At 62.9% G+C, this 111,481-nt stretch carries 106 protein-coding genes, 1 tRNA gene and 2 pseudogenes (1 of these 109 cut by a window edge); 55 read left to right on the plus strand and 54 right to left on the minus strand.

Translation table 11 applies throughout. From position 1 onward, the window contains the following. Positions 1–162: 162 nt before the first annotated feature. The 7 genes from AC0L2K_RS01525 to AC0L2K_RS01555 all read left to right on the plus strand — a co-directional run bounded on the left by AC0L2K_RS01525 (position 163) and on the right by AC0L2K_RS01555 (position 8,830). Positions 163–1,590: a pyridoxal-phosphate dependent enzyme gene (locus tag AC0L2K_RS01525; protein ID WP_287225124.1), complete on the plus strand. Its 1,428-nt coding sequence runs from the start codon at positions 163–165 to the stop codon at positions 1,588–1,590. Then, positions 1,587–2,768: a cystathionine gamma-synthase gene (locus tag AC0L2K_RS01530; RefSeq protein ID WP_473530416.1), complete on the plus strand. Its 1,182-nt coding sequence runs from the start codon at positions 1,587–1,589 to the stop codon at positions 2,766–2,768. Before AC0L2K_RS01525 ends, AC0L2K_RS01530 begins: the two co-directional genes overlap by 4 nt. Before the next feature lie 129 nt (positions 2,769–2,897). Beyond that, complete coding sequence (locus AC0L2K_RS01535) at positions 2,898–3,086, plus strand: DUF1059 domain-containing protein (protein ID WP_023802667.1); 189 nt, start codon at positions 2,898–2,900, stop codon at positions 3,084–3,086. 197 nt (positions 3,087–3,283) lie between these two features. Beyond that, positions 3,284–4,261 carry a GlxA family transcriptional regulator gene (locus AC0L2K_RS01540; protein WP_027153611.1) on the plus strand — a complete coding sequence of 326 codons (978 nt, stop codon included), beginning with the start codon at positions 3,284–3,286 and terminating at the stop codon, positions 4,259–4,261. A 306-nt stretch (positions 4,262–4,567) separates the two neighbouring features. Beyond that, complete coding sequence (locus AC0L2K_RS01545) at positions 4,568–5,872, plus strand: M24 family metallopeptidase (protein WP_473530417.1); 1,305 nt, start codon at positions 4,568–4,570, stop codon at positions 5,870–5,872. A gap of 85 nt (positions 5,873–5,957) precedes the next feature. Beyond that, the gene (locus AC0L2K_RS01550; RefSeq protein WP_473530418.1) at positions 5,958–6,638 is read left to right on the plus strand and encodes an isochorismatase family protein; all 681 of its coding nucleotides are present in this window, start codon (positions 5,958–5,960) and stop codon (positions 6,636–6,638) included. A 551-nt stretch (positions 6,639–7,189) separates the two neighbouring features. Continuing rightward, positions 7,190–8,830 carry an ABC transporter substrate-binding protein gene (locus AC0L2K_RS01555; protein WP_473530550.1) on the plus strand — a complete coding sequence of 547 codons (1,641 nt, stop codon included), beginning with the start codon at positions 7,190–7,192 and terminating at the stop codon, positions 8,828–8,830. A 284-nt stretch (positions 8,831–9,114) separates the two neighbouring features. On the opposite strand, the pseudogene AC0L2K_RS01560 reads toward AC0L2K_RS01555, so the two are convergent. The 3 genes and pseudogenes from AC0L2K_RS01560 to AC0L2K_RS01570 form a co-directional block, all read right to left on the minus strand. Next, a pseudogene (locus AC0L2K_RS01560) lies at positions 9,115–9,639 on the minus strand (pyridoxal phosphate-dependent decarboxylase family protein); the annotation flags it as partial. A gap of 110 nt (positions 9,640–9,749) precedes the next feature. Further along, positions 9,750–11,021, minus strand: a complete 1,272-nt coding sequence (locus AC0L2K_RS01565) for an aminotransferase class I/II-fold pyridoxal phosphate-dependent enzyme (protein ID WP_473530419.1) — start codon at positions 11,019–11,021, stop codon at positions 9,750–9,752. A 20-nt stretch (positions 11,022–11,041) separates the two neighbouring features. Beyond that, the gene (locus AC0L2K_RS01570) at positions 11,042–12,130 is read right to left on the minus strand and encodes a PLP-dependent cysteine synthase family protein (RefSeq protein WP_023803698.1); all 1,089 of its coding nucleotides are present in this window, start codon (positions 12,128–12,130) and stop codon (positions 11,042–11,044) included. 233 nt (positions 12,131–12,363) lie between these two features. Here AC0L2K_RS01570 and AC0L2K_RS01575 point away from each other — a divergent pair, with 233 nt between their 5' ends. Then, positions 12,364–14,418: a BTAD domain-containing putative transcriptional regulator gene (locus AC0L2K_RS01575; protein WP_473530420.1), complete on the plus strand. Its 2,055-nt coding sequence runs from the start codon at positions 12,364–12,366 to the stop codon at positions 14,416–14,418. 615 nt (positions 14,419–15,033) lie between these two features. Here the strand turns inward: AC0L2K_RS01575 and AC0L2K_RS01580 are convergent. From AC0L2K_RS01580 to AC0L2K_RS01625, 10 genes are all read right to left on the minus strand, one after another. Continuing rightward, a complete protein-coding gene (locus AC0L2K_RS01580; protein WP_023803696.1) occupies positions 15,034–15,273 on the minus strand; it encodes a hypothetical protein in 240 nt (79 codons plus the stop codon). A gap of 242 nt (positions 15,274–15,515) precedes the next feature. Then, on the minus strand, positions 15,516–15,782 hold the full coding sequence (locus tag AC0L2K_RS01585; RefSeq protein ID WP_473530421.1) for a hypothetical protein: 267 nt from the start codon (positions 15,780–15,782) through the stop codon (positions 15,516–15,518). Between the two features lie 91 nt (positions 15,783–15,873). Next, positions 15,874–16,566 carry a L,D-transpeptidase gene (locus AC0L2K_RS01590; protein WP_473530422.1) on the minus strand — a complete coding sequence of 231 codons (693 nt, stop codon included), beginning with the start codon at positions 16,564–16,566 and terminating at the stop codon, positions 15,874–15,876. Then, the gene (locus tag AC0L2K_RS01595; RefSeq protein WP_473530423.1) at positions 16,563–17,528 is read right to left on the minus strand and encodes an ABC transporter substrate-binding protein; all 966 of its coding nucleotides are present in this window, start codon (positions 17,526–17,528) and stop codon (positions 16,563–16,565) included. Before AC0L2K_RS01595 ends, AC0L2K_RS01590 begins: the two co-directional genes overlap by 4 nt. Before the next feature lie 537 nt (positions 17,529–18,065). Further along, positions 18,066–18,251, minus strand: coding sequence for a hypothetical protein (locus tag AC0L2K_RS01600; RefSeq protein ID WP_473530424.1), 186 nt, complete (start codon positions 18,249–18,251; stop codon positions 18,066–18,068). Next, the gene (locus tag AC0L2K_RS01605; protein WP_128245737.1) at positions 18,241–19,350 is read right to left on the minus strand and encodes a tyrosine-type recombinase/integrase; all 1,110 of its coding nucleotides are present in this window, start codon (positions 19,348–19,350) and stop codon (positions 18,241–18,243) included. Before AC0L2K_RS01605 ends, AC0L2K_RS01600 begins: the two co-directional genes overlap by 11 nt. Continuing rightward, on the minus strand, positions 19,343–19,831 hold the full coding sequence (locus AC0L2K_RS01610; protein ID WP_128245736.1) for a helix-turn-helix domain-containing protein: 489 nt from the start codon (positions 19,829–19,831) through the stop codon (positions 19,343–19,345). Before AC0L2K_RS01610 ends, AC0L2K_RS01605 begins: the two co-directional genes overlap by 8 nt. Positions 19,832–19,833: 2 nt before the next feature. Next, complete coding sequence (locus tag AC0L2K_RS01615; protein ID WP_473530425.1) at positions 19,834–20,040, minus strand: helix-turn-helix transcriptional regulator; 207 nt, start codon at positions 20,038–20,040, stop codon at positions 19,834–19,836. Positions 20,041–20,131: 91 nt separating this feature from the next. After that, positions 20,132–21,193, minus strand: a complete 1,062-nt coding sequence (locus tag AC0L2K_RS01620; protein ID WP_128245734.1) for a hypothetical protein — start codon at positions 21,191–21,193, stop codon at positions 20,132–20,134. A 561-nt stretch (positions 21,194–21,754) separates the two neighbouring features. Further along, positions 21,755–22,708: a polyphosphate kinase 2 family protein gene (locus AC0L2K_RS01625; RefSeq protein WP_473530426.1), complete on the minus strand. Its 954-nt coding sequence runs from the start codon at positions 22,706–22,708 to the stop codon at positions 21,755–21,757. Between the two features lie 267 nt (positions 22,709–22,975). Here AC0L2K_RS01625 and AC0L2K_RS01630 point away from each other — a divergent pair, with 267 nt between their 5' ends. Then, positions 22,976–23,329 carry a hypothetical protein gene (locus tag AC0L2K_RS01630; protein WP_473530551.1) on the plus strand — a complete coding sequence of 118 codons (354 nt, stop codon included), beginning with the start codon at positions 22,976–22,978 and terminating at the stop codon, positions 23,327–23,329. 548 nt (positions 23,330–23,877) lie between these two features. Here AC0L2K_RS01630 and AC0L2K_RS01635 read toward each other — a convergent pair. Next, positions 23,878–25,137, minus strand: a complete 1,260-nt coding sequence (locus AC0L2K_RS01635) for an MFS transporter (protein WP_128245895.1) — start codon at positions 25,135–25,137, stop codon at positions 23,878–23,880. A gap of 311 nt (positions 25,138–25,448) precedes the next feature. On the opposite strand from AC0L2K_RS01635, the gene AC0L2K_RS01640 reads away from it, so the two are divergent. The 11 genes from AC0L2K_RS01640 (at position 25,449) to arcC (ending at position 39,534) form a co-directional block, all read left to right on the plus strand. Beyond that, complete coding sequence (locus AC0L2K_RS01640) at positions 25,449–25,793, plus strand: VIT1/CCC1 transporter family protein (RefSeq protein ID WP_288141994.1); 345 nt, start codon at positions 25,449–25,451, stop codon at positions 25,791–25,793. 544 nt (positions 25,794–26,337) lie between these two features. Beyond that, positions 26,338–28,599, plus strand: coding sequence for an Orn/Lys/Arg family decarboxylase (locus AC0L2K_RS01645; RefSeq protein ID WP_473530427.1), 2,262 nt, complete (start codon positions 26,338–26,340; stop codon positions 28,597–28,599). Continuing rightward, the gene (gene speC / locus AC0L2K_RS01650) at positions 28,596–30,959 is read left to right on the plus strand and encodes an ornithine decarboxylase (protein WP_473530428.1); all 2,364 of its coding nucleotides are present in this window, start codon (positions 28,596–28,598) and stop codon (positions 30,957–30,959) included. The genes AC0L2K_RS01645 and speC overlap by 4 nt, the downstream gene beginning before the upstream one ends. A gap of 32 nt (positions 30,960–30,991) precedes the next feature. Then, the gene (potE, locus tag AC0L2K_RS01655) at positions 30,992–32,332 is read left to right on the plus strand and encodes a putrescine-ornithine antiporter (RefSeq protein ID WP_128245729.1); all 1,341 of its coding nucleotides are present in this window, start codon (positions 30,992–30,994) and stop codon (positions 32,330–32,332) included. Between the two features lie 36 nt (positions 32,333–32,368). Continuing rightward, positions 32,369–33,310, plus strand: coding sequence for an amino acid ABC transporter substrate-binding protein (locus tag AC0L2K_RS01660; protein ID WP_473530429.1), 942 nt, complete (start codon positions 32,369–32,371; stop codon positions 33,308–33,310). Between the two features lie 144 nt (positions 33,311–33,454). Next, positions 33,455–34,312, plus strand: a complete 858-nt coding sequence (locus tag AC0L2K_RS01665) for a TorF family putative porin (protein ID WP_128245727.1) — start codon at positions 33,455–33,457, stop codon at positions 34,310–34,312. Between the two features lie 302 nt (positions 34,313–34,614). Then, positions 34,615–35,898, plus strand: coding sequence for an amino acid permease (locus AC0L2K_RS01670; protein WP_128245894.1), 1,284 nt, complete (start codon positions 34,615–34,617; stop codon positions 35,896–35,898). Between the two features lie 60 nt (positions 35,899–35,958). Then, positions 35,959–36,276: a hypothetical protein gene (locus AC0L2K_RS01675; RefSeq protein WP_128245726.1), complete on the plus strand. Its 318-nt coding sequence runs from the start codon at positions 35,959–35,961 to the stop codon at positions 36,274–36,276. 58 nt (positions 36,277–36,334) lie between these two features. Then, entirely contained in the window at positions 36,335–37,561 is a 1,227-nt protein-coding gene (arcA, locus tag AC0L2K_RS01680; RefSeq protein WP_473530552.1) for an arginine deiminase, read from the plus strand. 32 nt (positions 37,562–37,593) lie between these two features. Further along, positions 37,594–38,595, plus strand: a complete 1,002-nt coding sequence (locus AC0L2K_RS01685) for an ornithine carbamoyltransferase (protein ID WP_128245725.1) — start codon at positions 37,594–37,596, stop codon at positions 38,593–38,595. Positions 38,596–38,598: 3 nt separating this feature from the next. Continuing rightward, complete coding sequence (gene arcC / locus AC0L2K_RS01690; RefSeq protein WP_128245724.1) at positions 38,599–39,534, plus strand: carbamate kinase; 936 nt, start codon at positions 38,599–38,601, stop codon at positions 39,532–39,534. Positions 39,535–39,816: 282 nt separating this feature from the next. Here arcC and AC0L2K_RS01695 read toward each other — a convergent pair whose 3' ends face one another. The 10 genes from AC0L2K_RS01695 to AC0L2K_RS01740 form a co-directional block, all read right to left on the minus strand. Then, complete coding sequence (locus AC0L2K_RS01695) at positions 39,817–40,968, minus strand: tyrosine-type recombinase/integrase (RefSeq protein WP_473530430.1); 1,152 nt, start codon at positions 40,966–40,968, stop codon at positions 39,817–39,819. Positions 40,969–41,153: 185 nt separating this feature from the next. Then, positions 41,154–41,238: transfer RNA gene (locus AC0L2K_RS01700), tRNA-Leu, on the minus strand. 68 nt (positions 41,239–41,306) lie between these two features. Beyond that, positions 41,307–41,927, minus strand: a complete 621-nt coding sequence (locus AC0L2K_RS01705; protein WP_128173955.1) for a 2,3-bisphosphoglycerate-dependent phosphoglycerate mutase — start codon at positions 41,925–41,927, stop codon at positions 41,307–41,309. A gap of 33 nt (positions 41,928–41,960) precedes the next feature. Further along, positions 41,961–42,791 (minus strand): 4-hydroxy-tetrahydrodipicolinate reductase, encoded by an 831-nt coding sequence (gene dapB, locus AC0L2K_RS01710; RefSeq protein WP_128173954.1) that lies wholly within the window; start codon positions 42,789–42,791, stop codon positions 41,961–41,963. Further along, positions 42,788–44,641, minus strand: coding sequence for an ABC transporter ATP-binding protein (locus AC0L2K_RS01715; RefSeq protein WP_128173953.1), 1,854 nt, complete (start codon positions 44,639–44,641; stop codon positions 42,788–42,790). Before AC0L2K_RS01715 ends, dapB begins: the two co-directional genes overlap by 4 nt. Before the next feature lie 114 nt (positions 44,642–44,755). Further along, entirely contained in the window at positions 44,756–45,772 is a 1,017-nt protein-coding gene (locus AC0L2K_RS01720; protein WP_128173952.1) for a glucokinase, read from the minus strand. Positions 45,773–46,096: 324 nt separating this feature from the next. Then, complete coding sequence (mepA, locus tag AC0L2K_RS01725) at positions 46,097–47,278, minus strand: penicillin-insensitive murein endopeptidase (protein WP_473530431.1); 1,182 nt, start codon at positions 47,276–47,278, stop codon at positions 46,097–46,099. A gap of 59 nt (positions 47,279–47,337) precedes the next feature. Further along, on the minus strand, positions 47,338–48,240 hold the full coding sequence (locus AC0L2K_RS01730; protein WP_473530432.1) for an SDR family oxidoreductase: 903 nt from the start codon (positions 48,238–48,240) through the stop codon (positions 47,338–47,340). After that, positions 48,237–49,397 (minus strand): tRNA epoxyqueuosine(34) reductase QueG, encoded by a 1,161-nt coding sequence (gene queG / locus AC0L2K_RS01735; protein ID WP_473530433.1) that lies wholly within the window; start codon positions 49,395–49,397, stop codon positions 48,237–48,239. Before queG ends, AC0L2K_RS01730 begins: the two co-directional genes overlap by 4 nt. Next, positions 49,378–50,070, minus strand: coding sequence for a glutathione S-transferase family protein (locus AC0L2K_RS01740; protein WP_128169289.1), 693 nt, complete (start codon positions 50,068–50,070; stop codon positions 49,378–49,380). The genes queG and AC0L2K_RS01740 overlap by 20 nt, the downstream gene beginning before the upstream one ends. Before the next feature lie 181 nt (positions 50,071–50,251). Here AC0L2K_RS01740 and AC0L2K_RS01745 point away from each other — a divergent pair, with 181 nt between their 5' ends. After that, positions 50,252–51,058 carry an undecaprenyl-diphosphate phosphatase gene (locus tag AC0L2K_RS01745; protein ID WP_023803684.1) on the plus strand — a complete coding sequence of 269 codons (807 nt, stop codon included), beginning with the start codon at positions 50,252–50,254 and terminating at the stop codon, positions 51,056–51,058. A gap of 242 nt (positions 51,059–51,300) precedes the next feature. On the opposite strand, the gene AC0L2K_RS01750 is transcribed toward AC0L2K_RS01745, so the two are convergent. Both AC0L2K_RS01750 and rsmI read right to left on the minus strand, forming a co-directional pair. Continuing rightward, on the minus strand, positions 51,301–51,678 hold the full coding sequence (locus AC0L2K_RS01750; protein WP_287258988.1) for a YraN family protein: 378 nt from the start codon (positions 51,676–51,678) through the stop codon (positions 51,301–51,303). Further along, positions 51,671–52,600 (minus strand): 16S rRNA (cytidine(1402)-2'-O)-methyltransferase, encoded by a 930-nt coding sequence (gene rsmI, locus AC0L2K_RS01755; RefSeq protein ID WP_287258987.1) that lies wholly within the window; start codon positions 52,598–52,600, stop codon positions 51,671–51,673. The genes AC0L2K_RS01750 and rsmI overlap by 8 nt, the downstream gene beginning before the upstream one ends. 167 nt (positions 52,601–52,767) lie before the next feature. Between rsmI and AC0L2K_RS01760 the strand changes: the two genes are divergently transcribed. The 3 genes from AC0L2K_RS01760 (at position 52,768) to AC0L2K_RS01770 (ending at position 54,279) form a co-directional block, all read left to right on the plus strand. Continuing rightward, on the plus strand, positions 52,768–52,965 hold the full coding sequence (locus tag AC0L2K_RS01760; RefSeq protein WP_023803681.1) for a hypothetical protein: 198 nt from the start codon (positions 52,768–52,770) through the stop codon (positions 52,963–52,965). Between the two features lie 7 nt (positions 52,966–52,972). Then, the gene (locus AC0L2K_RS01765) at positions 52,973–53,161 is read left to right on the plus strand and encodes a hypothetical protein (protein ID WP_023803680.1); all 189 of its coding nucleotides are present in this window, start codon (positions 52,973–52,975) and stop codon (positions 53,159–53,161) included. A gap of 212 nt (positions 53,162–53,373) precedes the next feature. Next, positions 53,374–54,279, plus strand: a complete 906-nt coding sequence (locus AC0L2K_RS01770; RefSeq protein ID WP_473530434.1) for an FHA domain-containing protein — start codon at positions 53,374–53,376, stop codon at positions 54,277–54,279. Between the two features lie 113 nt (positions 54,280–54,392). On the opposite strand, the gene AC0L2K_RS01775 is transcribed toward AC0L2K_RS01770, so the two are convergent. From AC0L2K_RS01775 to rph, 5 genes are all read right to left on the minus strand, one after another. Further along, positions 54,393–55,799: a caspase family protein gene (locus tag AC0L2K_RS01775; protein WP_473530435.1), complete on the minus strand. Its 1,407-nt coding sequence runs from the start codon at positions 55,797–55,799 to the stop codon at positions 54,393–54,395. A gap of 189 nt (positions 55,800–55,988) precedes the next feature. Then, positions 55,989–57,152: a radical SAM family heme chaperone HemW gene (gene hemW / locus AC0L2K_RS01780; RefSeq protein ID WP_473530436.1), complete on the minus strand. Its 1,164-nt coding sequence runs from the start codon at positions 57,150–57,152 to the stop codon at positions 55,989–55,991. Beyond that, positions 57,149–57,811, minus strand: coding sequence for an RdgB/HAM1 family non-canonical purine NTP pyrophosphatase (gene rdgB / locus AC0L2K_RS01785; protein WP_128169296.1), 663 nt, complete (start codon positions 57,809–57,811; stop codon positions 57,149–57,151). Before rdgB ends, hemW begins: the two co-directional genes overlap by 4 nt. Further along, positions 57,811–58,221, minus strand: coding sequence for a VOC family protein (locus AC0L2K_RS01790; protein ID WP_128169297.1), 411 nt, complete (start codon positions 58,219–58,221; stop codon positions 57,811–57,813). Before AC0L2K_RS01790 ends, rdgB begins: the two co-directional genes overlap by 1 nt. 199 nt (positions 58,222–58,420) lie before the next feature. After that, a complete protein-coding gene (gene rph / locus AC0L2K_RS01795) occupies positions 58,421–59,137 on the minus strand; it encodes a ribonuclease PH (RefSeq protein WP_023803674.1) in 717 nt (238 codons plus the stop codon). A gap of 135 nt (positions 59,138–59,272) precedes the next feature. On the opposite strand from rph, the gene hrcA reads away from it, so the two are divergent. The 3 genes from hrcA to cysK all read left to right on the plus strand — a co-directional run bounded on the left by hrcA (position 59,273) and on the right by cysK (position 61,952). Then, on the plus strand, positions 59,273–60,388 hold the full coding sequence (gene hrcA, locus AC0L2K_RS01800) for a heat-inducible transcriptional repressor HrcA (protein ID WP_473530437.1): 1,116 nt from the start codon (positions 59,273–59,275) through the stop codon (positions 60,386–60,388). Positions 60,389–60,468: 80 nt separating this feature from the next. Further along, positions 60,469–60,666, plus strand: coding sequence for a hypothetical protein (locus AC0L2K_RS01805; RefSeq protein ID WP_023803672.1), 198 nt, complete (start codon positions 60,469–60,471; stop codon positions 60,664–60,666). A 305-nt stretch (positions 60,667–60,971) separates the two neighbouring features. After that, positions 60,972–61,952, plus strand: coding sequence for a cysteine synthase A (gene cysK / locus AC0L2K_RS01810; RefSeq protein ID WP_023803671.1), 981 nt, complete (start codon positions 60,972–60,974; stop codon positions 61,950–61,952). A 334-nt stretch (positions 61,953–62,286) separates the two neighbouring features. On the opposite strand, the gene AC0L2K_RS01815 is transcribed toward cysK, so the two are convergent. Both AC0L2K_RS01815 and AC0L2K_RS01820 read right to left on the minus strand, forming a co-directional pair. Further along, a complete protein-coding gene (locus AC0L2K_RS01815; protein ID WP_473530438.1) occupies positions 62,287–63,537 on the minus strand; it encodes an RNA polymerase sigma factor in 1,251 nt (416 codons plus the stop codon). After that, complete coding sequence (locus AC0L2K_RS01820; RefSeq protein WP_023801388.1) at positions 63,537–63,890, minus strand: YciI family protein; 354 nt, start codon at positions 63,888–63,890, stop codon at positions 63,537–63,539. Before AC0L2K_RS01820 ends, AC0L2K_RS01815 begins: the two co-directional genes overlap by 1 nt. Before the next feature lie 239 nt (positions 63,891–64,129). On the opposite strand from AC0L2K_RS01820, the gene AC0L2K_RS01825 reads away from it, so the two are divergent. The 3 genes from AC0L2K_RS01825 (at position 64,130) to AC0L2K_RS01835 (ending at position 67,713) form a co-directional block, all read left to right on the plus strand. Further along, positions 64,130–65,089, plus strand: a complete 960-nt coding sequence (locus AC0L2K_RS01825; RefSeq protein WP_023801390.1) for a TAXI family TRAP transporter solute-binding subunit — start codon at positions 64,130–64,132, stop codon at positions 65,087–65,089. 162 nt (positions 65,090–65,251) lie between these two features. Next, positions 65,252–67,354 carry a TRAP transporter permease gene (locus AC0L2K_RS01830; RefSeq protein WP_473530439.1) on the plus strand — a complete coding sequence of 701 codons (2,103 nt, stop codon included), beginning with the start codon at positions 65,252–65,254 and terminating at the stop codon, positions 67,352–67,354. Further along, entirely contained in the window at positions 67,351–67,713 is a 363-nt protein-coding gene (locus tag AC0L2K_RS01835; RefSeq protein ID WP_031255764.1) for a DUF1850 domain-containing protein, read from the plus strand. The genes AC0L2K_RS01830 and AC0L2K_RS01835 overlap by 4 nt, the downstream gene beginning before the upstream one ends. A gap of 115 nt (positions 67,714–67,828) precedes the next feature. Here AC0L2K_RS01835 and AC0L2K_RS01840 read toward each other — a convergent pair whose 3' ends face one another. Then, entirely contained in the window at positions 67,829–68,824 is a 996-nt protein-coding gene (locus AC0L2K_RS01840) for a nucleoside recognition domain-containing protein (protein ID WP_473530553.1), read from the minus strand. A gap of 119 nt (positions 68,825–68,943) precedes the next feature. On the opposite strand from AC0L2K_RS01840, the gene AC0L2K_RS01845 reads away from it, so the two are divergent. Then, on the plus strand, positions 68,944–69,396 hold the full coding sequence (locus AC0L2K_RS01845) for an Lrp/AsnC family transcriptional regulator (RefSeq protein WP_473530440.1): 453 nt from the start codon (positions 68,944–68,946) through the stop codon (positions 69,394–69,396). 293 nt (positions 69,397–69,689) lie between these two features. On the opposite strand, the gene AC0L2K_RS01850 is transcribed toward AC0L2K_RS01845, so the two are convergent. Beyond that, positions 69,690–69,836, minus strand: coding sequence for a hypothetical protein (locus AC0L2K_RS01850; RefSeq protein ID WP_023801394.1), 147 nt, complete (start codon positions 69,834–69,836; stop codon positions 69,690–69,692). 420 nt (positions 69,837–70,256) lie between these two features. Between AC0L2K_RS01850 and AC0L2K_RS01855 the strand changes: the two genes are divergently transcribed. Next, the gene (locus AC0L2K_RS01855) at positions 70,257–70,763 is read left to right on the plus strand and encodes a YciE/YciF ferroxidase family protein (RefSeq protein WP_473530441.1); all 507 of its coding nucleotides are present in this window, start codon (positions 70,257–70,259) and stop codon (positions 70,761–70,763) included. A 60-nt stretch (positions 70,764–70,823) separates the two neighbouring features. Continuing rightward, positions 70,824–71,845, plus strand: a pseudogene (gene ligD / locus AC0L2K_RS01860) (DNA ligase D); the annotation flags it as partial. Between the two features lie 3 nt (positions 71,846–71,848). Here the strand turns inward: ligD and AC0L2K_RS01865 are convergent. Beyond that, positions 71,849–72,523, minus strand: coding sequence for an ArsR/SmtB family transcription factor (locus AC0L2K_RS01865; RefSeq protein WP_473530442.1), 675 nt, complete (start codon positions 72,521–72,523; stop codon positions 71,849–71,851). A 68-nt stretch (positions 72,524–72,591) separates the two neighbouring features. On the opposite strand from AC0L2K_RS01865, the gene AC0L2K_RS01870 reads away from it, so the two are divergent. The 3 genes from AC0L2K_RS01870 to AC0L2K_RS01880 all read left to right on the plus strand — a co-directional run bounded on the left by AC0L2K_RS01870 (position 72,592) and on the right by AC0L2K_RS01880 (position 73,590). Then, positions 72,592–72,819 carry a DUF1127 domain-containing protein gene (locus AC0L2K_RS01870; RefSeq protein ID WP_473530443.1) on the plus strand — a complete coding sequence of 76 codons (228 nt, stop codon included), beginning with the start codon at positions 72,592–72,594 and terminating at the stop codon, positions 72,817–72,819. 97 nt (positions 72,820–72,916) lie between these two features. Then, positions 72,917–73,249, plus strand: coding sequence for an NIPSNAP family protein (locus AC0L2K_RS01875; RefSeq protein ID WP_023801398.1), 333 nt, complete (start codon positions 72,917–72,919; stop codon positions 73,247–73,249). Next, positions 73,246–73,590: an antibiotic biosynthesis monooxygenase family protein gene (locus tag AC0L2K_RS01880; RefSeq protein WP_023801399.1), complete on the plus strand. Its 345-nt coding sequence runs from the start codon at positions 73,246–73,248 to the stop codon at positions 73,588–73,590. The genes AC0L2K_RS01875 and AC0L2K_RS01880 overlap by 4 nt, the downstream gene beginning before the upstream one ends. Before the next feature lie 201 nt (positions 73,591–73,791). On the opposite strand, the gene mbfA is transcribed toward AC0L2K_RS01880, so the two are convergent. Continuing rightward, the gene (gene mbfA, locus AC0L2K_RS01885) at positions 73,792–74,775 is read right to left on the minus strand and encodes an iron exporter MbfA (protein ID WP_473530444.1); all 984 of its coding nucleotides are present in this window, start codon (positions 74,773–74,775) and stop codon (positions 73,792–73,794) included. Between the two features lie 173 nt (positions 74,776–74,948). On the opposite strand from mbfA, the gene AC0L2K_RS01890 reads away from it, so the two are divergent. From AC0L2K_RS01890 to AC0L2K_RS01900, 3 genes are all read left to right on the plus strand, one after another. Continuing rightward, a complete protein-coding gene (locus AC0L2K_RS01890) occupies positions 74,949–75,272 on the plus strand; it encodes a hypothetical protein (protein WP_023801401.1) in 324 nt (107 codons plus the stop codon). A gap of 113 nt (positions 75,273–75,385) precedes the next feature. Beyond that, positions 75,386–76,363 (plus strand): threonine/serine dehydratase, encoded by a 978-nt coding sequence (locus AC0L2K_RS01895; protein WP_128245705.1) that lies wholly within the window; start codon positions 75,386–75,388, stop codon positions 76,361–76,363. Positions 76,364–76,405: 42 nt separating this feature from the next. Then, positions 76,406–77,059: a glutathione S-transferase family protein gene (locus AC0L2K_RS01900; protein WP_023801403.1), complete on the plus strand. Its 654-nt coding sequence runs from the start codon at positions 76,406–76,408 to the stop codon at positions 77,057–77,059. 73 nt (positions 77,060–77,132) lie between these two features. On the opposite strand, the gene AC0L2K_RS01905 is transcribed toward AC0L2K_RS01900, so the two are convergent. The 4 genes from AC0L2K_RS01905 to AC0L2K_RS01920 are packed head-to-tail and all read right to left on the minus strand — an operon-like array spanning position 77,133 to position 80,873. Further along, complete coding sequence (locus AC0L2K_RS01905; protein WP_023801404.1) at positions 77,133–78,269, minus strand: ABC transporter permease; 1,137 nt, start codon at positions 78,267–78,269, stop codon at positions 77,133–77,135. An 8-nt stretch (positions 78,270–78,277) separates the two neighbouring features. Next, positions 78,278–79,198: an ABC transporter ATP-binding protein gene (locus AC0L2K_RS01910; protein WP_091591967.1), complete on the minus strand. Its 921-nt coding sequence runs from the start codon at positions 79,196–79,198 to the stop codon at positions 78,278–78,280. Continuing rightward, positions 79,195–80,148 carry an HlyD family secretion protein gene (locus AC0L2K_RS01915; RefSeq protein WP_473530445.1) on the minus strand — a complete coding sequence of 318 codons (954 nt, stop codon included), beginning with the start codon at positions 80,146–80,148 and terminating at the stop codon, positions 79,195–79,197. The genes AC0L2K_RS01910 and AC0L2K_RS01915 overlap by 4 nt, the downstream gene beginning before the upstream one ends. Beyond that, complete coding sequence (locus AC0L2K_RS01920; RefSeq protein WP_473530446.1) at positions 80,145–80,873, minus strand: CerR family C-terminal domain-containing protein; 729 nt, start codon at positions 80,871–80,873, stop codon at positions 80,145–80,147. The genes AC0L2K_RS01915 and AC0L2K_RS01920 overlap by 4 nt, the downstream gene beginning before the upstream one ends. Positions 80,874–80,978: 105 nt before the next feature. Here AC0L2K_RS01920 and AC0L2K_RS01925 point away from each other — a divergent pair, with 105 nt between their 5' ends. Both AC0L2K_RS01925 and AC0L2K_RS01930 read left to right on the plus strand, forming a co-directional pair. Further along, entirely contained in the window at positions 80,979–81,452 is a 474-nt protein-coding gene (locus AC0L2K_RS01925; protein WP_287175151.1) for a CYTH domain-containing protein, read from the plus strand. After that, positions 81,449–82,396 carry a CHAD domain-containing protein gene (locus AC0L2K_RS01930; protein ID WP_128173928.1) on the plus strand — a complete coding sequence of 316 codons (948 nt, stop codon included), beginning with the start codon at positions 81,449–81,451 and terminating at the stop codon, positions 82,394–82,396. Before AC0L2K_RS01925 ends, AC0L2K_RS01930 begins: the two co-directional genes overlap by 4 nt. A gap of 45 nt (positions 82,397–82,441) precedes the next feature. Here the strand turns inward: AC0L2K_RS01930 and AC0L2K_RS01935 are convergent, their stop codons facing one another. The 4 genes from AC0L2K_RS01935 to AC0L2K_RS01950 all read right to left on the minus strand — a co-directional run bounded on the left by AC0L2K_RS01935 (position 82,442) and on the right by AC0L2K_RS01950 (position 85,913). Further along, positions 82,442–84,163, minus strand: a complete 1,722-nt coding sequence (locus tag AC0L2K_RS01935; protein ID WP_473530447.1) for a SulP family inorganic anion transporter — start codon at positions 84,161–84,163, stop codon at positions 82,442–82,444. Positions 84,164–84,285: 122 nt separating this feature from the next. Beyond that, positions 84,286–84,555: a helix-turn-helix domain-containing protein gene (locus AC0L2K_RS01940; protein WP_023801411.1), complete on the minus strand. Its 270-nt coding sequence runs from the start codon at positions 84,553–84,555 to the stop codon at positions 84,286–84,288. A gap of 198 nt (positions 84,556–84,753) precedes the next feature. Further along, on the minus strand, positions 84,754–85,455 hold the full coding sequence (locus tag AC0L2K_RS01945) for a phosphatase PAP2 family protein (protein WP_023801412.1): 702 nt from the start codon (positions 85,453–85,455) through the stop codon (positions 84,754–84,756). A gap of 119 nt (positions 85,456–85,574) precedes the next feature. Beyond that, positions 85,575–85,913, minus strand: a complete 339-nt coding sequence (locus tag AC0L2K_RS01950) for a hypothetical protein (protein WP_023801413.1) — start codon at positions 85,911–85,913, stop codon at positions 85,575–85,577. A 204-nt stretch (positions 85,914–86,117) separates the two neighbouring features. On the opposite strand from AC0L2K_RS01950, the gene AC0L2K_RS01955 reads away from it, so the two are divergent. Next, on the plus strand, positions 86,118–88,106 hold the full coding sequence (locus AC0L2K_RS01955) for a PhoX family protein (protein ID WP_473530448.1): 1,989 nt from the start codon (positions 86,118–86,120) through the stop codon (positions 88,104–88,106). 90 nt (positions 88,107–88,196) lie between these two features. On the opposite strand, the gene AC0L2K_RS01960 is transcribed toward AC0L2K_RS01955, so the two are convergent. The 4 genes from AC0L2K_RS01960 to AC0L2K_RS01975 all read right to left on the minus strand — a co-directional run bounded on the left by AC0L2K_RS01960 (position 88,197) and on the right by AC0L2K_RS01975 (position 91,211). Then, positions 88,197–88,877 carry a GNAT family N-acetyltransferase gene (locus AC0L2K_RS01960; protein WP_473530449.1) on the minus strand — a complete coding sequence of 227 codons (681 nt, stop codon included), beginning with the start codon at positions 88,875–88,877 and terminating at the stop codon, positions 88,197–88,199. Next, positions 88,861–89,364 carry a MarR family winged helix-turn-helix transcriptional regulator gene (locus AC0L2K_RS01965; protein ID WP_287237758.1) on the minus strand — a complete coding sequence of 168 codons (504 nt, stop codon included), beginning with the start codon at positions 89,362–89,364 and terminating at the stop codon, positions 88,861–88,863. The genes AC0L2K_RS01960 and AC0L2K_RS01965 overlap by 17 nt, the downstream gene beginning before the upstream one ends. A 162-nt stretch (positions 89,365–89,526) precedes the next feature. Then, positions 89,527–90,288, minus strand: a complete 762-nt coding sequence (locus AC0L2K_RS01970; protein ID WP_128245696.1) for an ABC transporter permease — start codon at positions 90,286–90,288, stop codon at positions 89,527–89,529. Next, positions 90,285–91,211 (minus strand): ABC transporter ATP-binding protein, encoded by a 927-nt coding sequence (locus AC0L2K_RS01975; protein ID WP_128169311.1) that lies wholly within the window; start codon positions 91,209–91,211, stop codon positions 90,285–90,287. The genes AC0L2K_RS01970 and AC0L2K_RS01975 overlap by 4 nt, the downstream gene beginning before the upstream one ends. Between AC0L2K_RS01975 and AC0L2K_RS01980 the strand changes: the two genes are divergently transcribed. From AC0L2K_RS01980 to AC0L2K_RS02010, 7 genes are all read left to right on the plus strand, one after another. After that, a complete protein-coding gene (locus tag AC0L2K_RS01980) occupies positions 91,198–91,359 on the plus strand; it encodes a hypothetical protein (protein WP_156941598.1) in 162 nt (53 codons plus the stop codon). The genes AC0L2K_RS01975 and AC0L2K_RS01980 overlap by 14 nt on opposite strands. Before the next feature lie 70 nt (positions 91,360–91,429). Further along, positions 91,430–92,788, plus strand: a complete 1,359-nt coding sequence (locus AC0L2K_RS01985; RefSeq protein WP_473530450.1) for a cytochrome ubiquinol oxidase subunit I — start codon at positions 91,430–91,432, stop codon at positions 92,786–92,788. Positions 92,789–92,798: 10 nt separating this feature from the next. Continuing rightward, complete coding sequence (locus tag AC0L2K_RS01990) at positions 92,799–93,803, plus strand: cytochrome d ubiquinol oxidase subunit II (RefSeq protein ID WP_287066694.1); 1,005 nt, start codon at positions 92,799–92,801, stop codon at positions 93,801–93,803. A 215-nt stretch (positions 93,804–94,018) separates the two neighbouring features. After that, entirely contained in the window at positions 94,019–94,789 is a 771-nt protein-coding gene (locus tag AC0L2K_RS01995; protein ID WP_473530554.1) for a transporter substrate-binding domain-containing protein, read from the plus strand. Between the two features lie 38 nt (positions 94,790–94,827). Then, positions 94,828–95,499 carry an amino acid ABC transporter permease gene (locus tag AC0L2K_RS02000; protein WP_128169315.1) on the plus strand — a complete coding sequence of 224 codons (672 nt, stop codon included), beginning with the start codon at positions 94,828–94,830 and terminating at the stop codon, positions 95,497–95,499. A 10-nt stretch (positions 95,500–95,509) separates the two neighbouring features. Then, positions 95,510–96,169, plus strand: coding sequence for an amino acid ABC transporter permease (locus tag AC0L2K_RS02005; RefSeq protein WP_473530451.1), 660 nt, complete (start codon positions 95,510–95,512; stop codon positions 96,167–96,169). Next, the gene (locus AC0L2K_RS02010) at positions 96,147–96,872 is read left to right on the plus strand and encodes an amino acid ABC transporter ATP-binding protein (protein WP_027154711.1); all 726 of its coding nucleotides are present in this window, start codon (positions 96,147–96,149) and stop codon (positions 96,870–96,872) included. The genes AC0L2K_RS02005 and AC0L2K_RS02010 overlap by 23 nt, the downstream gene beginning before the upstream one ends. Positions 96,873–97,043: 171 nt before the next feature. Here AC0L2K_RS02010 and msrA read toward each other — a convergent pair whose 3' ends face one another. The 3 genes from msrA to AC0L2K_RS02025 form a co-directional block, all read right to left on the minus strand. Beyond that, the gene (gene msrA / locus AC0L2K_RS02015; RefSeq protein ID WP_473530452.1) at positions 97,044–97,784 is read right to left on the minus strand and encodes a peptide-methionine (S)-S-oxide reductase MsrA; all 741 of its coding nucleotides are present in this window, start codon (positions 97,782–97,784) and stop codon (positions 97,044–97,046) included. A 111-nt stretch (positions 97,785–97,895) separates the two neighbouring features. After that, positions 97,896–98,174 (minus strand): hypothetical protein, encoded by a 279-nt coding sequence (locus tag AC0L2K_RS02020; RefSeq protein WP_128245691.1) that lies wholly within the window; start codon positions 98,172–98,174, stop codon positions 97,896–97,898. Between the two features lie 417 nt (positions 98,175–98,591). Next, entirely contained in the window at positions 98,592–99,680 is a 1,089-nt protein-coding gene (locus AC0L2K_RS02025) for a TadE/TadG family type IV pilus assembly protein (RefSeq protein ID WP_473530453.1), read from the minus strand. Positions 99,681–99,804: 124 nt separating this feature from the next. Between AC0L2K_RS02025 and lepA the strand changes: the two genes are divergently transcribed. From lepA to AC0L2K_RS02045, 4 genes are all read left to right on the plus strand, one after another. Beyond that, complete coding sequence (lepA, locus tag AC0L2K_RS02030) at positions 99,805–101,610, plus strand: translation elongation factor 4 (RefSeq protein WP_473530454.1); 1,806 nt, start codon at positions 99,805–99,807, stop codon at positions 101,608–101,610. A 111-nt stretch (positions 101,611–101,721) separates the two neighbouring features. Beyond that, positions 101,722–103,743 (plus strand): hydantoinase/oxoprolinase N-terminal domain-containing protein, encoded by a 2,022-nt coding sequence (locus AC0L2K_RS02035; RefSeq protein WP_473530455.1) that lies wholly within the window; start codon positions 101,722–101,724, stop codon positions 103,741–103,743. Between the two features lie 145 nt (positions 103,744–103,888). After that, positions 103,889–106,081 carry a malate synthase G gene (locus AC0L2K_RS02040; RefSeq protein ID WP_473530456.1) on the plus strand — a complete coding sequence of 731 codons (2,193 nt, stop codon included), beginning with the start codon at positions 103,889–103,891 and terminating at the stop codon, positions 106,079–106,081. Positions 106,082–106,225: 144 nt separating this feature from the next. Then, positions 106,226–106,768, plus strand: coding sequence for a hypothetical protein (locus tag AC0L2K_RS02045; protein ID WP_473530457.1), 543 nt, complete (start codon positions 106,226–106,228; stop codon positions 106,766–106,768). Positions 106,769–106,963: 195 nt separating this feature from the next. Here AC0L2K_RS02045 and AC0L2K_RS02050 read toward each other — a convergent pair whose 3' ends face one another. Beyond that, on the minus strand, positions 106,964–108,496 hold the full coding sequence (locus tag AC0L2K_RS02050; protein ID WP_023801437.1) for a YifB family Mg chelatase-like AAA ATPase: 1,533 nt from the start codon (positions 108,494–108,496) through the stop codon (positions 106,964–106,966). Positions 108,497–108,679: 183 nt separating this feature from the next. After that, a complete protein-coding gene (gene gshB, locus AC0L2K_RS02055) occupies positions 108,680–109,621 on the minus strand; it encodes a glutathione synthase (protein WP_473530458.1) in 942 nt (313 codons plus the stop codon). 440 nt (positions 109,622–110,061) lie between these two features. On the opposite strand from gshB, the gene AC0L2K_RS02060 reads away from it, so the two are divergent. Together AC0L2K_RS02060 and AC0L2K_RS02065 are read left to right on the plus strand one after the other, a co-directional pair. Continuing rightward, positions 110,062–110,829 (plus strand): SDR family NAD(P)-dependent oxidoreductase, encoded by a 768-nt coding sequence (locus AC0L2K_RS02060; RefSeq protein ID WP_128169323.1) that lies wholly within the window; start codon positions 110,062–110,064, stop codon positions 110,827–110,829. Beyond that, a protein-coding gene (locus AC0L2K_RS02065; RefSeq protein WP_473530459.1) for a 2-dehydro-3-deoxygalactonokinase crosses the window boundary here: on the plus strand, positions 110,826–111,481 show its 5' portion. It continues 286 nt past the right edge of the window; the window shows 656 of its 942 coding nt (coding positions 1–656); the start codon lies at positions 110,826–110,828; the stop codon falls past the right edge of the window. Before AC0L2K_RS02060 ends, AC0L2K_RS02065 begins: the two co-directional genes overlap by 4 nt.

The following is a 111,481-nucleotide window of genomic DNA, read 5'->3' on the forward strand; positions in this document are numbered from 1 at the left end:
GCGACCTATCGTGATTGGTGTGACGGAGCGGCCCTACGGAATCCCATTCCCCGTCTGGCCAATGGATTGGCACGATCTATCTTCTTTCAGACTGCAAACGGCTGGAAAAGAAGATAGGCTGACAGCCTGCCCAAGGCGGTCGCTTGACCATGGAGCATCAGCATGAGCGTGCACAAGATCGCCCTCCCGGACAGGGCAATGTCCCGCCTGCGTCCGCCCTATGCATCGGTTCTCGACCTGATCGGGCAGACGCCGGTTGTCGAGCTGACCAAATTCGACATCGGCAAGTGCCGGCTGTTCATCAAGCTCGAAAGCCAGAATCCCGGCGGCTCGATCAAGGACCGCATTGCGCTGTCGATGATCGCCGACGCCGAAAAACAGGGCAAGCTGAAGCGCGGCGGCACCATTGTCGAGGCGACCGCCGGCAACACCGGCCTTGGCCTCGCCCAGGTCGGCATTCCAAAAGGCTATCGCATCATCCTGGTCGTGCCCGACAAGATGTCGCGCGAAAAGATCCAGCATCTGCGGGCGCTCGGCGCCGAAGTGCGCATGACCCGTTCCGATGTCGGCAAGGGCCACGCCGAATACTATCAGGACATGGCCGAAAAGATCGCCGCCGAGCTGCCCGGCGCCTTCTATGCCAACCAGTTCGCCAATCCGGCCAATCCGGACGCCCATGAAACCACGACCGGTCCGGAGATCTATTCGCAGCTCGACGGTGACGTCGATGCAGTGGTCGTCGGCGTCGGCTCGGGCGGCACGCTGACCGGGCTTGGCCGCTATTTCGCAAAAATCTCGCCGAAGACCGAGATGATTCTCGCCGATCCGGTCGGTTCGGTGCTGGCGCCCCTGATCAAGACCGGCAAGATGCAAGAGGCCGGCAGCTGGACGGTGGAGGGCATCGGCGAGGATTTCGTCCCGCCCAATGCCGATCTGTCGCTGGTCAAGAAGGCCTACTCGATCACCGACAAGCAAAGCATGCTGGCGGTGCGCGACCTGCTTTCCAAGGAGGGCATCCTCGCCGGCTCGTCGTCCGGCACGCTGCTTTCGACAGCGCTGCGCTATTGCCGCGAGCAGACCGTACCGAAGCGGGTCGTCACCTTCGTCTGCGACAGCGGCAACAAATATCTGTCGAAAGTGTTCGACGATTTCTGGCTGATCGAGCAGGGCCTCGCCGAGCACGAGCAGCATGGCGATCTGCGCGACCTGGTGATGCGCACGCACCGCACCGGCGACATCGTGGCTGTCGGCCCGGACGAAAGCCTGCTCAACGCCTATGGCCGCATGCGCCGTTCGGATGTCTCGCAACTGCCGGTGCTGGACGACGGCAAGCTCGTCGGCATCGTCGACGAAAGCGATATCCTCGCCCACGTCGAAGGCCCCTATGACAGCCGCTGGGACCGTTTCAAGGCCCCGGTGCGCACGGCGATGACCGCCAATCTGCACACGCTGCAGGCCAGCCAGACGCTGGACGCGCTGCTGCCGGTGTTCGACCGCAACGAGGTCGCCATCGTCTTCGACGGCGACGAATTCATCGGCCTGATTACCCGCATCGACCTGATCAACCATCTGAGGCGCCGCGCAAGATGACCATCAAAGCCACCGTTTCGGGCAGCAACCGCCTGGCCTTCTCGACGCGCACCATCCATGGCGGCCAGAGCCACGACCCGACGACCGGCGCGGTGATGGTGCCGATCTATGCGACCTCGACCTATGGCCAGCAGAGCCCGGGCGTGCACAAGGGTTTTGAATACGCGCGCAGCCAGAACCCGACCCGCTTTGCCTTCGAGCGCGCGGTGGCCGATCTCGAAAGCGGCGCAGCCGCCTTCGCTTTCGCCTCGGGGCTGGCAGCGATCGCCACGATTTTCGAACTGCTCGATTCCGGCGCCCATGTCGTCGCCACCGACGATATCTATGGCGGCACGTTCCGGCTGCTCGAGCGGGTGCGCAAGCGCTCGGCCAATCTCCAGGTCGACTTCGTCGACTTCACCGATCTGGCCGCGGTCGAAGCGGCGATCCGCCCGGAAACCAGGCTGCTCTGGGTCGAGACGCCGACCAATCCGCTGCTGCGCGTCGTCGATCTCGAAGCGGTCGCAGCCCTGGCCAGGCGCAAAGGCGTGCTTTCGGTCGCCGACAACACTTTTTGCAGCCCCTATCTGCAGCGGCCGCTGGAGCTCGGCATCGACATAGCGGTGCATTCGACGACGAAATACCTCAACGGCCATTCCGACATGGTCGGCGGCGTCGCCGTGGTCGGCGACAACAAGGATCTCGCCGACCGGCTGAAATTCCTGCAGAACGCCATCGGCGCCATTTCCGGACCGTTCGACAGTTTTCTGGCGCTGCGCGGCCTCAAGACGCTGGCGCTGAGGATGGAGCGCCATTCGTCGAACGGCCAGAAGATCGCGCACTGGCTGGAAAGCCGTCCCGACATCCGCCGCGTCCTCTATCCCGGTCTCCCCAGCCACCCGCAGCACGCCATCGCCAGGCGGCAGATGCACGCCTTCGGCGGCATGATCACGGTCGAGCTCGACCGCGACCTCGCCGGCACCAAACGCTTCCTCGAACACACGCAACTGTTCACGCTGGCCGAAAGCCTCGGCGGCGTCGAAAGCCTGATCGAGCACCCGGCGCTGATGACACATGGCTCGATCCCGGCCGGGAAGCGGGCCGAGATCGGGATTTCCGATTCGCTGGTGCGGTTGTCGGCCGGGATCGAGGACGGCGACGATCTGATCGCGGATCTGGATCAGGCGCTGGCGAGTTGAAGGGGGGTCCGTGCCCTGTTGGATAGTGGCGTCAGTTTGAAATTTCCCGGCTGACTGGCGCATCCAACTGTGAATTGACAAAGGCGACGTACCCTCGCTTTGCTATCGGGGCAACCTGGAGGGAAAGTCATGGCTTACTCGTATCGTTGCAGGGATTATCCGGGAAACGAGGCCTGTCCAGCGATGTTCACGGCAGAGACCGAGGCGGAAGTGATGAAGCATGTCGAGCTTCACGGCGCGATCGCTCACGGGGAAGACCCGAAGCAATGGTCGCCGGAAGACCGTAAACAGGTCAAGAAGCTAATTTTAGCGACCTAAACTCGCTTCTTATACGGGCCGCGCAGTGCGACCGTCACTATCTCCAATGCTACGGCAAGCATTTAGGAGTTCGGCCGATAGGCGACCACGCCTAGGCGCGATGGAATTTTCAAACTGACCCAACCGCCCGTTGACCTGAGTGGCATCCGGCGGAATTGTGGCCTTCCCTGCAATTGCCCACAGGCACGGTTGAAGTCATGACTACTCGAGAGCGAGACCAGCCGACGGCAAACGACGCCCCGCTCACCTTCGCGGTGCTGGTCTTCCCCGGCTTTCCGATGATGGCGTTCAGTTCGGTCATCGAGCCGTTGCGCGCGGCCAACGTGCTGGCCAAGAAAGAATGCTACCGCTGGATCATCGTCGGCGCCGCTGAAGGCCCGGTCGCGGCCTCGAACGGGGTCGTCATCCAGCCCGGCTTTTTCGCCGGCGATGCGCCGAAGGTCGACCGCATCGTCGTCTGCTCGGGCGGCGATGCCGATCATCTCGTGGCCGAAGACGCGGTGAGCTGGATCCGCAGGAGCCTGCGCGGCGGCGCCCATATCGGCGCGGTGGCGGACGCCGCCTTCTTTTTGGCCCGCGCCGGCCTGCTCGACGGCCATGCCTGCACCTTGCACTGGACCAGCCAGGCGGCGTTCACCGAGGCGTTTCCGGACATCGAGCTCAGGCGCGATCTCTACGTGATCGACCGCAAGCGCTTCACCTCGGCCGGCGGCGTCGGCAGCCTCGACATGATGCTGGAGATCATCACATCAGACTATGGCGCCGAACTCGCGGCCGGCGTCGCCGAATGGTTCGTGCACAGCCCGCTGCGCTCCAGCGTCGACCGCAAGCTGATGCCGCTGCGGTTACGCACCGGCGTCCAGAACGAACTGGTGCTGTCGGCCATCGCCATCATGGAGGATGCGGTGGAGGAGCGGCTCGGCATGGCGGCGCTGGCGGAAAAGCTCGGCGTCTCCTCCGACAAGCTCGAACGCAACTTCCGCTCCGAGCTGGCCATCTCGCCCAACGGCTATTACCGCCGCCTGCGGCTGAAGCGCGCCGCCGACCTCCTGGCGCATTCGACGCTGATGGTGCGCGACGTGGCGCTGGCCTGCGGTTTTGCTTCGATGTCGAGCTTTGCGCGGGCGTTTCGGGAGGAGCATGGGCATGCGCCGAAGGTGGCGCGGAGGCATTAGGCGTCCGCGCGCTGACGCGGCGCAACGACGGCGGGACAGCGCCCCCCTCTGGCCTGCCGGCCATCTCCCCCACTTGGGGGGAGATCGGCTGTCATCGCTGATTTCGCCGATCGCCAACGTTACAGGAATGAGCGGAACGCCGAAGCTGCCAATCTCCCCCCAAGTGGGGGAGATGTCCGGCAGGACAGAGGGGGCGCCGTAGAGCATCACGGAACGGCTTCAAGCGGTATCCGGCACAACATCTGCGGGATTCCGCACAGCCTCTTCGCGGTGCACCGCTATGTTCAGGGCTTCCAGGAGGCACCCATGAGCATTGTCGTGTTCGACCCCGACAGCACTGAGGACGTCGACTTCAAGAACCGCATGCGCCACCCGGCGGCGGCGGATCCGGCCGGCGGCATGTGGCTGTCCGACACCGAGCCGTCCTTCATCGATGCGGACGCGCTGCGCAAAGGCCGGCTGGCGAAGCTGCGTGCCTGGATGCGCGAGGCCGGCTATGGCGGCGTCGTGCTGTTCGACCCCTACAACCAGCGCTACGCCACCGGCTCGCGCAACATGTTCGGTTATTTTCTGCGCAACTCGACGCGCTACTTCTTCATCCCGACCGAAGGGCCGATCGTGCTGTTCGAATATCCGCAGAGCTATCATGTCTCGATGGTGCTCGACACCATCGACGAGGCGCGGCCGTCCAAGCTGGTGTGGTCTTCGGTGTCGGGCCGCGACGACGAGACCGCCGGCCTCTTCGCCGACGAGATCACTGAGCTGCTCAAGGTACATGGCGGCGGCTCGATGAAGCTCGGCCTCGACCGCTGCGGCCATCTGCAGGCGCTGTCGCTGGAAAAGCGCGGCTGCGAGGTCCGGGATTGCCAGGGCGAGATCCTCGCCGTGCGGGCGGTCAAGACGCCCGAAGAGGTAAAATGCCTGCAGGTATCGATGGCCGGCGCCGAGGCGGCCGTCTATGCGGTGCGCGAGGCGATCAAGCCCGGCGTGTCCGAGAACGACCTGTTCGCCATCATGTATCACGAGGTGATCCGCCAGGGCGGCGAGTTCATCGAAACCCGGCTCTTGACCTCGGGCCAGCGCACCAATCCGTGGTTCAACGAAGCCAGCGGCCGCAAGATCAGGCCGGGCGAACTTTTGGCGCTGGATACCGATACGATCGGCTGCTACGGCTATTATTCGGACTTCTCGCGCACCTTCCGCTGCGGGCCGGGCAAGCCGACGGATTATCAGAAATCGCTCTACCGCATGGCCCACGACCAGGTTCAGCACAACATCTCGATCGTCAGGCCGGGCATGGCGTTTCGCGAAATTGCCGAAAAGGCCTGGAAGATCCCGGACCGCTTCGTCGACCAGCGCTACACGTCTGTCATGCACGGCGTCGGCATGCATGGCGAGACGCCGTTCATCGCGCACGCCATGGACTACGAGACTTATGGCCGCGACGGTTTTGTCGTGCCCGGCATGGTGGTCAGCGTCGAGAGCTATATCGGCGAGAAAGGCGGACGCGAGGGCGTCAAGCTCGAGGACGAGATCCTGGTCACCGAAACCGGCACCGAGCTTCTGTCGCGCTTTCCCTATGAGGACGACTTTCTGGAGAAAGAAGTTTGATCCCAGCATCCACCACCAATCGAGGTGCGGTATCGCAAATCGTCGGGACTAACCGCAGCGCTCATGCTTTCGTTCAGGTGTCCGCATGAAGGGCCCGGTCTCGATCAGACGCGGCACGGTGGCCGCGGTGTTCGTCGACCTCCAGGAGGAGCACCGGCAGGACAAGCGCTATCTGGTCGAGGGTTTTGCCGACATCCTCGCCAACGTCCAGCGCCTGCAGGCGGCGGCACGGGCCAACGATGTGCTGCTCTACCATTCGGCCTATATCGTCGATCTCACCAGGGAGGCGCGGCGGTTCCATCCGGTCGATGCCAATGGCAGGTCGGCCTTCTCCGACAAGGACGATCCGCTGACGGCGATCTGTCCGGAAGTGGCGCCGGTCGCCGGCGAGATGATGCTGGTCAAAACCGAGGCCAGCGCCTTCGGTGCGGGCCCTGCCGCCGGCCGGCTCAAGGCCGAAGGCATCGAGTGGCTGGTCGTTGCCGGCGTATGGACCGAGGCCTGCATCGACGCCACCGTCAGGGATGCGGTGTCATCGGGCTTTCGCGTGCTGCTGGTCAAGGATGCCTGCGGCAGCGGCAGCACGGCGATGCACCAGACCGCCATCCTCAACCTTGCCAACCGGCTCTATGGCGGCGCCGTCACCACAACCGAGGGCGCCTGCCGATTGATGGCAGGCGAGACGGTCGATGCGTGGCAGGTCGTGGGCTCGGTGCCTTTGCGCTTCACCTATGAAAACGCCGCCCGGCTCTACGACGAACTCTGAACCAGGAAGGCTGGCGATCCTTGGCGCCCCCCTCTGTCCTGCCCTCCCTGCCAAAACTTGGCATCTCCCCCACGAGGGGGGAGATTGGCAGTTTCGGCGCTGCGCTCCTGCTGCGATGTTGGAAATTGGCGAAAGCCGGGACGACAGCCGATCTCCCCCCAAGTGGGGGAGATGCCCGGTAGGGCAGAGGGGCGCTGTCCCGCCGGCGTCTCGAAAGGTTCTGCGCCGCAGTAGCGCAAGCTTCTGCGGAACAGCGCGCAACGCCTGCGGAAACCCGAACACTTCCCCGCTGAATCCCGCACTATCATCGCCTATGGCCAAGGGCGCCCCGCGCCCCCCAACCCCCCCCCGCAACCGGCGGCCCGGGGCCCCCACGGGGGGTTGGGACATTTAATTTATTGTGTCCCCCAAAGCCCAGCAAACCCACGCCCCCCCCCCCCCCCCCCCCCCCCCCCCCCCCCCCCCTCCCCCCCCCCCCCCCCCGCCCCCCCCCCCCCCCCCCCCCCCCCCCCCGCGGGGGGGGCCGGGCCCCCGACAGGGAGGATTCGACGATGAAGTTGATGCTGACCGACAGAGCGCTGCATCCGCAGGCCGAGCCCGCCGCCGACGGTTTTAAGAAAGGCAGCATGAACCGGCGCGAATATCTCGCCACCATGGCAGCACTCGGCGTCAGCGTCGCCGGCGCGCTGGCGCTTGTCGGTCTCGCGCCTTCCCCGGCCAGGGCGCAGGAGCCGAAGCGCGGCGGCGTCTTGCGCGTCGCCATGAACGTCAAGGGCTGGAAGGACCCGCGCACCTTCGACGGCGTCGAAATGTCCAATGTCGCCCGCCACTGCAACGAATATCTGGTGCGCTGGAACCGCGATTTCACCTTCGAGCCGTGGCTGCTCGAGAGTTGGGAGACCAGCGACGACGCCCGCGTGCTGACGCTGCACGTCCGCAAGGGCATCACCTGGTCGAACGGCGACACTTTCAACGCCGACGATGTCGTCCACAATCTGACGCGCTGGTGCGACGCCGGCGTCGCCGGCAATTCGGTCGCCGAGCGGATGGGGGCGCTGGTCGACGCCGCCACCAAGAAGCCGATCGACGGCGGCATCGAGCGTGTCGACGACTTTACCGTCCGGCTCAATCTGCCGAAGCCCGACATTTCGCTGATTGCCGGCATGACCGACTATCCGGCGCTGATCATGCACCGCAGCTACGACGGCGACGGCGATCCGCTGAAGGCCTTGGCGAACACCACTGGACCTTGCGAACTGGTGGCATGGGACGCCGAGGTCGGCGCCGAGGTCCGCCGCAAGGACAAGCCGTGGTGGAAGGGCGATTTCTGGCTCGACGGCATCCAATGGGTCGACTACGGCTCCGATCCCAATGCGATGTTTTCGGCCTTCGAATCGGGCGAGATCGACACCAACCACGAAACCGCCGCCGATACCGTCTCGCAGACCGACGCCATGGGTCTGAGCAATTCCGAGCTTGCCACCGGCTCGACCATCGTCGCGCGCTTCAACGTCGGCAATCCGCCCTATGACGACATCAGGGTGCGGCGCGCCGCCCAGCTCTCCGTCGACAATGCCGCAATCCTGAAGATCGGCATGGACGACCGCGGCAAGCCGGCCGAGAACCATCATGTCGGCCCGATGCATGCCGAATACGCCGATATCGGCCCGGCCGTCCGCAATGTCGACGAAGCCAAGACGCTGCTTGCCGAGGCCGGCAAGTCCGATCACGAATACGAGCTCATCTCTGTCGATGTCGACTGGCAGAAGAACACCGGCGACGCGATCGCCGCGCAGATGCGCGACGCCGGGCTGAAGGTCAAACGGACCGTGCTGCCGGCGGCGACGTTCTGGAACGACTGGAGCAAATATCCTTTCTCCTGCACCGAGTGGCTCGGCCGGCCGCTGGGCGTCCAGGTGCTGGCGCTGGCCTACAGATCGGGCGCTGCCTGGAACGAGACCGCCTACGCCAATCCGGAGTTCGACGCCTTGCTCGACAAGGCGCTGGCCACACCCGACGCCAGCGCGCGCAAGGAGATCATGGCCAAGATCGAGCGGAATCTGCGCGATTCCGGCATCATCATCCAGCCCTACTGGCGCTCGGTCTACCGGACGTTCCGCAAGGGCGTGCACGGCTGCGAGCAGCATCAGTCTCTGGAGCAGCATTTCGAGAAGGTCTGGCTCGAGGCGTGATCCTCGTTGCGGGGCACAGGGGCAATCGTTTCAGGTTTGCGCTGCCCCTCATAGCCCTGCCGGGCACTTCTCCCCGTATAGTGACGGGGAGAAGGGGCTGGCCTCAATGCCGGTGCCCTTCCTGTAACGCTGGTGATTGAACGAAACCATTAATGAAAGCGCCCCTCTCCCCGTTCTACGGGGAGAGGATGCCGGCAGGCAGGTGAGGGGCAGCGCCGACATCAACAGTCGATCACCCCACACGCTTGGGCGCTGTGATTTGTCTGAGGTGACTGCCAGGATCCTTAGCCGGCGACGCCAGGCCTTGAAATCTCCTGCCCAAGCCGCACCGTTTCCCGCACCAACAAATCCAGATCGTCGCGCCTGGTGCGGTGGTTGTTGATCGCTACTCTGAGGCAATGCTGGCCGTGCACCGTCGTGTCCGAAAGGGCGGCGATGCCGTCTTCCTGCAGCCGCAGCATGATCTCGGTGTCGAGCGCCTTCTGCCGCTCTGCCGTCAGTCCTTCGCCGCGGTAGCGAAAACAGACGATGTTGATGCTGGTCGGCGCCGTCAGCTCGAGGGTCGGTTCAGCCTCGATCAGCCCGGAGAAATAGTGGCCTTGTGCGATGTTTTGGTCGATCAGCCGGCCGAATTTCTCGATGCCGTGCTGCTTCAGCGCCATCCACACCTTCAGCGCCCTGAAACCGCGTGACGTCTGCAGGCCAAAATCATGCAGCCACTGCCCCGAGGCGAGGCCGCGCGGCGTCGATTCCAGATATTCCGGCGTGACCGCGAAGGGTTTGCGATGCGCTGAAGCATCCCTGACTAGGATCAGGACCTATTAATTTGGCATTCAGCAGTCGATTGCAACGGGCCGCCAGCCATCGCTCAAGCGATGGACCAGAAGCCCTTGTGTGAGCTCCTGCTCGCCAGGAGGAGTTAGGCTGCGACTTCCCGGATCGCTCGCGCAAAGACGGGCAAAGAGCGCTCCACCATGCCGTCGTTTGCAGTCAAACTGATCCGCAGACGTCCAGGCAATTGGGCGACGCTGCCGGGCAGCACCCAGACACCGTCAGTTGCGAGGCGTGCCGCGAAGGCCATGTCGTCCGGTATTGGGGAGCGTGGAATGAGATAGAAGGTACCTTCAGGCACCGGCAGGTCGTATCCCGCTGCCCTCAAGCCTTCGACCATGCGATCGCGGCGCCGCGCAAGGGCTGCGACATCTATGCTGAGCTTCTCGAGATCAGGCAGTGCCCGCTGCAGGGTACGGCCGGCGAAAGCCCAACCGTGCGAAACCTGCGCTATGTCGACAGCCTCGCGCAACAGTATGCGATCGGCCTCGGGCATGTCCGCCCCGAGTGCGAGCCAGCCCAGGCGCTCGCCGGGCGCGAGCAAGGTCTTGCCGAAGGAATAGGCGATCAGCGTGTGCGGATAGCTCTCGGCCGGACTGATATGCGCATGGCCGTCAAACACCAGTCGCGCATAGGGCTCGTCGGCAAGGAGATAAATCACCTTGCCAAATCTTTCGGACGCGGCCGCGAGCTTGTCGGCGAGCGCGTCGAGTTGAGCGCGGGGAAAGATGCGGCCGGTCGGGTTGTGCGGCGTGTTGACCACCACCACGCGGGTGCGCGGGGTGATCGCTGCCTCAATCCTTTCGAGATCGAGGTCATAGGTTCCCGGTGCTAGGTCGACGGCGACGGGTGTCCCTGCCGCGCCGCGAATCTGGGCACCATAGGCGAACCAGCCGGGACGCGGATAGATGACCTCCTCTCCCACCTCGAGCACGGCGAGCAGCGCAGCCGCTATCGCGCCGAACCCTCCCGCGGTGATCGCAATGTCGTCTGGCTTGTAGTTTCGGCTTCGCGCCTGGCTGAGCGAACGGGCCACCGTTTCGCGCGCCAGCGCATCGTACTTTTGATAACCGAACCAGTGAACATCCTGTGGCTCGACGTGGCGGATCAATGCATCGACAAATCCACGCAACGGCGTTTCCTGCGGATTGCCGAACATGAAATCGCAGGCATCGGGCCCCAGGCCGTCGCCCTCCAGGACGTTTCGCGCAAAATCCATGACCGTGCGCATTTCCTCTGTGACGGCGAGCATCCGGCTGGACACGGTGGCGATTGGCACGACGCACTCCCCCTGCTGCAGGCGGCGCATGTCGAGCGTTTCTTCGAAAGCCATGCCGGAGGATTTTGGCGTCGCGTCCATGGTGGTTTCTCCCTCTCCCGCTACTCGGCCGGGAACTGGCCGCTGGGTGTCGACTGCGAAAGAGCCATTTCCTCCGCGTCCATCTCGGCTTCGATGCCGTCGAACAGCGGCGTCGTCATGTAGCGTTCGCCGGTGTCGGGAAGCATGCACAGGATCACCGAGCCGGGTGCAGCTTTTTCGGCGATCTGGCGTGCCACGGCAAAGGTCGCTCCGCCGGAGATGCCGGTGAAAATCCCTTCCTTTTGCGCCAGCGCCTTGGCCCATTTGATGCCTTCGGGCCCGGCAATCGGCACGACCTCGTCATAGAGGCTGGCGTCGACCGCCTCCTGCAGGACGTTGGGAATGAAATCCGGCGTCCAGCCCTGGATCGGGTGCGGCTCGAAGGCCGGATGGCTGGCGGCGGGTGCGCCGTCGGCGCCGCGCTCCTGGGCCTTGCCGCTGCCGATGAGCTGGGCGTTGGCAGGTTCGGCCAGCACGATCCGGATCTCGGGACGCTCGCGGCGCAGCACGCGCCCGACACCGACGACGGTGCCGCCGGTTCCGTAGCCGGTGACGAAGCAGTCGAGCCGCGATGCGGCGAAGTCGTTGATGATCTCGCGCGCCGTCGTCGCCTCGTGAATGGCGGCATTGGCCTTGGTCTCGAACTGGCGGGCCAGGAACCAGCCATTGGTCTTGGCGAGCTCGACCGCCTTGTTGTACATGCCAAAACCCTTCTGGGCACGCGGCGTCAGCACCACCTTGGCGCCCAGCATGCGCATCAGCTTGCGCCGCTCGATGGAGAAACTGTCGGCCATCGTCACCACCAGCGGATAGCCTTTTTGCGCGCAGACCATGGCCAGACCGATGCCGGTGTTGCCGCTGGTCGCCTCGACGACGGTCTGGCCCGGTTTCAGGGCGCCGCTGCGCTCGCCCTCCTCGATGATGTTGAGCGCCAGCCGGTCCTTCACCGACGCTGCCGGATTGAAGAACTCGGCCTTCACATAGATCGTCACATGATCGGGGCCGAGATTGTTGATCCTGATCACCGGCGTATCGCCGACCGTGTCGATAATGCTGTCGAACAGGCGGCCGCGACCGGCCGTGGTCCTGATTTTCCGTTGCTGCAACATGTCTGCTCTCCCCTTTTTGTTGTCGTCACGAGGTGTTCGTTGTCACGAGCCGGTTACAAACCGGCGGCTTGGGCGGCGAGGTTTCGAGACCTTGCCGCAGTACGGTTCCGGTGCCGCCAACGCGGCCCGGAACGGTGGCAATGCCGGCAACCGGCGCGGAAAATTCGTTGCCGGATGCACTCGATCGCTTTCGATGATAAAACAGAGGACAACTGGCCAGCGTGGGAGCAAGCGTGGAAACGCACGTGGAATCCGCTCGATCGAGCCTGGACGGCGCAGCGGCCGGGCTGTCCGTACGGCTGCTCGGGCCGCTGACGGTCACCCGAGACGGCGCCACCGTGCAATTGCCGGCATCGCGCAAGCTGCGCGCGCTTTTCGCCTATCTGGCGCTCGCGCCGCATGCCGTCGGCCGCAGCCGTCTGTGCGAGCTTTTGTGGGATGTGCCGAACGATCCGCGCGGCGAGCTTCGCTGGTGCCTCAGCAAGCTCAGGGGCATTTTTGACGAACCGGATCGCCACAGGATCGAAACATCAGGCGACACGGTCGCGCTCGATCTGAAGGGCGTTTCCGTCGACGCCTTCGATGTCGCCTCGGCCGCCGCCACGGGCATCGAGACGCTCGATCTTGAGCGGCTGCAGGCCCTGTCCAGACTATTCGTCGGCGACTTCCTCGACGGGCTGGAGATCGACCGCAGCCCGCATTTCAACAGCTGGCTTATCGCGCAACGCCGCCGCTTCAGCTCGTGGCACGCCGCCATTCTGGAACAGCTGGTCAGCAAGCTGCCGGCGGATGCCGACGAAATGTCCGTGCATCTGGAGACATGGCTGGAACTCAATCCGTTCGACGAGCGCGCGCACGTGGCTCTTCTGACAAGCCTGGCGCGACGCGGGCAGATCGCCGCCTGCGAGGACCATCTTGCCTCGGCGGCGCAGCTGTTTGCTTCGGAGGATCTGGATTTCGGACGCGTTCGTGAGGCATGGCGGTCGATCCGCAGCGAACGACCTGCCGCGACGCTCCGGGCGCAGCCGGCGCTGTTGCCGGCAGCCGCGCAAGCGTCAATTGTGCTTCCCCATGCCGATACTGCTACGTCGAAGGCCTCGCTCGCGGTGATGCCGTTTGTCGAGGAAGCCGGGATCGGCGGCCCTCTCGGCGGCCCCTCTCGCGGTGGATTGGCCGACGGCCTGACCCACGACATCATCACCCGTTTGGCCAAGCTCAGGGATTTCTTCGTCATCGCCCGCGGCTCGGTCTTTGCGCTGGCCGAAAAGAACATCGCGCCGGAAGATGCCGGCCGGCGACTCAATGTCGACTACGTCGCCACCGGGACGGTGCGCAGCCAGGCTGGCCGTGTCGCGGTCAGCGTCGAACTTGTCGAGGTGCGCACGGCCAGGATCGTCTGGGCCGAGACCTTCGAACGCAGGCCCGACGACATCTTTGCCGTCCTCGACGACATCGGCGACAGCATCGTCTCATCGATCTCGGCCGAGATCGAGATGGTCGAGCGCAACCGCGCCATGCTGAAAGCCCCCAGCTCGCTGAATGCCTGGGAGGCTTACCATCGTGGTCTCTGGCACATGTATCGCTTCACCCGCACGGAAAACGAGCAGGCCCGGCATTTCTTCGACATGGCCCTGAAGCTCGATCCGACCTTCGCCCGCGCCTATGCCGGCCTGTCCTTCACCCATTGGCAGAACGCCTTTCAGCGCTGGGGAGACCGCGACCAGGAAAGCGCGCTCGCCTTCGAGACCGCCGGCCAAAGTCTTCTGGTCGACGATCACAATCCGGCCGCGCACTGGGCCATGGGCCGGGCGCTGTGGTTGCGCGGCGAGCAGGACGGCTCGCTCATCGAGCTGGAACGGGCCGTCGATCTCAGCCCCAACTTTGCGCTCGGCCACTACGCGCTTTCGTTTGTCCACTCGCAGTCGGGTGATCCGAACGCGGCGATCGGTTCATCCGATCACTCGCGCCATCTAAGTCCGTTCGATCCGCTGCTGTTCGGCATGCTCGGCGCCAGGGCGATGGCGCATGTCCGCCTCGGGCAGTTCGACGAGGCCGCCGAATGGGCGCTGAAGGCCGCCGCCCGTCCCAACGCGCATGCCATCATCCTGGCGATCGCGGCGCACTGCCTTGCGCTGGCGGGGCGGCTTGACGAGGCCCGCACTTTCGCGGCCGCCATCCGCAAGACGCTGCCGAACTACTGTGCCGACGATTTCATCGGCACCTTCCGCTTCGAGCCGGACGCTGAGGCGATGTTCCGGCAGGGCGCCAGTCGGATTGGGCTGGGGTGAACCAACCCACGCGGCCCTGACTCGGCCTAGGTAGCGTTTGGTCCTGCTCCGCTGGAGCACTGCCGCAAGGCAACGGCATGGATCCTAGGGTCTGCGCCGCGTCGCTTCGCTCCTTGCTTCGCCCTAGGATGACGAAGTCGTGGTGGTTTATGCCAATCGCCAGCGTTGGAGATTTGTCTGCCCGACTGGCCGGCAGCGAAGGTCCACAGCACTTTCAGCGGCGAATCTCAGTGGCAATCGCAAACCTCCAGGATTAGCCGAAACACCCCTCCCTTCGTCATCCCAGGGCGGAGCAGGAGCGAAGCGACGTCGCGGAGACCCTGGGATCCATGCCGTTACATCAGAGCGTCACGACGGTGCAGAACCTTTTATGGCGGAGCGAGGCGCCCCCCTCTGTCCTGCCGGACATCTCCCCCACAAGGGGGAGATTGGCAGCTTGGGCGCACCGCTCGCTCCTGCAACGGTGGCGGTTCGCGAAGGCGGTGATGACGGCCGATCTCCCCCCAAGTGGGGGAGATGTCCGGCAGGACAGAGGGGGGCGCGAAGGATCACTACAGATCAGCATTTATCCTGAGCCGCTGCATTCTCGCGCTTCTCTCAGCTGGCTTGCCGCAATTATATGCCGAGCATCGACTTGGCTTGGTTGAGCGCAGCCTCCGACCCTGCATGATCGCCGGCGGCGTGCAATTTCTCGCCTTGGGCGCGCAGTTCCTTGACTTTGTTCATGTCGGCCTCGGCCAGCGTCGCGGTCGGCAACGCCGCGTCGATCGCGGCCATGATGGTCGGGCATGAATTTGCAAAGGCTGCCGCAGGAACGACCGCCAGGAAAACCGCGAGCGAAATTGATCGTAACATGGACGTTTCTCCCTTGCCGGAACGCGCAATTTCGCCGACCGGCGCAGGAATGGTACAGCGAACGCCCGAACCTGCCAATCGCGATGGTGATGCTGGGTTGAGACACGCTGCCGGTCGGCCGGGCTTTTTCTCCTAGTGTCTGAACCTCGCCGCGGCTGGTCGCCACCAATCGTCACGTCCGAAGCCGACGCCACGTTCGCGGCAATCGTCAGATCGCCGCAAAGTCCTTCGACCAGAGCGGATCAGGTGGGCTGAACGGATTTGACATTGCCTTCGGTATCGACAAGGCAGCTTGTCTTCTTGCCGCTGGCATCGAGTTCGACCCGATAGGTTATGGAATCGATCTTGCTCGACGAAACCGGAAGTATTTTGCTGCTGTCGGCACCGCTCGCCTTGGCGGCTGCGTCGGCGCAAAGCAGCTGAAGGTCGGCCGGGGCCGTCTCGACCTGGGTCCTGGACATCTGGTCCTGAGGCGGCGGCGGCGGCGGCGTGCTGACGCAAGCGCTCAAGGCCCCCGCCAGGAACCCAATTGCTGTTGCCCGGATCGAAGTTCTCACTGCAGGTTTTGCCGACATTGCTTGTCCCTCTCCGAATGCCGCTTCACACACCCTTATAAAGTGCCGCCCCCTGCATGAGAACGATGACCTTGGCCCCAACCTTGACGCGTGATGCCAGGTCGGTGATGTCGTCGTTCCGCATCCGGATGCAGCCTGATGACACGTCGAGCCCGATCGTCCACGGCTCCGGCGTGCCGTGTATCCGGTAGATCGTGTCCTGGTCGCGCTCATACAGATAGAGCGCCCTGGCGCCGAGCGGGTTGTCGGGCCCTCCCGGCATGCCTCCCGCATGTTTGACAGCATTCGGATCGCGAGCGACCATTTCGGCCGGCGGCGTCCAGGTCGGCCATTCCGCCATGCGGCCGACGCGCACGATTCCGGCCCATCCAAAGCCTTCCCGGCCGACGCCAATACCGTAGCGCACGGCGCGCTGACCCGGCTGCACAAGGTAGAGAAAATGCTGGTTGCCGTCGATGATGATCGTACCGGGCGCTTCCGCGGTGCGGAACTTGACCATCTGCGGGCGAAACGCCTCTGGCACTTGATTATGCGCGGCATAGTATTTGCGCGCCTTGGCGCGGTCATAGTCCACCCATTTGCGGGTTTTCGGATCGAAAACCTGGGTTCCGGCAGCCAGCGCCGCCACCGCGACAAGACCGAGCGCTACCGCGACAATTGCCGTCAGGCAGCGCCGCTGGAGAGCGGTGCGTCCCGCGATCGTCAGCTTTCCGGTCATGGATTTGCCCACCCTTGCACCCGAGCGCCCTGCGCGGCGACCCATTGTTTGGCGTACTCGTAAGCATCCTGGCGCTCCACCTGGAGCGCATAACTCATCTTGGTGGCGTCCTCGGGCTTGAGGGCGACCCGTTCCAGGAACGCGACCACCTCAGGATATTTCTTGCGCAGCGAGGTGGCGTAAGCGATGTGGAAATGTGCCGTATCCCATGACACCGGCGCGCTGGACTTCGAGACCCAGAGCGGGTCCTCGGAAGGCAGCACGATCTTCCACTTTGCCGGGTCAAAAGGCGGCTCGGCAAGCCGGACAATTTCGTGCAGTTCAAACACGTGATGCGGCGCATAGCAGGCAAACACCATCGGATGAGCCGTGGCAACCGCGGCATCGACAGCCGCCATTCCGACATCCTCCGGCGTCTCCAGCAATGTCATTGTCTCGGCGTAGCCATAGCTGTTGGCGCGGACACGCTCGATCGCCGTCGAGGACCAACCCTCGGCGCCAATCCAGAGTTCTCCGCGTCCGTCCCGATCCGTGTCCAACGCGGCGGTTTTGCGCGGGTCGGTGAGATCCGAAATGTCGCGGATGCCAAATTTGTCGGCAGTTTCGCGGGTGGCGCATATGCCCTGCCATGCCGGCACACCGATGGGACTGATGGCTACCGTGCCGGCGCCGTCGACATACTTCTTCAGCAGATTGTCCAGGTTGGGCAGCCAGATTTCGGGATGAATATCCACCTCGCCCGAATCGAGGCCGGCAAAGGCAATGAGCGTCCCCATCTCGCGCACATCGGCATCGAGCCCGAAATGTTGCTTCAGGCTGACCTTGAGAATGTTTGCCGTCGCCTGGCCCGACGGCCAGTTCGGCATTGCAATGACGAGATCAGCCGCGTGGACCGGAACCGCCAGCATCGTCAATGCCGCCAGCGACATTCTCCGCAGGCACTGCCGAAATCGGTTGTGCATTTCTTTCCCCTCGTTTCGGTGCCGAAAAGAACCGGGACGGGAACAATCTGTCACGGCAAGCACCGGGTTGTGACAGCAGCCCAATGGTCTGACGGCAACTGCTGAAGGTGCAGCAGTGCATTCGCCAAGGAGAGCGCCGTCACATGCCGCCTCTGCACGCTACTCGATGACATTTCGTATGGGAAGATGCTCAGACACGGCCGCCGCGCGACAACCTCAGAGATCTCCGCAGGCATGCGCCTTAAGAACCAGGGGCGTATCAGGACGCCTTGTTGGGTGAGGTCATTCGCAAGGCGACTGCTTTGTGTAGCAGCTGATGACCCGGAAACCTAAGGTTTCCAGGAATCAAGAGCTTACAAAGGGATTGGTGCCAGAAGAGGCGTCGCATTCAACTCGTAACTACATGTAATTAGTAGGAAATATGCAATTCGAGTTTTCCGGTACCAACAAAAAGACCAACAAAACGAATTTCGTCAGCCATTTCGTTTGTCTTCGTGCATGGCCATCGCACATGCGACAGCACGCCGCACGCCGACACTAGGTTAAGTGGCCCGGCAGCTTTGTTTTCCATTCGCTGACAAGGATCAGCGTGCCTTCTATAGTTTCGCCGCCCGTCTGGACGAGGCCCAGCGTCCCGGTCGGGACGGTCTGGTCCCAGGCGAAGCTCTTCGACATCACGTCGGCACGTCGCTTGTATGCCGTGTCGACGCCATCAGGCGGCATTTTTGCTCAGATATTCAAGCACTCGCCTGACTGTGTGGGCGTCCGGTTCGCCAACGGATTGCGGGCGCACGTTCCCAGGTTGTCGCATGGCGTCGAAGATTTCGGCCTGCCTGTGATTCGCTACGGTGCCGTAACTGGTGAATGTCGTCAGCACGTTTTCATGACCTAGATTCTGGCTCCAAGCCTTGAATGCTTCGGGCGACGGGCAAACCCGTTCGCCTAGCATAGCCAGGGTGTTCCGGAAACTGTGCGGGTTGAAATAGGGCAGGCCCGCCCGCTCGAATGCCGCCTTGAAGATCACACGGATCGCAGCCGCGCTTTTCCAGTGCTTGCGGTCCAGTCCGCCATTCTGGAACCCGCCGCTCAGACCCAGAGTCACCTTTGTCGCCGGAAACAGCGGATCGTCCGGACCGCATTGCTTTTCGTTTTCAAGCCACGAGATCCATTCCGCCACGACGGCTTCGACATCGGCACCGACCGGAAAGAACCATGTGGTGAACGTCTTGCGGTTCTTCGTCCGCACGTCCCGCGCGTCTTGAAACACGGTGCGCCTGGCGAGATCGACATGCTTGATCGACATGGACGCAAGCGCGTTGTCGCGCGCGCCGGTGAGAAGCGTGAAGGCGATCAGCGCTCGGTCTCGCTTTTGGACATCGCTTGCGGTCGGCATGGAATCAAGCACGCGTTGGATTTGCTCGACGCTGGCGATCGGCCTTTGCCGCACCGCCTTGGCGATGCGATCGTCATTGGCGGACGTATTAAAATATTCGGCGTCGGAATAGGTGAGCTTCGACCTGAAGCCTGATTGCCCAGCCAGCCATTGAAAAAACGCTTTCAGCGCCGCGAGCCGGGAAGAAATCGTCGCCTTGGCCAGCGGCTTTCCCGTTTCGGAATTCATCCGTTCGGCCAGTTGCCGCTTGTATTTTTGCGCCCATTCGATTCGGAACTGGCGAAAATCGCGATGTCCGGTCGCGGCTTCGAAATCGGCTATCGCCGCCGCGACCTGATCGACGCTCGATTCCGAAAGCCGCTTGGCGTCTTTCATGAACTCGAAATAACGTCGCTTCGTCCGCTCGTTTTCGGGATGATGCTTACGCATGGTTTTCCGGCTCCTTCTGCAAGTGATCATTCGTGGAGTGTTGGCCGCTATCATTTATGGGTAGCGGCGCTTCCACGATGGTCACGTCCAGAAAACCGCGAATTGCCTCTAGCTGGGCATGCGAGGTGCGCCGATGCATGAGGCTTCCGCATTCCGGGCAGAGCGCGCGAAGGTTGCCCGACTTCGCGTTGATCGCCACGAATTCTGCCATGCCACCGTCTGGCTGTCGCGCGTCGCGGCATTTGACGCAATAGCAAGTCCCCGGCGGACAGGCACGCTTCGGACGGGCTTGTCTGGCCATGTGGTCGGCAAGATCAGCGCCAAGGATCAGGATGGGCTTGCGGTCCCGGATCGCCGGCATGCCCTTGTCGAGCCAGCGCCGCACCGTTCCCTTGGCCGCGCCGATCGTTCGGGCGGCCTCGTCGATCGTATAGCTGCGATGGATTTTGACCTTGCGCCGATCAAGCCGGTGCCGCCCCATCGTCAGGCGACTCCGCGATTGATCAGCGCGCGAATGTCATCAACGCGCCAGGCCGTTATGCGCGGGCCAAGCTTGACCGGTTTGGGAAAACGTCCGTCCTTGACGCCTGCCCACCATGTGGACTTGCTGACAGGGATCGGACCGTTGGGCGAAAGGATGGATGCAAGCCGCATAAAGCCGGTCGCGGGAAGCTCAATGACGTTCGACATGGTGCCGCCTCGTGCTGTTGAAGGTGAGGCGGTTCTAGGAAGTATGACTCGAGTCGTGGCCGAACTCGGTTAAGGCCAACCGAATTCGGTTTCAGCGATCCCGATCCGTTTGGTCGCCGGGAAGCAATTGCTTGGCTTCGGCCAGATATTTCCGGACTGTGTCTTCGTCCATGGCCAGACCGATGAGTGCCAGATCGCCCGAGATTTCCTTTGCGGTCGTGCTTCGACCGGATTTTGGATCGAAGCTATAACCTTTGATCGCCATGCCGATAACCAGCTTGAGAAAACTGTCACGTTCGCGAGCGCCTAGCGGCTTTTGGCGCGGGGTCGATAACGTCCGTTCCATGTCAGCGAGCATCGCCGTTAGACTTTCGATCCGGTTATCCTTCAAGCCAATCAATTCATCCCTCTGGGCCAATAACCCATTGTAGCCCTCGGTGAGTGTTGAGATCGATTGAGAATGGTCGGCCATAGCCGCCATCAGCGCCGAATGCTTCTCTTTGACCAAAGCTTGGGCGCTTTGAGCCACCTCATTCGCTTGATCATAGAGCGTCTTCCAGTCGGCAATTTGTATCCCCAGTCCTTTAACTGCGGCGACCAATTCGGCCGGAACGGAGAAATTGGTTCGGCCTGCCCAAGCTAGAAATGCCGCAGGGGTAGTGGATTCCCATAGCTGACCCATTACCTTTGCGCGCATGGCTAATTCCCGCCTTGCTGCATATTGGGCTGCGAAGGCCGAAACGCTGGCGTTGGATTGAATGTGCTTCCAACTGAGATGTCGCGGTTCACGCTTTAAGGATAGTGAGACCGCTTCATCGATCGTCCAGAAGGAGATCGTTGACCAATAATCGAAATCAACGAGAACGGAGTGTGGCTGGTTGAAACTGCGTTGCCTCTCCTCAGACTCTAGGCGTTCCACGAGGCGTTTAGTCTCTGCGGCCTTTGCCTGTTCTAGTGAAGCCGCGAAATCTTCTGGCGAACTGCTCAAGAGCTGGCGTCGATACTCCTCCACTTCTTTCGAAATGTCGCGATCCTGCAAGGTTTTAGATACATCCGCCAGCGTTCTTATGCTGAACGCTGCCAACTGCGGGAACTTCCAATTCAAGATGTATTGGATTGGATCGGATTTCCATAAGGGTTGGATTATCGCCATGCCTTTAGCAGCCTCCCTAGAGCCGATAGTCTGGCAAAGTGGACAGGCAAAAACTAGCGGCATTTTCGCATCGTTAAGTTGAGCCAAGGGGGGCTGCCGCTGGTGGCCGAGATGGATGGAATCTTGCCATTCGTCTCGTCGATGCGAACGAGCAACTAGCGCCAACTACGGACATCGCCAAGCCACCGCTCGGACGTCGCGTTTGGGGCCGATAGCAGACCGGCAGCTTCGGGCTGCGAATATTCAAGAGCGGCCATTCAGGTTGGTGTGGGCATGGTCGTGACCTGACCCAATCGCGACCATCAGCGCGTCCAGCTCAAAGGTCTGGAGTGGCCCGCACAGCTGACCTATCAAAGCGCCCCAGCGATCGTGCCGCCCAAAGCGGCTGGCCCGCGACCTCAGCGGCTAGGTAAAGCCAATGGGACCCTCGCTAATCGCAGCTCGGCTGTTTGGGTCCCGCGAATTGCCGCTCGAAAAACCACACCTGCTGTCCAAGACGAGCTGCCCGCACGGAAGGCGACACCTGAAGGCCAAGGGGGTGCCGTCCGCCATCGCGCGCCATCAGTCCTTCTCATCGAGAAGCTGGCTTCGTATGTGCATCAGCTCTTTTTTTCGCGCTTCGCTGACCGCCGGCATCCGTAGATCGAGCCTCTCAAAAGCCCCCGCGATCACCAGCGAGACAGCAAGCCGGGCGAACCATTTGTTGTCGGCAGGAATGACGAACCAGGGAGCCCACTCCGTGCTAGTATTTTCCAGCATATCCTCGAATGCCTTTTGGTAGTAGTCCCAGTATTTTCGTTCTGCATAATCCGCCGGTGAAAACTTCCAGTTCTTTTCGGGCTCGTCTATCCGCGCTAAGAAGCGCTTCTTTTGCTCCTCCTTGGAGACATTAAGAAAAAACTTCAAAACGATTGTGCCGTTTTGCCGCAAATATTTTTCAAAATTGTTTATTTCCTTGAACCGGCGTTGCCATATATCTCCTTTGCGAGCGCTCGGCGGAAGCTTTTGCTTTTCAAGCAGTTCCGGGTGAACCCTGACGACCAGAACATCCTCGTAGTAGGATCGGTTAAAAATGCCGATCATGCCGCGCCCCGGCAGCGCTTTTGATGCGCGCCAAAGGTAGCCATAATCTAGATCTTCCGCCGATGGCGCCTTGAAGCTGGTAACCTGGCAGCCCTGCGGATTGATCCCGGACATGACATGGCGGATCGCGCCATCCTTGCCCGCCGCATCCATGGCTTGAAAGATGATCAACAAAGCGTAGTTATCCTGGGCATAGAGGACTTCCTGCATCGCCGACAGTCGCTCGACGTTTGCCGCCACTTTCTCGAGCGCCCCGGCCTTGTCGTCATAGCCGCCGGTGAAATCCGGGTCGAAATCCTTCTTTAGCGAAACCGCCTTTCCGGGCTCCACTGCAATATCCCGGAAACGGAAGCGTACCCGGCCGCTGTCCCCCACGGGGATCTCATGCTTCTTGTCAAAATCCACATCCAGTTTCATCTTATCCTCCGCCATGACATGCTCCTATTTGGGCGACCGCAGTCGACGTTCTGTTGTGCCGCGCCGCAAACCATGAAGACGATCAACCAGGCCGCGGAGCGAGCGGCGAACTAAGCCAAACTTGTGGTATATTGACAAGGACTGGACGGATGTCGAATGCAATGGAGCCTCGGCCAAGACGCTGTGGTCGGGTCGAAACCCGAGCGAGTGAACATGCCGCTCGTCGAGGCACGATCTCAGCTTTCGAGAGCCGCTCAAACAGCTCCGGGAAAGGGATCGAAGATGACCATATATGTGGCCGAGATATCGGGACGAGCAATCTTCGCTTTTGACGCGGCAGGCGATGATGAGGCAAGGGCGCGGCTGGCGGACAGGGCATTCCAGCGGGACCTGCATGTATTCCAGAATGAAGGTCGTTCGCTCTGGGATGGCGTCTCCGAAATCCATTTGCGCAGGGCGCGCCCCAATGAGGCCGAAACCTGGAAGGCTAGCCGCGTGACGGCTGGGGACGCGGACAGTCCTAGTGATGGCATTGACTGGCGCGTCTTCCTGGTCCCGGTCGTCGATCCTTCCAAGTTCGATGATGACGAAAAAGATCACGACGACGATCCCGATGGGTATGACAATGGCGATTGAAAACACTGCCGACAATGTATTCGACAAACCAAAGGCATCGTGTTCGAGGATCATCCTAAATGCAGCGCCACGTCGGTGTTTGGGACCGAAAAGGCGAAACAGGCTGCGATGCACCCCGACTGGATCAAGGAAAACGTGGCGGGAGCGGACGAATTGAGCATGACCGCTGTTCTCATCACGCCGTGCGTTAAGGCTGGGATTGGTGCGAAGCCCGCACTGAAGAAGGTGCTTTACTGGTCTGTCGATGATTTTCAGAAATGGGCCAAGAAGGCCGTCCGGACAGTCAGGGATCTGAACGCGAAGCGGCCGCCGCACAGCGATCTCTTCTGGAAGGACGAAGCAAGTGATCGCCTCCACAAGGACGGGTTGACTCAGACCACGATTATCGAACGCCTGGAAGCGTTCGGGGCGCCGGACTTTTCAACAATATCGGCCGAGAGAGGACACTCCACTGTAGGGAGCGGCTGTGCAAAGCGCACAATCTACAGACGGCGGCAAGCGACACAGCGACGCATTCCCGACGGGATTGTCAGACTTGCCGCCTGGTTTCACTCTGCGGCCGGGCCGGTTCGTGGATCCAGCCGCAGCGATTCAGGCGTCCCAGCCTGCTCGACCGGCAGTGTCCTGAACGCCTCCTTGGCAGCCTGCGATACCGGAGCGCGGCTCCTGATGCTGACCAGCGCGTATACGGCGAGCAGAGTGTGCGCGAGAGCGGTAGCGAGGAACAAGCTCTCGGGCCGCATCTCGGCCATCAGCACGGCCCCCAGCACCGGCCCGACCATCGTGCCGAAGCCATAGAACAGCAGCAGACCGCTCGACACCTTGACGAACTCCTCTGGACGGGCGCGGTCGTTGGCATGTGCCACTGCGACCGAATAGAGGGTGTAGGCCAGGGCACCGTAGGCCGCGGTGGTAACTATGACCAATGCGGCCGACCGCGGCTGGAGGACGAAGACGAGGAGCGCGAAGACGGCCGCTCCGACCGCCGCACCGGCTAGCACATGGCGGCGGTCGGTGATATCGGACAGCCGGCCCACCGGAAACTGGAGAGCGGCACCGGCGAGAACAACTGCGCTTGCCATCACTGCAATACCCGTGTTGCTGATACCGATGCGGGCACCATAGACGGCTCCGAGCGTTCCCCAGGCTCCGTTGGCAACGCCGGTCAGGAAACAGCCGATCAGGGCGAGCGGTGAAGTGGCATAGATACCTTTCAGATCGAGGGCGACATCCTCTAGCGGTTTTGGCGTCGCTGCCGATGACACTGCCGTCGGGATTAAGGCGAGGCAGAAGAAGATCCCGGCGACCATGAACAGCGACGCGTTCCTCACGTCTCCCAAGACGACGATCATCTGGCCGGCCACGAGCGAGGCATATGAGACAATCATGTAAAGGCCGAAGACGGTGCCCCGGCTCTCATTGGTCGCCTTCTCGTTTAACCAGCTCTCGACGATCATGTAAGCGCCGGCCATCACGAAGCCAGTGAAGGCGCGCAGAACAATCCATACGTACTGGTCAACCATCAGGCCGGTGAGCAGCGCGACGATTGCGCCAGAAGCCGCAAAGGTGCCGAATGCGCGGACGTGCCCGATCTGGCGGACAAGCCGAGGTGCCAAGATGCAGCCGGCGACGAAACCGCCCGCCCAGGCGGTTCCGAGTAACCCAAGGGACGCAGTCGAGAACCCCTCCGCCTGCCCGCGCAGCGGCAAGAGCAAGCCATGCAACCCTGTTGCTGCAAGCAGGAAACCCGTGCCGCGAAGAAGCGACAGGATGGGGCGGTAGCCGAGAGGTAAGAGGTAACCTAGCATCTTCCGATAGGGCACAACAGCTTTGATGCCCCCACTAAACTGGCCGCGCCCGCCTAATGTCAACGCATGAGGCCTACATCGGTCCGCTTTCCCCCTTGAGCGGTCACTGCCGCCTCGCGATAAGAAGGTCCACTTGGGGTCAATTTACGTCGTAGAACGCTTGTGAGGGCTTCTCATCCCGATCGCTCGGGAGTGCGTCTGATGGAGGAAACCGGCTGGTGCGCCCTGCTACGCTCGCCGGTGACCGGAAGATTTCATAAACAACCACTTAGAAGTTGCTTCTCATTCTCCTGTGAGCACAGCCTTTGCTGGTGGCATCGGTATTGACGCCTGCCAATCTCGACAGGGTGCATTCCACGCTGTCGAAGGTCACGACGGCGAAAACGCGGGCAGGACTCAAGAGAGAGGACTGGCTAGGCGCCGCGGCTGTTTTTGTTCTGGTGTTCGGCTCTACGATGCCCATCATTGTTCCGTTCCTGCTTGTGCAGGATGCCCGAACTGCGCTTCGGATCTCAAACTCAATCGCCATTGCGATAATGCTGATCGCTGGTTACGCGTTCGGACACCTAGTAGAATACCGGCCGTGGTGGACGGCCGGTTCCATGGTTTTGCTCGGTTGCCTGTTGGTTGCGCTGACCATCGCGTTAGGCGGTTGAGGGACCGCGGCTGGTCGGCTGCACACGTGCTGTTCTGTCGGACAGATCGCAGCGGGCGAACCCGACGCTCCAACCTGCGGCATCAACACCGTGCCATGGCCTGTTTCCTCGATTGCCGTAACTTTCGCCTCGTTCCTTGTCAGGTCCACCAATTCGTGCCAATCTAGCAGCATGAGGGCGTAGATACCGGGCGACCCGCGGCCAAAGCTGCCATTCGCCACATAGCGTTGAGATCGTCAGCGCAGCGAACGCCGCCGCGACTACGATCTCTGGTTAACTTCAAATCTATAGCACCAAGACGCCAACGTTGTTAACATAGTTTATAGCCAACCGCCTGCTAGACCTCTATCAGGCTTGCAGATACGCACGGCTGCTGCTGTCGGCGTGTAGTCCACAACGATTCGGCCGATGAAGGTCAAATTCAGGATGCATGTACCCTTCACATCACTCTATTTCTGCGATAAGCTTGAAGGTTATATCGAAGATTATCTCGAAAATTAGCTCGAATCTCACCGAAATCTTGGGCCCCAGGGTGGGTTAAGCCATGCGTGAAGTTCAAGCATTCCCAATTGCGATCATCGACGAAGACTACGAGGGCAAGAGCGCTGCCGGTCGCGGGATGCAACAGCTTGCTGCCGCGATCGAGAAAGAGGGATTCCGCGTGGTCGCTGGCGTATCGTACGAGGATGCCCGGCGGCTCGTCAAAATCTTCAATAACGAATCGTGCTGGTTGATCTCCGTAGACGGCTCGGAGAACGCCGAGACGCGGTGGCAGGTCCTCGAGGAGGTGTTGGCGTCCAAGCGCAGTCGCAACGATCGACTGCCGATCTTCCTCTTCGGCGACGAACTCACCGCCGAGATGGTTCCGACCAGGGTCCTGAAGCACGCCAATGCCTTCATGCGGCTGTTCGAGGACTCGCCTGAGTTCATTGCGCGGGTCATCGTGCGCGCGGCGCAGCTCTACCTCGAGCGCCTTCCACCGCCGATGTTCAAGGCGCTCATGGAATACACTTTGCAGGCCAGCTACTCCTGGCACACGCCCGGTCACGGCGGTGGTGTGGCTTTCCGCAAGAGTCCGGTCGGTCTGCTCTTCTACGAGTTCTTCGGCGAAAACACCTTGCGGTCCGATATCTCCGTATCGGTCGGCAAGCTTGGATCGCTCCTGGACCACACCGGTCCCATCGCGGAAGGCGAGCGTAACGCTGCGCGAATCTTCGGAGCGGACGAGACATTGTTCGTCGTGGGCGGTACATCCACGGCCAACAAAATCGTCTGGCACGGAACCGTTAGCCGTGGCGATCTGGTTTTGTGCGACCGTAACTGTCACAAGTCGATACTGCACTCATTGATCATGACGGGTGCAACGCCGATCTATCTTGTGCCGTCCCGTAACGGCTTGGGCATCATTGGTCCGATATCCAGGGACCAGTTCACGCCACAGTCGATCAAGAAGAAGATCGCGGCGAGTGAGTTTGCCAAGGAGACCGACGGCAAGGTCCGCCTGATGGTGATGACCAACTCAACCTATGACGGTCTTTGCTACAATATCGATGCGGTAAAGCAGACCATTGGCAATTCCGTCGAGATACTTCATTTCGACGAGGCTTGGTACGCTTACGCCAATTTCCACGAATTCTACGATGGCTATCACGGCATCTCGTCGGCCAGTCCTGCGCGTTCGGCCAACGCGATCACCTTCGCAACCCACTCGACACACAAGCTGCTGGCTGCCTGGTCGCAGGCGTCCATGATCCAGGTACAGCATGCCGAGAAGAAGCGGCTGGACATGGCCCGCTTCAACGACGCGTTCATGATGCACACCTCGACCTCGCCGCAATACGGCATCATTGCTTCCTGCGATGTCGCCGCGGCGATGATGGAACAACCTGCAGGCCGGGCTCTCGTGCAGGAAACCATTGAGGAGGCGCTCAGCTTCCGCCGCGCAATGGCGGCCGTCAGAAAGCAGGTCCACGGTTCATGGTGGTTCGACGTCTGGCAGCCTGATGCCATCGCTGAGCTGCCTGCCGGGACAAGGTTCGAGTGGGTCCTGAAACCAGGTGATCCTTGGCACGGCTTCGAGGGTCTGGCTGACAATCATGTACTCGTGGACCCGATCAAGGTCACCATCCTCAGCCCGGGCCTGTCGGCGAATGGCTACATGCAGGAACATGGCATCCCTGCTGCCGTGGTCGTCAAGTTCTTGTCGGCGCGACGCATCGAGATCGAAAAGACAGGACTCTATTCTTTCCTGGTGCTGTTCTCGATGGGAATCACCAAGGGCAAGTGGAGCACGCTGGTGACGGAGCTGCTCAATTTCAAGGAACTATACGATGCCAATGCGCCTCTGAAGGGTGTGCTACCGGCGCTCATCGACGCGCATCCGGGGGCTTATGGAAAAATGGGCCTCAAGGACCTGTGCGATCAGGTTCACAAGATCTATCGCGAAGACAATCTACCCAAGGCGCAGCGCGAGATGTACACGACGTTGCCCGAGATGGCGATGCGGCCCTGCGATGCCTATGAAAGCCTCGTGCGCGGCCGTGTGGAAAGCGTTGAGATCGACGCGCTGATGGGACGAACGCTTGGCGTAATGGTGGTGCCGTACCCGCCAGGCATACCTTTGATCATGCCTGGTGAACGTATCACCGAGGCAACCAAGTCGATCTACGACTATCTGCTCTACGCTCGGGACTTCGACAAGAAGTTTCCAGGCTTTGAAACCGACATTCACGGGCTGCGCTTCGAGCCTACTACGGAGGGAAGACGCTACCTGATTGACTGCATTGCGAAAGGGGTAGCCAAATGATCCCTCGTGACGTCAGATCCCCGACTGCCGCGATCCCATTCCACAAACTACTCAAGATCGTCGCGATCGTTGACGACAGCAATCCCCTGACGAAGAATTTGCTCGAGCAGATCGCAGCCGATGGCTTCGAGATCGAGATCGCTGACAGTCCCAACCGCGACGTTTCCGAGGATGCCTCCGTCGGGGCCTACATTGCATCCATCGACGGCGATCGACTCGAAGGTGCGCGCAGCCTGGCGAGGGCGGTGAGGGCAATTGGGTTCCGTACGCCGCTGTGGGCGCTGGCCGATGCGCACCAGCTCGCTGACATGGCGGTACTCATCCAGACGGGCGAGGTTGACGGCTATATCTACCTCGGTCAGCAGACCCCGGCCTTCTACGCCAAGCAGGTGGTCGCCAGCCTGCTGATGTACGGAAAGACGCTGTTGCCCCCATTCTTCGGGGGGTTGATGGCTTATGACGGCGAGGCCAACATAGCCTTCGACTGCCCGGGACATCAGGGCGGTCAGTTCTACCAGAAGTCCCCGACCGGCCAGCTGTTCTTCAAGCATTTCGGCGAGAACATCTTTCGCAACGACTTGTGCAACGCCGATGTTGATCTCGGAGATCTCCTCATTCACGAGGGCCCGGCCGTAGAAGCACAGCGCTACGCCGCACGGGTATTCGGCGCCGACAAGACCTACTTCGTCCTCAATGGCACGAGCACCTCCAACAAGATCGTGGCAAACGCCGCTCTCAAGCACGATGATCTGGTTTTGTTCGATCGCAACAATCACAAATCGCTACACCAGGGCGCACTGGTCCAGGCCGGCGCGATCCCCATCTTCCTGCCGACCGCCCGCAATTCCTTCGGCATGATCGGCGCCGTCGACTGGAATGCTTGGGACGAAGACTATCTCCGCGAGCAAATCCGCACCAATCCTCTCGTAAAGGATCCTGACCGGCACAGGGCGGAACGCCCCTTCCGGCTCGCGTGCATTCAACTCGCAACCTACGATGGCACCGTCTACAATGTCCGCAAGGTCATGGAGAAAATCGGTCATCTCTGCGACTACATCCTCTGGGACGAAGCGTGGATCGGCTACAATGCCTTCCACCCCCTTTTCGAAGACCATAGCCCCATGCGCCTGGAGGACCTTGGGCCGCAGATGGCGGGTCTTTTCTCCACGCAATCCGTTCACAAGCAGGGCGCGGGCTTCTCGCAGGCATCGCAAATCCACAAGCGCGACCAGCATATCAGCGGCCAGCGCCGGTTCATCGAGCACAAGCGGTTCAACGAATGCTTCCTGATGAACGTGTCGACGTCGCCGTTCTATCCGCTGTTCGCCTCGCTGGAGGTAAACGCGAAGGTGCACGAAGGCAAGGCCGGCGAGATGCTTTGGGATCGTTGCATCGCGCTCGGGATCGACTGCCGCAAAAAGCTGCGCGAATTCTGCCGATTCTACGAGGATAACGGCGAGGGCGACGAAGAGAAATGGTTCTTCGACCCGTTCGTACCCGACAAGGTGACGATCCGCGGCTCCGCCATAACCCCGGACGTTGAGGCTGCTCCATGGGAGAGCCTTCCCACGGACGTGCTTAAGCGCGAGCAGCAATGCTGGAATTTCCATCCGGAGGCCACGTGGCACGGCTACTCAGGCTATGTGGACGGCTATGCGATGGTCGATCCCAACAAGCTGGCGCTGGTGACGCCTGGGATTGATCGGAGGACCGGCGACTATTTGAACTTCGGCGTGCCCGCGACGGTTGTGGCCAACTATCTGCGTGAACAGCGCGTCGTGCCGGAAAAGTGCGATCTCAACAGCATACTCTTTCTCATGACACCGGCGGAGGACGAGAGCAAGCTCAACACGCTGATTGCGAAACTCGTCAAGTTCAAGAACCTATGGGATCGCGATGCGCCGTTGCCCGAGGTCCTGCCGACCGTGTGCGCGGCGAACAGCCAACGCTATGCCGGCTATACGATCCGCAAGATCTGCAATGAGATGCACGACTTCTATCGTGCGGCCAACGTCAAGGGACTTCAACTGCAATGCTTCAGGGCGTCCAGCTTCCCTGAACTCGCGATGCCTTCCAAGAAGGCTTACGAGGCGCTCGTCGCGAACGATGTCGACTATATACCTCTGGCCAACATCAAAGACCGGATATCGGCCACGCTTGCGCTGATTTACCCGCCTGGCATCGGCGTCGTCGTGCCCGGCGAACGCTGGGACGAGAGAGCCCGTCCGATGCTCGACTACTTCCTTGCTTTCGAAGAATCGTTCAATCGGTTTCCTGGATTCAACTACGAGGTTCAGGGCGTTTTCCAGGAAAAGATCGACGGCCGTATTAAGTTTCACACTTACGTGGTCCGTGAATAACGGCCAGGGCGAGGAACTGGGGAGGACTGGCTATGCCTGAACAGCCGAAACGAATGAACTTGGTCCAGCTGACCTTCATCGTCGCTGTGAATATGATGGGGTCCGGCATCATTATGCTGCCGACGAACATGGCAAAGGTTGGTGCGATATCGCTGCTGTCCTGGATTGTGACAGCAGTGGGATCGATGGCGATCGCGTACGGGTTCGCGCAGGCGGGCCTGTTTAATCAGCGTCCTGGCGGCATGTCGGCCTATGCCGAAGATGCTTACGGGAAGCCAGGCTACTTTTTGGTGTTCCTGCTCTACTTCCTTTCGCTGGCCATTGGAAACGTGGCGATTGGCATCTCCGCCGTCGGCTACCTGGCCGGCTTCTTCCCGGTGCTTTCGTCGACCCCGATAGCAACCTGCATCGGACTTATCGCACTGCTTTGGTTGACTACCGTTGCAAACTTCGGCGGCCCGAGCGTCACAGGAAGGATTGGCGCGATTACGGTCTGGGGCGTGATCATTCCAGTTGCCGGAATATCCATCATAGGCTGGTTCTGGTTCAGCTCAGAGACCTTCGCGCAGGCATGGAATCCGAACGGGCTTTCGCTCGCGGAAGGCATGGGATCGAGCATTGCCCTGACGCTATGGGCCTTTCTGGGCATGGAATCGGCCGCGCAGAATTCGGCTGCGGTGGAGAACCCGAAGCGCGACGTCCCGTTGGCATGCCTGTTCGGGACCTTGGGCGCGGCGGTAATCTATATTCTATCCACGACCGTGATCCAGGGCATCGTGCCAAACGCCGACCTAGCCCAGTCAACCGGCCCGTTCGCGCTGGCATATGCGCAGATGTTCAATCCGTTTATCGGAAACATTGTCATGGCGCTTGCAATTCTTGCCTGCCTCGGCTCGCTGCTCGGCTGGCAGTTCACGATCGCCCAGACCGGAAAGTCGGCTGCCGACGAACGCATGTTCCCCGCATTCTTTTCCCGAGTAAACAGCATGGGTGCGCCGGTCACAGGAATGATCGTTCTCGGCGTCGTGCAATCGCTGCTGGCACTGATGACGATCTCGCCTACGCTGAGCGAGCAGTTCTCGGCTCTAGTGAATCTCGCGGTCGTGACGAACGTGATTCCTTACATCATCGCTCTGTCTGCGCTCATAATGATGATGAAGACCGCCAACATTGCCGGGACAAAGTACCGGGCAAATGTCGCTGTTGCTTTAGTGGCCATGCTTTACAGCACCTATGCTCTCTACGCATCAGGGCACGAGGCTGTCATGGGCGGCATGCTGGTGACGGCGCTTACCTTTATCATTTGGGGCTTTATCGCGCCTCGCTTCGCGACCAGGCAGCGCGAGGCGGTCGAACCAACCACGGCCCCTTGACTGCCGGGGAGCAAGGCCCTCGAGAGGAGACTAAACATGCAATGCGCCCAACAGTTTTCATTGCGGCATCATAGCCACCGGCAGACCTTGCTAGTCCTGGCAGTCGCGTTTGCGTTGGGGCTTTTGTATACGGTTCCATCCCCAGCCGCCACGCTGGACCGCATCCGCGAGGCGCACAAGCTCTTGCTCGGCTACCGGCCGGACGTGCGGCCGTTCTCGTTTGCGGAGCAATCGGGTGGTCCCGCCGGCTATTCGGTTTCGTTGTGCCAAAAGATTGCCGAAGAGATCAGAGCCGAGCTCAATCTTTCTGACCTGGAGATCGAATGGGTGCCTGTGACTGTCGGGGAGGGTTTCGATCCAGTCGTGCAGGGCAAGGTCGATCTGCTGTGCGGACCGGACGCGGTCACTCTTGAGAGACGAAAGACTGTCTCGTTCTCGATTCCGATCTATCCGTCCGGAGTAGCCGCGATGCTCAGGGCGGATGCTCCCCCGGCTCTGAGGGATGTGCTGGAGGGCCGCCCTCCGTCGGGACCGATCTGGCGCGCCTCGCCGGCTCATATTCTCGAGGAGCAGACCTTTTCCGTCGTGGCCGGCACGAGCGCGGAAACCTGGCTCTCAGAGCGCCTCAAACACTTTCAGATTCCCGCGGAGGTCGTTCCAGTCGAGAGCTTCGAAGCCGGCGTGCGTGGCCTTCTGGAAGGCGCCACGGATGTCTTCTTCGGGCCCCGGCCGATCCTGGTAGAGACCACAGCGGAAATTGAAGAGAAGGACAGCTTGATGATTTTGCAGAGGTTCTTCACCCATGAGCCCGTCGCGCTCACGCTGGCAAGGAACGATGACGATTTTCGGCTGTCTGTCGATCGTTCGCTCAGCCGGCACTTCAGGTCCAGTGAGTTCCAAGACACCTACGCGAAATGGTTCGGCGCGCCGGACGAGGCGGTCCTGACTTTCTTCCTTCAAAGCGCATTGCCGGATTGATGGCGCTCGGAGACATGATCTGGTACAATAATAACACAAGGATACGCGAATGCGGTGATGCGGTATGGCTGCCGTGTTTACACCATCGTGTAGGGGCGTATTCTGGAATGGGGTGGCTTGAAAACACGATTACAGGGGAACGACATGGCCGCATTTGTTCGTAACATTTCCCGTACTGTCTATGCCACAATATTCTCACGATCAATGGTTGCAATTCCTTTCATACTGCTGTCAGCAAACACGCAGGCAGTTGAGCAGGAAATCGCGCCCACAGCTCCCCCTCCGCCGCCTCTCGCGGCCACTCCGGGGGTCCCCTTCGACGTTGCGTTTGGCATCGCCTTGACGACCGACTATGTTTCGCGCGGTATAACCAACTCCAACAGCGAACCTGCAATCCAAGGCTATGTCGAGCCTAGTATCGAACTACCGACGATAGGCACGGCATATGTGAATGTGTGGTCGTCCAACGTCGACTATGGCGAAGGTTTTGAAGGAGCAGAGATCGATGTCGCCGCAGGTATCAGGCCGGAATTCGGTCCGCTGTCGCTCGATCTTGGTTACGTTCACTACTTCTATACACCGGAGCATGTTAGCCCCGATTATGGGGAAATTTTCGCTAAGGCCGACTACAACGTCGAAGACATGTTCACTATTGGCGGCCGCGTATTTTTTGCCCCCGACTTCAACCAGAGTGGAAATACAGCTACCTGGGTTGCCGGCGGCGTGAGGGTACCTTTGCCGCATGACTTCTCGGCGTATGCTGGCATCGGCTACCAGTTCATCGATGATCCCGACGCATTCGAGCAACTCGCATGGATGGCCGGCATCTCGTACAGCTGGAAATCGCTGACCCTCGATGTTCGTTACTGGGGCACCGATCTTTCCGACGAGGGCTGCACGGCTCGCAGCGGCTTCTCCGATGGTTGCGATGACAGGGTGGTGGCGACCATTTCCTTCGATACGAGCTGGTCGGCGGTGAGGGACTGGTTATCTGACAAGTAGCCTGTCTGCTTTGACAAAGGCCTAGCAAGTCGCAGTTTTGGCGGCATCTGGGTAAGCGGAATCGACAACACGTCGAAACAGTCAACGCGGTTGGATGAGCGGAACTTCGAGGTTCCAGGCAGGCCCGAGCGAAGGGCGATCATCGTATTTCAAGGTCTTTGAACCGGCACTGTGACCACTGCTAGCAGGGATTGAGCGCTTCCTTGACAACGCAAGCACCGGACCCGACCAAAAGTGCACCTGCCGCAGGGCCTGCAGTTGCTGTGGCGGAGCACGGTCTCACGACCGGAAAAAGCCTTGGTATGGCGGCGTGTACGGCTATCGTGGTCGGCAACATGGTCGGGTCGGGCTTCTATCTGTCGCCCGCGGCCCTCGCTCCCTATGGCAACCTCGCCATTGTCATCTGGATCGTGATGGGTGCAGGAGCGATCTGCCTCGGCCTGACCTTCGCGAAACTGGCGCGATTAGCGCCCGCAACCGGCGGACCCTACGCTTACACCCGCTTGGCTTACGGCGACTTCCCTGGCTTTCTGGTTGCTTGGGGTTATTGGATATCGATCTGGGCGTCACTGCCAGTAATCGCCATTGCCCTTGCCGGTTCGGTCGTCGACCTGTTCCCGATTCTGCGGGGGAGGACGATGATCGTTGTCTTTACCCTCGGTGCGATCTGGGTTGTGGTCCTGATCAATCTGCGAGGTGTCAAAGCTGCCGGCCTCGTGTCTCAGGTAATGACTTACGCCAAGCTGGTGCCGTTCGGTGCAGTAGCTGTTATTGGTCTGCTCTACATAGACACGTCGCATTTCAGCGAGTTCAATCCGAGCGGCCAGCCGTTGCTGCAAGCCACTGCCGCGCTGGCGCCGCTGACCATGTTCGCCTTCCTTGGGCTTGAATCTGCGACCGTCCCGGCTGGCGACGTTCGCAATCCCGAGCGCACGATTCCTCGTTCGACGGTGCTGGGAATTGTGATCGCGGCGACCCTCTACGTGTTCGGAACGATTGTGGTGATGGGCGTGTTGCCGCGGCACGAACTCGTCCATTCGCTCTCGCCGTTCTCCGATGCAGCCCGAGCGATGTGGGGGCCTGCAGGCGAGATTTCGATCTCCATCGCCGTGATCCTGTCATCTATCGGCGCCCTTAATGGCTGGACCTTGCTGATGGGGCAGGTGCCGATGGCGGCAGCGCGCGATGGGCTATTCCCACCCTTGTTCGGCAACCTTTCGCAGCAAAACGTGCCGGCGATCGGAATCGTGGTCTCGGCCGTGTTGGCGACGCTGCTCATTCTCGTTCAGGCCATAGGCGCGGAGGGCTTCTCGGCGTTCTACAATCTGGTCGTCGGCTTGAGCACGATGGCTGCAGTCATCCCTTACGCGTTCTGCGCACTAGCCGGCAGCCTGGTTTCAGCTCGCGTCAGCGGCGGCGTGCATGTTCCCCGTGTGACGATCGTAGAGATCGTAGCCTTCCTATTCGCCATGTTCACGCTCTACGGCTGCGGGGCAGAGCCCGTTCTTTACGGACTGGTGCTCTTGCTGTTGGGCATTCCTGTGTTTGTCTGGCAACGACGGCGCACAGGCGCGATTGCCATGTAGGAACAGATTGTAGAATGTATGAGCTTGCGAGACATCTTTTCTTCAACGGCGAACGCGCTGGTGTTTTCGAACGTTCTGGCCTCGATCCTCGTGGCGATGAATTTTGCACAAGGGCTGGTGGGCGCGTTCAACACCATCATCCTGCTTGCGGTGATGTCGAGCCTCCTGCCCTACGCGCTCTGCTCGCTCGCCGAGCTTATGATCCTGATTCGGACTGGCCGGACAGTGGCTGGCGCCGGCGTCACCAAGGTCGCGATACTGGGCGGCGTTGGCTTCACCTGTTCGCTCTGGGCGATCTATGGCGCGGGGGCCCAAACAGTCTTTCTCGGTTTCCTGCTCGTTCTCGTGGGAATTCCCATTCACGTCCTGATCAAATGACGCAATGCCCGCGCCGGAGCCCACGGGGCCGCCGGTCTCAAGTAAGGGAGGTTCGACTATGCAACTCGGTGTTCATTCGGAAATCGGCAAGCTCCGCAAAGTGATGGTGTCGCGCCCGTCGCTGGCGCACGAAAGGCTGACGCCGGGTAACTGCCACGATCTCTTGTTCGACGACGTGATCTGGGTGCAGAAGGCACGATCCGATCATGCCGACTTCGTACTTAAAATGAAGGACCGCGGCATCGAGGTTTACGACATCCAAGACCTGCTGACGGAAGTCTTCGACACGGTGCCGGAGGGTCGTAAGTTCGTTCTGGACCGGAGAATAACGGACAATCAGGTCGGTCCCACGCTCTCGCGAATCCTGCGACCATGGCTCGACGAACTGGACGGTCATGCCCTCGCGCGGCACCTGCTCGGCGGAATTGTGCGCGATGACCTACCGGCCGACATGGTGACGCCCATCATGCAAGAGGTGCTGTCAGCGAGCGAGTTTATGGTCCGGCCTGTCCCGAACGCGCTGTTCCAGCGCGACCCGTCCTGCTGGATCTATGGCGGAGTGACCTGCAATCCGATGTTCTGGCCGGCGCGCCAGCCCGAGACGCTTTATCAGCGGGCCGTCTACAAGTTCCATCCCCTTTTCACGAAGAACGAATACGAGATCTGGTGGGGCGACAGCGACGAGGACTGGGGCAATACCAGCATGGAGGGCGGCGACGTCATGCCGATCGGCAAGGGGGTGGTGCTGATCGGCATGGGCGAGCGCACCACACGGCAGGCGGTGAACCAGGTCGCCAACCGGCTGTTCGCCAAGCAAGCCGCCGAACGCGTTATCGCCTGCGTCATGCCGAAATCGCGGGCGGCGATGCATCTCGACACGGTGTTCACCTGCCTCGATCACGACAAGGTAACCGCCTTCCGCGAGGTAGTCGATGAGATCAACTGCTTCTCGCTGCGTCCAGGCGGCGATGCCGGTCTCGAGATCCATAAGGAGAACAAGCACCTGTTCGATGTCTATAAGGAGGCGCTCGGGCTCGACGACCTGCACGTCATCGGCACCGGAGGCAACGCGTTCGAGCAGGAGCGGGAGCAATGGGACGACGGCAACAACGTCGTCGCGCTCGAGCCCGGGGTCATCATCGGCTACGACCGCAACACCCACACCAACACGCTGCTGCGCCGCGCAGGCGTCGAGGTCATCACCATCGGAAGCCAGGAACTCGGCCGCGGCCGCGGCGGTGGTCACTGCATGACCTGCCCGATCCTGCGCGACCCTGCCTACTGAGCCTTCGCCAACCAATTTCAGGGAGAAACATCATGGCATTCAATCTCAAGGGCCGCAGCTACCTCAAGATTGCGGATTTCACCCAGCGCGAGATGCTCTACCTGCTCGACCTTTCGCGCGATCTCAAGCGTGCGAAGTACGCCCGTTCCGAGCAGCAGGCGCTGAAGGACAAGAACATCTGCCTGATTTTCGAGAAAACCTCGACGCGCACCCGCTGCGCGTTCGAAGTCGCCGCCCACGACCAGGGCGCCCACATCACCTATCTCGATCCGGGCGGCAGCCAGATCGGCCACAAAGAATCCATGAAGGACACCGCCCGCGTCCTCGGGCGCATGTTCGATGCCATCGAGTACCGCGGCTCCGGTCAGGGATTGGTCGAGGAGCTTGCCCAATACGCCGGCGTGCCGGTCTATAACGGCCTGACCGACGACTGGCACCCCACCCAGATGCTCGCCGATATGCTGACCATGGTCGAGCATGCCGACAAGCCGCGTACCCAGATCTCGTATGCTTTCCTAGGCGACGCACGCAACAATATGGGCAATTCGCTGCTGATGTTGGGCGCAATCATGGGCTGCGACGTGCGCATGGTGGCTCCGAAGGAGAACCAACCGCATGAGGATGTGCGCGAGATGGCGGCCAAGCGCGCCGCCGAGACCGGCGCACGCATCACCATCACCGACGACGTGGCGAAAGGCGTTAAGGGGGTCGACTTCGTGCACACCGACGTCTGGGTGTCGATGGGAGAGGCAAAGGAAGTCTGGAAGAGTCGGATCGAGCTGCTGACGCCCTACCAGGTCAACATGAAGGTGATGAAGGCGACCGGCAACGCGAACGCGAAGTTCATGCACTGCCTGCCGGCCTTCCACAACACCGACACCAAGGTCGGCAAAGAAATGGCCGAGAAGTTCGGTATCACCGAAATGGAGGTAACTGAGGAAGTATTCGAGAGCCCGATGAACATCGCCTTCGAGCAGGCGGAAAACCGCATGCATACGATCAAGGCGATCCTTGTCGCCACGCTGGGGGCCTGAGCCATGGGACGCGTGGTGGTAGCACTCGGCGGCAACGCGCTTTTGAAACGCGGCGAGGACATGACCGCCACGAATCAACGCAAGAATGCCAAGGTCGCAGCCGAAGCCTTGGCGCCGCTATGCCTGGAGCACGAGACCGTCATCACTCACGGAAACGGCCCGCAGGTCGGACTGTTAGCCCTCCAGGAGATCGCTTACGAGGGCGAAGACTCTCCGTTGGATGTGCTCGGGGCAGAGACCGAGGGCATGATCGGCTACATGGTCGAACAGGAACTCGGCAACATCCTGCCGTTCGAAAAGCCGATCGCTACGATTCTGACCATGGTCGAGGTCAACCCCGATGATCCTGCGTTCAAGGACCCAACCAAGTTCATTGGAAAGGTTTACACCGAAGAGGAGGCGAAATCGGAGGCGGCGGCGAAAGGTTGGCAAGTCAAGCCCGACGGCAAGTATTGGCGCCGGGTCGTGGCCTCTCCGCTGCCACAGCGCATTTTCCAGCTCCGCCCGATCAAGTGGCTGCTTGAAAAGGACGCGGTGGTGATCGCCGCCGGCGGGGGCGGCATCCCGACGATGTATGAACCGGGCAAGGAGAGGCATCTGATCGGCGTCGAATGCGTGATCGACAAGGATCGTGCCTCGGCCCTGCTCGCTAAGGAAATCGGGGCGGATTTTTTCGTCGTCGCGACCGACACGGATGCTGTTTATCTCGATTGGGGCAAGCCTGGACAGCGCGCGATTCGCTCGGCTACGCCCGACGCGCTCGACGCCTACACCTTTCCTGCGGGCTCGATGGGGCCGAAAGTCGAGGCGGCGCAGGACTTCGCCCGGGTAACCGGTGGACGCGCCATCATCTGTGCCCTGCCGGATGTGCCCGCCGCGGTGCGAGGTGAAAAAGGTACTACCATCTCCGTCGATGCTGGAGACATTGTCTTCGGCTGAAGCGGGCAGTGCCGCACGGCGACCGCAAATGGGACGGCAAGCAGCCCGACCACAGTACGCACTTTCACGGGTACCAAGGAATCCGCGGTTACCTGCCTGCAAGTCCGCTATCCACTTTATTGCAGCCCCTCCGACGAATCGACACGAAGGTCCGGAGAGGGTCAGTTCGCGTCATGCGACGCTCGGAACGGAACGACCGCAATGAAGTCGAATCCGGTCGTTCAGAGTGTTGGGCTTTGAACCCTAGTGCGAGGCACGCATTTCGTCGATCTCACCAGCCCACTATTCAGCCATAGTAACCCGAGCATTCCAATACAGCGCCCTGTGGTAGGCCTTCCGGACTTCGTCGGCTCCAACATGTCCTAACTCCGCTTCGATGGCGTCGGGCTGCCATTTGCCGCTTTCGTTGAGCAACGTCGAGGCGGTCGCCCGGAAGCCGTGCGAAGTGACTTCGTTGTTTGCATAGCCTAGACGCCGCAGCGCGGCATTGAGGGTGTTTTCACTAAGCGGCCGCTCGGGCGACCGGATTGATGGAAAGGCAAGGCGACGATTACCGGTATGGGTTCTCAGTTCGCGAAGAATATCGACGGCAAGTGCGGATAATGGCTTGCGGTGTTCCCTGCGCATCTTTGTTCGCTTGGCCGGTATCGTCCACACCGCCTTTTCAAGGTCGAACTCCGACCATTCAGCATGGCGAAGTTCGCCAGGTCGCGGATAGAGGATTGCCATCAGCTTGAGCGCCGCGAGGGTTTCGGGCGTCCCTTCATAGCCCCAAAGCGCTCTCAACAAACCGGCGAATTTTTTCCACTCGATAATCGCGGCGCGGTGAGTGACAGTGGGCGTGACAAGCGCGCCGCGAAGGCCAAACGTCGGATCGTTCGACACTCGCGATGTCGAAATGGCGTATCGGAAAACTTGGCCGATTACCGCGCGCAGTCGTCTAGCTGTTTCATAGTTGCCGTCGCCTTCTACCTTCCGAAGCGGAATGAGAATTTCGGCCGCTGTGATTTCAGTTATCGGCCGCTTACCGAGACTGGCTGCCGCCATGCCAATCAACCATCTTTTCTTTGTCAGCGTCGCGGCTGCCTTGCCCTCCCGTTCCACCTTGGAAAGAAATTCGTCGGCGATCGCGTCGAACGTGCTCGCGCTTGACGCCTGCCGGTTCAATTTGTCCGTCTTGGCTTGTTGCGATGGATCGATGCCCGAAGCCAACAGTTTCTTTGCACCGTCTCGTCTCTGCCCGGCGTTGGCAAGGGAAACGGCGGGATATGCGCCCAGCGCCAGCGTCTTCTGTTTCCCGTCGCAACGGTAGGCCAGCCGCCAGAGTTTCCCGCCCTGCGGCGACAAAAGCAGATGCAGCCCGCCGCCGTCGCTATGCTTCGTCGGTGTTCTCGCTGGCTTCAAAGCTTTAATCAGCGTGTCGGTTAGCGACATTTGTTGGTATCCGGCTTGGCTAGATGTTGGCATTTCGATCGGATGCCAACGAAGATACCAACAAATCAGTCGGATGCCAAGAAACCGCGCTGGACGCTCTCGGATCACTGGGCAACAAAAAAGCCCGGAAAACCGGGCTTTCTTGGAGGTTTCTGGACGCTATCGGATCGTCTGAAACTGGAATTTGGTGCCCAGAAGAGGACTCGAACCTCCACTCCTTGCGGAACACGGACCTGAACCGTGCGCGTCTACCAATTCCGCCATCTGGGCCGGTGCGGGCTCTTTAGGCGGGCAAACGGTGAGTGTCAACGCGCTTTTTTGAAAGCTGCCCCGCCGGCTCAGCCGGCCAGCACTTCCTTGGATGCCACCGTCGAATCGGCGTTGAGCTTGTAGATGACCGGCACGCCGGTGCCGAGCTCCAGCCTGACGATCTCCTCGCCCGACTTGCCGTCCAGCGCCATGATCAGCGCGCGCAGCGAATTGCCGTGCGCCGCCACCAGCACCGTGCCGCTGCGCAGCACATGCGGCTGCAGGTCGTGCAGATAATAGGGCCAGACGCGCGCGCCGGTGTCCTTCAGGCTTTCGCCGCCGGGCGGCGGCACGTCGTAGGAGCGGCGCCAGACATGCACCTGCTCCTCGCCCCATTTCTGGCGCGCGTCGTCCTTGTTGAGGCCTGAGAGGTCGCCATAGTCGCGCTCGTTCAGCGCCTGGTCGCGGATGGTCTCGAGATCGCTCTGGCCGACGGCGTCGAGAATGTGCTGGCAGGTCTTCTGCGCCCGGATCAGCGACGAGGTGAAGGCGATGTCGAATTTCATGCCGCGCGCCTTCAGCTTGGCGCCCGCGTCTTTAGCCTCGGCATGGCCCAGCTCGGTCAGGTCGACATCGCGCCAGCCGGTGAAAAGGTTCTTCAGGTTCCATTCGCTCTGGCCATGGCGCACGAGCACGAGAGTTCCCGACATTTTTGCTCCTTAGGTTTGGTGGATCAGATCGTCTCAGGCGAGTCCGAGCACGTCGCGCATCGAATACAGTCCCGGCTTCCTGCCGTGCGCCCACAGTGCGGCCCTGACCGCGCCGCGGGCGAAGATCGCCCGGTCCTCGGCGTGATGGGCAAGCGTGATGCGCTCGCCGGTGCCGGCCAGCACGACACTGTGGTCGCCGACCACCGAGCCGCCGCGCAGCGTGGCGAAGCCGATCGCGCCGGTCTTGCGCACGCCGGTATGGCCGTCGCGCGACCGCACGCTGTTCCCGTCAAGGTCGATGCCGCGCCCGGCGGCGGCGGCTTCACCTAGCAGAAGCGCCGTGCCCGACGGCGCGTCGACCTTGTGCCGATGATGCATTTCCAGGATTTCGATATCGAAATCGTCGGCATCGAGCGCGCGCGCCGCCTGCTCCACCAGCACCGCCAGCAGATTGACGCCGAGGCTCATATTGCCTGATTTGACGATCGTCGCGTGGCGCGCCGCAGCAGTGATCCTTGCATTGTCGTCCGCCGAGCAGCCGGTGGTGCCGATGACATGGGCGATGCGCGCCTGCGCCGCGTAGCCGGCGAATTCGACGGTCGCCGCCGGGCTGGTGAAATCGAGGACGCCGTCGGCCCTGGCGAAAGCCGGCAGCGGATCGTCGCCGATCACAACCCCGATAGTGCCGATGCCGGCCAGTTCGCCGGCATCCTTGCCGAGATGCGGCGAGCCGGCCCGTTCGATCGCGCCGGCGACGCGGGCGCCCGGAATGGTATGGATGGCGCGGATCAGCGCCTGGCCCATCCTTCCGGCCGCGCCGACCACCACCAGGCCCATTTCATTGACGTCGTTTGTACCGCTCATAAAGTTCTCCCGACCGCCTTCTTCGCGCGTTGCCCCGGAGTTTGGATTGGCTTGCCGTCGTCGACAAGCCCCAGCCCCTTGTTGCCCTGCACCCGGTGGAACCGGGCATAGACGCTGTGCGGGTCGGCCATCAGCGAGGCATGCGTGCCCTGCTCGACCAGCCGGCCCTGTTCCAGCACGATGATATGATCGGCATTGACCACGGTCGACAGCCGGTGCGCAATGACGATGGTCGTGCGCCCCGCCATGATCTGGGTCAGCGCCTGCTGGACGCGCGCTTCCGCTTCGTTGTCGAGCGCCGAGGTCGCCTCGTCGAGCAAAAGGATCGGCGTCTGCCGCACGATGGCGCGGGCGATCGACAGGCGCTGGCGCTGGCCGCCCGACAGCGTCAGGCCGCCTTCGCCGACAGGGGTGTCATAGCCCTGGGGCTGCTGGCGGATGAAGCCATCGGCCTCGGCCTGTTGCGCGGCCAGCTCGATCTCGGCGTCGCTGGCGCTCAGCCGCCCGTAGCGAATGTTGTCGCGAATGGTGCCTTCGAACAGATAGGGCTGCTGCGAGACATAGGCGATGGAGCGGCGCAGCGACTGCTTGGTGACTTTCGAAATGTCCTGGCCGTCGACCTCGATGCTGCCTTCGTCGACATCGTGGAAACGCTGCAGCAGCGCCACCAGCGTCGACTTGCCGGCGCCCGAGGCGCCGACGATGGCCGTCATCTTGCCGGCGGCGGCAACGAAGCTGAGATCCTGCAGCACCGGGGCGTCGGCGACATAGCCGAACGACACATTGTTGAAGCGCACCTCGCCGCGGGTGATCTTCGCTTCGGCCGCTCCGGGCGCGTCGCCCTGCTGCGGCTCGAGGTCGAGCAACTCGTAGATCATGCGTGCATTGACCAGCGCCCGTTCCATGCCGACTTGCATGCGCGCCAGCCGCCGGGCCGGGTCGTAAGCAAGCAGCAGTGCGGTGATGAAGGAAAACACCGCACCGGGCGGCTGGCCGCCGACGGCTGCCCGGTAGCCGGAATAGGCGATGACGCCGGCGACGGCGAAACCGGCCAGCATGTCGGAGATCGGCGATAACCGTTCCGAGACGCGGGCGATGCGGTTTGCCCGCTGCTCGGCGCCGGCGACAAGATCGCTGATGCGCCGCGACAGCTCGTCCTCCAGGGTAAACGCCTTGACGATGGCGATGCCTTGCGTTGCTTCCTGCATGGCGCCGATCAGCCGCGCGTTTATCTGCACGGCTTCGCGCGTGGCGCGCCTTATCCTGCGGGTCAGGTAGACGACGGTGTAGATCAGCGGCGGCCCGACCAGCAGCGACATCAGCGACAGCATCGGATCCTGCCAGATCATGACGCCGATCAGCGCGATCAGCGATACGGCGTCGCGTGCCAAGGATGTCAGCGTCATCGACAGCAGGTCGCGGATGCCGTTGACGTTCTCGTTGATCTGGGCGGCCAGCCGTCCCGAGCGCGTGTCGTTGAAGAAACCGATGCCGAGCTTCATCAGATGGGCGAAGATGCGGCGCTGGTAGCGCGCCACCAGATTGTTGCCGATCCTGGCCAGCGTCACCGCCTGGCCGTAGGTGGCCAGCCCGCGCAGCATGAAGGCGCCCAGGATCAACAAGCAGATCAGCGCGATGAGATCGCCGCGCTGCTGGTAGAATATCTGGTCGACGACATCCTTCATGATCCAGGCGGTGAAGGCGGTCGTGGCCGCAACCATCACCAGGCACAGAACGGCCAGAGCATAATACCAGCGATAGTCGCGGCCGTTCTCAGTGAGAATGCGGCGGATCACCGCCACGACCTCGCCGGGCCGGGCTTTGGCTTGGTGGTTTAGCGACTGGTTCAAGTCGGGATCGTTCCGTGATGTCGGTCCGGCTCCGCGGCCGGGTTAATTCGGCAATCCTCTTAGCGCCCCGGTGCCGGCTTGCCTATGGCCGAGGCCGGCAAAAACTCTGTGGGGTCACGCCCGCCAGCGTCGCCCCGCCGTCTGGACGCCGAACAGCGATGGGTTTCTGGCAAAGGCGGCAAGGCCGGAAAGCGCTGCCAGCGGATGGGTGATCACATAGACCGGCATGGTGCGCATCAACTCGCTGTGCGGCGCCTTGTCCTCGAAGGCGGCGCGGAAATTGCCGGTTTTCAGCGCCGGCAGGATTTTCTGCGCGATGCCGCCGGTCAGGAAAACGCCGCCGCGGCTCATGAACACCAGCGCAAGGTCGCCGGCGGTGCGCCCCAGGCAGGTGACGAACAGCGACAGCGCTTCCTCGGCCACCGGATCTGACTTCGCCAGCGCCGCGGCGGTGACCTCGGCCGGCGTGGTCAACGGCGCCGGCTTGCCGTCCGCCTTGGCCACCGCCCGGTAGGCATTGACCAGGCCGCGCCCGGACAGGATCTGTTCGCCGGAGATTCTGCCCTCGAGCTTCTCGATATACGCAAACACCTGGAAATCGCGCGGCGAGCGCGGCCCGATATCCATGTGCCCGCCCTCGCCGGGCACCGGGATCCAGTGGTTCAGCGCGTGCACCAGGCCGGCGACGCCAAGCCCGGTCCCGGGGCCGAGCACCACGCGCCCGGCATTCGGCTCCGGCGCATCGCCGCCGATCTTTTCCATATGCTCTTCGCCGAGCGCCACGACGGCCAGCGCCTGCGCCTCGAAATCATTGAGCACCACGACGTCGCCGAGGCCGAGGCTGGCAAACATTTTTTTCGGCTTGACGATCCACGGGCAGTTGGTGAGCGGGATCTCGTCGCTGTCGACCGGGCCGGCCACCGCCAGAACGGCGGAGTTGGGCCGCATCGACGAGCGGTCGAGCACCGCCGCCTGGATCGCCGCGTCGATCGTGTTGAAATTGGCGGTCTGGACGATCTGCGGTTCGGTTGATTCCGAATCCGCGTCGAGCACGATCGAAAAGCGCGCATTGGTGCCGCCGATGTCGCCGATCAGGACCGGAAACTGCAGCACGGTGTCGTCGTCTGGCATGCTCTCGTCCGTCCCGGTTCCCAGTGGCGTTCCGTTCTTTCGTTGACTACCGCATGACCCGGGAAAGGGAAAGTCGCTTCAGGGTCAGTTCCGGAGCAATCACTTCCGGTCCGAATTTCGTACTAACCTCATTCAGCGTTGGCGCTGCCCCTCACCTGCGTGCCGGCATCCTCTCCCCGAATAGTGACGGGGAGAGGGACGCTCTTGTCACCGGTTTCGCCAATCACCAGCGTCGCAGGCAGGGCGCGAAGGCAGCGGCCAGCCCGAGAAATGCCCGGCAGGGCAATGAGGGGCGGCGCCGCCCCCAACAGTTGGTTGTTGGCCTCAATACCCCGGCCGGGGTCGCGGCAGCGGAATGCCGATCTCGGGCGTTTCGGCGTAGGCGTTGGCCGTGGCCGGGAGGGCTGCCGCGCCGCTTGCCGATGCCCGCGCCGGCGACGGAGCCTTGGTGAGAACGGGTGCAGCCGCGACCGGCACCCCGTCGCCATGATAGTCGCCATAATAGGTGACCGCCTCCGCCGAAGCCGGATTTGGCCCGTCGAGCACGGCCTGGCATGCTGCGGGCAGGCTCGCCATCGTCATCAGGTCGCGCGCTTTCGGCCTGTCCGGGTTCTTGTTGGGGCGCCACGGCTCCTCGGTGAACCACCATGCCAGCGACTGGTCGCAGCCGTCGCCTGGCGCGGTGTTTTCCTGCGCCTTGCATTTGGGCGAGCCGGGCTGGCAGCCGATGCGGATGTGGAAGTGATAGTCGTGGCCCCAGAACGGCCTTACCTTGCGCAGCCATCCACGGTCGCCTTTCACCGTGTCGCAGAGCTTCTTCTTGATGCCGGGATTGACCAGGATGCGCTCGACTTCCGCATAGCTTGCCGCGCGCTTCAGCAGCCGCGTATGCGCCGGCGCCCAGAGCGCATCTTTAACCAAATGGGTCTTTTCGTCGACAAGCAAGGTGGCGCTCATGTTTTCGCGCTGCTCGAGCGAAAGCTTGCGGTCGGGCATTGGCGTCAGCCAGATGTCGGCGTCGAGGCCGATCTGGTGCGAGGCATGGCCGGTCAGCATCGGACCGCCGCGCGGCTGCGAAATGTCGCCCACCAAAAGGCCGGGCCAGCCATCGGCCGCGGCGTCGCGCGACAGTCTCTCGATCAGCGCGATCATCGTCGGATGGCCCCAGCGGCGGTTGCGCGAAGGCCGCATCACCTCCCATTTCGGGCCGTTCAGGGGTATGGCGACGCCGCCGGCAAAGCAGCCCTTGGAATAAAAACCGATCGACTGCGGCAAAGCCACGGCCGGCAGTTTTTTGGCGCCGAACAGGTTTTTCGCCAGTTCCTCGGCCGCCGCAGGTCGCGCTGCAAGCCCCGCCAAGGCGAGGACGGCGAGTGCTGCTAATGCATGTCGCCCAAAAGTGCGCAGCGTTTTTGGGACAACGACATGCGTAAACAGAAATCTAAAGCGCGTTGCGACGCGCTTCAGCAGCGATTTGCCGGGCAATGGTCGCTTCAACATCGTCATGAAAGCAGAACCCCTCTGCAAATTGGTCGAATCATATCACGCCCGGCGCGCGATTTCGATCACGACCGCTTCATCGGGCTGCGCGCCTCGCCATCGCGCCAGTTGCCCAAAACCCACATATGGTCGAAGGCCGACCGGTAGTCGGGAAAGCGGAAGCGATAGCCGGCCGCCTTGATCGCCGTGTTGGCGACACGCTTGTTCTCGCCATAGAAGGACCGCGCCATGGGCGAAAGTTGGGCGGTCTCGAACGGAATTTCCGGCGGCGGTGTGACGCCCATCAGCCCTGCGGCATAGGTGACGACGTCCTGCGGCGGCGCAGGCAGGTCGTCAGTGACGTTGAAGATGCCGCCGCTGATGTCCTCGAGCAGATGCCAGAGCGCCCCGGCAATGTCGTCGCAATGGATGCGGTTGAACACCTGGCCGGGCTTGATCAGCCGCCGCGCGGTGCCGTTTTCCAGATTGACCAGGGCATTGCGGCCCGGCCCGTAAATGCCGGAAAGCCGCAGGATCGCCACCGGCCGGGCGATGTCTCGACCCAGCTTCAGCCAGTCCTGCTCGGCGGCGACACGCAGCATCGAGCGCTTCGACAGCGGCCTGCATTCGGAGGTCTCGTCGACCCAGCCGCCGCCATGGTCGCCGTAGACGCCAACGGTGGAGAGATAGGCGATCCATTCGAGCGCCGGCATCTTCGCGATTGCCTGGCGCGCCGCATTCAGCACCGGGTCGCCGGCCTCTTCCGGCGCCACCGAGACGACGAGGTGGGTTGTTTTCTCGAGCGCGTCGCTGATTTCAGGCGTCAGCGCGCCATCGAAAAGCAGCGGCTGGATTCCGGCTTGCCGCAGCGCTTCGAATTTCTCCGCTGCGCGTGTCGTGCCAAGGATCGTGCCGGCATCCTTGCTGGCGCGGGCAAATGCCTTGCCCGAATAGCCGGCGCCGAAAATGAGGATCTGCTTCTCGCTCATGCATGCGCCTCGATCTGGTTTGCCAGCGCCAGGCGCCATTCGCGTCGCACGGCCTCGTCGCCTTCTGCTTTCACCGCAGCGGTGGCCGATTTGGCGAAATCCGAAGCCGGCACAAGCCGTGACAGCGCCCATACCGCTGCGCCGCGCACCAGCGGCGAGGCGTCACCGAGCAGCGCACGCACGGCGTTTCCGAGCGAGGGTTCGCCGGAATTGCCGGCGGCGATCAGCACGTTGCGGACAAAGCGGTCGCGACCGATGCGCTTGACCGGCGAACCGCTAAAGAACGACCGGAAGGAAGCGTCGTCGAGCGCCAACAGATCGGCGAGCGGCGGCTCGCGCAAGTCCGCGCGGGCGACGAGCTTTGCCTCGGACGCTGCCCGGGCAAACTTGTTCCATGGGCAGGCGGCCAGGCAATCGTCGCAGCCATAGATGCGGTTGCCGATTTTTTCGCGGAACTCGTGCGGGATCGGCCCCTTGTTCTCGATGGTGAGGTAGGAGATGCAGCGGCGCGCATCGAGCCGGTAGGGAGCCGGAAAGGCGTCGGTCGGGCAGGCGTCGAGACAGGCGCGGCAAGAGCCGCAATGGTCGTCTTCGGGCGTATCGGATGCAAGCTCGGCGGTGGTGAAGATGGTGCCAAGGAACAGCCAGGAGCCGTGCTCGCGGCTGACCAGATTGGTGTGCTTGCCTTGCCAGCCGAGGCCGGCGGCTTCTGCCAGCGGCTTTTCCATCACCGGGGCGGTGTCGACGAACACTTTTACGTCGCTCCCAGAGTGCCCCACGATCTTGCCGGCGATCTCTTTCAGCCGGCCCTTCATCACATCGTGATAATCGCGGTTCTGCGCATAGACGGAGATCGCGCCCCGCTGGCGCTTGCCCAGCACCGCGCGCGGGTCGTGGTCCGGCCCGTAGTTCATGGCCAGCACGATGATCGAGCGAACTTCGGGCCAAAGCGCCAGCGGCTCGCCGCGGCGTTCGAGCGTCTCGGCGATCCAACCCATCGAGCCGTGGAAGCCGTCGGCGACGAATGCGGCAAGCCGGGCCGGCGCCTGCGGGATGGCATCGGGCGTGGTGACGGCAACGGCATCGAAACCGGCGCGCCGCGCCTCGCGGTCGATCAGCGCGCGCAAGTTTTGCGATCTAGAAATCGAGGTCCGCATAATGTGACACCGGTGACAGGCCGCGCACCCGGTCGGACAAAAGCGGCCGGAACGATGGCCGTGATTTCACCCGTGCATACCATTCGCGCGCGGCAGCGTGTTCGCGCCAGTCGATCTCGCCGAGATAGTCGAGCACGGACAGCGCAGCCGCAGCCGCGAGGTCGGCATAGGTGACCTTGCTGCCGGCCAGCCAATGGCGGGTGCCGGCCAGCCAGTTGGTGTATTTCATGTGCTGGCGGATGTTGGCGCGCGCGGCGCGGATCGCCGCCGAATCGGGCGAGCCGCCGCCCGCCGTTTCCGGCATGATCGGCTTCAGCACGCGCTCGCGCACCAGGTGCCGCGTCACCTCGCTATCGGCCTTGCTGAGATACCAGTCGGTCAGCCGGCGGATTTCGGCGCGCTCCATCGGGTCCTCGGCGAACAGCCGCTTGTCGCGCTTGAGCACGCCGCGCGTCTCGTCGAGATATTCGCCGATGACCATGGCGCCGACGATCGGCACGTCGCCCTCGGCAAGCAGGATCGGCAGCGTGCCGGCCGGGTTCAGCGCCAGGAACTCCTTGCGCCGCATCCACGGCTTTTCCTCGATCAGCGCCAGTTCCTCGCCATACTCGCCGAAAGCGAGGCGAACGAAGCGGCAGGTGGCGAACATCGGGTGGTGGAAAAGCGTCAGCATGGTCCCGCGATAATAGAGCGCACTGGCAAATCGCCGGCTGCGCCGGTAAGTCTTGGCCGCCCCGATTCAGGGGGCCGCCCCGATTCAAAGGGCCGTCAGGGTGCTGCGACCTATAGGAGGAGTTCCGCGCCATGACAAGCAAGCCGTTCTTCAAAGCTCTCACTCGAACGCCGAGGTTTCCATGGAAAGCCAGACCATTGTCGAAGCGCTGCTGCTCGGCATGATCGAGGGCATGACCGAGTTCATTCCGGTCTCGTCGACCGGCCATATCCTGCTTGCCGGTCATTTTCTCGGCTTCCATTCGACCGGCAAGGCCTTCGAGATCCTGATCCAACTCGGCGCCATACTGGCGATCCTCAGCGTCTATTTCCATCGCCTGTGGCAGATGCTGGTCGACCTGCCGCGTGATCGGGTGACGCGGCATTTCGTTCTCGGCATCCTCGTTGCCTTTCTGCCGGCGGCCGTCATCGGCGCGCTGGCGCATGGCTTCATCAAGACGGTGCTGTTTGAATCGCCGAGGCTGATCTGCGTCATGCTGATCATCGGCGGCCTGGTCCTGCTGTGGGTGGATCGGTTCAAGCCGAAGCCGCTCTATCACGACGTCGAGCGGTTTCCGCTCCGGCTCTATCTGCAGATCGGACTGTTCCAGTGCCTTTCGCTGATCCCCGGCACGTCGCGTTCCGGTTCGACGATCGTCGGCGCGCTGCTTCTGGGCGTCGACAAACGCGCGGCTGCGGAATTCTCCTTCTTTCTCGCCATGCCGACGATGGTCGGCGCCTTCGCCTTCGACCTGTTCAAGAACCGCAATGTGCTGACCAGCGCCGATCTGCCCATCATCGCCGCCGGTTTCATCGCCGCCTTCGTCGCGGCGCTTATCGTCGTGCGCTTCCTGCTCAACTACGTCTCGCGCCACGGCTATTCGCTGTTCGGCTGGTGGCGGCTGGTTATCGGCACCGTCGGCCTGGCGGCGCTGTTTGTCCGGGGGTGAGTGCAGAGACTGCCCCCACACTACTCCGTCGAGTTCCTTCGCGCCCCCCTCTGTCCTGCCGGACATCTCCCCCACGAGGGGGAGATCGGCAGTTTTCGCGACAGCGCCTCTTTTTCAACGTTCGAAGTTGGCGAAGACGGCGCAACTTCCGATCTCCCCCCTCGTGGGGGAGATGGCCGGCAGGCCAGAGGGGGGCGCTGTCCCGCTGACGTCTCGCAAGATTCGGATGGCGGCGACCTTCCTCAACTCCGCCCGTAAAAAACGTTCTCGATATGCACCGGCCAGCGCCACGGCAGCACCGCGACCATGTCGAAGCGCACCGACAATCTGCCATAGTCGGACTGGCGCGACAGCCAGAGATCGGCGGCGCTTTCGATGCGGCGCTCCGATTCGCAGCGAACAGCTTCCATCGCTTCCACCAGCGTGCGGCGAGCCTTCACCTCGACGATCAGCACCAGGTCGCCGCGCCGTGCGATCAGGTCGATCTCGCCGAACCGCGTGCGGTGGCGGCGGGCCAGGATCCGATAGCCCTTCACCATCAACGCCGCAGCCGCCAGCCACTCGCTGCGGTGGCCGCGCCGATAGGCCCGCTGGCGGCTGGCGACCGGGCGATCAGCCATTGCGGGCTTTCCCGGTGTCGCCCTCTTTCCCAGTGTCCTTGAGTTCGAGCAGCCGCCGGTAAAGCGCCTGCTTCTGGCCGCCGGTCATCTTGGCGGCTTCCGCCGCCGCCTTGGAGGCCGGCATCTCGGCGGCAAGCGAAAGCAGAAGCCGGTCGATGTCGGCCGGTTCGTCGGCCGTTGCGTCCGACGGGCCGACGCAGATGACGATCTCGCCCTTCGGCGTGTCGGCCGCCGCGTAATGATCGGCGAGCGACTGCAAGCTGCCGGTCCGTATCTCCTCGAAGGTCTTGGTCAACTCGCGACCGATCGCGGCCTTGCGGGCGCCACCCAGCGCCTCGACCATGGCACCGAGCGTCTCGGCCAGGCGGCGCGGCGATTCGAAGAAGATCAGCGTCGCCGGCACGGTTTTAAGCGATTCCAGCCGCGTCAGCCGTTGGCCGGTCTTCACCGGCAGGAAGCCGGCGAACAGGAAGGCGTCAGAGGGCAGGCCGGAGGCCGTCAGCGCCGCGAGCGGCGCCGACGGGCCGGGGATCGGCACGACGCGAATGCCCTGGTCGAGCGCTTCGCCGACCAGTCGGTAGCCCGGGTCGGAGATCAGCGGTGTGCCGGCGTCCGAGATCAGCGCCACGCTCTGCCCTGCCAGCAAGGCTGCGATCAGCTTTGGGCCGGCCTCGCCGGCATTGTGCTCATGATACGCAGTGGTGCGGCGGCGGATGCCGTAGCGGTCGAGCAGCACGCGACTGACACGCGTGTCCTCACAGGCGACGATGTCGGCTGCGGCGAGCGTTTCAAGCGCGCGTAATGTGATGTCGGCGAGATTGCCGATCGGCGTCGCCACCAGGTAGAGCGCCGGCTCGAGCGGCCGGGCCGGTATCTCGGTCTGGCCGATCACGTAGCTGCGTTTTGCCGACTCGCCGGTCACCGGTGTTCCCCCGTCAGGCTCTGACCTTGAATGCATTCGGCCCTGTTTGGCACGGCTCACGCCGGGTTGCAAAACCCATGCCGAAGTGACGCGGCTGTCATGCCTTTGCCACACTGCGGAACGAAACCGTGCCCGGCGGATTTATGCCTGATCTCGGGAGGAGCAGGATGGACAGCCTCAAGATACAAGACGTTTTCGAACCCTACTATGCAGGCCGCAAGCGCTTTGCCGTGCGAAAGGACAAGGGCCTGCCTGCCAAAGCCGGCGCCGGCTCGGCTAAAAAGCCGCGAAAGCGTCGGCCGTCAAAGGCAACCAAGCTCGAGATCGAGCCCTCGACCGGCACCGGCAGCACGATGGAGCACTGACCAGACGATGCCCAATCGCTTCGACATTTTCATCACCCGCCTTGAAACCAAAAGCTCCCGCAATGGAGCGCCCCCACATCCGACAAGCGATCGATACCGCGCCCGCCGCGACAAGGGCGAGGCCAAGCCGGCTCGCGACGGCGAGGCGGACGCCGAGAAAGACCACGCCAAGCGCCTCCCCAAGCACGACGCCTGACTACCGCGACCTTCGCGATTGGCCGAGACACTTCTCTCTAAAGCGTGGGGGAAACGCTCGGCCACATCATTCAACCCGGATTGTTAGACACGCACGCTTCCAGCAGACGCTGGGTCCACGAACTCATCGTCCTCTGGAATGTCGCCAGCCTCTGTTCGTAACGTGCTAATATTGAACCTGCGTGCGCGCGCTTGAGCGTACGGGAGAGGATCATGTCGGCAACTTTAACCGCACTGGGCAGCAGAGAGGTCTACAGGCTGGGAGATTTCAACCTGGTTGGTCGTGGCGAACATTCCACCATACGCTTGGAAGACGGGGAAGTTTCGCGCCAGCATGCAACGATCCGGCGCGACGGCGCGAACTACTGGGTTGTTGATGTCGGCAGTGCCAATGGCAGTTATGTGAATGACGTGGCGCTCACAACCGCGCGTGTGCTGCACACCGGCGATCGCGTCCAGTTCGGCAGATCGATTTTTCTTTTCGACCAGGGCACGACTGCCCCCGATCCAGATTCGCAAGTGGCGAACACAAAAACTCAATGGGGCAACCCGGCAGCCCCCAAGAGCCGGCCGGCCACGCTGTTCGTTGCTGATTTGAAGGAGTTTACCGGAATTAGCGCCAGGCTGTCCCCGGAACAGGTGGCGGCCCTCCTGGCCGAGTGGTATATGGACTGCAATATGATCTTGAAGCACTACGGTGCCTCGATCGACAAATTCATCGGTGATTGTGTATTTGCTTATTGGCACGAGACGGCAGCGGACGTCTGTGTCGCTGCGGTTCAGGCTGCCCAGGCGCTCCGCGCTGCGGAAGACGCGGCTACGTCGCCAACCCGAGTACTGGTCAGGGAACAACAAGACATCGTACTCGACTGCCGCATTGGCCTTCATGTGGGTGAAGTTGCTATCGGCGTTATGGGCAAAGGCATCAACACCGCGCTGGGCGATGCCGTGAATTTGGCCTTTCGTATTGAGGGATTGACGCGAAAACTGGACAAGCCGCTATTGGTCAGCGCCCAGTTCGTCGAGCACTGGCCTGAAGGCAGACAATATTTCAAGTCCTGCGGCTATCACGAGGTCAAAGGGCGCGCCGAGATGATCGAGGTATTCAGCCTAGAATAGACGCGCCAGCAGGAGCATAGCTTTCTGCTGCCGCTTGCCGCCGGTTCTCGCCGGCTTCAACAGGGCTCGTGGCCGCTGAGGGACGCCAGATCGGCAAGTTCTGCCGAGGCACGTCACTCGCAGATTGTAATTCGATCGCGGCAGAAGCCGCTGCCCCGGCGTGCCCCGGCGGCCCGCGCTCGGACCCTGCACTCATCGTGGGTTTCTGCCCTGCAAACGCGAGCTGGCCTGCTCGCGCTCGGAGCAGCGGCGGCACGCTTCTGTTCCGTTGTCGGTCGTGGCCGGGTATTCGGGCCATTTGCATGGCCGGGTTCTTGTATCGAATTCGGCCGGGCAACCACCGGACACACGCGCGCTGTGCTTCCTTCCAATATCTTCAAAGCAATTGTTGTCGGTTTCGCCATGTCGATCTCAGCGCCGGAGTGGCGAGCGAAACGGCGCAACGCCTCCCGGGTCCTTCCACCCCAGATGCCGTCTGGGTTTCCCGGCTTACACCCAACGCGGCCAAGCTCGCGCTGTATCCGCTTCGCCAGCTCGTTCGGGGCATCTTCCTGGCTGGCGTCCGATTGATGATCTGCATTCTCCAACTGTTGAATTTGGAGTCTGGCGAGAGGCACAAACAGGCCCTCCGGGTACAGTTGAAGATAATCCTTTAACGCTCCGCTGCTTTTGGAGCCGCGGATTGAGGTCCACAACTCGATTTCCGTCAGGCTCGCATCTCGGCTGCTGTTGTTGGCTGGCGAGACTGCCGTTGGCCCACGAGGAGGGGCAATGAAAATTTCCCTGCCAGGCAGCGATCCGTACGTGAATGGTTCCTGCTTGCCGCCTGTCGCGGCCAGAACAGTGTCGCGAACCTTGCGGAACACGAATTGGATGTCTACCCCGGGTTCACCCAAATGCGCCAACAGCCCTGCAGTGTAGGGACTGTTCCGTCCCGCTCCATCGAAAGCGGTTGTACCTTCCTTCGCAGCGTACCCGACCAGGGTTCCGGCTGCCGGTTCAATCGCAGCCAGGCCTCTGCCGATGGAACGCGTTGCATTTGATCTTCGCATGGCCGCGATAAAAGGGTTGTCCCGGCAAGCATCAAGTAGAACCACCCGCACGCCGGAGACACGGGACAACGCGTTCATCACCAAATCCAGCGGGATTGCCTCAAACTCCACGTCGGAATCAGCGCTCAGGCTGACGTCTGTAGGCACGAGAAAATTTCTATTCTCGACCTCAACCCCATGTCCCGCGAAGAAGATTATTGCGAAATCAGCACCTTCCGCCGCGCGACCGAACTCCTGCAGAGCTTTCCTGAACGCGGTATGGTCCAAGTCCATCTTGCGAGATACTTTGAACCCTACCTTTGAGAGCAAGGCCGCCATGTCAGCAGCGTCATTGTTCGGATTGGGAAGTTTAGCGACCCGTTGATAGCTCGAATTGCCGATCACCAGCGCAACGCGTTTTTCAGCCCACGCCACCTCCAGCCCGCCGATCAGAGCAATGACAGCAAGCGCGATGTTGAAGAGGCGCATTTTAGCCCCGTGCTCTGCTTCAGCCGCAGATTAGCGGCACCCGACCGAAGCTTGACCAGTCAGGCCCACGCTTGCAAGTCACTATCGGTTGCGGATTGCGGTGGGATGGCCGGCCAAGCAAGCCGAATTTCCAGCATCCTTGCTTGAGCCGATAAATTGTCTGTGACAGTTCAGATCTTGGCCCAAGCTTTACCGCGCCAGATCCGCCACCACAGCATCTAGCACGATCATGCCGGCCGGCGTGGCGCGCAGGCGGGCATTGCCGATCGGCGCCACCAGCCCCTCGCTCTGCAGCATCGACAGCCGCGCCGTCGACAGGCCGCGGCCGGAAAACGCTTCATAGCGAGAGAGGTCGATGCCCTCGGCCAGCCTCAGCCCCATCAACAGGAACTCGTCGGCCTCTTCCGAGCGCGTCAGGATCTCGCCGCCGGTGACGCCATGGCCCTTGGCCTCGACCAGATTGGCCCAGGTTTCCGGCATTCTTTCGGCGATCGTCACCACGCGACGGCCGTTTTCGACGAAGCGGCCATGCGAGCCGGGACCGACGCCGACATATTCGCCATAGCGCCAATAGGTCAGATTGTGCCGGCTTTCGGCGCCTGATCTGGCGTGGTTCGAAATCTCATAGGCCGGCAGCCCATGCGCAGCGGTGATCTCCTGCGTCAGCGCATAGAGATCGGCGGCATGGTCATTGTCGGGAATAGCGAATTTCCTCGCCGCATGCAGCGCGTGGAACGGCGTGCCTTCCTCGATGGTCAGCTGGTAGAGCGACAAATGGTCGGCGGCGTGGCCGATCGCCTGCTCGAGCTCCGCCTGCCACGCTTCCGGTGTCTGTCCGGGCCGTGCGTAGATCAGGTCGAACGACAGCCGCGGGAAAATCTCACGCGCCAGGCCAATCGCATGCAGCGCTTCATCGACATTGTGCAGCCGGCCGAGAAAGCGCAGATCCCTGTCGTTCAGCGCCTGCACGCCGAGCGACACCCGGTTGACGCCTGCCGCCCGGTAGCCGTGAAAGCGCTCGGCCTCGACCGAAGACGGGTTGGCTTCCAGCGTCACTTCGATGCCAGCAGGCACTGTCCAGTTCTTCGCCACCGCGTCCAGCACCGTCGCCACGGTTTGCGGCTTCATCAGCGATGGCGTGCCGCCGCCGAGAAAAATGCTGGTCACCTCGCGCGGTCCGGTGCGGTTGCGCATCGTCGCAAGCTCGGTCTCGAAGGCGCGCGCGAAACGCTCCTGGTCGACCGGCTGGTGGCGGACATGGCTGTTGAAGTCGCAATAGGGGCACTTGGCCGCGCAGAACGGCCAGTGCACGTAGACGCCGAAACCGGGGCTGCGGTCGAGCAGCATGGTCATTTCACCGCCGATCGCGCCAAATCCAGTCTGGCTTGCGCGAATTTCTGGAAGGCGCGAGCCCGATGCGACAATGCCGTCGGCTGGCCGGGCTTCCAGCCATGTTTCTCCTCTGCGGTCATCTCGCCAAAAGTCTTTTGGAAACCGTCCGGCACGAACACCGGGTCGTAGCCGAAGCCGAGTTCGCCGCGCGGCGGCCATACCAGCGTGCCCTCGACTTCGCCACGGAAATATTCGGCCGCGCCGTCGGGAAAGGCCAGGCAGATGACGGCGACGAAACGGCCCTTGCGCTGCGCTGGATCAACCGCGCCGATTTCCTGCAACGCCACTTCGGCTCGCTGCATCGCCATGCCGAAGTCGCGGCTCCCGTCGGGCGCCTCGGCCCAGTTGGCGGTGTAGACGCCGGGCGCTCCGCCCAGCGCATCGACACACAGGCCGGAATCGTCCGACAATGCCGGGAGGCCTGTCGCCTTGGCGGCGGCAAAGGCCTTGATATAGGCGTTCTCCTCGAAGGTGGTGCCGGTCTCGTCCGGCTCGGGCAGGCCATATTCCTTGGCCGACTTCGCTTCTATGCCGAACGGCGCCATCAGATCGGCGAATTCGCGCAATTTGCCGGCATTGTGGCTGGCGACAACGATCTCATGTCCATCAAGCGAATGCATCAGATGCCCCAGATTCTTGGTTCGGCGAATTCGATCGAATTGCCGGAGGGGTCGCGAACATAGATCGAGCGGCCACCCTGCGGCCATTCGAACTCGCTCTCGATGGCGATTTTCTTGCGCTCAAGATGCGCTCTCCAGCGCACGATCTCGTCCGCGCTCGCCGCAAAGCAGAGATGGCCGTCGCCGACCGTGCCGTGCGGCGGCACTTTCAGCTTGGCATCGGGCGCCGGCGGGATCTTGGTCGCCTCGGCGTTGAAAATGAGCAGCACGCCGTCCCCGCAACGGAAGAAAAGATGCCTGCCGTCGACCTTGCCCAGCAGATCGAGCCCGAGCACATCGGTGTAGAATTTTTCCGCGGCATCGAGGTCGGTCACGTACAGCGCTGATTCGAGGATGGCAGAGGGTGTCACGAGGCACCCCCCTCTGGCCTGCCCTCTTTGCCAAAACTTGGCATCTCCCCCTCAAGAGGGGAGATTGGCAGCTTCAGCGCTTCCGCACATCCCACGCCGCCGACAGTTGGCGAAAGCCGATTGGATACCCGATCTCCCCCCTTGAGGGGGAGATGGCCGGCAGGCCAGAGGGGGGCGGACAAGCTCGGCATTTTCAGGACTACGCTACAGCCATCTGCTGCAGGCTGACCAGTCGCGCAATGCCTTTCTTGGCCAATTCCATCAGCGCCGCAAATTGCTCTTCCGAGAAAGGCTCGCCCTCGGCCGTGCCTTGTATCTCGACGATGCCGCCCTTGCCGGTCATGACGAAATTGGCGTCAGTGCCGGCCGATGAATCCTCGAGATAGTCGAGGTCGATGACCGGCTGGCCGTCGTGGATGCCGCAGGAGATAGCCGCGACATGGTCCTTCAGCACCTTGGCGACGCTGGCCATCTGCCGGGCTTCCATCCAGCGCAGGCAGTCGTAAAGCGCCACCCAGCCGCCGGTGATCGAGGCGGTGCGCGTGCCGCCATCGGCCTGGATCACGTCGCAGTCGACGGTGATCTGCTGCTCACCCAGCGCCTGCAGATCGACCACTGCGCGCAGCGAACGGCCGATCAGCCTCTGGATTTCCAGCGTGCGGCCGCCTTGCTTGCCAGCCGAAGCCTCGCGGCGCATGCGCTCGCCGGTCGAGCGCGGCAGCATGCCGTATTCCGCCGTCACCCAGCCCTTGCCGGAATTGCGCATCCAGCCCGGCACCTTTTCCTCGAGGCTGGCGGTGCACAGCACGTGGGTGTCGCCGAACTTCACCAGGCACGAGCCTTCCGCGTGCTTGGAGACGCCGCGCTCAAAGGAGATGGCGCGCATTTCGTCGAATTGGCGTTTGGAAGGGCGCATTCAGGCTTCTTTCTTGTCGTTTTAGGAGTCGTGGCCGGCTTGTAGCCGCACGCGACGAGAGGCGCAAAGGAAAATGGACCAGTTGCGCGGGCGCGGCCGATGTCTATATCCTTGGGCCGGAGGTATTTGGCTCGAATGACCAAGGCAGTCGATCCCGGTTCCCAGTCGGCGGCAGCGCTCCAATCCCCCGCGCTTCAATCGCCCGCGCTTCAATCGCTCGACATGCGCTCGCGCGACATCTTTCGGCGCATTGTCGATTCCTATCTGAAGGACGGCGAGCCGGTCGGCTCGCGCAGCCTGTCGCGTATCCTGCCGTCTTCGCTGTCGCCGGCCACCATCCGCAATGTGATGAGCGATCTCGAGCATCTCGGCCTGATCTACGCGCCGCATATCTCGGCCGGCCGATTGCCGACCCAGGCCGGCCTGCGCTTCTTCGTCGATGCCTTCATGGAGCTTGGTGATCTCTCCGACGAGGAGCGCCGCACCATCGAGGCGCAGGTACGCGCCTCCGGCTCTGGTGCGACGCTGGAGCACGTGCTCACCGAGGCGAGCCAGATGCTGTCCGGCATGTCGCGCGGCGCCGGCCTCGTGCTTGCCGCCAAGAACGAGGTGGCGCTCAAGCATATCGAATTCATCCAGCTCGAGCCGAACAAGGCGCTGGCCGTGCTGGTGTCGCAGAACGGCGACGTCGAAAACCGCGTCGTCGACCTGCCCGCCGGCATCACCGTCTCGCAACTGCACGAAGCCTCGAATTTCCTCAACGCCCATATCCGCGGTCGCACGCTGGCCGAGGCGCGGGTCGAGATCGCCCGCATCAAGGAAGAAACCAGGGCCGCCCTCGACACGCTGTCGCAGGATTTGGTCGAGAAGGGCCTTGCTGTCTGGGCAGGCGCCGAGAGCGGCTTGCCGGCGCGTCTCATCGTGCGCGGTCGCGCCAATCTGCTGGAAAATGTCACCGCCCAGGCCGACATCGAGCTACTGCGGCATTTGTTCGAGGATCTGGAGACGCAGGACGGGCTGATCCAGCTTCTCGACCTCGCCGAGGAAGGCTCCGGCGTGCGCATCTTCATCGGCTCGGAGAACAAGCTGTTTTCGCTGTCGGGCTCGTCGCTGGTCGTGGCGCCCTATCGCGACAAGGACGCCCGCGTCATCGGCGCGCTCGGCGTCATCGGCCCGACCCGGCTGAACTACGCACGCATCGTGCCGATGGTCGACTATACCGCGCAGCTTATTTCCCGCATGCTGCGATAATGCATGTCGCCCAAAAAACCGAAGCGCGTCGCACGGATCCTTCCAACGCGACACGCTTAAGGGACCTCAAGGAGAAAAAAATGGCGCTGGAATCATTCAAGGCTCAGATCAGCCTGTTGCTCGAGCAGATGATCAACCAGCCCGAGGATCAGCATGAAGTGCAGGAGCAGTTGCGCGAAAAGCTGGGGGAGATGCGCGCCATGGGCCTGCCGCTGCCGGCCGATCTCGTCGCGCTGGAAAAGCGCCTCGACGACGATTTCTACGCCGCCGGGAACTGAGCCCGAAAGGTGCAAGGACGGCTAGCCGACCGGCGAGCATGAGGATCTCGTGACCGGCTTCGTCGTCTTCGGCGACGCGGTCTGGGGCCGACCGGCAAGTGATGCGGTGCCCCGAGGGCGGCGGCGGTTGCATCTGGCCGTCACCTGCAGGCGAGGATGTATTCAGCATGCGACCCCGTCGGATATTTTCAAACGGCAGACTAGCTTGCGCGGCCGAAGGCTTTATCCTGCCTGGTCGAGACTTAGTTGCCTGACTCACTTGATTGCCTGACCCTTGCCCATCTGACCTCTTGGGAGCGAAACCAATGAACAAGCCCGCCACCACCGTGCCTGTGCCCGGCCGCGGCCGCATCTACAATTCGATCACCGAGACGATCGGCGACACGCCGCTGGTGCGGCTCGACAAGTTCGCCGGGGAAAAGGGCGTCGTCGCCAATCTGCTGGCCAAGCTCGAATTCTTCAACCCGATCGGCTCGGTCAAGGATCGCATCGGCGTCTCGATGATCGAGGCGCTGGAGGCATCGGGCAGGATTGCGCCCGGCAGGACCACGCTGATCGAGCCAACATCGGGCAACACCGGCATCGCGCTCGCCTTCGCCGCCGCCGCCAAGGGCTACAAGCTGATCCTGACCATGCCGGAAACCATGTCGGTCGAACGCCGCAAGATGCTGGCGCTGCTCGGCGCCGAACTGGTGCTGACCGAAGGGCCGAAAGGCATGAAAGGCGCCATCGCCAAGGCCGACGAACTGGCCGCGACGCTGCCCGACGCCATCATTCCGCAGCAGTTCGAGAATCCCGCCAATCCGGAAATTCACCGCCGCACCACTGCCGAGGAAATCTGGAACGACACTCATGGCGAAGTCGACATCTTCGTCGCCGGCATCGGCACCGGCGGCACCATCACCGGCGTCGGCCAGGTGCTGAAGCAGCGCAAGCCCTCCGTGCATGTCGTCGCCGTCGAGCCGGAAGCCTCGCCGGTGCTGTCGGGCGGCCAGCCCGGCCCGCACAAGATCCAGGGCATCGGCGCCGGCTTCGCGCCGAAGATCCTCGACACGACCATTTATGACGAGATCGTCAAGGTCTCCAACGAGGATTCGGTCGCCAATGCGCGGCTTGTCGCCCGCCTCGAAGGCGTGCCGGTCGGCATCTCGTCGGGCGCTGCCCTGCAGGCGGCGATCGTCGTCGGCTCGCGGCCGGAGAACGAGGGCAAGAACCTGGTGGTCGTTATTCCGTCCTTCGCCGAACGCTATCTGTCGACGATCCTGTTCGAAGGGCTGGGGGCTTAGGCATATTTGTGCCGGCCTGCGGTTGCGGTTTCCTGCGCTTCCGTAGCGCCCGCCAATTGTCGAAGCCGGCGCCGCCCCTCACCTGCCTGCCGGCATTCGCACCCCGTAAACGGGGCGAGGGGGCGCTCTCATTGACGGGTTCGCCAATCGCCAGCGTTGCAGAAAAAAGTGCCGACACCGCGACCAGCCTGTTTCTCCCCGTTTACGGGGAGAAATGCCCGGTCCACCCTCCGCAGCTGCTGCGGAGGACGGGCAGGGCAATGAGGGGCGGCACCAGCGGTCGGCCTTAGATCCCAAACATCGGATCATGTCTGACCCCGGCCTTTCCCTGACCTCATTCTTCGGCTGCGAGCCCAGCCCGTCGTGCCTGCAGGAACCGGCGCACGGCCGGGTCGCGTTCGAGGCCGATCGCCCTGTTATAGGCCTCGGTGGCCTCCCGAGTTTTGCCGAGCCTGGCCAGAAGGCCCGCGCGGGCGGCCCAATAAGGCTGATAATCATGCAGCCGTTTGTCGTCGCCAAGCTCATCAAGTGCACTCAATCCCGCCGCGGCGCCGTCGGCCTCGGCAAGGGTCACCGCGCGGTTGATCGAGACCACCGGCGAGCCGGCAATCACCGACAGCGCATCATAGAGCTGTTTGATCGCGGCCCAGTCGGTCCGGCCGGTCAGCCGCCTTGTCGTATGGGCGGATTGCACGGCTGCCTCGAGCTGGTAGCGGCCGACGACGCGCTTGGCCGCGGCGTGCTTCAGCAATGTCTCCGCTTCGTCAATCAACGCGCCGTCCCACAGCCCAAGCTCCTGCTCGGCCAATGGCACATAGTCCCCGGCGGCGTTGCGCCGCGCCGCACGCCGCGCCTCGGCAAACAGCATCAGCGCCAGCAGGCCAAGCGCTTCCGGCTCATCCGGCATCAGCGAGGCTACCAGCCGGCCGAGCCAGATGCCTTCGGTCGCGAGATTGCGGCGGCGGGTTTCGGTGCCGGCCGGGTCGGACCAGCCTTCGGCGAACGCGGCGTAGATCGCTTCCAGCACCGCATCCAGCCGCTCGCCAAGCTCTGCCCGCTCCGGCACGCGGAACGGAATGCCGGTCTCGCGGATGCGGCTTTTGGCGCGCACCAGGCGCTGGCCCATCGTTGCCGGCGACACCAGGAAGGCCGAGGCGATCGTCGCTGTGTCGAAGCCTAAAATGGTCTGCAGGATCAGCGGCGCGCGCACGCCGGCTTCGATCGCCGGATGGGCGCAAGCAAACATCAGCCGCAGCCGCTCGTCGTGCAGGTCTTCGTCGGCCATGCGTGCCTCGATCTCCTCGGCGATCAGCCTGAGATGGTCGCGGCCCGCCTCGCTGGTCAGCCGCCGCCGGATCGCATCGACGCGACGTCGGCGCGCCACCGCCAGCAGCCAGGCTTCCGGCTTCTCGGGCACGCCGGTTTGCGGCCAGCGCTCCAGCGCCGCCGCAAAGGCGTCGGCCAGCGCGTCCTCGGCGCCGGCCACGTCGCGCGTGCGGGCGGCGAGGAAGGCGATGAGCTTGCCGTAGCTTTGCCGGGCGGCCGCTTCCGCCGCCGCCCGGGCGACCTCCAGGTCATTCGTCATCACATGGTTTGTTCCCAGATCGGCCGCACCTCGACTGTGCCGGTGCTGGCAGCTGGGCATCGCGCCGCCCAGGCAATAGCCGCGTCGGCGTCCTCCGCCTCGATCATGTAGAAACCGGCGAGCTGCTCCTTGGTATCGGCATAGGGACCGTCGAGCACGTTGGTCTTGCCGTTGGCCATCCGCACCGAGGTCGCGGCTTGGGTCGGCTTCAGCCGGTCACCGGCCAACCAGGAGCCGGACTTCTTCAACGCCTCGGTATAGGCGCCATAGGCTGCGCTGATCTCGTAGGTCTTCTCCATCGGCGCGGCCGCCATCGCGGCTTCGTTCACGTAGATCAAAAGCATGTATCGCATGGTCTTCTCCATTTTCGAAGGCCGCATCGTTGCGAGCCGAACGTATGTCGCGCGGCCTCGCGCGATTTCGACAGGCTCTGCGAAAATCTTTCGGCTCCGATCGCACATCGCGCAAGCGGCCATGCGTTGCGGCATCACTCAGCCGTTCGTCTAATGGATATTGCGGGTTGGCATTTCCCGCCTGCTGTCTAAACTCGCCTCGGGTCGCGCGGTGGCAGATATTTCAGGGAGGAGATCACATGCACAATTTCAGGACGAAATTTATTGTCGCCGGCACGCTGGCGCTGTCGCTGGGCCTTGGCGCGGTGTCGGCCAAGGCGCAGGAATTCATCAACGTGCTGACCGGCGGCACCTCGGGCGTCTATTATCCGCTCGGCGTCGCACTGTCGGAAATCTACGGCAAGGGCATTGAGGGCGCCCGCACCCAGGTGCAGGCGACGAAGGCCTCGGTCGAGAACCTCAACCTGTTGCAGCAGGGCAAGGGCGAGATCGCCTTCGCGCTCGGCGATGCCGTCAAACTGGCCGCCGAGGGCAACACCGAGGCCGGTTTCCCGGGCAAGCTCGACAAGCTGCGCGGCGTCGCCGCCATCTATCCCAACTATATCCAGATCGTTGCCAGCAAGGAATCCGGCATCAAGACGCTTGCCGACCTCAAGGGCAAGAGCCTGTCGGTCGGCGCGCCGGCATCCGGCACCGAGCTCAACGCCCGCGCCATCTTCGCCGCCGCCGGGCTGAAATACGAGGATCTCGGACGGGTCGAGTATCTGCCCTTCGCCGAATCGGTCGAGCTGATCAAGAACCGCCAGCTCGACGCCACGCTGCAATCGGCCGGCCTCGGCGTCGCCTCGATCCGCGACCTCGCCACTTCGGTGCCGATCAACGTCGTCGCCGTACCGGCGCAGGACGTCGCCAAGATCGGCTCGCCCTATCTTTCGGTGACCATTCCCAAGGGCACCTATGAAGGCCAGACCGAGGACGTCGCGACCGCCGCCGTCGGCAATTTCCTCATCACCCACGCCGACGTCTCCGACGAGACCGGCTATCAGATGACCAAGCTGCTGTTCGAAAATCTCGACCAGCTCACTGCTGCCCACGCCGCCGCCAAGGCGATCGACATGGCCAAGGCGCTCGACGGCATGCCAGTGCCGCTGCATCCCGGTGCCGAGCGGTATTACAAGGAAAAGGGATTGGTGAAATAGGGGTGCTCCCTCCCCCTTGAGGGGAGGGTGCCGAGCGAAGCGAGGCGGGTGGGGTCGGTTCAGGCCGCGCACTGCCGCAACGACCCCACCCGTCCATCCGCCTTCGGCGGCTGTCCACCCTCCCCTCAAGGGGGAGGGATTACGCCCGCCAGGAACCCGCCAATGACCCACGCCCATCCCGAAACGCCGACCGTTCTTTCCCCCACCGCCGAAGCCCCGCTCGAAGGGCTGCCGCCGGATTTCGGCGACGGCTTCGCCGGCAAGGCCGCCTTTCTCATCGCCATCGCCTTCTCCGTCTTCCAGATCTACATCGCCGCCTATGGCAGCCTGCCGAGCCAGGTGGTGCGCGCCATGCATGTCGGCTTCTTGCTGCTGCTCGGCTTTGGCCTGATCGCCAATCTGCGCGCCACAAGCACACCGGCGAAAGCAGCATTCTGGACGCTCGGCCTGCTCGGCTTTGGCACCGGCCTTTACAATTGGGTGTTCTATGCCGATCTCATCCGGCGCTCCGGCTTCCTCACCACGCCGGACCTGATCGTCGGCACGGTGCTGGTTGTGCTGGTCTTCGAGGCCGCGCGGCGGCTGATGGGGCTGCCGCTTGCCCTGATCGCCTTGATCTTTTTCGCCTACGCTTCCTTCGGCAATCACCTGCCGCCGCCCTTCATCCATCGCGGCTATGATTTCGCCCAGCTTATCGACACCTTCGCCTTTGGCACCGAAGGCATATACGGCACGCCGGTCTACGTCTCGGCCGCCTATATCTTCATCTTCGTCGTCTTCGCCGCCTTTCTCGAGCGCGCTGGCATGATCGCGCTGTTCAACGACTTCGCGCTTGGCCTGGTCGGCACATGGCGCGGCGGACCGGCCCAGGTCTGCGTTCTGTCCTCGGCGCTGATGGGCACCATTTCCGGCTCCGGCGTCGCCAATGTGGTGGCCAGCGGCCAGTTCACCATTCCGCTGATGAAGCGCTTCGGCTTCCGTTCGGCTTTCGCCGGCGCGGTCGAGGCGACCTCGTCGATGGGCGGCCAGATCATGCCGCCGGTGATGGGCGCGGTCGCCTTCATCATGGCCGAGACGCTGAACATCCCCTATGCCGAGGTGGTCAAGGCAGCGATCATCCCGGCGCTGCTCTATTTCGGTGCCTGCTTCTGGCAGGTGTACCTGGAAGCCGGCAAGGCCGGCCTGCAGGGCATGGCCAAGGCGGACCTGCCCAATCCGTGGCACGCGGTGAGAAGACATTGGCCGCTGGTGCTGCCGCTGGCCGCGCTCATTTATCTGCTGTTTGCCGGCTATACGCCGATCTTCGCCGGCACCATGGGGCTGGCGCTGACCATCGTGCTCATCCTCGGCACGCCGCTGGCGGCTTTGATCGGGCCGCTTGCCTTCCGCATCGTCTTTTGGCTGGCGCTGGGGCTTGCCGCCGCCTCCTTCATGAGGTTCGGCGTCAACATCCTCAGTTTTGTCATCGCCGGGCTCGTCATCGCCTGCGTCACCTTCAGGGGCGGACGCGAGACGCTGCAGATATGCATAGATTCGCTAGCCGAGGGAGCAAAGAACGCGCTGCCGGTCGGCATCGCCTGCGCCATCGTCGGCGTCGTCATCGGCACCTTGACGCTCACCGGCATCGCCTCCACCTTCATCGGCTGGATCATCTCCATCGGCGAGAACAATCTGTTCCTGTCGCTGGTGCTGACCATGCTCACCTGCCTGGTGCTCGGCATGGGCATACCGACGATCCCCAACTACATCATCACCTCGTCGCTGGCCGGGCCGGCACTGCTGTCACTCGGCGTGCCGCTGGTGGTCAGCCACATGTTCGTCTTCTATTTCGGCATTATGGCCGACCTCACTCCGCCGGTGGCGCTGGCCGCCTTCGCCGCCGCGCCGATGGCCAAGGAGAGCGGCCTCAAGATCGGCATCCAGGCCACCAAGCTTGCCGTCGCCGGCTTCGTCGTGCCGTTCATGGCGGTCTACACCCCGGCGCTGATGCTGCAGGACCCCGGTCCGATCGCCGCCCAGTTCGGTTATCCCGTCGAGGTCGCCTATATCGTCGCCAAGGCCTGCATGGGCATTGCCCTGTGGGGCGCAGCCGCCGTCGGGTTCCTGGCCCGGCGCATGGCCTGGTGGGAACGTCTCGTCGCCTTCGCCGCCGGCGTGCTGCTGGTTGCCGCACTGCCTGTCACCGACGAAGCCGGGTGGGCACTCTCTGTCGCCTGGATCGGCTGGCACTGCTGGCGGGCGCGGCAGGCCACCGGCACCGCATGAGCCTCTGTATCCTCGCAGCCGGCAAGACGGTGACGCTCACTGTCGCCGCCTTCACGCTCGCCTGGACGCATTCGGTGGAAAAGACGCATTGGCAGGAGGACTGGAAGGTGACGCCTTCCGGCTTGGAGATCGCCGAGGCACGGATCAAGGGCTCGGGCGCCGGCATGGAACCGCCGGAAGGCTCGGTGCTGCGGGACGGTTGGTGGGTCTATAAACCCAAGATGGCGCCGCAGCGGCGCCTTGTGCTCGCGGCCTCCGGCGCGACCGGTGAAGGCTGGACGCTGTGCACGGTTCAGGGCTGCCGCGAACTGGGCAAGGCGGCAGGCGACACGACGGTGCTGGAGCTGTGCGAAGGTTAGTACCAGCCGCGGTAGCGGACGGTCGGCAAGCGGGTGCGGGACCTCGTCCTCCAGGGCGTTGTCGGATGTCGAGTTCCGGGCACAGCCACATAAGCAGACCAAAGACGCTCCATCGTTAGCCGCCAAAACCGGATTCCGACTGAGCGAGCCGACTTTCTTCCTTGCGGAAGAATGCTTTGAAAAACAGAATGTCGGAAGCCGACCTGATTGCCCGGGCGATCAACGCGGTTGCGAGCACGGCAAAGATCAGGCGAACGAAAAACACACTGGTGAAGTCTGCACCCAGAGCGATGACAACCAGCGTGTCCTCTATGAGACTGTGGGCAAAGCCCATGAACACGCAAGCGAGGAAGATCTGGCGCGGGTCTACGCTGGTCGTGCGCGCCTCGCGGATCAGCAGTCCCGCGCCATAGGAAATTCCAAGAAACAGACCGACCGCAGTGAACGGCACCGCTTGTGACTGGATGCCGGCAAGGCGAAACAGCCTTGAAAGCCCGTTGTTCAGCCAACCCAGGATGCCCGACATCTTGAGTAGCTCGATCAGCCAGCTTAGTGCGAGGAGGATGACGAGCATGGTTGCCAGGGTTTTGAGCATGCCTGGAAAAAAACTGCTCCAATCAGTGCCTTCGACCATTGGTATCCACGCCGGCTTCAGCGGCTCGGATAGCCATCCGGTTGCTGCGAATATCTGGTGCAGGAGCATGGCAAGGATCAGTCCGCCGCCAATGCGAAGTGCTGCAGTGACCACGAAGCTTGGCCCAACCTTCTGAATGATGCGTTGTTCAATCGGAATGGCATGCGCAAATAGCAAAAGGGTTGAAAGAACGGTCATGTCGGCAGTGCTCAACGTCGAAACCGGGGCCAGAGTGAACACGGTCACCACCGCGCCCCAAATTCCCACCAGCAATCCCGTTAGCCAGGCAAGAGCGAGCTCGGGCGGCAGTCCAACCAGCGTCATGAGAGGCGCGAAGAACGGAGAGATCGCCCGGATGACACCAAGATCCTGCAGGATCTGTGTGGCTATCGTGACCGGAACGATAATCCGAACCAATTCCCAATAGATTTCAAGCGTTTCCAGCGTCTTTCGATAGAGGGCGGTCTGCACTGCCATGGCGATTGTCTCCGTGATTGACGCCAAATGACTACCGTGAGACGGTTCGCATTTGTGGTCAAAATTTGCGGACTTGTGCAATAACATTGCAGACCGGTAGACGACGACGGAGGACCGGAATGGACCGGATCGACGGGAAGCTTCTCAAGCTTTTGCAAGAAGACGCTTCGCGAACAAATGCCGACCTGGCGGCGGAGGTCGGGCTTTCACCCTCCAGCTGCTTGCGCCGCATACGGCGGCTAAAGTCAGTCGGTGTCATCGACCGCGTTGTCGCGCTTCTTGATCCGGCCAAGGCCGGCAGGGGGATGAAGGCTATCGTCACGGTCGAGCTGGAGCGCCACGGCGAGCAGCATATGCGCCGCTTCCTCGAGCTTGCCGCCATGGAACCAGCGGTGATCCAGGCCTACAGCGTGAGCGGCTCGACCGACGCTGTTCTTATGCTGCGGCTGATGGATATGCACGAGTTTGACACTTTGTGCGAGCGGCTGTTCCGAGATCGGACGAATGTGGCGCGGTATTACACCATGTTTGTGATTCGAACCGCCAAGGAGACGACCGCAATCCCGCTCTAGCTTTTCGGAGGCAACTTGGCGGAAGGGATCTTGCAGCTACTGGGCGGTCACGCGAGTCCCGGCTGCCTGGTGTCAAACGGCACTTAGCTTGCCGGCGGCGAGGTATAAGCCCCAGAATCTCGAAGCCCAGATTCTCGAAGCCCCAGAATCTCAAAATTCTGGAAACTCAGACCCTTGGCGTTGTCGCACGCCGCCTGTCGGCGAGCCCAGGACGTTCCGTGCGATAGGTGGTCGCACGATGATCGGCGGCCGGCCTGCAGATCCGGCTATCGTGACGGCTTTCCAGGTCGTCATCAGTGCGCGCTGATGCCGAGCGTGTGGCCGCGGCGTGCGCAAGCGGGGCCTGGGCCGCGCATGTAATAGCGCTCCGGCCGGTAGGTCGGCGCGACGAATTCGCGGATGGCAGCAGCGTAGCCGATGAGGTGCGTCAAGAAGTTCATTTTCCCTGTCCCTGTCCCGATTTCGGATGTCCCTTCCGAATTGCGTGGGATCATAGCGTCGAGGCGTGAATACTCGGTGAACACGATGTTAATCTTTGGTCAAAAAGGCCTTGGTTCGTGGCTGGAATGCGGCTGATTCGGGGTCTTTCCATGCAGTTCGTCGGCATTCCGGCTAGTGTGACTTTTGCATCACATATGTTTCGTTTGGATGTCGCTCCGACGCGCTTGTGTTTCAACTTTGGCCGGTGCCGCGAAATTTCCGTGCTTGCGCAAATTTCCCTGATTACTCGGGAAAGCCAGGAACCCGTCCGATAGAAGCACGTTGACGCTGAGAGCCGGGACCAACCCCGGCTCAGCGGCTTCCGAGCGGAACCGCCGCCGGAACCCCCAACACAGCAAGAACAATGGAAAGGCAAAGCCATGAGTTTCTTTTCGAAAGACATCAAGACGCTGGACGACCTCTTCGTCCACACGCTGCGCGACATCTATTACGCCGAGAAACAGATCGAGAAGTCGCTGCCGAAGATGATCGACAAGGCGACCGACCCGCAGCTGAAAGCCGGCCTTGAAAAGCATCTCGGCCAGACCAAAGGTCATATCGAGCGCGTCGAGAAGGTGTTCGAACTGCATGGCGTGAAGGCCAAGACGGTCAACTGTCCGGCCATCGACGGCATTCTCGAGGAAGCCGATGAAGTCAGCGGCGACATCGACGACAAGGACGTTCTCGACGCCGCCCTGATCGCATCCGCTCAGGCGGTCGAGCACTACGAGATAACCCGCTACGGCACGTTGATCTCCTGGGCCAAGCAGCTTGGCCGCACCGACTGCGCCAATGTCCTGGCCAACAACATCAAGGAAGAGCAGGCGACCGACCGCAAGCTCACCGAGATTGCGGAAGCCAAGGTCAACCTTCAGGCCGCCGAGTAGAAGCTCGATCGAGGCAACGCCGGACAACCGGCTTTGCCTCACTTTCCGTACCTGGGCTTCGACCGTACAATGCGCCACGCTCGTTCCAGGGATTGCGCGAGGACAAACCGGCGGAGGAAGTCGTGCAGGAAAAGCCGAAAGCACCCGCTGGCAGGGCCGACAGCAAGGCAAAGCCTGCCAGCGGCAAGGGCGAGACATCCGCCGCTGTCAAATCCACGGAGGCGGCAGACACCGTCATAAAACTTTCTCACCCGGACAAGCTTCTGTGGCCGCAGGAGAGGATATCGAAGCAGGGCCTGCTCGATCATTACGCTTTGGTCTGGCCGCGCATGCAACAATTCGTCGTCAATCGGCCGCTCAGCCTGGTGCGGGCACCGGACGGCGTCAGTGGCCAACGCTTTTTTCAGAAGCATGCCTCCGCGGGCATGCATGACAAGATCGCCAAGATGAAGGATCCGACCGACGGCGAGGAGATCCTGTTCATCCGCGATTTCGACGGTGTCGCTGCCTTGGTCCAGCTCGGCGTGGTCGAGATCCATATCTGGGGCTGCACCATCGACGAACTGGACAAGCCGGACCAGATCATCTTCGATCTCGATCCCGACGAAGGCGTCGACGTGAAAGCGGTGCGCGCGGCGGCGCTCGAAATTCACGGCCGGCTCGATGCACTGTCATTGCCGAATTTCGTCAAGACCTCGGGCGGCAAGGGCTACCATGTCGTCGTGCCGCTGAAACCGTCGGCGGATTGGGATGAGGTGAAGGACTTCGCCCATGATTTCGCCCGTGCCCTCGAGCAGGCCGCCCCTGATCGGTATACAGCGACGCTGTCGAAGAAGGCGCGCACCGGCAAGATCTTCGTCGACTATCTGCGCAACGGCCGCGGCTCGACCACGGTGGCCCCCTATTCGTCGCGCGCCAAGAAGGGCGCCACGGCATCGATGCCGGCGATTTGGGCCGAGGTCGAGGCCGGGTTGGCGCCGAACGCATTTCCGATCGGCGACAAGACGACGCTGAAACAGTTGGCGAAAGCCGATCCCTGGGCGGATTTTTTCAAGCAGGGCAAGCCGCTCAAGCGCGGCTGACAATCAAGCGAGAAACACCCTCTCGAAGGCCTGCTTGCCCATCGGCGAGAAGATTACCGCGCGGCTGTCCTTCTCGCGCCGCGCCCATTTTTCCAGAAGGATCTTGTCGAGGATGGCAGCGCCCAGCGTGCCGGCCAGATGCGAGCGCCGCACGCTCCAGTCGAGGCAAGCCCGGCACACCGGTCGTCGCGCCATGCTCTCGACATCGATGCCGATCGCGGCAAAATGCGAGGCGGCCGACGGCCCGAGCCGGATCTCCTTGTCGTCGCGCAGGAGCACTTGTCGAGCGACTAGACGGTCCAGCATCGCTACGGCCTGCTCGCCGGCGAGATGGTCGTAGCAGACCCGCGCCACGCGCATCGCCGCATCGCGCGGACCCGGCCGCACCCGCTGCGGTCCGACCGCGGCGGCGACGCCGGTGATCGCCTCGATCATGCCAGCCACCTGCGGCCCGGCGAGCCCGTAGTAGCGATGCCGCCCCTGGCTCGCCAGCGTCAGCAGCCCGCCTTCCATCAGTTTCGACAGATGCGAGCTGGCGGTCGGCAGCGACACGCCGGCCTCGAGCGCCAGTTCGCTCGCTGTCAGCGCCGTGCCACCCATCAGTGCGGTCAGCATGTTTGCCCGCGCCGGATCGCCGACCAGGCTGGCGATGCGGGCTATATCTGGTCCTTCACGCATAGTTCGTCCGTCATCGAAGCATGGGCGTCAGATAACCACTATCCTGCGCTGAGATCAAGGAGATAACGATGACCGCAAGAACCGCTTCCCACACCGTGCCTGTCAGCCGCTTCGGCCGGCGGCCGTCTCCGTTCATGATCTTGCGCCGGGCGCATCTGCCGCTGCTGGCGCGGTGGTATGACCGCCATCTGCAACGCCTCGACCTCGCCGAGATTGACGAGCATCTTTTGCGCGATCTTGGCCTGACGCCACAAGACGTTCGCCGCGAATGCGCGAAATCCTTCTGGCAAGCGTGATCAGCATGGAAAATTGCCTAGCACATAGAACCACAGAAGGTTTCGACACCGCTCGAACTGTCGCCGCAACAAATCAGATTCAGCAAGGAGACAAAAGATGACCATCACCTGCTTCATCCGCTACGAGATCGACCCGTTCGGCAAGGCGGCGTTCGAGGAGTATGCCCGCAACTGGGGCCAGGCGATCCCGCGCTGCGGCGCCGATCTGATCGGCTATTTCGCGCCGCATGAGGGCTCGGCCACGACAGCCTATGCCGCCTATAACATCGACAGCCTGGCGGCTTACGAAGCCTACCGTATCAGGCTCGCCGCCGACCCGGCCGGCAAGGCCAATTACGAGTTCGCCCGGCGTGAAAAATTCATCCTGAAAGAGCATCGGACTTTTTTGAAACTCGCATCCGGGCCGCATGCCTCTCTGGTGAAACTGTGATCGCCGTCATCTTCGAGGTCGAGCCGGCAGCGGGCAAGCGCGACGCTTATCTCGGCCTCGCCGCCGACCTGCGCCCGCTGCTCGACGGCATCGACGGTTTTCTGTCGATCGAGCGCTTCCAGAGCCTTGTCGACCCGAGCCGCATCCTGTCGCTGTCGTTCTGGCGTGACGAGGAAGCGGTGAAAGCCTGGCGCAACACGGAGGAACATAGGCAGGCGCAGAGGGCCGGCCGTGGCGGCATCTTTGCCGACTACCGTCTGCGCATCGCCCACGTCGTGCGCGACTATGGCCTGACCGAACGGGCCGAGGCGCCTGAGGACAGCCGGGCGGCGAACGGGTGAGTGGGGCGGCTCTTCCTTCTCCCCTTGTGGGAGAAGGTGTCGCCGAAGGCGACGGATGAGGGGTGTTCCAGCTTGGCACCGACAGTACTCCGTCCAACACCCCTCTACCGTCTCGGCGCTGCGCGCCGATCCACCGCCCGGGGCGAGTCACGGGCCTCGCCCGCCCTTCGGCCCCCACAAGGGGAGAAGGCAAGAGGGCTGCTAGGCATTCCCGATCAGCACTCCAGCCGCAAACACCAGCGCGCCGCCCAGCACCACCTGGAAGGTGGCGCGCCAGAACGGCGTCTGCATATAACGGTTCTGCACAAAGGCGATCGCCCACAGTTCGAAGAACACCACCACGACCGCGAGAATTGTCGCGGTCCAGAAATACGGAATGAGGTAGGGCAAGGCGTGACCGAGGCCACCCAGCGCCGTCATCACGCCTGTGGTGATGCCGCGTTTCACCGGCGAGCCGCGGCCCGACAGCTTGCCGTCGTCGGAGGCGACCTCGGTGAAGCCCATCGAGATGCCGGCGCCGATCGAGGCGGCAAGCCCGACCAGGAAGGTCTGGAACGTGTCGTGCGTGGCGAACGCGGCGGCGAAGATCGGCGCCAGCGTCGACACCGATCCGTCCATCAGCCCGGCCAGTCCCGGCTGCACATAGGTCAGGATGAACTGGCGCTGCTCGGCCGCTGCTTCCTCGGCTTTCACCGCGCCCGACACATGCTTTTGCTCCAGCCGCTGCGCCAGCGTCTCGTGGCCCTGTTCGGCCACCGCCAGATTGTCGAGCAGCTTTCGCGTCGAGGCGTCGCTGGTGCGTTTCGCCGCTTCGACATAGAACAGGTAGGCCTGACGCTCCATAGACTCGGCCTGTTGGCGCACATGTTCGATGCCGAGCGGCCGGACCAGCCAGTCGGGCTTGCGCTCGTAATAGCCCTTTACGTGCTCGCGCCGGATCAGCGGAATGCGCTCGCCAAAACGCTCGCGGTGAAGCTCGATCAGCGAGTCGCGATGGCCATCCTCCTCCTCCGCCATTTCCTCGAACACTTTGGCCGAATGCGGAAACCTATCCGCCAGCCCGTCGGCATAGGCGCGGTAGATACGCCCGTCATCCTCTTCGGAAGAGATGGCGAGCGCCAGGATCTCTTGCTCCGAGAGCGACTTGAAGGGACGGCGACCAAAATCGAAAACACGGGAAAGCATGAGAAATCCGCCCTAGTTTAGAATTATTCTAAACTAGGGTTTGGTGCACCGTTGGTCAATCGCTTGTAGCCGGAGGTTCAAATTTATGGTTGCGGGAATCCTCCGCCAGCGCCCTTCATTATTGGCGAATGTTCACCTATATAGTGGGCTTAAGCCAAGCGAAAGGAACCCGGATGCCGGCAAAACAGCCCACCCATGCATTTGACCCGAAACCCGTTCTCGACCTGATCGCCAGCATCGAGGCCGATCTGCAGCGCCTGAAGGGCCTGGTCGAGCAGCAGGTCGAGAAATTCGACCCGGCCAATCCGCACAACAAGGCCCCCGACGGCAAGCTGACCGAGGAGGGCGTCGAATGCTGCTACCGCCTGTTCGACGAGGGCAAGTCGCGCTATTCGGTTGCCCAGCAGATGAAGATATCCTTCGCCGCCGCCACCCATCGCTTCAACACCTGGCGCAAGATGGGCGGCGCCAAACGGCAACGGACGCTTTTGGGGTGAGGAGCGCCACTCTCTGCTCGCAATCCACGAATTGTCTCGGTCACATTTTTCCAGTGGTGCGCGGCCTGGTTTTCCGTGCACCATGGGGCGGTTTCATTCTGCAGGACCTCACCATGACCACCCCTCCCGGCATCGCCGATATCCACCGCGCAGCAACGCGATTGTCCGGCCTGATCGTCGAAACGCCGCTGATCGAATCACCGGAACTGAACAAGCGTTTCGACGCCAGGATCCTGTTCAAGCCGGAGACGCTGCAGCGCACCGGCTCGTTCAAGTTCCGCGGCGCCTACAACAAACTGTCGTCGCTGAGCGATGAGCAGCGCAGCCGCGGCGTCGTCGCCTTCTCGTCGGGCAACCACGCGCAAGGCGTCGCCGCGTCGGCGGCGATGTTCGGCGTCAAGGCGGTTATCGCCATGCCCACCGATGCGCCGGCAATGAAGGTCGGCAATGTCAGGAAAATGGGCGCCGAAGTGGTTCCGTTCGACCGGTTTCGCGACGATCGCATGGCGGTGGTTCGCCCGTACATGGAACGGGGCATGGTCCTGGTGCCGCCTTTCGACGACCCGGCCATCATCGCCGGCCAGGGAACGATCGGCCTCGAACTGATGGCGCAGGCGAAAGCACTCGGGGTGAGCCTCGACGCGGTCGTCATCCCCTGCGGCGGCGGCGGCCTGAGCAGCGGCATCTCCATCGCGGTCAAGGACGCCTCGCCGGGCACCGCCGTCTGGGCGGTGGAACCCGAGCATTTCGACGACACCTGTCGTTCACTGGCCAGAGGTGCTCGGGTTTCGATCGAACCCGGCCACACTTCGATCTGCGACGCGCTCCTCACCGCCGAGCCGGGCGCGATCACCTTCGAGATCAACCGCAGGAATCTCGCCGGCGGCATTGCCGTGTCCGACAGAGCGGCGGCACAGGCGATGCGCGACGCCATGGCCCATCTCAAGCTGGTGGTCGAGCCCGGCGGCTGCGTCGGGCTGGCCGCGCTGTCATCGGGCGAGATCGAGCTATCAGGCAAATGCGTCGCCGTGGTGCTGTCCGGCGGCAATGTCGATTTCGGCACCTATGCGGAGATCATGGCGGCGGCTTAGGTGGCGACCGAACCGGCACCATTCAAAAAAGGCTGACACGAAATGAAACTGCTCTTCAGCCGCAATCCCAATCCTCGCCTCGCGGTCGCCGTGGCACGTTATCTCGACGCAAAGCTCGACTTTGAGTTCGCATCGCCCTTCGCTCCCGGGCAGGCTGAGCGATATCGCCCGCTGAATCCCAATCTTTCATTGCCGATACTCGTAGGCTCGGGAAACAGCCTCTGGGAGGCTGACGCCATAGCCTGCCGGCTTTCACGCGACGCGCATTCGGATCTCTGGCGCACCGGCGACGACGAACCCGAGATGATCCGATGGCTCAGTTGGGGTAAAGAGAGCTTCGCAAGAGCTTGCGACGTCGTGCATTTCGAACGCGGCACCAAGCAGCGATATGGGATTGGCCCGATCGATCAGCACCGGGTTGAGGAGGGGCTGAGAGACTTTCGCACGGCCGCTGCAACACTTGAGGCCGCGCTTTCCGAGCGAGACTGGCTGGTCGAAAACTCGGTCTCCTATGCCGACTTTCGAATGGCGACGTTTCTGCCTTTCAACGATGTCGCCAGATTGCCGCTCGACGATTATCCTTCGGTCAGTCGTTGGTATCGCCAGCTTGAAGAGATCGACGCCTGGCGCGATCCCTTCAAAGGACTGGATGCGCCTGAATTGCCGCCGGTCCCGGATCAGGCCAGACCGGCATAAAATCTCGATCCGAATAAATGGTCATGCATCCAAGGTGACATCTCGGCCATTGCGTGAGCTATTGAGTTGGATCCTAATCCAGCGTCCGGCGGAACCGCACCAGCGCCACGCCGGCAAACAGCGCCACGAACACGACCAGCCAGCCGATTTCGGTCGCGACCGCCGGCAGGTCGGCGCCCTTCAGCATCACCGCGCGGATGATGCGCAGGAAATGCGTCAGCGGCAGGATCTCGCCGAAGATCTGCGCCCAGCCAGGCATGCCGCGATAGGGGAACATGAAGCCCGACAACAGGATCGACGGCAGGAAGAAGAAGAAGGTGAGCTGCAGTGCCTGCATCTGCGTGCGCGCCATCGTCGAGATGGTGTAGCCGAGCAGCACCAGCGCCAGCACGAAGACCAGAACCGCCGCAAGCAGCAGCGACAACGACCCGGTGAAGGGAACCCCAAACAGCAGCTTGGCCGCCGCCAGCACCACCGCCACTTGCACGGCGCCGACCACCAGATAGGGCAACACCTTGCCGAGCATGATTTCGAGCGGGCTGGACGGCATGGCCAGAAGGTTTTCCATCGTGCCGCGCTCGGTCTCGCGCGTCAGTGCGATCGAGGTCATCATCACCATCGTCATCTGCAGGATGACGCCGAGCAGGCCGGGCACGATGTTGTATTGCGAGATGCCTTCCGGATTGTAGCGTCGGTGCACAACGACTTCGAGCTGGCCTCGGGCAGCTTCGGCGGCCGTCTCCTGCATGCCGCGCGCCCTGAGCAGCGCCTGGTTGGCAACGGTGCCGAGCGTCGAAATGGCCCCGCTGGCGACTGCCGGGTCGGTTGCATCAGCCTCGATCAGGATTTGCGGCTGGTCGCCGCGCTCGACTCGCCGGGCAAAGTCGGCGGGAATGGTGACGACAAAGGCGACGTCGCCACGCGCCATCAGGAATTCCGCCTCGGCGGCATTCTGCGCGACATGGTCGAAGCGGTAGTAGCCGGTGGTCTGCAGCGCCGAAACCATGGCTCGCGTATAGGGATCGCTGCTCATCGCCACCAGGGCGGCCGGCAGGCTCTTTGGATCGTTGTTGATGGCATAGCCAAACAGCACCAGCTGCATCAGCGGCACGCCCAGCATCATGGCGAAGGTGATGCGGTCGCGCCGCATCTGGATGAACTCCTTGATCAGCAGCGCGCCGAGCCTGGCGAAGGAAAAGACGCTGTTTATCCCGTTTTTCATCCCATATTGTCCTTCGAGCCGGACATGAACTGGATGAACACATCCTCCAGGCTGGTCTCGCCCGGCGTCACCGTGACGCCCTTGTGGTCTTTCTCGACATCGGCGAGCGCAGCCTGAAGCGCCGTCTTGTCGGAGCCGACGACGTGCAGCGTCGCGCCAAACGGCGCCACCTGGTCGACACCGGACCGGCCGCTGAGTGCGGCAGCGACCTGGTCGAGGCGCGGACCCTGCACAACGAAGGTCGTCAGCCCGGCATTCCTGACCACCTCGTCGACCGTGCCGGTGGCCAGCATCCTGCCGTAGGAGATGTAGCCGATGCGATGGCAGCGCTCGGCCTCGTCCATATAGTGGGTGGAGACCAGCACGGTCAGCCCGCCGCTGGCCAGCCGATGGATCTCGTCCCAGAATTCACGCCGCGCCTTCGGATCGACGCCCGCCGTCGGCTCGTCGAGCAGCAGCAATCTGGGCTTGTGCATGATGCAGGCGGCCAGCGCCAGCCGCTGCTTCCAGCCACCGGACAGCGTGCCGGCCAACTGGTCCTTGCGCGAGGTGAGGCCAAGATCCTCCAGCGTCCTGGCGACATGCTCGTTGAGCGGCTTCAACCCGTAGAGCCGCGCTACGAATTCCAGGTTTTCGGCGATGGTCAAATCCTCGTAGAACGAGAATTTCTGGGTCATATAGCCGACTTCGCGCTTGATCCTCAGACTGTCGGTGCGGATGTCGAAGCCGAGCACCGTGCCTTCGCCCTCATCCGGCGTCAGCAGGCCGCACATGATGCGGATGGTCGTCGTCTTGCCAGAGCCGTTGGGGCCGAGGAAGCCGACGATCTCGCCCTCGGCCACCGTCATCGTCACATGGTCGACGACGGTCTTGTCACCAAAACGCTTGACCAGGCCGTGGACGTCGATGACGTTCATTTGCCGATATCCGCCAGTTCGACATCAACGATCTGCCCCGGTTGCAGCGCGCCGGCGTCGCCCTCCGGCCGCGCCTCGACCAGATAGACCAGCTTCTGCCGGGTCTCGAGCGAGTAGATCACCGGCGGCGTGAATTCCGGGTCCGGCGACACGTAGCTGACGCGAGCCTTCACGTCCGGCCCGCAGCCGTCGCAATGGACGTTGAGCAGCGTGCCGACTTCCACCGACGAGAACGCGCTTTCCGGCACATAGACGCTGAGCTTCACCGCGCCGTCCGGCAGAATCGAAATGACCGGCGCGGTCGGCCCGGCGGTGTCGCCGGGATAGCGGATCACATCGTTGATGCGGCCGGGCGAAGGCGCCGCCAGCACACGCTTCGACAGCCGCCAGCGCGCCTGCGCCAGCGCCGATTGCGCCTGCCTGACCTGATTGTCGGCGGCCTTGATCGTCTCGGGCCGCGCCGGCAGGCCTCCGACAGCGAGATTGGCTTCCGCCTGGCCGAGCTGCGCGTTGGCAGTTTCCAGCGACGCCGAAGCCGTATCATAATCGGCCTGAGTGCCGGTGCCGCGTTTGAACAAATCGCTGGCGCGGGTGTATCTGCGTTTGGCGTCGGCGGCTTGCGCCTTGGCCATGTCGACCTGCGCCTTGAGCACCTCAATCTCTTCCGGCCGCTTGCCGACCTGCAGGTCGGCAAGTTGCGCCTGGGCCTGGGCAAGGGCCGCCTCGGCTTGCGCGACGGCTATTTTTGCGTCGGCGCTTTCCAGCGTCACCACTGGCGTGCCCGGCGCGACGCGATCGCCGCGCTTGACCGAAATCGTCTCGACCTGCGCCACCTCGATCGGCGCGAGCAGCACATAGTCGCCCTCGACATAGCCGACGGCGAGCGGCGCCGCCGGTGCGCAGGTGCTGAAAAGCAGGGCGGCGAGCGGCACAGAGCAGAGGAAACTCATGATCTACGATCCTTCCGGTCGGTTGAGTGACGCCGAGCCAAAATCGCGCCGAGATTATCCGTCACTGCCGCCGCGATCTTGGTGGCCTCGGCGTCGCCGATCGCGCGCCAGCCCATGCGGCGCATCACCGCCTCGCGGCCGATGCGGAAATAGACGACCTGGCCGATCAGCGTGAACACGGTGAGTCGGGTAGCCTCGCTTTCGGCCGCCTCGCCCGTCGCCTGCTCCCAGATCAGGCAGAGCCGGCGATGCGTCGGCTCGAACACGCCGTCATAGATGCGGTCGAGTGCCGCCGTCGGATGCGACAGCTCACGCAGGACAAACTGCACGATCTCGCCGGCCTCCGGCCTTGCCACGATGAAAGCCACCATCCGCTCCAGCGCGGTGAACAGTTGTGCCCGCGCCGCTTCGGGGTCGCCCGTTTCTGGTTCGCCCGTTTCTGATTCGCTTGAGCCCTGCAGATTGCCGATCGCCTGGCCGGCAATGGTCTGGATCGTGTCGACGATATAGTCGGCCGCAGCGGTGCGAAGCCCTTCCTTGCCGCCGAAATGATAGGCGATCGAGCCGATATTGGCCCTGGCCTCAGCCGCGATCTCGCGCGTCGAGGTGCCGTCAAAACCCTGGCGTCCGAACAGCTTCAGCGCTGCGCGAACAAGTGCCGCGCGCGTCATCTCGGCGGGGGATGCCTCGCGGCGCGGAATTTTGGCGTTTGTCGGTTTGCTCATGATCCGCACTTTAATCAATCGAATGATTAAAGTCAAGCCTTGCCGATCTCCACCTGTCGATCTCCACCTTGCCATCTCCATCCGCACGCGCTTTAGTGTGGAGCCATGGTCAAGGAAATCGAGCGCAAGTTCCTGGTCTCCGGCGATGGCTGGCGGGATCTGGTCGAAGCGGACATCCGCATTCGCCAGTTCTATCTCGTTGCCGCGCCCGACCGCTCGGTCCGCGTGCGTATCAACGACGGCGCCTCGGCAAAGCTGACGCTCAAATTTGGCAGCAAGGCCCGCGAACGCGACGAATTCGAATATCCGATCCTTCTGGCGGATGCGGAAGAGATGCTGGCCTTCGCAATCGGTCGTGTCATCGAGAAGACACGCCACCATGTTAGGCATCGCGGCCATCTCTATGAAGTCGATGTCTTCGGCGGGATGCTCAGCGGTCTGGTGGTCGCCGAGCTTGAGACGCCGCAGGACGTGCAGGGCGAAATGCTGCCAGATTGGCTCGGCCGCGAAGTCACCGGCGAGCACAGGTTCTACAACGCGTCGCTCGCCCTCGAGGGGATTCCGGAGATCGCCGCATGAGCTATCGCATCGATCCGCGCCTGCCGTTGACCGGCGAGGTCAGGCGCATCCTCGCTGAGGAGATCGGCAAGGCGCTCGTTCATCTGGACGCGGCGCATGACAGGCCGGAGCAGGCGCTGCACAAATGCCGCAGGCGGCTGAAGAAGGTGCGTGCCTTGCTGCGCCTGGTCCGTCCCGGAGACGAAACATTTTGCAGTACCGAGAACCAATGCTACCGAGAGATGGCTGCCCTGCTTGCCGGCCCGCGCGAGGCGACCGCGCTGGTTGAAACCATCGACCGGCTGGCAAAAAACTTTCCCGAGCAAAGCGCCGGCGGCGGTCTCGATGCCGTTCGCGACACGCTGGTGGCGCGCCAGCACCAATTGCATGGTGGAGTTGGCCTCGGCGCCGCGATAGCTGCCGCGACTGCCGCTTGCGAGGATGGCATCAGCCGCATCGATACTCTGGTCTTGCCCGACCAGCCCGAACAGGCCGCCGATGTGCTTGCCGAAGGCGCCCGCATCACTCTGCGTCGCGCCAGAAAGGCGCTGGACAAGGCGGGCTCCCGCGGTGATGCCGACGATTTCCACGATCTGCGCAAGGCGGCAAAGACTCACGGCATGCATCTGTCGCTGCTTGGAAGGCTGTGGCCGACGCCGATCAAGGCACGGCGCAAGGCGGTCGACGAACTTGGCGAAAAGCTGGGCGAACTGCATGATGTGTTCGTCTTGCGCACGCTTCTCGAGGCCCACGACCGGCCGCTCGGCTCTCCCCAGGAAACGCGACTGCTGAGCAAGCTGTTGAAGCGCTCGGAGAAAAGCCTGAAAAAGACCTGTCTTGCGGCGGCAGCCGATCTGTTCGGCGACAGGCCCAGGCGCTCGACAAAAAAACTCGCGCGCAAGGCGCGCACCGATCTGGCCGCCGCGCCGCACGAAGACGCCAGCGCGCCCGGCGCCGCTGCCTGACGCGGTGCTTGCGTCCGTCCGACATCGCTGACGATGAGGAGAGGGTTAGACCTCTCCCGGCGCGGCTTTCTTCAACTGCGCTCGCGCGTCCCCGATCGAGGCGGCGTATGTCACCAGCGGCCGTTTGACGCCGTGGTTGATCAGCATGCGGCGTGTCTGCGGCGAAGCGCCTGATATGATGAGGCGCACGCCGGCGCGCCTCGCCTTGTGGGCAGCGCTCTCGATGACGTTGGCCGCCGTTGAATCGAAGAATGGCACGGCCGAGCAGTCGAGGATGAAGTTCTTGCGCTGGTCGGCGATGCGGTCCAGCACCGTGGCGACGGTCGAGGCGGCGCCGAAGAAGAAGGCGCCGGAAATCCGGTAGACGACGGTGTCGGCATCGCTGGCTTCGCTGGAATCGTATGCGTTGGCGGCGCCGGTTCTGTCGGCGACATCGTCCTGCACCAGTCCCTGATCCGGCTCAACCGCAATGCTCTTGGCCATGCGGTCGATGAACAGGATCGAGCCCAGCGCGAAGCCGACGACGATGCCTTCGGTGAGATCACGGAAGATGACGATCAGGAAAGTCGCCATCAGCACCAGCGCGTCGCCGCGCGAGGCACGCAGCAGCGTGGCAAAGGCCTGCTTCTCGAACATGTTCCAGCACACCACCGCCAGCACGCCGGCAAGGGCTGCAAGCGGGATGTAGCTGGCCAGCGGCGCCGCCACCAGCATCAGGGCAAGCAGGAGGGCCGAGTGGATCATGCCCGAGACCGGTCCATGCGCGCCGGCTCGCACATTGGTCGCGGTGCGGGCTAGGGTGCCGGTGGTGCAGATGCCGCCGAACAGGGCGGACGCGATGTTGGCGAAGCCTTGCGCCACGAGTTCGCAGTTGGAGCGGTGCCGCCTTCCTGTCATGCCGTCGGCGACCACCGCCGACAGCAGCGATTCGATCGCGCCGAGCAGCGCAAAGGCTAGGGCGTCCGGCAGGACGTCGATCATCCTGCCGAAGCTGATCGGCGGAAAGGCCGGCATTTGCAGGCTGCGCGGGATACCGCCGAAGCGCGTGCCGATCGTTTCGGCAGGCAGAGAAAACAGCGCCACGACAAGCGACGCCAGACCGATGGCGATCAGCATGGCGGGCCATTTCGGCCGCCACCGTTTCATCAGGGCAATGGCGACGATGGTCAGCAGAGCGACGAAGGTGGCGGCGAGATTGATCGTGCCGGCCGCCTCGCCGATCGCCATCAGCTTCGGCACCAGCGGTCCAGGTTCTTTGCCTGCGAGTTTTAGCCCGAACAGCTCGACGATCTGGCCGGAGAAGATGATGATGGCGATGCCGGCGGTGAAGCCGACGGTCACCGGATAAGGAATGAATTTGATGTAGGTGCCAAGCCTGAGGTAGCCGATGACGAGCAGCAAGACGCCGGCCATCATCGTCGCCAGCAGCAACCCGTCGACGCCGACCCGTGCCACGGTTGCCGCCATCAGCACGATAAAGGCGCCCGCCGGCCCGCCGATCTGGAAACGGCTGCCGCCCAGAGCCGAGACGAGGAAACCGCCAATGATGGAAGTGTAGAGCCCGCGCTCCGGAGACACGCCCGATGCGATCGCGATCGCCATCGACAGCGGCAGCGCCACGATGGCCACGGTCAGTCCGGCGATGGCATCGGCCTTGAAGTGCTCTGATGTGTAGCCTTCGCGCAGCACCGTCGCCAGCTTCGGCGTGAACAGTTCGGAAAATGTCGGCTGCGCCGGTTGATGAATTGCCCGCTGGGTTCGATGCATGGACTGCCTTCCGCTCCTGATGCATGCCGCCAAAAAGTGCACAGCGGCCACGCATAAAACCAAGCAGGCGGCGGAATCGTCGGCAGGACTGTCGGCGGTCGCCGTCGCGACTCTATTTCGGCTCAGCCTGGCGGGTTCTGCGGCACGACCGGCTTGAGGCGCACCCCCCTGCCGCCGCGCTCGCTGGCCTGGTTCTCGCCGATCAGCTCCACGCCGGCCCGGTCGAGGGCCTGGATGACCTTCATCAGCGTATCGACCACGCCCCTGACCACGCCGTCGCTCGCTTCCATGCGCTGAATGGTTGGAAGCGAAACCCCGGCGCGCTCGGCGAGCGTCTTCTGATCGATGCCGGCCAGAGCCCTTGCGGCGCGCATCTGCGCGGCAGTGATCATCGGCTAAAAACCCCGTCTGAGTCTGCATTCCATGTATAATACCATCATTGTGATGGATCAAGCATCATCATGCACATGTCAGACATGTGCACACCAGGCCGTTTGCATCTTGGCGAGCCTGCGCGCCCGCTGGGCCAGCACGCCCCAGCCGCCGCAACTTAGAGGAGAATTGGCGCAGCGTCGTTCGGAACGGGCGGTTCAGGCGCCGGCGGTCTGCCCGCGCCATCGCTGGAACGCCCATGCGACCAGCCAGCACAGCATCGCCCAGGCGAAGCCGGCGCACCAGCCGGCCAGCACGTCCGATGGCCAATGAACGCCGAGATAGACGCGGCTGATGCCGACGAGCAGTGCTGTCAGCACGGCAAGTGCCAGCACATAGATCTTGGTCGTTCGCCCAGGCAGGAAACGCGACGCCATGCTGCCCAGCGTCAAATATGTCACCGCCGACAGCATCGCATGGCCGCTTGGAAACGAAAGCGTCGCCACGTCGGCGAGATGCGAGACCAGGTCGGGGCGCGGCCGATCGATTCCGAGCTTCAGCGTGCTCGACAGGGCCTGCCCGCCCGCCACCGCGACGAAGACCAGAAACGCTGCTCCCGGCTTGTGGATCAGCAGCAGATAGACGATCACCGCCACTGTGATCAGCCCGAGCACGATGGCGCTGCCGAGGCTGGTAATGTCGCGCATCGCCCCTTCCAGCCATGGCGGTCCGATCGGATTGTCGGGCTGGCCCGCTTCACGGAAGGCGAGCATGATTTCCGTGTCGAAGGCGTGCGGCGTGGTGTCCCGCGCCACCTCCATCAGTTCCTCGAACCCCCACAGCCCGCCGGCGATGACCAGACCGGACAAAAGCACCGGGAATTCGATCCAGTTGAGCAGCTTGCTTGCAGTATTCTTCATCGACCCAATCGTCCTACAGCGCCGCGCGTCCTTTTGGACGCGCACAGGACGCTGTAGCACTTTGATTTGGCGCATGATCCCCAGCGAAAATCGTTTCCGATTTTCGGGGTCATGCGCAACTACAGTTTTTGCAGATAGGGTCCGAGCGTGATCAGCGCCACCGCTGCGACGGCAAGCACGATGCCGGTCGCCTGCAACGAATTGACGCGCTCGCCGAAGAACACCAGTGCCACCACGTTCACCGACACCAGTTGGATCACCGCCGACAGGCTGAACGACACCGACATGCCGAATTCACGGATCAGCCTCAGCATGATCAGATTGCCCGCTGAATAGAGCGCCAGAGTCAGAAGAATCTTGCCGAGGCTCGGCGCCAGCCCCCATTGCTTGGCCGCCGTCGCCGCCAGCAGGAAGATCACTGTCGAAATGCCGAGCTGCCCCAGTCCCCAGAAACTCACTTTTTTGTTCCTCCCGACGCCGTGCTTGCGCGCCTGCCGCAGATCTTGTTTCGGAAGCGTCGGTCGCGGTCAAGCGGCCTGATCAAAGACATGAAATCGGGCTGGAAATTGGTCGGCAACGTCATCAAACTGTGATCTGCTGGCGATACGCGGTCAGTCAAGCAACACGCTCCAGCCATCCCAAAGAGCCAGAGGCACGCCCCCATGACTGAACATCGCCCCGACGCCCATTTCCGCACCAGCCTGCTCGAGGAAAACGATGGGCCAGGAACCAATCCCACTGACAACCAGACGATGGGCGAAATCATCGCCGCGCGATTCTCGCGCCGTGGTTTTCTGCAGGGATCGCTCGCGGCAACCGCCATCGCCGCCACCGTCAGCCCGCTCGCGCTGATCCTCGCCGACGATGCCCGCGCCGGCGGCGGCTCGGTCTTCAGTTTCGACGAGGTCGAGGCAGGCGTCGACGACAAGCACCATGTCGCTGCCGGCTACGACGCCGACGTGCTGTTGCGCTGGGGCGATCCGCTGTTTGCCGATTCGCCGGAATTCGATCCGACAAAACAGTCGGCGCAGGCCCAGGAAAGACAGTTTGGCTACAATAACGACTATGTCGGCTATATCCCGATCCACGGCTCGGCCGAGCATGGCCTGCTGGTGGTCAACCACGAATACACCAATCCGCATCTGATGTTCCCGGGCCTTGTCACCATCGTCGATGGGGAGGCCAAGCAGGCGCCGCTGAGCAAGGAACAGGTCGACGTCGAGATGGCCGCGCATGGCGGCACCATCGTCGAGATCCGCAAGGCATCAGGCAAATGGCAGGTGGTGCGCGACGGCAAGCTCAACCGCCGCATCACCGCCAACACCGAGATGGCACTGTCCGGCCCCGTCGCCGGCCACGACCGCGTCAAGACCAGTGCCGATCCGACCGGCACGAAGGTCATCGGCACTGTCAACAATTGTGCCGGCGGCGTCACGCCCTGGGGCACCTACGTCATGGCCGAGGAAAACATACACGGCTATTTCTCGGGCGAGCTGCCGGAAGGCCACAAGGAAGCCACCAACTACAAGCGCCTGGGTATTCCCGAAGGCGCCTATGAATGGGCTGCGCATTACGATCGCTTCGACATCGGCAAGGAGCCGAACGAGCCGAATCGCTTCGGCTGGATTGTTGAGGTCGACGTCAACGATCCGACCTCGGTGCCGAGGAAGCGCACTGCCATGGGCCGCTTCAAGCATGAGGGCGCTGAATCGATCGTCGCCAAGGATGGCCGTGTCGTTTTCTATCTCGGCGACGACGAACGCTTCGACTATGTCTATAAATTCGTCACGGCCGGCAAGTTCAACGCCGAGGACCGCGCCGCCAACATGGATCTCCTCGACGACGGCACGCTCTACGTCGCCAAATTCGCCGAGGACGGGTCGATCGAATGGCTGCCCATCGTCTTCGGCCAGGGCCCGCTGACGGCGGAGAACGGCTTTGCCAGCCAGGCCGACGTGCTGATCGAGACGCGCCGTGCCGCCGATCTGCTCGGTGCCACCAAGATGGATCGCCCCGAGGACATCCAGCCCAATCCGACGACTGGCAAGGTCTACGTCATGCTGACCAACAATTCGAAGCGCAAGACGGACCAGGTCGACGCCGCCAATCCGCGCGCCGAAAACGCCTTCGGCCATATCATCGAGATCGTCGAGGACGGTGGCGATTTCACTGCCGCCAAGGGCAAGTGGGAAGTGCTGTTGAAATGCGGCGATCCCTCAGTGGCCGAAGTTGGCGCCACCTTCTCGACCGCAACCACCGCCAATGGCTGGTTCGGCATGCCGGATAATTGCGCCATCGATTCGGCCGGCCGGCTTTGGGTCTCGACCGATGGCCAGGGCCCGAAGGCCACCGGCCGCACCGATGGCCTGTGGGCGGTCGACACCGAAGGCGAGGCGCGGGCGACCTCGAAACTGTTCTTCCGCGTGCCGATCGGCGCCGAAATGTGCGGCCCGCTATTCACGCCCGACGACCAGACCGCCTTCGTCGCGGTTCAGCATCCGGCCGATGGCGGCGAAGACTGGGAGGCTTTTGGCCGTCCCTCTTACTACGAGGACCCGTCGACCCGCTGGCCTGACTTCAAGCCCGATATGCCGGTGCGGCCGTCGGTCGTCGCCATCACCAAACAGGGCGGCGGCAAAATCGCGGTCTGAATCACTGCAAGGCGCTAGCAGCGCCAAGGAAGGATTTCGTCGATACGAAATCCTTCCTTTTCCTGATGCGCGGGAATGCGCCTAATGGGCTCATTCGGCGCGCTGAACCACGGCCACGTTCATCATGCTTCTCAACCTGAAGCCAATGGACTCGTATAATCCGATGGCCGTGGTGTTGCTGGCAAAGGCGTGTAGATAGGGAACTTCGCCGCGCGCCGCTATCTGGTTTGCCACGAACAGCGACAGCAGCCTGCCCAGGCCACCGCCCCGAAATTCCGGATGTGAGCACACGCCGCTAAGTTCGGTATAGCCGGGTTGCTTCATGCGTTCGCCGGCCATCGCCGCAAGTCGGCCCTCGATCTTCACACCCCAAAAATCGCCGAGGCTCAAGGCTTCGAGCGTGAATGGGCCAGGCTTGGTGACCAATGCCAAGGCGAGCATCTCAGCTGCATCGTCTCGCGTCAGACATTGCACGCGCTTGTCGGAGACCATCTGCAATGGCCGCTCGGCAATCATCTGAACCCCGGGCGCGGTCGAAGTCGCCGAAAGTTCTGCGGGCAGAGCAATGGCGTCCACCTGAAGCAGGATCGCACTCTCGCCTGGGGAGACAAGTTTTCCGAGCGCCTGCAGGCTTTCCGCATCGTCCGCGGCACTGGCGGCGAAGGGAGCTATCGAGGGCCGATACCGCATGGCGAGGTCGTCACCTTGCGCGAAGGCTTGGTGTCGCGTCCGAAGCGCGCTCCACACGGGACGGTCAAGCAGGTATTTCATCGCGTGGCACTTCCGGCTTCTTTACACGACGGTCGAGAGCCGCCGCGGCGAGGCCGTCCTCGATGGCGGCCAGCTGATCAAGCAGCGGCCCAGAAAGATCCGCGCACAGATCCGCGACGGCATTCTCGATGCGCGGCCAGACGTCGTGCTTTGCAACATCGACCAGCCGCTGGCCGTGCAGGGTGAGGCAGACAATCCTGCGCCGCTGGTCATCATCCGATGGACTGACCTCGACCAGTCCCAATTCGGCCAGAAGCGACACGCTCCGCGTTACACCTGGCTGCGCGACCCCGAGGGATTGCGCCAGTTCCCCGACTGGCAGCGGGCCCAGCCTGTCGAGCGCAGCCAGCAGCGGGTACTGGCTCGACTGAACCGGCACATCGAGGCAGTCGAGCAGGCGCTGCGTATCCGCCTGCAATTGCTCGCCAATACGCTTCAGCCTGCTGCCCAGGCACAGGAAGCCAAGGGACCTTACGACGTCTTCCATAATCAACCTGCCAGCCGATTGATAACACGATATATAACATTATATGGAAATCAAGCGCCGCCATCGCACGGCCGCTTTCAAGCGTCGTCACCAGATTTGGTCGTCTTGGGTCGGGAACATCGCTCGGATGCTGGCGCTGCGTCGCCTGGGCAGGCCGTTCGGTCAGTTCCGCAGCCGGTAGCCGGTCCTGAAAATCCAGGCGACGATCGCTATGCAGATAAGCAGGAAAACCACGGTCATGCCGAGGCTGATGCCGATCGAGACGTCGGACTTGCCGTAGAAACTCCAGCGAAAGCCGCTGACCAGATAAAGGACAGGGTTGAACAGCGTCACCGTGCGCCAGGTGCCGGGCAGCATGTCGATCGAATAGAAGCTGCCGCCAAGGAAGGTAAGCGGCGTGATGATCAGCAGCGGCACCAGCTGCAGCTGCTCGAAGCTCTTTGCCCAGATGCCGATGATGAACCCGAACAGGCTGAAGGTCACCGACGTCAGCACCAGGAAGGAGAGCATCCAGAACGGATGCTCGATGGTCAGCGGCACGAACAGCGACGCGGTCCCCAGGATGATCAGGCCGAGTATGATCGACTTGGTCGCCGCACCCCCGACATAGGCGATGATGATCTCCAGATAGGACACCGGCGCCGACAGCAGCTCGTAGATCGAGCCGACGAATTTCGGGAAATAGATGGCGAAGGAGGCGTTGGAGATCGACTGCGTCAGCAGCGACAGCATGATCAGCCCCGGCACGATAAAGGCGCCGTAGCTGATGCCGTCGATCTCGGTGATGCGCGAGCCGATGGCCGAGCCGAAGACGACGAAATAGAGCGATGTCGAGATGACCGGCGAGACAATGCTCTGCAGCACGGTCCGAAAAGCGCGCGCCATCTCCATCTTGTAGATCGCCCAGACTGCTCGCGGGTTCATGCGCCCTTCCTCACCAGGTTGACGAAGATCTCCTCGAGCGAGCTGTTTTGCGTGTCGATATCGCGGAACTGGACGCCGGCCGTCTCAAGGTCGCGGAGCAGCGAGGCGACGCCCGGCCGCTCGCTCTGGTTGTCATAGGTGTAAGTCAGTCGATCACCGTCCGGCGAAAGCTCCAGCGCGTAGCGCGACAATTTCTCGGGTATGGTGGCGAGCGGACTGCGCAATTCCAGCAACAGCCGTTTGCGGCCGAGCGTGCGCATCAGTTGCACCTTGTCCTCAACCAGCACGATCTCACCGCGATTGATGACGCCGACGCGGTCGGCCATCGCCTCGGCCTCCTCGATGTAGTGCGTGGTCAGGATGATGGTGACGCCATCCTCGCGCAGCCGGCGCACCATCGCCCACATGTCCTGACGCAGCTCGACGTCGACGCCGGCTGTCGGCTCGTCGAGGAACAGCACCCTCGGTTCGTGCGACAGCGCCTTGGCGATCATCAGCCGCCGCTTCATGCCGCCGGACAGGGTGATCGCCTTGGCGTCCTTCTTGTCCCACAACGACAGGTCGCGCAGCACTTTCTCGACAAAGGCGTGATTGGCCGGCTTGCCGAACAGGCCGCGGCTGTAGTTGACCGTCGCCCACACGCTCTCGAACGCGTCGATGGTCAGTTCCTGCGGCACCAGCCCGATGAGGCTGCGTGCGGCGCGATAATCCCGGCTGATGTCGTGGCCGTCGACGCTGACCGTGCCCGACGAGCGGTTGACGATACCGCAGACGATCGAGATCAGCGTCGTCTTGCCGGCGCCGTTCGGCCCGAGCAGCGCAAAAATCTCGCCGCGCTCGATATCGAGGTTGATCTCCTTCAGCGCTTTGAAACCGGTGGCGTAGGTCTTGGTGACCCCGGAAATGGAAATGATCGATGGCATGGTTGAAAAACGGCTGCTTGAAAGGAGGTCTGTTGATTTTAGTCCGCTGAATGTCGGTGCGCGCGGCCGGAAGTCAATGGCACTCCTGACATTCTGGACATCGGCGCATCCACCGCTGCGCGGTCCTGCGGCGTTCCGCCTCGCGTGACGCCACGCCGCTTTGACCGCCTGGCGCATCCGGCCTATCTTCCCTGACATAGCAGCAGCCGGAGCCCGCCATGGACCCGCTCATCCTTTCGCGCATCCAGTTCGGCGCCAACATCTCGTTCCATATCCTGTTTCCGGCTATCACCATCGCGCTTGGCTGGATGCTGCTGTTCTTCAAGCTTCGCTACAACGCCACCGGCGATACCGCCTGGATGCGCGCCTATTTCACCTGGGTGAAGGTGTTCGCGCTGTCCTTTGCCATGGGCGTGGTTTCGGGCGTCACCATGAGCTTCCAGTTCGGCACCAACTGGCCGGGCTACATGGAAATCGTCGGCAACATCGCCGGCCCGCTGCTCGCCTATGAGATACTCACCGCCTTCTTCCTCGAGGCGGCGTTCCTCGGCATCATGCTGTTCGGCTTCCGCCGCGTTTCCAACCGCATCCACACGCTGGCAACCGTGCTGGTGGCCGGCGGCACCACCCTGTCCGCCTTTTGGATCATCGCGCTCAATTCATGGATGCAGACGCCGGTCGGCTTCGAGATGCGCGACGGCGTAGCCCACGCTACCGACTGGTGGGCGATCGTCTTCAACCCGTCCATGCCCTACCGGCTCGTCCACATGCTGCTTGCCTCCGGCCTGACGGTTTCGTTCCTGATCGCCGGCCTGTCGGCGCTGCGCTATCTCTATGGCGACCGTTCGGAATCGATGTGGAAAGCCTTGCGCACCGGTGTCTTCACCGCGGCGGTCCTGATCCCCATCCAAATCTTCGCCGGCGACCAGCATGGCCTCAACACGCTCGAGCATCAGCCGCAGAAGGTCGCCGCCATGGAGGCCAACTGGAACACCGGCCCCAACGTGCCGCTGGTCCTTTTCGCGCTTCCCGACGAGGCGGCAAGGGAGAACGAATTCGAGCTCACCATCCCCGATGGCGCCAGCCTCATCCTCAGGCACAGCGCCAGCGGTGTCGTGCCGGGGCTGAACGACTATGCCGGCAACCACCCGCCGGTGTTCCCGGTGTTCTGGGCTTTTCGCATCATGGTCGGCACCGGCGTCCTGATGCTGGTCGTCTCCTGGTCGGCCGCCTTTTTCCTCAAGCGCCGGCACAGCCTGCCGAGACCGCTGGCGCTGGTGATGGTGCCGATGGCGCTGTCCGGCTGGCTGGCGACACTGGCCGGCTGGTACACCACCGAGATCGGCCGCCAACCGTGGCTGGTCACCGGCGTGCTGAAAACTGTCGATGCCGTCGGCCCGGTCGCCGGCAGCCAGGTCGCGCTGTCGCTCGCGGTTTATCTCATCCTCTATGCGCTGCTTCTGATCGCCTATCTCGGCGTGCTGGTCTATCTGGCGCTGAAGGCGGCGAAGGACGGCGATGCCTCGCCGCTGCCGGGCGTTCTCGACGCGGCGCTGTCGCAGCCGGCGGCGAAATAGGAGAACGGCGATGACCCTCGATTGGCCGACATTGCTCCCCCTCATCTTCGCCGGCCTGATGGGCCTTGCCATCCTGATCTACGTCATCCTCGACGGCTTTGATCTCGGTATCGGCATCCTGTTCGCAGCCGCCGGAGACGCCGAGCAGGACACGATGATCGCCGCAATAGGCCCGTTCTGGGACGCCAACGAGACCTGGCTGGTGCTGGCCGTCGGCCTGCTGCTGGTCGCCTTCCCGCTGGCGCACGGCACCATCCTCACCGCGCTCTACATTCCGGTCTTCCTGCTCCTTGTCGGCCTGATCCTGCGCGGCGTTGCCTTCGATTTCCGGGCCAAGGTGCCGGCCGGTCACAAGCATCGCTGGAACCGCATCTTCTTCCTGGGCTCGGTCATCGCTTCGCTGGCGCAGGGCTACATGCTGGGGATCTATGTGCTGGGCCTTGATGTCGGCCCCGGCGGCATGGCCTTCGGCGCGCTGGTGGCGCTCTGCCTTGCCGCCGCCTATGCGGCGATGGGCGCGGCCTGGGTCATCTACAAGACGGAAGGCGAATTGCAGAAGAAGGCGGTGCTATGGCTGCGCCGGGCGCTGGTGCTGACCGCGCTCGGCATGGTCGCCGTGTCGCTGGCCACGCCGCTCGCCAGTCCGCGCATCTTCGACAAATGGTTCGTCTGGCCGGCCATGCTCTATTTGTCGCCGCTGCCGGTCCTGTCGGCGGTGCTGTTCGCATGGCTGTGGCGGCAGACCTTCCATCTGCCCAAGGCCGGCGACCGCCATGCGCTGACGCCGTTCCTGACGCTGGCCGCCATCTTCACGCTGGGCTTTGCCGGCCTCGCCTGGTCGTTCTATCCCTTCGTCGTGCCCGACAGGCTGACCATCTGGCAGGCGGCGTCCGCGCCGGAAAGCCTCGCCATCATCCTGGCCGGCACGGTGGTGGTGCTGCCGATCATCATTTTCTATTCGTTTTATGCCTACCGCGTCTTCGGCGGCAAGGCGACGGATCTGACCTACGACTGACTGGCAAACCGCCGAACTGCACAATATTTAGGCAGTCGATTGCTCGGGCGGCAGCGGCTCGTGAAGACTGCCTTGCCAATCCCACCTTGCCAATCCCGCCGGGAAAGTCCGATTCGCAGCGAATTCGATGGTTTGGCATGTCTGTTGCTTTGCCCTGGCAACCAATTGGTTTTGTCCAGTCAAAGGGAAAGATAATGAACCGTCGCAATGTCTGCATGCTGGCCTTCGCCGCCGCCGTTGGAATGGCCATGGCTTCGTCTCCGCAGGCGCGGGCCGACGCCTTGAGCGACATCGCGGCGCGCGGCACCGTCCGCATCGCCGTTCCACAGGATTTCCCGCCCTTCGGCAGTGTCGGCGCCGACATGACGCCGCAAGGCTACGACGTCGACATCGCCAATCTGATTGGCGAAAAGCTCGGCGCCAAGGTCGAGATCGTCCCGGTCACCAGCGCCAACCGCATTCCCTATCTCCAGACCAACAAAGTCGACCTGGTCATTTCCAGCCTCGGCAAAAATCCCGATCGCGAGAAGGTCATCGACTTTTCCGAAGCCTATGCTCCGTTCTACAACGGCGTGTTCGCTCCGGCAGACGTCGCCGTCGCAAAAGCGGAAGACCTCGCCGGCAAGACCGTTGGCGTCACCCGCGGCGCGATCGAAGATCTCGAACTGACCAAGGTTGTGCCCGCGAGCGTCGAGATCAAGCGCTACGAGGACAATAACGGCACTATTTCGGCTTTCCTTTCGGGCCAGGTCGAGGTGATCGCGACCGGGAATGTCGTCGCCGCCGCCATCCTCGAAAAGAACCCGCCCAAGCGGCCGGAGCTCAAGTTCCTGATCAAGAACTCGCCTTGCTACATCGGCATGAACAAGGAGCAGCCGGCGTTGAGGGCCAAGATCAACGGGATCATCGCCGCCGCCAGGTCCGATGGCGCCCTCAACGCGATTTCGCAAAAATGGCTGAAGGTGGACCTGCCGGCTGAGCTGTGATCGCCGCCCGCCGCGTGTGGGAGGTCGGATAGCAAGCCATGACCTATCAGTTCGATTTCAGCTGGCTGATCGGATCTCTGCCGGTGCTGCTCAAGGGCATCCGGATCACCGTGCAGCTTATCCTGATCGGCGCGGTGTTCGGCGTGGCATTGGGCATTGCCTGCGCCTGGGTGCGGGCGCTGGGGCCGAAATGGCTAAAACCCGTCGTTGCGACCTATGTCGAGCTGATCCGCAACACGCCCTTCCTCATCCAGCTGTTCTTCATCTTCTTCGGCCTGCCGTCGCTTGGCATCAGGATGTCGGAACTGACCGCCGCCAACCTCGCCATGATCGTCAACCTCGGCGCTTACAGCTGCGAGATCATCCGCGCCGGCATCCAGGCCACGCCGCGCGGCCAGTTCGAGGCCGGCGCCAGCCTCGCCATGACCCCGTTCCAGACCTTCTGGCACGTGGTTCTGGTCCCGGCGCTGCAGCGCATCTGGCCTGCGCTGTCGTCGCAGATCGTCATCGTCATGCTGGGTTCGGCCGTCGTTTCGCAGATTGCCGCTGAGGACCTGACCTTCGCCGCCAATTTTATCCAGTCGCGCAATTTCAGGGCCTTCGAAACCTACATCGTCTCCACCTTGATCTACCTGGCGCTCGCCATCCTGCTGCGCCAGCTGCTGGCCGGCCTGGGCGGGATGCTGTTCCCGAGGAAGGCGTCGCGATGAGACAGGCGCCATGACCGAGTTCAGCTTCTGGGACATCCTGCGCAACCTGCTTCTGGCCGCCCGCTGGACCGTTGTCCTCTCGCTGGTCTCCTTCATCGGTGGCGGCATCGTCGGCGCGGCCCTGCTTTTCTTGCGCATCGGCGGCCGGCGTGGGATGCAGTTTCTGTCACGCGGCTACATCCAGCTGTTTCAGGGCACGCCGCTGCTGATGCAGCTCTTTCTGGCTTTCTTCGGGCTTGGCCTGTTTGGCATCGACGTTCCCGCCTGGCTTGCCGCCTGTGTCGCGCTCATCCTGTGGACCGCAGCCTTCCTCGCCGAAATCTGGCGTGGCTGCGTCGAGAGCATTGCCAAGGGCCAATGGGAGGCGTCAGCCAGCCTCGGCATGGGTTATCTCCAGCAGATGCGCTACGTCATCCTGCCGCAGGCACTGAAAGTGGCGGTGCCGCCGACCGTCCGCTTCTCGGTTCAGGTGGTGAAGGGCACCGCGCTCACCTCGATCATCGGCTTCGTCGAACTGTCGAAGGCCGGTTCGATCGTCACCAACGCGACGTTCCAGCCGTTCACCGTCTATGGCCTGGTCGCGCTCATCTATTTTGCTTTGTGCTGGCCGCTGTCGAAATCCAGCCAGCTCCTGGAAAGGAAGCTCAATGTCGCTCATCGCAATCACTGAGGTGAAGAAGCGCTTCGGCGACAACGAGGTGCTGAAGGGGATTTCCATCGACGTCGCGCCGGGCGAGGTCGTCGCCATCATCGGAAAGAGCGGTTCGGGCAAGTCGACGCTGCTGCGCTGCATCAACGGGCTGGAGACCATCGATGAAGGCTCGATCGTCGTCGCCGGCGCCCAGTTCCTGCCCGACGAGGTGCATCTCAAGGCGCTGCGCCTGAAGGTCGGCATGATTTTTCAGCAATTCAACCTGTTCCCGCATCTCACCGCCGGTGGCAATGTCATGCTGTCGCAGATGGTGGTGAAGAAGACGCCGAAGAAGGACGCCGAGGCGGTCGCGCGAAAAATGCTCGACCGCGTCGGTCTCGCCCACAAGTTCGATGCGTTGCCGGACGAATTGTCCGGCGGCCAGCAGCAGCGCGTGGCGATCGCCCGGGCGCTCGCCATGCAGCCCATCGCGCTGCTATGCGACGAGATCACCTCGGCGCTCGATCCCGAGCTCGTCGCCGAGGTGCTGGCCGTCGTCAAGGAATTGGCGGCGGAAGGCATGACGCTGGTGATGGTCACCCACGAGATGCGCTTTGCCCGCGACGTCTGCTCGCGCGTCGTCTTCATGCATCAGGGCCGCGTCCACGAGATCGGCGCCCCCGAGGACGTTTTTTCCAATCCCAGGACGCCGGAGCTCCGGCAGTTTCTGGGCGTGCAATAAGCTGTGTTGATATTCAGCCGGCCTGCAACCGGCGCTACTCGCGTACCCGAAAGTACGCTCCGTTCCGGATCTCGGAATCCACCATTTTCGGCGCGGCCTGACCTGGTACGTCACCACACTTGACGCCGACATGCGTCCATTAGGACGCACCAAGTACACACTGGCAAAAGATCAGCTCTTGTTGCCGGCCAGCACCAGCACCGGCTTGTCGCTGTAGAGGTCTGGGAATAGCGTCTTCAAATTCTCGACCTTGGGCAGGTCGTTGTAGACGATGTAGGGATAGGTCGGGTTCAGCGTCAAAAAGTCCTGGTGGTAGTCCTCGGCCGGATAGAATTTTTTCCCCGTCTCCAGCGTGGTCACGATCGGCTCCGGAAACACGTTGGCCTTGTCGAGCTGGGCGATATAGCTCTCGGCGATCTTCTTCTGCGCGTCGCTTTCTGCAAAGATCGTCGAACGGTATTGCGGGCCGCGGTCCGGACCCTGGTAGTTCAGCTGCGTCGGGTTGTGCGCGACCGAGAAATACACCTGCAGCAGCTGGCCGTAACTGACTTTGGACGGCTCGTAGATGATCTCGACGGCCTCGGCATGCCCGGTCCGGCCGGTGCCAACCGTCTCGTAGACGGCGGTGTCCTTGTCGCCGCCGGCATAGCCGGAGACGGCGCTGGTCACGCCCTTGACGTGCTGGAACACGCCTTGCACGCCCCAGAAGCAGCCGCCGGCGAAGATCGCCCTGGCGGTGCCGGCGGCGGGTTTTTCGCCCATCGCCGGTGGCGGGATCACCACCGCCGCCTCGGCCGAGATCGCCGGCGTCTGCCACAAGGCGGCGCCAGCCGCCGCGAGCATCAACGCCGCAAGCGCGCCCCAGGCGACGTTGGTCAATCGTTTCGCGGCGGTTTTTTCAATGCCGGTCATCTCTGCTCTCCCATGCGTGAGTTTACGATTATACGACAGATAGGTCCGTCGCGGTCTCACATTGCCGTGCGGGCGCGTGCATTCGGCCGCGCCCCGTTCGCGGACGCGGGCCTACTTGGCCGTCCCCATCGCGTCGCAGGCCTTGGTCGCCTCGTCCTTTTTCATCGCGTCGGTTTCCATGGCAGCCTTGTCCATGCAGTCCTTCATCTTTTCGGCCGCCATCGGATCCGCCGGCTTCATCGCGTCGGTCGCCGGCTTCATGGCGTCGGTCGCCATCGCATCGGCCGGCTTCATCGCATCTTCGGCGCGCGCAATGCCGCCGGCGAAAAGCGCCGTCGAGCACAGTGCGAAGGCAAGTGCCGGCAAGGTCAGGCGGGTGAGGTTGGTCATGATGGTCTCCAGGTTGGTGGCGCGCCGGAATGGCGATCACATCAGCTCTTCGCCGCCGCCTGGGCTTTCGTTACAGCCATCACCGCTTCGTGATCGGAAGGCTCGTTGTTTTTGCAACGCTGGATATTGGCGAAAGCGGGTGCGACATCCAATCTCCCTCCTTGTGGGGGAGATGTCCGGCAGGACAGAGGGGGGCGACGTAAAGCGCGGCGAGGCAGCCCTTGCGTGCAGTGGCCTCGCTCCCTAACGCCAGGTTAATGCATCGATAACCGGAGAGGCGGTCGAATCTCCTGGCAACAGGGGTGGATCACGGCGGCGGGATTTTCGATCTTGGCAAGGCCGCGGGACAGCGCCCCCCTCTGGCCTGCCGGCCATCTCCCCCACAAGGGGGGAGATTGGCAGCTCAGGCGCCTGCCCCTATTGCGTAAGCACTGTTTGCGAAGGCCGCTGATTGAAGTCGCACTTGCCGGTCACGGTGTAGAAGAAGTCGGCGTTCGACACCGGAGCCGGTACGGGATTGCCGCCGTCTTCCCAGGCCTGCTGGCTGGGTTGGCCGCACGGCACGGCGGTGAAGATGTCCACCAGTTTGCCGTTCGCGACTTCAACGCCGTCGATGTACAACCGGTTCGATGTGTTTGCGTCATTCGACTTGAGCTTGGGTGTTTGGGCCGATGGCACATCCATCTGCAGATACAGCACATCCATCAGGCTGACGTCGATCACCGCGCCGGCGCCGTTCGCGGGGTACATAGTGTTGGTGCAGGTGGTCAGGTATTTCTTGTTGCCGCTCGTCTGGGTAATCGCCCCGGTAGGCAGGCCGTTAAAATTCTGCACCGTCTTGGTCGTGCATTTCTGTTCCTGGACCTTCGTGCTCGTCGCTCCGTTGACCGTATACACTGTCGACGTGCCGTAGCCTTTCGGATCACCAAAATTGTTGTAGACATAAGTGATCTTCATCAGCGGATTGATCGCCGTCTCGGTGAATTTCGTGCCGCAGAGCGTCATTGTCTTGTTCCAATGGCCCGAAACCTTGTCGACCTTGAACGTGGTCTGCACCAGCGCCGGCCGCTTGCGCACTGCCGACGCGACGCCGATCTGCACCGTGTCGACGTGGGCGATCTGCATGAAGTTCGTTGGCATGGCAAACTTGGCCGAAGCATCGATGCTGGCGGTGCCGTCGGCGGCGACGACGAAGCTATCGAGCTTGGCGGTGCCTTGCCCGCTATTGGCCGTAAACGACTCCTGCAGTTTCACCTGACGGTCCGCCAGTGACGTGCTGGTTGGCAGCGTCGTGATCGACAGCGTCGCGGCATCGAGCGCATTCTGCATCGATCCCTTCGTCGCAACGGCTGAGTTGTAGTCGATTGAAAAGCCCAGAGGGCACACATCGGGATAAGCATGATGGCGAGTATCGGCGCGAGGGAGCCGCTCTCGGAATTGAGAAAATGACGTCCAGATTGTGGCATTGCTTGGCCCCCCAAACGGTGACAGCTCGTGGCCTGTCACGCAGGGCGCGAACTATGCCCTAATCTGATGGACCAAAGTTTAACGGCTTTGCGTCCGCCGGCGGCTTATGCGCCGCGCCCGCCGCCGCTTGCCCGGGCAAGCTGCCCCTGCTAAAGCGCGCGACATGACCACGCCGATCAAGAACATCCGCAATTTCTCCATCGTCGCCCATATCGACCATGGCAAATCCACGCTTGCCGACCGGCTGATCCAGTCCACCGGCGGGCTGGAGCTGCGCGACATGAAGGAGCAGGTGCTGGACTCGATGGATATCGAGCGCGAGCGCGGCATCACCATCAAGGCGCAGACGGTGCGATTGAAATACCGCGCCAACAATGGCGAGGATTTTATCCTCAATTTGATCGACACGCCCGGCCATGTCGACTTCGCCTACGAAGTGTCGCGGTCGCTCGCCGCCTGCGAGGGCTCGCTGCTGGTTGTCGACGCCAGCCAAGGCGTCGAGGCGCAGACGCTGGCCAATGTCTACCAGGCCATCGACAACAACCACGAGATCGTCGTGGTGCTGAACAAGGTCGACCTGCCGGCCGCCGAGCCCGAGCGCATTCGCGAGCAGGTCGAGGAGGTGATCGGCATCGACGCCTCCAACGCCGTGCTGATCTCGGCCAAGACCGGCCTCGGCATCCCCGACGTGCTGGAGGCGATCGTCAACGACCTGCCGCCGCCGCGCGAAGGCGACATCACGGGCCCGCTGAAGGCGATGCTGGTCGACAGCTGGTACGACGCCTATCTCGGCGTCATCGTGCTGGTCCGCATCATCGACGGCGTGCTGAAGAAGGGCCAGACCATCCGCATGATGGGCACCGGCGCCAAGTATCTGGTCGAGCGCACCGGCGTCTTCACGCCGGCCCGCATCAATGTCGACGAGCTCGGCCCAGGCGAATTCGGCTTCCTCACCGGCTCGATCAAAGAAGTCGCCGACACCCGCGTCGGCGACACCATTACCGAGGACAAGCGCCAGACGGCGCAGGCCCTGCCCGGCTTCAAGCCGGCGCAGCCGGTGGTGTTTTGCGGCCTGTTCCCCGTCGACGCCGCCGATTTCGAGGATCTGCGCGCCGCGGTCGGCAAACTGCGCCTCAACGACGCTTCTTTCTCCTATGAAATGGAAACCAGCGCGGCGCTCGGCTTCGGCTATCGCTGCGGCTTCCTTGGCCTGCTGCATCTGGAAATCATCCAGGAGCGGCTGGAGCGCGAGTTCAACCTCGACCTCATCGCCACCGCGCCCTCGGTCGTCTATCGCTTGGCTCTGACCGACGGCACGACGAAGGAACTGCACAACCCGGCCGACATGCCCGACGTGGTCAAGATCCAGGCGATCGAGGAGCCGTGGATCCGCGCCACCATCCTCACCCCGGACGAATATCTCGGCGGCATCCTGAAACTCTGCCAGGATCGGCGCGGCATCCAGGCCGATCTCTCCTATGTCGGCAAACGCGCCATGCTGACCTACGATCTGCCGCTCAACGAGGTCGTCTTCGACTTCTATGATCGGCTAAAATCGATCTCCAAGGGCTACGCCTCCTTCGACTATCACCTGACCGACTACAAGGAAGGCGACCTGGTGAAGATGTCGATCCTGGTCAACGAGGAGCCCGTCGACGCGCTGTCGATGCTGGTCCACCGCACGGCGGCGGAAAAGCGCGGCCGCCAGATGTGCGAGAAGCTGAAGGAACTGATCCCGAACCATCTGTTCAAGATCCCGATCCAGGCGGCAATCGGCGGCAAGGTCATCGCCCGCGAGACGATCTCGGCCCTGCGCAAGGACGTCACGGCCAAATGCTACGGCGGCGACGTCTCGCGCAAGCGCAAGCTGCTCGACAAGCAGAAAGAGGGCAAGAAGCGGATGCGCCAGTTCGGCAAGGTCGACATCCCGCAGGAGGCGTTTATCCAGGCGCTGAAGATGGGCGATTGAGAAGCCGTCCGCGCGCAGCTGAGGGGGATCAGGCTTCGTGGCCCAGCGCTCGCGGCTTTATCAGCCGGCGCGTATCGGCTAAGGGCGGTGAGCAAAATCCCGGATCCGCCAATGACCGCCAAATCCTCCCCCCTGTTCCTCGGCATCGACACCGGCGGCACCTATACCGATGCCGTGCTGTGGTCGGAAGCCGGTGGCGCTAACGGAAAGGTTCTGGCCAAGGCCAAGGCGCTGACCACCCGCCACGATCTGGCGGTCGGCATTTCGGGCGCGGTCGATGCGGTGCTGCAAAAAGCCGCCACCGATCCGGCAGCAATAAAACTGGTGTCGATGTCGACGACGCTTGCCACCAACGCGCTGGTCGAGGGTCAGGGCGGCCGCGTCGCGCTGGTGATGATCGGCTTTTCCGAGGGCGACCTTGCCCGCGACGGGCTGAAGGCCGCGCTCGGCACCGACCCTGTGGTGTTCTGCCCGGGCGGCCACGATGTCCATGGCAATGCGGCAAAACTCGATCTGTCCGGGCTGGAGGCAGCGCTGCCGGAACTCGGCGCCTCGGTGTCCGGCTTTGCCGTCTGCGCCTATTTCGCCACTCGCAACCCGGCGCATGAGCTAAGCGCGCGGAACCTGATCCGCGGCATAACAGGCCTGCCGGTCACCGCCAGCCACGAGCTTTCGGCCAAGCTCGGCGGCCCGCGCCGGGCGCTGACGACGCTGCTCAACGCCAGGCTGATCTCGATGATCGACCGGCTGGTGGCGGCGACCGAGGGCTTTCTTGCCGCGCGCGGCATCGCCGCCCCGCTGATGGTGGTGCGCGGCGACGGCGCGCTGGTTTCCGCCGCCTTCGCCCGCCAGCGGCCGATCGAGACGATTCTTTCAGGCCCGGCCGCCAGCCTTGTCGGCGCTCGCCACATGACCGGCCTCGACAATGCAGTCGTCTCCGACATTGGCGGCACCACCACCGACGTGGCCGTGCTCGACCAGGGCCGTCCCAGGCTTGACCCGGAAGGCGCCACCGTCGGCGGCTTCCGCACCATGGTCGAGGCGGTCGCCATGCGCACCTTTGGGCTCGGCGGCGATTCCGAAGTGACGCTGGAGGACGGCGCGCTCAACCCAAGAATCCTGCTCGGGCCGCGCCGCCTGGTGCCGCTGGCGCTGGCCGGCATGATGCATGGCGAAGCGGTGACCGTCGAACTGGAACGCCAGATCCGCGCGGCCAACCCCAGCCGCATGGATGGCCGGCTGGCGGTCAGGACCGGCGTGCCGGAGCGGCTGGCTGCCGGCCTGACCGGCGCCGAGGCCAAGCTTTATGAGCTGATCGGCTCGACGCCTCTCGCCGTCGACAGGCTTTTGACATCAAACGCCCAGAACGCCACCTTGAACCGGTTGGTGTCGCGCGGGCTGGTGCATGTCGCCGGCTTCACGCCGTCGGACGCCGCCCATGTGCTGGGCAAGCAGGCCAACTGGGATGCCGCCACGGCTCGGCTCGGCGCCGAGCTGTTCGCCCGCAGGCGCGACGGCCGCGGACAGGCGATCGCCGCCACGCCGGAGGCGATCTCGGAACGGGTGCTGACCACGCTGACCCGGCTGTCGGCGGAAGTCATCCTCGAAACCGCCTTTGCCGAGGACGGGCTGGATGGCGCGGCGACCGTGGCGCACGCGCTGGTGCAGCGCGCCGTCGATTCCCATCCCGGCATCGCACGGCTGAGCGTCGCGCTCGACCGCCCGGTCATCGGCCTCGGCGCCTCGGCGCCGCTGCATTATGCCGGGCTGCCACCGCTGGTCGGCCATGACTGCGTGGTGCCCGAAGATACCGATGTCGCCAATGCGCTCGGCGCCGTCGTCGGCCAGGTCAGGGTTTCGGCGGAGGCGCGCGTCAGCCAGCCCCAGGAAGGGCTGTTTCGCGTCGCCTCAGGCGAAAGCGTGCGCGACTTCAATGACGAGGCGGCGGCGATCGCGGCAGCGGAAACCGATGTCCGCGCCATTGCCGCCGGGCGGGCCAGGGACGCCGGCACCGACAGCGCCGAAATCGAGATCGCCAGCGAATTCCGCGTCTCGACCGTCGAGGGCCAGCGCATGTTTATCGAGGCGCATGTGGTGGCGGTGGCGTCGGGCAGGCCAAGGATCGCGGTTTGAGGGAGAGCGCAATCTCCCCCACAAGGGGGAGATTGGCGGCTTTGGCCGGCGGCGAAAATGCCCTACCTTCACCCTAAGCTGAATTGACCCTGCCACCCTGACATGTCAAAGGCCCGGCCAAAGCCCTTCGTCTGGAGAAGCCCCGATGACCGATCGCGTCGAAATCGCCGGATTGCGGATTGCCTGCGAGCTTTATGATTTCGTCGTGAACGAGGCGCTGCGGGCCACCGGCATTGCAGCCGACGCCTTCTGGACCGGCTTCTCGGCCATTGTGCATGATTTGGCGCCGAGGAACCGGGCTCTGCTCGCAAAACGCGACGCGCTGCAGGGCCAGATCGACCACTGGTATCGCGACAATGGCGCGCCCGCCGACATGGAAGCCTACAAGGATTTCCTGAGGGAAATCGGCTATCTCGCGCCGGAAGGGCCGGCCTTCTCCGTCGCGACGGACAATGTCGACCCCGAGATCTCGGTGGTTGCAGGGCCGCAATTGGTAGTGCCGGTGATGAACGCGCGTTACGCGCTGAATGCCGCCAATGCGCGCTGGGGCTCGCTCTATGATGCGCTCTACGGCACCGACGCCATTCCCGAGACCGACGGCGCCGAGAGGGGCGCCAGGTTCAATCCCGTGCGCGGCGCCAGGGTCATTGCCTGGGCGAAGGGTTTTCTCGACGAATCGGTCCCGCTGACGACCGGCAAATGGGCAGGGGTGAACGGGCTTGCCGTGGCCAACGGCATGCTGCGGCTGAGCGAGGGCGCCGGCGCCACCACGCTCGCCGATCCCAAACAGTTTGCCGGCTATCGCGGCGACGCCGATAATCCCGAAGCCGTCCTGCTCACCCGCAATGGCCTGCATATCGAGATTGTGATCGACCGCAGCAACCAGATCGGCAAGACCGATCCGGCCGGCATTGCCGATGTCGTGCTGGAATCGGCGCTGACGACCATCCAGGACTGCGAGGATTCGGTCGCGGCGGTCGATGCGCAGGACAAGGTTTTGGTCTACCGCAACTGGCTCGGCCTGATGAAGGGCGACCTTGCCGAGGAGATCACCAAGGCCGGCAGCACGTTTACGCGTAAACTCAATCCCGACCGGTCGTACACCGCGCCTGATGGTGGCGCGCTGTCCCTGCCTGGCCGCTCGCTGATGCTGATCCGCAACGTCGGCCACCTCATGACCAATCCGGCGATTACAGATCGCGACAGCAACGAAGTGCCGGAAGGCATAATGGATGCGGCGATGACGGCGCTGATCGCGCTGCACGATATCGGCCCGAACGGACGACGCGCCAATTCCCGCGCGGGCTCGATGTATGTCGTAAAGCCCAAGATGCACGGGCCGGAGGAAGTCGCCTTCGCCGTCGAGATATTCGACCGTGTCGAGGCGCTGCTCGGCATGGCGGAAAACACCATCAAGATGGGCATTATGGACGAGGAGCGGCGCACCACCGTCAACCTCAAGGAGGCGATCCGCGCCGCCAAAGATCGCGTCGTCTTCATCAACACCGGTTTCCTCGACCGCACCGGCGACGAAATCCACACCTCGATGGAAGCCGGCCCGATGATCCGCAAGGGCGACATGAAGCAGGCCGTCTGGATTGCTGCCTACGAAGCCTGGAACGTCGACACCGGGCTGGAATGCGGGCTGGCCGGCCGCGCCCAGATCGGCAAGGGCATGTGGGCAATGCCCGATCTGATGGCGGCGATGCTGGCGGAAAAGATCGCCCATCCCAGGGCCGGCGCCAATACCGCCTGGGTGCCTTCGCCGACGGCTGCGACGCTGCACGCCACCCATTACCACAAGGTCGACGTCCACGCTTTGCAGGCGGCGCTGAAGAGCCGCCCCAAGGCAAAGCTCGACGACATCTTGTCGGTGCCGGTAGCGGTGCGGCCGAACTGGTCGCCGCAGGAGATCCAGAACGAGCTCGACAACAACGCGCAAGGCATTCTGGGCTATGTCGTTCGTTGGATCGACCAGGGCGTCGGCTGCTCGAAAGTGCCTGACATCAATGATGTTGGCCTGATGGAGGACCGCGCCACGCTGCGCATCTCCTCGCAGCACATCGCCAATTGGCTGCATCACGGCGTCTGCACCTCAGACCAGGTGATGGAGACGATGAAGCGCATGGCCGGCGTCGTCGACCGCCAGAACGCAGGCGATCCGCACTACCGGCCGATGGCCCCCGACTTCGACAAGTCGATCGCCTTCCTCGCTGCCTGCGACCTCGTCTTCAAGGGCCGGGTCCAGCCCAACGGCTACACCGAGCCGGTGCTGCACGCGCGGCGGCTGGAGCTGAAGGCGAAGGAAAGACCCTCGATAGCGCGCACAGTGTTTTAGTATAACTCGACGGATATTAGGCATCGCTAAAGCGTCATTGTCCCGGTGCATGCGATCTGCTACGACTTTATCACCGACAAACGGCTCTGGGAGGCCGTGCGTCCGACATCATGTACAAGATCAACTCAAAACCGGAGAACGGCCATGAAACGGCTTCTGACGGTCGCTGCCCTTTTGGCGGCGGGCAGTTTGTTTGCGATGCAAGGCGCAGCCGCCGATGACGCTGCGATGATCAAGAGCGCTGAGTCCGCCGCACCCCCCGCTGTGGCAAGCGGCGCTGCGATCCACGCCATGGATGACAAGGGCGCAATGCGCACGCTGCGCGAGGGTACAAACGGCTTCTGGTGCATGCCGGACCACCCGGCCACGCCTGGCCCGGATCCAATGTGTGGCGATGCCAACGCGATGGAATGGGCAATGGCGTGGATGCAAAAGAAGGAACCGCCCAAGGGCAAGGTCGGCTTCATGTATATGCTGGCCGGCGGCAGCGACGGCAGCAACACCGATCCTTTTGCGACGAAGCCCGAGGAAGGCAACAATTGGATAGAGACCGGCCCGCACGTGATGGTCGTCAACGCAATGGACATGATGCAGGGCTATCCGGCGGACCCCAAGCCTGACAGGTCCAGGCCATATGTGATGTGGGCGGGCACTCCCTACGCACATCTCATGATCCCGGTTAAGTAGCTGCCGCCGAAATGACTGGCGATAGCGATCAGGCTGCGTAGCAATTCTGACGATGTGCCTTGAGATAAGGGTCATCGCAACGCCCCCGCACCCCGGTCGGTTTTGAATGTGGCGGGCCGAGCGTCTCCTCGGCGACCCCTCCCGGCCGCTTCGCGGCCACCCTCCCCTCAAGGGCCCTCAAGGGGGAGGGGAACGTCACGCCGCCTGCGCCATTCGCTCCGAACTCATGCGGTACGAAATCGCCTCGGCCAGATGGATGCGGCCGACAGTCTCGCTGGCCTCGAGATCGGCCAGCGTCCGCGCCACTTTCAGCACCCGGTGATAGGCCCGCGCCGAAAAGCCGAGCTTTTCGCTGGCATCCCTGAGCAGTGACAGGCCTGATGCATCCGGCATCGCGATCTCCTCGATGACCGAGGGTGAGCAGTGCGCGTTGGTGGTGACGGAGGTCGCGCCGAGCCGCTCGAAACGTTCGCGCTGGGTTGTCCGCGCGCGGGCCACGCGCAGCGCCACATCGGCACTTTTCTCCGCCCGATCCGGCCGGATCAGATCGCTGGCCGAGACCGCCGGCACCTCGATGCGGAGATCGATGCGGTCGAGCAGTGGGCCGGAAATGCGCGCCTGGTAGTCGGTGCGGCAGCGGTCGCCGCGCAGGCAGCGATAGCCCGGCTCGCCGGCCATGCCGCAGCGGCACGGGTTCATCGCCGCGACCAGCTGGATGCGCGCCGGATAGGTGACGCGATGATTGGCGCGGGCGATCATGCAGTCGCCGGTCTCCAGCGGCTGGCGCAGCGCGTCGAGCGCCTGCGGCGAGAATTCGGGAAACTCGTCGAGGAACAGCACGCCGTGATGGGCCAGCGAGGCCTCGCCTGGCCGCACGCGCAGGCCGCCGCCGACCAGCGCCGCCATCGAGGCCGAATGGTGCGGCGCGCGGAACGGCCGCCGGTCGGTCAGCTTGCCTTCGCCAAGCTCGCCGGCCACCGAGGCGATCATCGAGACTTCGAGCAATTCCCGCGGCGCCAGCGGCGGCAGGATCGACGGCAGCCGCTGCGCCAGCATCGATTTTCCCGATCCTGGCGGACCGATCATCAACATGTTATGGCCGCCGGCGGCCGCCACTTCGAGTGCCCGCTTGGCGGTCTCCTGGCCCTTGATGTCGGCAAGATCCGGCAGGTCGCGCGCCGAGGCATGAATACCGGCCTCCGGCCGCGACAGCACCTGCGTGCCGCGAAAATGATTGGCGATGGCGATCAGGCTGCGCGGCGCCAGGATGTCGAAATCCTTGCCGGCCCACGCCGCTTCCGGGCCGCAGGCGAAAGGGCAGATCAGGCCCTTGCCTTCGGCATTGGCGCCGATCGCCGCCGGCAGCGCGCCGGCCACCGCGGCGATGGTGCCGTCGAGCGACAGTTCGCCAAGCACGACATAGCCGGCCAGCATGTCGCCTGGAATGGCGCCAAGCGCCGCCATCAGGCCAAGCGCGATCGGCAAATCGTAATGGCTGCCTTCCTTGGGCAGATCGGCGGGCGCCAGATTGACGGTGACCTTCTTCGACGGCATCGACAGGCCCGATGCGTGCAGCGCCGCCTGCACCCGCTCCCGGCTTTCGGCCACCGCCTTGTCGCCGAGGCCGACGATGTGCATGTTGACCTTGCCGGGCGCGATCATCACCTGCACGTCGACCGGCACGGCCTCGATGCCCTGGAAAGCGACCGTACGGACCCGCGCAACCATCTTTTCTGCCCCCGGACATGGGCCCGCCCGAAGCCCATGCGATCATGCCGCGAACGGCGTCATCTGAGACAACCACAGATTTTGGGCAAAGGCAAGAACATTACGGGAACAATCGAACGTTGTGCCTTGATGGCGCCGCATCGGCTACGGATCGGAAAACGGATGTTCCGCCAAGCATCGGCGCTACTTGCGCTTGTCCTCGACCGCATCCCAGAACAGGCTGGCGATATCGGCGCCGCCGAAGCGTTTTACCTCGCGCACGCCGGTCGGCGACGTCACGTTGATCTCGGTCATGTAGTCGCCGATCACGTCGATGCCGACGAGGATAAAACCGCGCTCCTTCAGCGACGGGCCGATGCGGGCGCAGATCTCGCGTTCGCGCTCCGTCAGTTCGGTTTTTTCGGCGCGGCCGCCGACATGCATGTTGGAGCGCGAATCATGCTCGGCCGGCACCCGGTTGATGGCGCCGACCGGCTCGCCGTCGATCAGGATGATGCGCTTGTCGCCGGCTCGCACCTCCTTCAGATAACGCTGCACGATGTAGGGCTCGCGGAACATCTGGCCGAACATTTCGAGCAGCGAGGCGAGGTTGCGATCGGCCTCATGCAGGTGGAAGATGCCGGCGCCGCCATTGCCGTAGAGCGGCTTGACGATGATGTCGCCGAACTCCCTGCGGAAGGCGGCAACCTCCTGGCTGTCCTTGGTGATCAGCGTTTCCGGCATCAGGTCGGGGAACTCGGTGACGAAGATCTTTTCCGGGCTGTTGCGTACCCAGGCCGGGTCGTTGACCACCAGCGTCCTGGGATGGATGCGCTCGAGTATGTGCGTCGTGGTGATGTAGTTCATATCGAAAGGCGGGTCCTGCCTGAGCAGGACGACGTCCATCTCCGACAGGTCGGTGCGCACTTTCTCGCCGAGCGAATAGTGATTGCCCTTCTCGTCGCGGACCTGCATTTCCTCGACGCCGGCAAACACCTTGCCGTCGCGCAGCGACAGCCGGTCGGGCGTATAATGGAACAGCTGGTGGCCGCGTCGCTGCGCTTCCAGCGACAGCGCAAACGACGTGTCGCCGGCAATCGAGACGGTGGAGATGTGGTCCATCTGGACAGCGATTTTCAGAGGCATGGCGGATCTCCGGCGGATCGGATGGGCTGCTTGCCCTTACAACCTCCCCGGTCATCTGCCAATCGCGACATTTTGAGGATTGCCTGCTGGGCGTAGCTGAGGCGCAGGCGGAGCGCCTTGCCCAGTTCGGCTGCGCCGGCAGCAACGATTCCTGTTCGGCGGGCCGGTTGGTTTCAATGCCACGCTCGGCTATCCCAGAAATTCGCTCCGTGGCACGTTGCGCTCAAGGCGATCTGACGAGCGACTTGTCAGACATAAGCCCGCGAATTTGTTTTTCTCCCTTGCTCCCCCGACCGGGCTGGCTAGGATGCGCGCCGACCGAACCTACAGCGCCGCGCGTCCTTTTGGACGCGCAAACGACGCTGTAGCACTTTGATTTTGCGCATGATCCTTTCCGTAAATCGCAACCGATTTTCGGGGTCATGCGCAGGGAGAAAAAAATGATGCCATCGGCGCGCTTTGCCGACCTTGAGGGCGCTTCGGTGCTGATTACCGGCGGCGGCTCCGGCATCGGCGCGGCGCTGACCGAGGGTTTTGCCCGCCAGGGGGCAAAGGTCGCCTTCATCGACATCGCCGACGGCCCGAGCCTGGCGCTGGCCGACCGCATCGAAAAGGATCTCGGCCGCCGCCCCCTCTATCTCAAGACCGACATACGCGACGTCGAGGCGATGCGGGCTTCGGCCGCCAGGGCGGCAGAGGCGCATGGCGACGTCACCGTGCTGGTCAACAATGCGGCACTTGACGATCGCCACGCGGTGGAAGACGTCACCGTGGAGTTCTGGGACAACAACCAGGCGGTCAACCTGCGCCCGCATTTCTTCTCCGCACAGGCGGTGGCGCCGGGCATGAAGCGCGCCGGCGGCGGCTCGATCATCAACTTCACGTCGACGTCGTTCCTGATCAATCACCCCGACATGCCGGCCTATACCGCTGCCAAGGCCGGGATCGTCGGCCTGACCAAGGGGCTTGCCGGCAAGCTCGGCGCCGACGGCATTCGCGTCAATGCGATCGCACCCGGCTGGGTGATCACCGAGCGGCAGAAGCAGCTCTGGGTCACCGAACAGGCGCTCGCCGCCCACGTGGCCAAGCAATGCATCAAGCAGGTGATGCAGCCGGAAGACGTCGTCGGCACGGTGCTGTTCCTGGCGTCGGACGCTTCGCGCATGCTGACCGCGCAGATGCTGATCGTCGACGGGGGCTTCCTGTGAACTCAGCGAGCAACGTGCCTTCTGTGGCCGCCGTCGATTGGGGCACCACCCGTCTCAGGGTCTGGCTGGTCGATGAGGCCGGAAATGTCCTCGCCGAGCGTCGCGGCGACGACGGGCTGATCACCGCGCAGGCGGCCGGGTTTTCGACCATCCTCGAAGGACATCTGGCGGCGATGGGCGCGCCGGAAGCGATGCCCGTGATCATCTGCGGCATGGCCGGCTCGCGCCAGGGCTGGCTGGAGGCGCCCTATGTCAGCGTGCCGGCGCCGATCGGCGCCATCCTTGCCGGCGCTGCGCGCGTCCCCGGCCAGCGCCGCGACATCCGCATCGTGCCGGGCCTTGCCCAGCGCCAGGCCGACGCGCCTGACGTCATGCGCGGCGAGGAAACGCAGCTTGCCGGCGCCGGTTTGCCGGCAAAAGGCCGCCATCTCGTCTGCATGCCCGGCACCCACTCCAAATGGGTGCTGGTCGAGGACGGCGCCGTTGCCGGTTTTGGCACCTGGCCGACCGGCGAGCTGTTTTCGGTGCTGGCGGCGCACTCGATCCTGCGCCATTCGCTGGGCGAGCAGCCCAAGCCGGTTGCACCAGGCAATCCGTTTTTCCAGCGCTGGTGCGAGATCGCGCTTTCCGAGGGCGGCGATGTCACATCGAG

The sequence above is a fragment of the Mesorhizobium sp. WSM4817 genome, from assembly GCF_055811135.1.

What these genes read in the sequence shown, in the direction of transcription:
- AC0L2K_RS01525 (WP_287225124.1), top strand. Translation starts at nt 163, where the DNA reads ATGAGCGTGCACAAGATCGCCCTCCCGGACAGGGCAATGTCCCGCCTG.
- AC0L2K_RS01530 (WP_473530416.1), top strand. Translation starts at nt 1,587, where the DNA reads ATGACCATCAAAGCCACCGTTTCGGGCAGCAACCGCCTGGCCTTCTCG.
- AC0L2K_RS01535 (WP_023802667.1), top strand. Translation starts at nt 2,898, where the DNA reads ATGGCTTACTCGTATCGTTGCAGGGATTATCCGGGAAACGAGGCCTGT.
- AC0L2K_RS01540 (WP_027153611.1), top strand. Translation starts at nt 3,284, where the DNA reads ATGACTACTCGAGAGCGAGACCAGCCGACGGCAAACGACGCCCCGCTC.
- AC0L2K_RS01545 (WP_473530417.1), top strand. Translation starts at nt 4,568, where the DNA reads ATGAGCATTGTCGTGTTCGACCCCGACAGCACTGAGGACGTCGACTTC.
- AC0L2K_RS01550 (WP_473530418.1), top strand. Translation starts at nt 5,958, where the DNA reads ATGAAGGGCCCGGTCTCGATCAGACGCGGCACGGTGGCCGCGGTGTTC.
- AC0L2K_RS01555 (WP_473530550.1), top strand. Translation starts at nt 7,190, where the DNA reads ATGAAGTTGATGCTGACCGACAGAGCGCTGCATCCGCAGGCCGAGCCC.
- AC0L2K_RS01565 (WP_473530419.1), bottom strand. Translation starts at nt 11,021, where the DNA reads ATGGACGCGACGCCAAAATCCTCCGGCATGGCTTTCGAAGAAACGCTC.
- AC0L2K_RS01570 (WP_023803698.1), bottom strand. Translation starts at nt 12,130, where the DNA reads ATGTTGCAGCAACGGAAAATCAGGACCACGGCCGGTCGCGGCCGCCTG.
- AC0L2K_RS01580 (WP_023803696.1), bottom strand. Translation starts at nt 15,273, where the DNA reads ATGTTACGATCAATTTCGCTCGCGGTTTTCCTGGCGGTCGTTCCTGCG.
- AC0L2K_RS01590 (WP_473530422.1), bottom strand. Translation starts at nt 16,566, where the DNA reads ATGACCGGAAAGCTGACGATCGCGGGACGCACCGCTCTCCAGCGGCGC.
- AC0L2K_RS01595 (WP_473530423.1), bottom strand. Translation starts at nt 17,528, where the DNA reads ATGCACAACCGATTTCGGCAGTGCCTGCGGAGAATGTCGCTGGCGGCA.
- AC0L2K_RS01600 (WP_473530424.1), bottom strand. Translation starts at nt 18,251, where the DNA reads ATGCCGCCTGATGGCGTCGACACGGCATACAAGCGACGTGCCGACGTG.
- AC0L2K_RS01605 (WP_128245737.1), bottom strand. Translation starts at nt 19,350, where the DNA reads ATGCGTAAGCATCATCCCGAAAACGAGCGGACGAAGCGACGTTATTTC.
- AC0L2K_RS01610 (WP_128245736.1), bottom strand. Translation starts at nt 19,831, where the DNA reads ATGGGGCGGCACCGGCTTGATCGGCGCAAGGTCAAAATCCATCGCAGC.
- AC0L2K_RS01615 (WP_473530425.1), bottom strand. Translation starts at nt 20,040, where the DNA reads ATGTCGAACGTCATTGAGCTTCCCGCGACCGGCTTTATGCGGCTTGCA.
- AC0L2K_RS01620 (WP_128245734.1), bottom strand. Translation starts at nt 21,193, where the DNA reads ATGGCGATAATCCAACCCTTATGGAAATCCGATCCAATCCAATACATC.
- AC0L2K_RS01625 (WP_473530426.1), bottom strand. Translation starts at nt 22,708, where the DNA reads ATGGCGGAGGATAAGATGAAACTGGATGTGGATTTTGACAAGAAGCAT.
- AC0L2K_RS01630 (WP_473530551.1), top strand. Translation starts at nt 22,976, where the DNA reads ATGACCATATATGTGGCCGAGATATCGGGACGAGCAATCTTCGCTTTT.
- AC0L2K_RS01635 (WP_128245895.1), bottom strand. Translation starts at nt 25,137, where the DNA reads ATGCTAGGTTACCTCTTACCTCTCGGCTACCGCCCCATCCTGTCGCTT.
- AC0L2K_RS01645 (WP_473530427.1), top strand. Translation starts at nt 26,338, where the DNA reads ATGCGTGAAGTTCAAGCATTCCCAATTGCGATCATCGACGAAGACTAC.
- speC (WP_473530428.1), top strand. Translation starts at nt 28,596, where the DNA reads ATGATCCCTCGTGACGTCAGATCCCCGACTGCCGCGATCCCATTCCAC.
- potE (WP_128245729.1), top strand. Translation starts at nt 30,992, where the DNA reads ATGCCTGAACAGCCGAAACGAATGAACTTGGTCCAGCTGACCTTCATC.
- AC0L2K_RS01660 (WP_473530429.1), top strand. Translation starts at nt 32,369, where the DNA reads ATGCAATGCGCCCAACAGTTTTCATTGCGGCATCATAGCCACCGGCAG.
- AC0L2K_RS01665 (WP_128245727.1), top strand. Translation starts at nt 33,455, where the DNA reads ATGGCCGCATTTGTTCGTAACATTTCCCGTACTGTCTATGCCACAATA.
- AC0L2K_RS01670 (WP_128245894.1), top strand. Translation starts at nt 34,615, where the DNA reads ATGGCGGCGTGTACGGCTATCGTGGTCGGCAACATGGTCGGGTCGGGC.
- arcA (WP_473530552.1), top strand. Translation starts at nt 36,335, where the DNA reads ATGCAACTCGGTGTTCATTCGGAAATCGGCAAGCTCCGCAAAGTGATG.
- AC0L2K_RS01685 (WP_128245725.1), top strand. Translation starts at nt 37,594, where the DNA reads ATGGCATTCAATCTCAAGGGCCGCAGCTACCTCAAGATTGCGGATTTC.
- arcC (WP_128245724.1), top strand. Translation starts at nt 38,599, where the DNA reads ATGGGACGCGTGGTGGTAGCACTCGGCGGCAACGCGCTTTTGAAACGC.
- AC0L2K_RS01695 (WP_473530430.1), bottom strand. Translation starts at nt 40,968, where the DNA reads ATGTCGCTAACCGACACGCTGATTAAAGCTTTGAAGCCAGCGAGAACA.
- AC0L2K_RS01705 (WP_128173955.1), bottom strand. Translation starts at nt 41,927, where the DNA reads ATGTCGGGAACTCTCGTGCTCGTGCGCCATGGCCAGAGCGAATGGAAC.
- dapB (WP_128173954.1), bottom strand. Translation starts at nt 42,791, where the DNA reads ATGAGCGGTACAAACGACGTCAATGAAATGGGCCTGGTGGTGGTCGGC.
- AC0L2K_RS01720 (WP_128173952.1), bottom strand. Translation starts at nt 45,772, where the DNA reads ATGCCAGACGACGACACCGTGCTGCAGTTTCCGGTCCTGATCGGCGAC.
- mepA (WP_473530431.1), bottom strand. Translation starts at nt 47,278, where the DNA reads ATGACGATGTTGAAGCGACCATTGCCCGGCAAATCGCTGCTGAAGCGC.
- AC0L2K_RS01730 (WP_473530432.1), bottom strand. Translation starts at nt 48,240, where the DNA reads ATGAGCGAGAAGCAGATCCTCATTTTCGGCGCCGGCTATTCGGGCAAG.
- queG (WP_473530433.1), bottom strand. Translation starts at nt 49,397, where the DNA reads ATGCGGACCTCGATTTCTAGATCGCAAAACTTGCGCGCGCTGATCGAC.
- AC0L2K_RS01740 (WP_128169289.1), bottom strand. Translation starts at nt 50,070, where the DNA reads ATGCTGACGCTTTTCCACCACCCGATGTTCGCCACCTGCCGCTTCGTT.
- AC0L2K_RS01745 (WP_023803684.1), top strand. Translation starts at nt 50,252, where the DNA reads ATGGAAAGCCAGACCATTGTCGAAGCGCTGCTGCTCGGCATGATCGAG.
- AC0L2K_RS01750 (WP_287258988.1), bottom strand. Translation starts at nt 51,678, where the DNA reads ATGGCTGATCGCCCGGTCGCCAGCCGCCAGCGGGCCTATCGGCGCGGC.
- AC0L2K_RS01760 (WP_023803681.1), top strand. Translation starts at nt 52,768, where the DNA reads ATGGACAGCCTCAAGATACAAGACGTTTTCGAACCCTACTATGCAGGC.
- AC0L2K_RS01765 (WP_023803680.1), top strand. Translation starts at nt 52,973, where the DNA reads ATGCCCAATCGCTTCGACATTTTCATCACCCGCCTTGAAACCAAAAGC.
- AC0L2K_RS01770 (WP_473530434.1), top strand. Translation starts at nt 53,374, where the DNA reads ATGTCGGCAACTTTAACCGCACTGGGCAGCAGAGAGGTCTACAGGCTG.
- AC0L2K_RS01775 (WP_473530435.1), bottom strand. Translation starts at nt 55,799, where the DNA reads ATGCGCCTCTTCAACATCGCGCTTGCTGTCATTGCTCTGATCGGCGGG.
- hemW (WP_473530436.1), bottom strand. Translation starts at nt 57,152, where the DNA reads ATGACCATGCTGCTCGACCGCAGCCCCGGTTTCGGCGTCTACGTGCAC.
- rdgB (WP_128169296.1), bottom strand. Translation starts at nt 57,811, where the DNA reads ATGCATTCGCTTGATGGACATGAGATCGTTGTCGCCAGCCACAATGCC.
- rph (WP_023803674.1), bottom strand. Translation starts at nt 59,137, where the DNA reads ATGCGCCCTTCCAAACGCCAATTCGACGAAATGCGCGCCATCTCCTTT.
- hrcA (WP_473530437.1), top strand. Translation starts at nt 59,273, where the DNA reads ATGACCAAGGCAGTCGATCCCGGTTCCCAGTCGGCGGCAGCGCTCCAA.
- AC0L2K_RS01805 (WP_023803672.1), top strand. Translation starts at nt 60,469, where the DNA reads ATGGCGCTGGAATCATTCAAGGCTCAGATCAGCCTGTTGCTCGAGCAG.
- cysK (WP_023803671.1), top strand. Translation starts at nt 60,972, where the DNA reads ATGAACAAGCCCGCCACCACCGTGCCTGTGCCCGGCCGCGGCCGCATC.
- AC0L2K_RS01815 (WP_473530438.1), bottom strand. Translation starts at nt 63,537, where the DNA reads ATGACGAATGACCTGGAGGTCGCCCGGGCGGCGGCGGAAGCGGCCGCC.
- AC0L2K_RS01820 (WP_023801388.1), bottom strand. Translation starts at nt 63,890, where the DNA reads ATGCGATACATGCTTTTGATCTACGTGAACGAAGCCGCGATGGCGGCC.
- AC0L2K_RS01825 (WP_023801390.1), top strand. Translation starts at nt 64,130, where the DNA reads ATGCACAATTTCAGGACGAAATTTATTGTCGCCGGCACGCTGGCGCTG.
- AC0L2K_RS01830 (WP_473530439.1), top strand. Translation starts at nt 65,252, where the DNA reads ATGACCCACGCCCATCCCGAAACGCCGACCGTTCTTTCCCCCACCGCC.
- AC0L2K_RS01835 (WP_031255764.1), top strand. Translation starts at nt 67,351, where the DNA reads ATGAGCCTCTGTATCCTCGCAGCCGGCAAGACGGTGACGCTCACTGTC.
- AC0L2K_RS01840 (WP_473530553.1), bottom strand. Translation starts at nt 68,824, where the DNA reads ATGGCAGTGCAGACCGCCCTCTATCGAAAGACGCTGGAAACGCTTGAA.
- AC0L2K_RS01845 (WP_473530440.1), top strand. Translation starts at nt 68,944, where the DNA reads ATGGACCGGATCGACGGGAAGCTTCTCAAGCTTTTGCAAGAAGACGCT.
- AC0L2K_RS01850 (WP_023801394.1), bottom strand. Translation starts at nt 69,836, where the DNA reads ATGAACTTCTTGACGCACCTCATCGGCTACGCTGCTGCCATCCGCGAA.
- AC0L2K_RS01855 (WP_473530441.1), top strand. Translation starts at nt 70,257, where the DNA reads ATGAGTTTCTTTTCGAAAGACATCAAGACGCTGGACGACCTCTTCGTC.
- AC0L2K_RS01865 (WP_473530442.1), bottom strand. Translation starts at nt 72,523, where the DNA reads ATGCGTGAAGGACCAGATATAGCCCGCATCGCCAGCCTGGTCGGCGAT.
- AC0L2K_RS01870 (WP_473530443.1), top strand. Translation starts at nt 72,592, where the DNA reads ATGACCGCAAGAACCGCTTCCCACACCGTGCCTGTCAGCCGCTTCGGC.
- AC0L2K_RS01875 (WP_023801398.1), top strand. Translation starts at nt 72,917, where the DNA reads ATGACCATCACCTGCTTCATCCGCTACGAGATCGACCCGTTCGGCAAG.
- mbfA (WP_473530444.1), bottom strand. Translation starts at nt 74,775, where the DNA reads ATGCTTTCCCGTGTTTTCGATTTTGGTCGCCGTCCCTTCAAGTCGCTC.
- AC0L2K_RS01890 (WP_023801401.1), top strand. Translation starts at nt 74,949, where the DNA reads ATGCCGGCAAAACAGCCCACCCATGCATTTGACCCGAAACCCGTTCTC.
- AC0L2K_RS01895 (WP_128245705.1), top strand. Translation starts at nt 75,386, where the DNA reads ATGACCACCCCTCCCGGCATCGCCGATATCCACCGCGCAGCAACGCGA.
- AC0L2K_RS01900 (WP_023801403.1), top strand. Translation starts at nt 76,406, where the DNA reads ATGAAACTGCTCTTCAGCCGCAATCCCAATCCTCGCCTCGCGGTCGCC.
- AC0L2K_RS01910 (WP_091591967.1), bottom strand. Translation starts at nt 79,198, where the DNA reads ATGAACGTCATCGACGTCCACGGCCTGGTCAAGCGTTTTGGTGACAAG.
- AC0L2K_RS01915 (WP_473530445.1), bottom strand. Translation starts at nt 80,148, where the DNA reads ATGAGTTTCCTCTGCTCTGTGCCGCTCGCCGCCCTGCTTTTCAGCACC.
- AC0L2K_RS01920 (WP_473530446.1), bottom strand. Translation starts at nt 80,873, where the DNA reads ATGAGCAAACCGACAAACGCCAAAATTCCGCGCCGCGAGGCATCCCCC.
- AC0L2K_RS01925 (WP_287175151.1), top strand. Translation starts at nt 80,979, where the DNA reads ATGGTCAAGGAAATCGAGCGCAAGTTCCTGGTCTCCGGCGATGGCTGG.
- AC0L2K_RS01930 (WP_128173928.1), top strand. Translation starts at nt 81,449, where the DNA reads ATGAGCTATCGCATCGATCCGCGCCTGCCGTTGACCGGCGAGGTCAGG.
- AC0L2K_RS01935 (WP_473530447.1), bottom strand. Translation starts at nt 84,163, where the DNA reads ATGCATCGAACCCAGCGGGCAATTCATCAACCGGCGCAGCCGACATTT.
- AC0L2K_RS01940 (WP_023801411.1), bottom strand. Translation starts at nt 84,555, where the DNA reads ATGATCACTGCCGCGCAGATGCGCGCCGCAAGGGCTCTGGCCGGCATC.
- AC0L2K_RS01945 (WP_023801412.1), bottom strand. Translation starts at nt 85,455, where the DNA reads ATGAAGAATACTGCAAGCAAGCTGCTCAACTGGATCGAATTCCCGGTG.
- AC0L2K_RS01955 (WP_473530448.1), top strand. Translation starts at nt 86,118, where the DNA reads ATGACTGAACATCGCCCCGACGCCCATTTCCGCACCAGCCTGCTCGAG.
- AC0L2K_RS01960 (WP_473530449.1), bottom strand. Translation starts at nt 88,877, where the DNA reads ATGAAATACCTGCTTGACCGTCCCGTGTGGAGCGCGCTTCGGACGCGA.
- AC0L2K_RS01965 (WP_287237758.1), bottom strand. Translation starts at nt 89,364, where the DNA reads ATGGAAGACGTCGTAAGGTCCCTTGGCTTCCTGTGCCTGGGCAGCAGG.
- AC0L2K_RS01970 (WP_128245696.1), bottom strand. Translation starts at nt 90,288, where the DNA reads ATGAACCCGCGAGCAGTCTGGGCGATCTACAAGATGGAGATGGCGCGC.
- AC0L2K_RS01980 (WP_156941598.1), top strand. Translation starts at nt 91,198, where the DNA reads ATGATCGATGGCATGGTTGAAAAACGGCTGCTTGAAAGGAGGTCTGTT.
- AC0L2K_RS01975 (WP_128169311.1), bottom strand. Translation starts at nt 91,211, where the DNA reads ATGCCATCGATCATTTCCATTTCCGGGGTCACCAAGACCTACGCCACC.
- AC0L2K_RS01985 (WP_473530450.1), top strand. Translation starts at nt 91,430, where the DNA reads ATGGACCCGCTCATCCTTTCGCGCATCCAGTTCGGCGCCAACATCTCG.
- AC0L2K_RS01990 (WP_287066694.1), top strand. Translation starts at nt 92,799, where the DNA reads ATGACCCTCGATTGGCCGACATTGCTCCCCCTCATCTTCGCCGGCCTG.
- AC0L2K_RS01995 (WP_473530554.1), top strand. Translation starts at nt 94,019, where the DNA reads ATGCTGGCCTTCGCCGCCGCCGTTGGAATGGCCATGGCTTCGTCTCCG.
- AC0L2K_RS02000 (WP_128169315.1), top strand. Translation starts at nt 94,828, where the DNA reads ATGACCTATCAGTTCGATTTCAGCTGGCTGATCGGATCTCTGCCGGTG.
- AC0L2K_RS02005 (WP_473530451.1), top strand. Translation starts at nt 95,510, where the DNA reads ATGACCGAGTTCAGCTTCTGGGACATCCTGCGCAACCTGCTTCTGGCC.
- AC0L2K_RS02010 (WP_027154711.1), top strand. Translation starts at nt 96,147, where the DNA reads ATGTCGCTCATCGCAATCACTGAGGTGAAGAAGCGCTTCGGCGACAAC.
- msrA (WP_473530452.1), bottom strand. Translation starts at nt 97,784, where the DNA reads ATGACCGGCATTGAAAAAACCGCCGCGAAACGATTGACCAACGTCGCC.
- AC0L2K_RS02020 (WP_128245691.1), bottom strand. Translation starts at nt 98,174, where the DNA reads ATGACCAACCTCACCCGCCTGACCTTGCCGGCACTTGCCTTCGCACTG.
- lepA (WP_473530454.1), top strand. Translation starts at nt 99,805, where the DNA reads ATGACCACGCCGATCAAGAACATCCGCAATTTCTCCATCGTCGCCCAT.
- AC0L2K_RS02035 (WP_473530455.1), top strand. Translation starts at nt 101,722, where the DNA reads ATGACCGCCAAATCCTCCCCCCTGTTCCTCGGCATCGACACCGGCGGC.
- AC0L2K_RS02040 (WP_473530456.1), top strand. Translation starts at nt 103,889, where the DNA reads ATGACCGATCGCGTCGAAATCGCCGGATTGCGGATTGCCTGCGAGCTT.
- AC0L2K_RS02045 (WP_473530457.1), top strand. Translation starts at nt 106,226, where the DNA reads ATGAAACGGCTTCTGACGGTCGCTGCCCTTTTGGCGGCGGGCAGTTTG.
- AC0L2K_RS02050 (WP_023801437.1), bottom strand. Translation starts at nt 108,496, where the DNA reads ATGGTTGCGCGGGTCCGTACGGTCGCTTTCCAGGGCATCGAGGCCGTG.
- gshB (WP_473530458.1), bottom strand. Translation starts at nt 109,621, where the DNA reads ATGCCTCTGAAAATCGCTGTCCAGATGGACCACATCTCCACCGTCTCG.
- AC0L2K_RS02060 (WP_128169323.1), top strand. Translation starts at nt 110,062, where the DNA reads ATGATGCCATCGGCGCGCTTTGCCGACCTTGAGGGCGCTTCGGTGCTG.